The organism is Sinorhizobium sp. M4_45 (assembly GCF_002885915.1).
Classification (GTDB): Bacteria; Pseudomonadota; Alphaproteobacteria; order Rhizobiales; family Rhizobiaceae; genus Sinorhizobium; species Sinorhizobium meliloti_A.
On record NZ_NWVE01000003.1, the window covers coordinates 1 to 115343 of the forward strand.

At 63.2% G+C, this 115343-nt stretch carries 104 protein-coding genes and 1 other annotated feature (1 of these 105 running past the window's edge); of the genes, 45 read left to right on the forward strand and 59 right to left on the reverse strand.

Annotated elements, in window-relative coordinates:
• A partial coding sequence (locus CN933_RS10290) for an alcohol dehydrogenase catalytic domain-containing protein (protein WP_180980701.1) occupies positions 1-202 on the reverse strand: 202 nt, incomplete at its 3' end.
• 170 nt (positions 203-372) lie between these two features.
• Between CN933_RS10290 and CN933_RS10295 the strand changes: the two genes are divergently transcribed.
• Positions 373-1014 carry a hypothetical protein gene (locus CN933_RS10295; protein ID WP_102761423.1) on the forward strand — a complete coding sequence of 214 codons (642 nt, stop codon included), beginning with the start codon at positions 373-375 and terminating at the stop codon, positions 1012-1014.
• A 122-nt stretch (positions 1015-1136) separates the two neighbouring features.
• Here CN933_RS10295 and CN933_RS10300 read toward each other — a convergent pair whose 3' ends face one another.
• Entirely contained in the window at positions 1137-2195 is a 1059-nt protein-coding gene (locus tag CN933_RS10300; RefSeq protein ID WP_102761424.1) for a quinoprotein relay system zinc metallohydrolase 2, read from the reverse strand.
• A gap of 172 nt (positions 2196-2367) precedes the next feature.
• Here CN933_RS10300 and CN933_RS10305 point away from each other — a divergent pair, with 172 nt between their 5' ends.
• Entirely contained in the window at positions 2368-3180 is an 813-nt protein-coding gene (locus tag CN933_RS10305) for a quinoprotein dehydrogenase-associated SoxYZ-like carrier (protein ID WP_102761425.1), read from the forward strand.
• Between the two features lie 134 nt (positions 3181-3314).
• Here the strand turns inward: CN933_RS10305 and CN933_RS10310 are convergent, their stop codons facing one another.
• The 13 genes from CN933_RS10310 to CN933_RS10370 form a co-directional block, all read right to left on the reverse strand.
• Positions 3315-3668, reverse strand: coding sequence for a hypothetical protein (locus CN933_RS10310; RefSeq protein ID WP_018095879.1), 354 nt, complete (start codon positions 3666-3668; stop codon positions 3315-3317).
• On the reverse strand, positions 3665-4339 hold the full coding sequence (locus CN933_RS10315; RefSeq protein ID WP_018095880.1) for a hypothetical protein: 675 nt from the start codon (positions 4337-4339) through the stop codon (positions 3665-3667). Before CN933_RS10315 ends, CN933_RS10310 begins: the two co-directional genes overlap by 4 nt.
• A 106-nt stretch (positions 4340-4445) precedes the next feature.
• On the reverse strand, positions 4446-6689 hold the full coding sequence (locus tag CN933_RS10320; protein WP_018095881.1) for a PAS domain-containing hybrid sensor histidine kinase/response regulator: 2244 nt from the start codon (positions 6687-6689) through the stop codon (positions 4446-4448).
• A complete protein-coding gene (locus CN933_RS10325; RefSeq protein WP_018095882.1) occupies positions 6686-7855 on the reverse strand; it encodes an FIST signal transduction protein in 1170 nt (389 codons plus the stop codon). The genes CN933_RS10320 and CN933_RS10325 overlap by 4 nt, the downstream gene beginning before the upstream one ends.
• A 45-nt stretch (positions 7856-7900) precedes the next feature.
• Entirely contained in the window at positions 7901-8590 is a 690-nt protein-coding gene (locus CN933_RS10330) for a response regulator (RefSeq protein WP_003532082.1), read from the reverse strand.
• 222 nt (positions 8591-8812) lie between these two features.
• Positions 8813-9022 (reverse strand): hypothetical protein, encoded by a 210-nt coding sequence (locus CN933_RS10335; RefSeq protein ID WP_018095883.1) that lies wholly within the window; start codon positions 9020-9022, stop codon positions 8813-8815.
• 103 nt (positions 9023-9125) lie between these two features.
• Entirely contained in the window at positions 9126-9494 is a 369-nt protein-coding gene (locus CN933_RS10340; protein WP_102761426.1) for a MurR/RpiR family transcriptional regulator, read from the reverse strand.
• Positions 9494-10135, reverse strand: a complete 642-nt coding sequence (locus CN933_RS10345; protein WP_026168686.1) for a dual specificity protein phosphatase family protein — start codon at positions 10133-10135, stop codon at positions 9494-9496. The genes CN933_RS10340 and CN933_RS10345 overlap by 1 nt, the downstream gene beginning before the upstream one ends.
• A gap of 39 nt (positions 10136-10174) precedes the next feature.
• Positions 10175-11059 carry an inositol monophosphatase family protein gene (locus CN933_RS10350; RefSeq protein WP_102761427.1) on the reverse strand — a complete coding sequence of 295 codons (885 nt, stop codon included), beginning with the start codon at positions 11057-11059 and terminating at the stop codon, positions 10175-10177.
• 56 nt (positions 11060-11115) lie between these two features.
• Entirely contained in the window at positions 11116-12246 is a 1131-nt protein-coding gene (locus CN933_RS10355; protein WP_102761428.1) for an ABC transporter substrate-binding protein, read from the reverse strand.
• 22 nt (positions 12247-12268) lie between these two features.
• The gene (locus CN933_RS10360) at positions 12269-13393 is read right to left on the reverse strand and encodes an ABC transporter substrate-binding protein (RefSeq protein WP_018095888.1); all 1125 of its coding nucleotides are present in this window, start codon (positions 13391-13393) and stop codon (positions 12269-12271) included.
• Between the two features lie 37 nt (positions 13394-13430).
• Positions 13431-14564 carry an ABC transporter ATP-binding protein gene (locus CN933_RS10365; RefSeq protein ID WP_102761429.1) on the reverse strand — a complete coding sequence of 378 codons (1134 nt, stop codon included), beginning with the start codon at positions 14562-14564 and terminating at the stop codon, positions 13431-13433.
• Positions 14564-16411: an ABC transporter permease gene (locus CN933_RS10370; RefSeq protein ID WP_102761430.1), complete on the reverse strand. Its 1848-nt coding sequence runs from the start codon at positions 16409-16411 to the stop codon at positions 14564-14566. Before CN933_RS10370 ends, CN933_RS10365 begins: the two co-directional genes overlap by 1 nt.
• A 515-nt stretch (positions 16412-16926) precedes the next feature.
• Here CN933_RS10370 and CN933_RS10375 point away from each other — a divergent pair.
• Positions 16927-17913, forward strand: a complete 987-nt coding sequence (locus tag CN933_RS10375; protein ID WP_018095891.1) for a LacI family DNA-binding transcriptional regulator — start codon at positions 16927-16929, stop codon at positions 17911-17913.
• A 66-nt stretch (positions 17914-17979) separates the two neighbouring features.
• Here the strand turns inward: CN933_RS10375 and CN933_RS10380 are convergent, their stop codons facing one another.
• The 4 genes from CN933_RS10380 to CN933_RS10395 all read right to left on the reverse strand — a co-directional run bounded on the left by CN933_RS10380 (position 17980) and on the right by CN933_RS10395 (position 22931).
• Complete coding sequence (locus CN933_RS10380) at positions 17980-19623, reverse strand: Na/Pi cotransporter family protein (RefSeq protein WP_102761431.1); 1644 nt, start codon at positions 19621-19623, stop codon at positions 17980-17982.
• Between the two features lie 80 nt (positions 19624-19703).
• Entirely contained in the window at positions 19704-21425 is a 1722-nt protein-coding gene (locus CN933_RS10385) for a metallophosphoesterase family protein (RefSeq protein WP_102761432.1), read from the reverse strand.
• Entirely contained in the window at positions 21419-22036 is a 618-nt protein-coding gene (locus tag CN933_RS10390; protein ID WP_018095894.1) for a dual specificity protein phosphatase family protein, read from the reverse strand. The genes CN933_RS10385 and CN933_RS10390 overlap by 7 nt, the downstream gene beginning before the upstream one ends.
• A gap of 28 nt (positions 22037-22064) precedes the next feature.
• A complete protein-coding gene (locus tag CN933_RS10395; protein WP_026168687.1) occupies positions 22065-22931 on the reverse strand; it encodes an inositol monophosphatase family protein in 867 nt (288 codons plus the stop codon).
• 398 nt (positions 22932-23329) lie between these two features.
• On the opposite strand from CN933_RS10395, the gene CN933_RS10400 reads away from it, so the two are divergent.
• Both CN933_RS10400 and CN933_RS10405 read left to right on the forward strand, forming a co-directional pair.
• A complete protein-coding gene (locus CN933_RS10400; RefSeq protein WP_102761433.1) occupies positions 23330-24361 on the forward strand; it encodes a four-carbon acid sugar kinase family protein in 1032 nt (343 codons plus the stop codon).
• A gap of 3 nt (positions 24362-24364) precedes the next feature.
• Complete coding sequence (locus CN933_RS10405) at positions 24365-25066, forward strand: FadR/GntR family transcriptional regulator (protein WP_003532059.1); 702 nt, start codon at positions 24365-24367, stop codon at positions 25064-25066.
• Positions 25067-25125: 59 nt separating this feature from the next.
• Here the strand turns inward: CN933_RS10405 and CN933_RS10410 are convergent, their stop codons facing one another.
• From CN933_RS10410 to CN933_RS10420, 3 genes are read right to left on the reverse strand one after another with little or no spacing between them, the layout of a single operon-like run.
• Complete coding sequence (locus CN933_RS10410; protein ID WP_102761434.1) at positions 25126-26232, reverse strand: iron-containing alcohol dehydrogenase family protein; 1107 nt, start codon at positions 26230-26232, stop codon at positions 25126-25128.
• Positions 26229-27194, reverse strand: a complete 966-nt coding sequence (gene pdxA / locus CN933_RS10415) for a 4-hydroxythreonine-4-phosphate dehydrogenase PdxA (RefSeq protein WP_018095898.1) — start codon at positions 27192-27194, stop codon at positions 26229-26231. Before pdxA ends, CN933_RS10410 begins: the two co-directional genes overlap by 4 nt.
• Positions 27194-28381: a sialidase family protein gene (locus tag CN933_RS10420; RefSeq protein WP_102761745.1), complete on the reverse strand. Its 1188-nt coding sequence runs from the start codon at positions 28379-28381 to the stop codon at positions 27194-27196. The genes pdxA and CN933_RS10420 overlap by 1 nt, the downstream gene beginning before the upstream one ends.
• Before the next feature lie 316 nt (positions 28382-28697).
• Here CN933_RS10420 and CN933_RS10425 point away from each other — a divergent pair, with 316 nt between their 5' ends.
• From CN933_RS10425 to CN933_RS10445, 5 genes are all read left to right on the forward strand, one after another.
• Positions 28698-30197: an ABC transporter substrate-binding protein gene (locus CN933_RS10425; protein ID WP_018095900.1), complete on the forward strand. Its 1500-nt coding sequence runs from the start codon at positions 28698-28700 to the stop codon at positions 30195-30197.
• Between the two features lie 82 nt (positions 30198-30279).
• The gene (locus CN933_RS10430; RefSeq protein WP_102761435.1) at positions 30280-31194 is read left to right on the forward strand and encodes an ABC transporter permease; all 915 of its coding nucleotides are present in this window, start codon (positions 30280-30282) and stop codon (positions 31192-31194) included.
• A 14-nt stretch (positions 31195-31208) separates the two neighbouring features.
• Positions 31209-32132, forward strand: a complete 924-nt coding sequence (locus CN933_RS10435) for an ABC transporter permease (RefSeq protein WP_018095901.1) — start codon at positions 31209-31211, stop codon at positions 32130-32132.
• The gene (locus CN933_RS10440; protein WP_018095902.1) at positions 32125-33771 is read left to right on the forward strand and encodes an ABC transporter ATP-binding protein; all 1647 of its coding nucleotides are present in this window, start codon (positions 32125-32127) and stop codon (positions 33769-33771) included. Before CN933_RS10435 ends, CN933_RS10440 begins: the two co-directional genes overlap by 8 nt.
• On the forward strand, positions 33771-34652 hold the full coding sequence (locus tag CN933_RS10445; RefSeq protein ID WP_102761436.1) for a dihydrodipicolinate synthase family protein: 882 nt from the start codon (positions 33771-33773) through the stop codon (positions 34650-34652). The genes CN933_RS10440 and CN933_RS10445 overlap by 1 nt, the downstream gene beginning before the upstream one ends.
• 17 nt (positions 34653-34669) lie before the next feature.
• Here CN933_RS10445 and CN933_RS10450 read toward each other — a convergent pair whose 3' ends face one another.
• Positions 34670-35164 carry a DUF2243 domain-containing protein gene (locus CN933_RS10450; RefSeq protein WP_102761437.1) on the reverse strand — a complete coding sequence of 165 codons (495 nt, stop codon included), beginning with the start codon at positions 35162-35164 and terminating at the stop codon, positions 34670-34672.
• Positions 35165-35475: 311 nt separating this feature from the next.
• Between CN933_RS10450 and CN933_RS10455 the strand changes: the two genes are divergently transcribed.
• From CN933_RS10455 to CN933_RS10475, 5 genes are all read left to right on the forward strand, one after another.
• The gene (locus CN933_RS10455; RefSeq protein WP_018095905.1) at positions 35476-36402 is read left to right on the forward strand and encodes an amidohydrolase family protein; all 927 of its coding nucleotides are present in this window, start codon (positions 35476-35478) and stop codon (positions 36400-36402) included.
• A 39-nt stretch (positions 36403-36441) separates the two neighbouring features.
• On the forward strand, positions 36442-37383 hold the full coding sequence (locus CN933_RS10460) for an amidohydrolase family protein (RefSeq protein WP_018095906.1): 942 nt from the start codon (positions 36442-36444) through the stop codon (positions 37381-37383).
• Between the two features lie 140 nt (positions 37384-37523).
• Entirely contained in the window at positions 37524-38897 is a 1374-nt protein-coding gene (locus tag CN933_RS10465) for a UbiD family decarboxylase (RefSeq protein WP_102761438.1), read from the forward strand.
• Between the two features lie 30 nt (positions 38898-38927).
• Complete coding sequence (locus CN933_RS10470; RefSeq protein ID WP_102761439.1) at positions 38928-39560, forward strand: UbiX family flavin prenyltransferase; 633 nt, start codon at positions 38928-38930, stop codon at positions 39558-39560.
• A gap of 78 nt (positions 39561-39638) precedes the next feature.
• Positions 39639-41030, forward strand: coding sequence for a nucleobase:cation symporter-2 family protein (locus CN933_RS10475; RefSeq protein WP_102761440.1), 1392 nt, complete (start codon positions 39639-39641; stop codon positions 41028-41030).
• A gap of 209 nt (positions 41031-41239) precedes the next feature.
• Here CN933_RS10475 and CN933_RS10480 read toward each other — a convergent pair whose 3' ends face one another.
• Genes CN933_RS10480 through CN933_RS10500 form a run of 5 tightly spaced genes read right to left on the reverse strand, consistent with a single transcriptional unit; the run spans position 41240 to position 46778 of the window.
• Positions 41240-42289: a CobW family GTP-binding protein gene (locus CN933_RS10480; RefSeq protein ID WP_102761441.1), complete on the reverse strand. Its 1050-nt coding sequence runs from the start codon at positions 42287-42289 to the stop codon at positions 41240-41242.
• Positions 42289-44607, reverse strand: coding sequence for a xanthine dehydrogenase family protein molybdopterin-binding subunit (locus CN933_RS10485; RefSeq protein WP_102761442.1), 2319 nt, complete (start codon positions 44605-44607; stop codon positions 42289-42291). Before CN933_RS10485 ends, CN933_RS10480 begins: the two co-directional genes overlap by 1 nt.
• A complete protein-coding gene (locus CN933_RS10490) occupies positions 44604-45089 on the reverse strand; it encodes a (2Fe-2S)-binding protein (protein WP_018095912.1) in 486 nt (161 codons plus the stop codon). Before CN933_RS10490 ends, CN933_RS10485 begins: the two co-directional genes overlap by 4 nt.
• Entirely contained in the window at positions 45086-45949 is an 864-nt protein-coding gene (locus CN933_RS10495; RefSeq protein ID WP_102761443.1) for an FAD binding domain-containing protein, read from the reverse strand. The genes CN933_RS10490 and CN933_RS10495 overlap by 4 nt, the downstream gene beginning before the upstream one ends.
• A gap of 49 nt (positions 45950-45998) precedes the next feature.
• The gene (locus tag CN933_RS10500) at positions 45999-46778 is read right to left on the reverse strand and encodes a GntR family transcriptional regulator (RefSeq protein ID WP_018095914.1); all 780 of its coding nucleotides are present in this window, start codon (positions 46776-46778) and stop codon (positions 45999-46001) included.
• 467 nt (positions 46779-47245) lie between these two features.
• Here CN933_RS10500 and CN933_RS10505 point away from each other — a divergent pair, with 467 nt between their 5' ends.
• The 11 genes from CN933_RS10505 (at position 47246) to CN933_RS10555 (ending at position 61598) form a co-directional block, all read left to right on the forward strand.
• Positions 47246-48544, forward strand: coding sequence for an amidohydrolase family protein (locus CN933_RS10505; RefSeq protein WP_180980702.1), 1299 nt, complete (start codon positions 47246-47248; stop codon positions 48542-48544).
• Between the two features lie 52 nt (positions 48545-48596).
• The gene (locus tag CN933_RS10510) at positions 48597-49580 is read left to right on the forward strand and encodes a BMP family protein (RefSeq protein WP_102761445.1); all 984 of its coding nucleotides are present in this window, start codon (positions 48597-48599) and stop codon (positions 49578-49580) included.
• Positions 49581-49729: 149 nt separating this feature from the next.
• The gene (locus CN933_RS10515) at positions 49730-50827 is read left to right on the forward strand and encodes an ABC transporter permease (RefSeq protein ID WP_102761446.1); all 1098 of its coding nucleotides are present in this window, start codon (positions 49730-49732) and stop codon (positions 50825-50827) included.
• 8 nt (positions 50828-50835) lie between these two features.
• Positions 50836-51768: an ABC transporter permease gene (locus CN933_RS10520; protein ID WP_102761447.1), complete on the forward strand. Its 933-nt coding sequence runs from the start codon at positions 50836-50838 to the stop codon at positions 51766-51768.
• Between the two features lie 9 nt (positions 51769-51777).
• Complete coding sequence (locus tag CN933_RS10525) at positions 51778-53304, forward strand: ABC transporter ATP-binding protein (protein WP_102761448.1); 1527 nt, start codon at positions 51778-51780, stop codon at positions 53302-53304.
• 121 nt (positions 53305-53425) lie between these two features.
• Positions 53426-54322 (forward strand): LysR family transcriptional regulator, encoded by an 897-nt coding sequence (locus CN933_RS10530; RefSeq protein WP_013850166.1) that lies wholly within the window; start codon positions 53426-53428, stop codon positions 54320-54322.
• 299 nt (positions 54323-54621) lie between these two features.
• Positions 54622-55722: a glycosyltransferase family 4 protein gene (locus CN933_RS10535; protein WP_102761449.1), complete on the forward strand. Its 1101-nt coding sequence runs from the start codon at positions 54622-54624 to the stop codon at positions 55720-55722.
• A gap of 129 nt (positions 55723-55851) precedes the next feature.
• Positions 55852-58056: an amylo-alpha-1,6-glucosidase gene (locus CN933_RS10540; protein WP_102761450.1), complete on the forward strand. Its 2205-nt coding sequence runs from the start codon at positions 55852-55854 to the stop codon at positions 58054-58056.
• Positions 58057-58190: 134 nt separating this feature from the next.
• Complete coding sequence (gene araD, locus CN933_RS10545; protein ID WP_026168690.1) at positions 58191-59912, forward strand: L-arabinonate dehydratase; 1722 nt, start codon at positions 58191-58193, stop codon at positions 59910-59912.
• A 25-nt stretch (positions 59913-59937) separates the two neighbouring features.
• Positions 59938-60663, forward strand: coding sequence for a ribonuclease activity regulator RraA (locus CN933_RS10550; protein ID WP_102761451.1), 726 nt, complete (start codon positions 59938-59940; stop codon positions 60661-60663).
• A 2-nt stretch (positions 60664-60665) separates the two neighbouring features.
• Positions 60666-61598 carry a 2-hydroxyacid dehydrogenase gene (locus CN933_RS10555; protein ID WP_102761452.1) on the forward strand — a complete coding sequence of 311 codons (933 nt, stop codon included), beginning with the start codon at positions 60666-60668 and terminating at the stop codon, positions 61596-61598.
• An 82-nt stretch (positions 61599-61680) separates the two neighbouring features.
• Here CN933_RS10555 and CN933_RS10560 read toward each other — a convergent pair whose 3' ends face one another.
• The 7 genes from CN933_RS10560 to CN933_RS10590 form a co-directional block, all read right to left on the reverse strand.
• Positions 61681-62568: a DMT family transporter gene (locus tag CN933_RS10560; RefSeq protein WP_102761453.1), complete on the reverse strand. Its 888-nt coding sequence runs from the start codon at positions 62566-62568 to the stop codon at positions 61681-61683.
• Positions 62565-64205 carry an ABC transporter ATP-binding protein gene (locus CN933_RS10565; protein WP_102761454.1) on the reverse strand — a complete coding sequence of 547 codons (1641 nt, stop codon included), beginning with the start codon at positions 64203-64205 and terminating at the stop codon, positions 62565-62567. Before CN933_RS10565 ends, CN933_RS10560 begins: the two co-directional genes overlap by 4 nt.
• Positions 64202-65134, reverse strand: a complete 933-nt coding sequence (locus tag CN933_RS10570; RefSeq protein ID WP_026168691.1) for an ABC transporter permease — start codon at positions 65132-65134, stop codon at positions 64202-64204. The genes CN933_RS10565 and CN933_RS10570 overlap by 4 nt, the downstream gene beginning before the upstream one ends.
• Positions 65135-65145: 11 nt before the next feature.
• Positions 65146-66069, reverse strand: coding sequence for an ABC transporter permease (locus tag CN933_RS10575; RefSeq protein WP_003532182.1), 924 nt, complete (start codon positions 66067-66069; stop codon positions 65146-65148).
• A gap of 72 nt (positions 66070-66141) precedes the next feature.
• Positions 66142-67650: an ABC transporter substrate-binding protein gene (locus tag CN933_RS10580; RefSeq protein ID WP_018095929.1), complete on the reverse strand. Its 1509-nt coding sequence runs from the start codon at positions 67648-67650 to the stop codon at positions 66142-66144.
• A gap of 118 nt (positions 67651-67768) precedes the next feature.
• The gene (locus CN933_RS10585) at positions 67769-68746 is read right to left on the reverse strand and encodes a dihydrodipicolinate synthase family protein (protein ID WP_180980703.1); all 978 of its coding nucleotides are present in this window, start codon (positions 68744-68746) and stop codon (positions 67769-67771) included.
• A gap of 52 nt (positions 68747-68798) precedes the next feature.
• Entirely contained in the window at positions 68799-69530 is a 732-nt protein-coding gene (locus CN933_RS10590; RefSeq protein WP_100670902.1) for a FadR/GntR family transcriptional regulator, read from the reverse strand.
• A gap of 103 nt (positions 69531-69633) precedes the next feature.
• On the opposite strand from CN933_RS10590, the gene CN933_RS10595 reads away from it, so the two are divergent.
• Positions 69634-70338, forward strand: coding sequence for a GntR family transcriptional regulator (locus CN933_RS10595; RefSeq protein WP_102761455.1), 705 nt, complete (start codon positions 69634-69636; stop codon positions 70336-70338).
• 100 nt (positions 70339-70438) lie between these two features.
• The gene (locus CN933_RS10600; protein ID WP_102761747.1) at positions 70439-71197 is read left to right on the forward strand and encodes a sulfite exporter TauE/SafE family protein; all 759 of its coding nucleotides are present in this window, start codon (positions 70439-70441) and stop codon (positions 71195-71197) included.
• 94 nt (positions 71198-71291) lie between these two features.
• Here the strand turns inward: CN933_RS10600 and CN933_RS10605 are convergent, their stop codons facing one another.
• The 9 genes from CN933_RS10605 to CN933_RS10645 all read right to left on the reverse strand — a co-directional run bounded on the left by CN933_RS10605 (position 71292) and on the right by CN933_RS10645 (position 83302).
• A complete protein-coding gene (locus CN933_RS10605) occupies positions 71292-73094 on the reverse strand; it encodes an NAD(P)/FAD-dependent oxidoreductase (protein WP_102761456.1) in 1803 nt (600 codons plus the stop codon).
• Between the two features lie 305 nt (positions 73095-73399).
• Positions 73400-75283: a sigma-54-dependent Fis family transcriptional regulator gene (locus CN933_RS10610; protein ID WP_102761457.1), complete on the reverse strand. Its 1884-nt coding sequence runs from the start codon at positions 75281-75283 to the stop codon at positions 73400-73402.
• Positions 75284-75370: 87 nt separating this feature from the next.
• Complete coding sequence (gene lhgD / locus CN933_RS10615) at positions 75371-76591, reverse strand: L-2-hydroxyglutarate dehydrogenase (RefSeq protein WP_018095936.1); 1221 nt, start codon at positions 76589-76591, stop codon at positions 75371-75373.
• A gap of 106 nt (positions 76592-76697) precedes the next feature.
• Positions 76698-77669, reverse strand: a complete 972-nt coding sequence (locus CN933_RS10620) for a TIGR03885 family FMN-dependent LLM class oxidoreductase (RefSeq protein ID WP_102761458.1) — start codon at positions 77667-77669, stop codon at positions 76698-76700.
• A gap of 1 nt (position 77670) precedes the next feature.
• Positions 77671-79305, reverse strand: a complete 1635-nt coding sequence (locus CN933_RS10625; protein ID WP_018095938.1) for an alpha-amylase family protein — start codon at positions 79303-79305, stop codon at positions 77671-77673.
• The gene (locus tag CN933_RS10630; RefSeq protein WP_018095939.1) at positions 79302-79697 is read right to left on the reverse strand and encodes a sensory rhodopsin transducer; all 396 of its coding nucleotides are present in this window, start codon (positions 79695-79697) and stop codon (positions 79302-79304) included. The genes CN933_RS10625 and CN933_RS10630 overlap by 4 nt, the downstream gene beginning before the upstream one ends.
• A 102-nt stretch (positions 79698-79799) precedes the next feature.
• A complete protein-coding gene (locus tag CN933_RS10635; protein WP_102761459.1) occupies positions 79800-81029 on the reverse strand; it encodes a D-arabinono-1,4-lactone oxidase in 1230 nt (409 codons plus the stop codon).
• 1 nt (position 81030) lies between these two features.
• Positions 81031-81408 (reverse strand): sensory rhodopsin transducer, encoded by a 378-nt coding sequence (locus tag CN933_RS10640; RefSeq protein ID WP_018095941.1) that lies wholly within the window; start codon positions 81406-81408, stop codon positions 81031-81033.
• A gap of 76 nt (positions 81409-81484) precedes the next feature.
• Positions 81485-83302, reverse strand: a complete 1818-nt coding sequence (locus tag CN933_RS10645) for a thiamine pyrophosphate-binding protein (RefSeq protein ID WP_102761460.1) — start codon at positions 83300-83302, stop codon at positions 81485-81487.
• Positions 83303-83446: 144 nt separating this feature from the next.
• On the opposite strand from CN933_RS10645, the gene CN933_RS10650 reads away from it, so the two are divergent.
• A complete protein-coding gene (locus CN933_RS10650) occupies positions 83447-85099 on the forward strand; it encodes a phospholipase D-like domain-containing protein (RefSeq protein ID WP_102761461.1) in 1653 nt (550 codons plus the stop codon).
• Here the strand turns inward: CN933_RS10650 and CN933_RS10655 are convergent.
• Entirely contained in the window at positions 84994-85935 is a 942-nt protein-coding gene (locus CN933_RS10655) for a lysylphosphatidylglycerol synthase domain-containing protein (RefSeq protein WP_102761462.1), read from the reverse strand. The two genes, CN933_RS10650 and CN933_RS10655, sit on opposite strands and share 106 nt — an antisense overlap.
• Before the next feature lie 10 nt (positions 85936-85945).
• Between CN933_RS10655 and CN933_RS10660 the strand changes: the two genes are divergently transcribed.
• On the forward strand, positions 85946-86743 hold the full coding sequence (locus CN933_RS10660) for an endonuclease/exonuclease/phosphatase family protein (RefSeq protein WP_180980710.1): 798 nt from the start codon (positions 85946-85948) through the stop codon (positions 86741-86743).
• 74 nt (positions 86744-86817) lie between these two features.
• Here CN933_RS10660 and CN933_RS10665 read toward each other — a convergent pair whose 3' ends face one another.
• Complete coding sequence (locus CN933_RS10665; RefSeq protein ID WP_100670916.1) at positions 86818-87324, reverse strand: ferritin-like domain-containing protein; 507 nt, start codon at positions 87322-87324, stop codon at positions 86818-86820.
• 175 nt (positions 87325-87499) lie between these two features.
• Between CN933_RS10665 and CN933_RS32225 the strand changes: the two genes are divergently transcribed.
• Positions 87500-87631: a hypothetical protein gene (locus tag CN933_RS32225; protein WP_280951567.1), complete on the forward strand. Its 132-nt coding sequence runs from the start codon at positions 87500-87502 to the stop codon at positions 87629-87631.
• A gap of 3 nt (positions 87632-87634) precedes the next feature.
• On the forward strand, positions 87635-87958 hold the full coding sequence (locus tag CN933_RS10675) for a hypothetical protein (protein WP_018095948.1): 324 nt from the start codon (positions 87635-87637) through the stop codon (positions 87956-87958).
• 16 nt (positions 87959-87974) lie between these two features.
• Here the strand turns inward: CN933_RS10675 and CN933_RS10680 are convergent, their stop codons facing one another.
• The 3 genes from CN933_RS10680 to CN933_RS10690 all read right to left on the reverse strand — a co-directional run bounded on the left by CN933_RS10680 (position 87975) and on the right by CN933_RS10690 (position 91037).
• Positions 87975-89951 carry a protein-L-isoaspartate(D-aspartate) O-methyltransferase gene (locus CN933_RS10680; RefSeq protein WP_102761464.1) on the reverse strand — a complete coding sequence of 659 codons (1977 nt, stop codon included), beginning with the start codon at positions 89949-89951 and terminating at the stop codon, positions 87975-87977.
• Between the two features lie 159 nt (positions 89952-90110).
• Positions 90111-90716, reverse strand: coding sequence for a general stress protein (locus CN933_RS10685; protein ID WP_102761465.1), 606 nt, complete (start codon positions 90714-90716; stop codon positions 90111-90113).
• Between the two features lie 18 nt (positions 90717-90734).
• Positions 90735-91037 (reverse strand): PepSY domain-containing protein, encoded by a 303-nt coding sequence (locus tag CN933_RS10690; protein WP_102761466.1) that lies wholly within the window; start codon positions 91035-91037, stop codon positions 90735-90737.
• A 195-nt stretch (positions 91038-91232) separates the two neighbouring features.
• On the opposite strand from CN933_RS10690, the gene CN933_RS10695 reads away from it, so the two are divergent.
• Positions 91233-91379: a hypothetical protein gene (locus CN933_RS10695; protein ID WP_100671595.1), complete on the forward strand. Its 147-nt coding sequence runs from the start codon at positions 91233-91235 to the stop codon at positions 91377-91379.
• Positions 91380-91428: 49 nt separating this feature from the next.
• Positions 91429-91602 carry a DUF1328 domain-containing protein gene (locus tag CN933_RS10700; protein ID WP_102761467.1) on the forward strand — a complete coding sequence of 58 codons (174 nt, stop codon included), beginning with the start codon at positions 91429-91431 and terminating at the stop codon, positions 91600-91602.
• Positions 91603-91928: 326 nt separating this feature from the next.
• Here the strand turns inward: CN933_RS10700 and CN933_RS10705 are convergent, their stop codons facing one another.
• Positions 91929-92168 carry a hypothetical protein gene (locus CN933_RS10705; RefSeq protein WP_018095954.1) on the reverse strand — a complete coding sequence of 80 codons (240 nt, stop codon included), beginning with the start codon at positions 92166-92168 and terminating at the stop codon, positions 91929-91931.
• Positions 92169-92376: 208 nt separating this feature from the next.
• On the opposite strand from CN933_RS10705, the gene CN933_RS10710 reads away from it, so the two are divergent.
• Both CN933_RS10710 and CN933_RS10715 read left to right on the forward strand, forming a co-directional pair.
• The gene (locus CN933_RS10710) at positions 92377-93279 is read left to right on the forward strand and encodes a hypothetical protein (RefSeq protein ID WP_018095955.1); all 903 of its coding nucleotides are present in this window, start codon (positions 92377-92379) and stop codon (positions 93277-93279) included.
• Entirely contained in the window at positions 93276-93986 is a 711-nt protein-coding gene (locus CN933_RS10715) for a metallophosphoesterase family protein (RefSeq protein ID WP_102761468.1), read from the forward strand. The genes CN933_RS10710 and CN933_RS10715 overlap by 4 nt, the downstream gene beginning before the upstream one ends.
• Positions 93987-94059: 73 nt before the next feature.
• Here CN933_RS10715 and CN933_RS10720 read toward each other — a convergent pair whose 3' ends face one another.
• The 3 genes from CN933_RS10720 to CN933_RS32530 all read right to left on the reverse strand — a co-directional run bounded on the left by CN933_RS10720 (position 94060) and on the right by CN933_RS32530 (position 99134).
• The gene (locus CN933_RS10720; RefSeq protein ID WP_026168697.1) at positions 94060-95229 is read right to left on the reverse strand and encodes a zinc-dependent alcohol dehydrogenase; all 1170 of its coding nucleotides are present in this window, start codon (positions 95227-95229) and stop codon (positions 94060-94062) included.
• Between the two features lie 112 nt (positions 95230-95341).
• Positions 95342-98560, reverse strand: coding sequence for a calcium-binding protein (locus CN933_RS10725; RefSeq protein ID WP_102761469.1), 3219 nt, complete (start codon positions 98558-98560; stop codon positions 95342-95344).
• 268 nt (positions 98561-98828) lie between these two features.
• Entirely contained in the window at positions 98829-99134 is a 306-nt protein-coding gene (locus CN933_RS32530) for a hypothetical protein (RefSeq protein ID WP_522954409.1), read from the reverse strand.
• Positions 99135-99580: 446 nt separating this feature from the next.
• Between CN933_RS32530 and CN933_RS32535 the strand changes: the two genes are divergently transcribed.
• Complete coding sequence (locus CN933_RS32535; protein WP_018095960.1) at positions 99581-99769, forward strand: hypothetical protein; 189 nt, start codon at positions 99581-99583, stop codon at positions 99767-99769.
• A 245-nt stretch (positions 99770-100014) separates the two neighbouring features.
• On the opposite strand, the gene CN933_RS10740 is transcribed toward CN933_RS32535, so the two are convergent.
• From CN933_RS10740 to CN933_RS10760, 5 genes are all read right to left on the reverse strand, one after another.
• The gene (locus tag CN933_RS10740; protein ID WP_018095961.1) at positions 100015-100650 is read right to left on the reverse strand and encodes a response regulator; all 636 of its coding nucleotides are present in this window, start codon (positions 100648-100650) and stop codon (positions 100015-100017) included.
• Positions 100650-102314: a sensor histidine kinase gene (locus tag CN933_RS10745; protein WP_102761470.1), complete on the reverse strand. Its 1665-nt coding sequence runs from the start codon at positions 102312-102314 to the stop codon at positions 100650-100652. Before CN933_RS10745 ends, CN933_RS10740 begins: the two co-directional genes overlap by 1 nt.
• Before the next feature lie 99 nt (positions 102315-102413).
• Positions 102414-103430 carry an SDR family oxidoreductase gene (locus CN933_RS10750; protein WP_102761471.1) on the reverse strand — a complete coding sequence of 339 codons (1017 nt, stop codon included), beginning with the start codon at positions 103428-103430 and terminating at the stop codon, positions 102414-102416.
• Positions 103431-103538: 108 nt separating this feature from the next.
• Positions 103539-103730 carry a hypothetical protein gene (locus CN933_RS10755; RefSeq protein WP_003532118.1) on the reverse strand — a complete coding sequence of 64 codons (192 nt, stop codon included), beginning with the start codon at positions 103728-103730 and terminating at the stop codon, positions 103539-103541.
• A gap of 54 nt (positions 103731-103784) precedes the next feature.
• Positions 103785-104027, reverse strand: coding sequence for a hypothetical protein (locus CN933_RS10760; protein ID WP_102761472.1), 243 nt, complete (start codon positions 104025-104027; stop codon positions 103785-103787).
• 185 nt (positions 104028-104212) lie between these two features.
• On the opposite strand from CN933_RS10760, the gene CN933_RS10765 reads away from it, so the two are divergent.
• The 4 genes from CN933_RS10765 (at position 104213) to CN933_RS10780 (ending at position 109333) form a co-directional block, all read left to right on the forward strand.
• On the forward strand, positions 104213-105070 hold the full coding sequence (locus CN933_RS10765) for an SDR family oxidoreductase (RefSeq protein ID WP_102761473.1): 858 nt from the start codon (positions 104213-104215) through the stop codon (positions 105068-105070).
• 127 nt (positions 105071-105197) lie between these two features.
• Complete coding sequence (locus tag CN933_RS10770; protein WP_102761474.1) at positions 105198-106127, forward strand: sugar ABC transporter substrate-binding protein; 930 nt, start codon at positions 105198-105200, stop codon at positions 106125-106127.
• A 307-nt stretch (positions 106128-106434) separates the two neighbouring features.
• Positions 106435-107628, forward strand: a complete 1194-nt coding sequence (locus tag CN933_RS10775; RefSeq protein ID WP_102761475.1) for an MFS transporter — start codon at positions 106435-106437, stop codon at positions 107626-107628.
• A 94-nt stretch (positions 107629-107722) separates the two neighbouring features.
• Positions 107723-107778: a sequence feature (sul1 is cis-regulatory element that is thought to sense ions involved in sulfur or methionine metabolism; They are found in Alphaproteobacteria), on the forward strand.
• Positions 107779-107845: 67 nt separating this feature from the next.
• On the forward strand, positions 107846-109333 hold the full coding sequence (locus CN933_RS10780) for a SulP family inorganic anion transporter (protein WP_102761476.1): 1488 nt from the start codon (positions 107846-107848) through the stop codon (positions 109331-109333).
• A 144-nt stretch (positions 109334-109477) separates the two neighbouring features.
• Here CN933_RS10780 and CN933_RS10785 read toward each other — a convergent pair whose 3' ends face one another.
• Complete coding sequence (locus CN933_RS10785) at positions 109478-110242, reverse strand: IclR family transcriptional regulator (RefSeq protein WP_026168698.1); 765 nt, start codon at positions 110240-110242, stop codon at positions 109478-109480.
• A gap of 243 nt (positions 110243-110485) precedes the next feature.
• Here CN933_RS10785 and CN933_RS10790 point away from each other — a divergent pair, with 243 nt between their 5' ends.
• The 4 genes in view from CN933_RS10790 to CN933_RS10805 are tightly spaced (at most 25 nt apart) and all read left to right on the forward strand, a layout consistent with a single transcriptional unit that may run on beyond the window.
• Entirely contained in the window at positions 110486-111427 is a 942-nt protein-coding gene (locus CN933_RS10790; protein WP_026168699.1) for an ABC transporter permease, read from the forward strand.
• A complete protein-coding gene (locus CN933_RS10795; RefSeq protein ID WP_018095972.1) occupies positions 111424-112305 on the forward strand; it encodes an ABC transporter permease in 882 nt (293 codons plus the stop codon). Before CN933_RS10790 ends, CN933_RS10795 begins: the two co-directional genes overlap by 4 nt.
• The gene (locus tag CN933_RS10800) at positions 112305-114077 is read left to right on the forward strand and encodes an ABC transporter ATP-binding protein (RefSeq protein ID WP_102761477.1); all 1773 of its coding nucleotides are present in this window, start codon (positions 112305-112307) and stop codon (positions 114075-114077) included. Before CN933_RS10795 ends, CN933_RS10800 begins: the two co-directional genes overlap by 1 nt.
• A gap of 25 nt (positions 114078-114102) precedes the next feature.
• On the forward strand, positions 114103-115343 hold the 5' portion of the coding sequence (locus CN933_RS10805; RefSeq protein WP_102761478.1) for an MmgE/PrpD family protein. Its footprint extends 127 nt past the window's final position; the window shows 1241 of its 1368 coding nt (coding positions 1-1241); the start codon lies at positions 114103-114105; its stop codon lies beyond the right edge, outside the window.

Consider the following 115343-nt stretch of genomic DNA (forward strand, 5'->3'; position numbering starts at 1 on the left):
CGATGCCGGCGCCCTCATGACCGAGGATCGCCGGGAACAGCCCCTCCGGATCGGCCCCCGACAGCGTGAAATCGTCGGTATGGCAGATGCCGGTCGCCTTCACCTCGACCAGCACCTCGCCGGCCCGGGGGCCTTCGAGCTCGACTTCGGTCACGACAAGGGGTTTTCCGGCCTGAACGGCCAGAGCAGCGCGAGTGCGCATGGATTCCTCCGGTACTACGTTATGTAAGGGCCCCTTATGAGGGCTTGTACACAGATTACAGACGGGCCAAAGCACAAAGACAATTGCGACCTTAGTGTGTAAAACGCGACCTTTGGCTTCGTCCCCGGTCACCCTATACTGGCGCCCGTGAGAACACGGAGACATCAAGAATGAGAGTCGCCTGTCACGCGCTTCGCCGGATGCGCGGCTTGCCGCTCAAGCTGGCGATCGGTCTGGCGCTTTGCCTGACGCAAGCCCCCGGCATCGCAGCAGCAATGGATTTTTCCGATCCCGACTGGCCCTGTATCCAGCGCAAGGTCGAGAACCTGTCGGCGAGCCTGATGTGGCCCGCGCCGGTGACCCGCACGCCTCTTTCGCCCGAAGCAAACGATCTCGTGGAAGCCTTATCGCTTCGCCGGGTCAGCCTGGAAGAGGCCGACGCGCATGTCAGGGCCTTTGTGGAGCGGAACAAGCAGGTCGACGGTCAACTGCTCGGCAACATCTTCTACGGCGTGTTCGACAATATCGCCGCGACCCGCCAGCGGCTGATCACGGGGATAGCCCGCTATTCCCGCAGCCAGATCGCGCTCTCGTCCCGCATCGAGGAGGCGCGCGTCGAGATGGCGAAGCTTTCGCGGGAGAAAAGCCCCGACTTCGACCGTATCGACAAGCTGGAGGAACAGATCGACTGGGATGAGCGCATCTATCGCGATCGCTCGCAGGCGCTCACCTATGTGTGCGAAACACCGGTGCTTCTGGAAAAACGCGCCTATGCCATCGCACAGATGCTGCTGAAGCATATGCCGGACTGACGCCTGAACGCATCGGATCCGCGCATCGTGCCTTCCGAGAAGCGATTCCGCCTTTCTCACCCCACGCTTTGAATCTGGTCACTTCCGCACGGAAGGCCCTACGCACTTTTCCTGAGAGTGCTCTAAGGATCCCACTCCATCTCCGTATAGGCGGACGTGGCGTTTTGCGGGTTCAAGAGGTCGAACAGGCGCCATCGCTCCGAATCGCTTTGACCGATGACCTCGCTTGCTTCCCCGAGCGCCAGGCCGTCGTCGAGCGCTTTCTTCGTATCGGACTCCAGAACACGGAGATAGCGTTCGAGCGGCGCGGCGGCCTCAGGCCAGTCGAGCAGCGGCCCTCCATGGCCCGGTACGACCTTCCGCGCGCCCAGCCCCTTCATTTCGGAAAGAGCGGCGAGCCAGCCGCGCAGCGATCCGTCGAGGGCCGGCGCGTGCCTGTCGAACAGCAGATCGCCGGCGAAAAGAATGCCGGACGTCCGGTCGAAGACGGTGAGGTCGGTAGAGGTGTGCGCCGTCGGCCAGGTGCGCAGCTCCAGCACCCTGCCGCCGAGGTCGATCGCCTCCTGCTGCGCTATCGCCCGATCCGGTGCGACTATGCGGCTGCCCAGGAAAGCCGCCTCGCCGATCCGCCGGGCGTAGCTTGCGCGATAGTTTTCGGCGCGGTCGGCGAGCGCACGCGGCAAATTGGCCTGGCCAATCACTGCCGCTCCTGCCTCGCGGAGCGGCTCGGCGCCGAAGACGTGGTCCGGGTGCATGTGCGTCAGGATCAGGTGACTGATCGGCAGGCGACTTCGTTCGCGGATCGCCAGATAGATCTCTTCTCCGAGCTTGCGCGCGCCGCCGGAATCGATCACGGCAACGCTGCGCGACCCCACGACGAAGCCGAAGTTGGACATGTCGCCGCCGTTTTCCGCATCCGGCTCCGCCACCCGGCCGCGATGCAGGAAGACCCCTGGGGCCGCCTCGCTGAAGGAGAGGGCCGAGCTGGGCCTCGGGGCACAAAATGGCGGCTTCTCGGTCCAGTCGCCCGGCTTGCGCGTGACGGAATGCAGCGCATGCTCGCACCCCGCTTTCGTCTCCGCCGCAAAGCCGGGCAGCAGTGCCACCCGGCAGATCTCGCTCGGCGGCGCGTCAGGTGCTGCTGCAGCAAGGATGCACATCGTCACGAATGCTTCGAACACCTTGAGCCCCCGGCATTCTCGAAAAAGTGGGCGTTACCCAAACCCGGCAATCACCAAGATTGCGGCCGCCGGTCGCGTCAGACAACATATCCGAAAGGCTCGCTTCTGCTCCCGGGCATCTCGTTCTATGCTATAAGATACTCGCAGCCTGTCCAAAAGGGGGCTTTGAACCATGAAGCTCATTCTCGCGCTTGTTCCCGCCATGCTATCGGCAAGCCTCGCACTTGCCGAGCCGGAGAAGCCGAACAACCCGCTAGCAGACGGCGCGACATGGCAAGATTTGAAGGGCGACGTCGTCGGCGAAGCGCCCATTCTCGACGGCGCCGCCCTGTTCTCCGTCACCGCGCCCTACCGCGCCAACGACGCCGCGACGGTGCCGATCACGATCGAGCAGACGGACGCCGCGGCGGATCCGATCGAATCCCTCAAGCTGGTGATCGACGAGAACCCGGCGCCGGTGGCCGCCGAAATCGTCTTCGGCCCCGCGATGGCACCGCTGAAATTCGAAACCCGCGTGCGCGTCAACCAATATTCCAACGTCCGGGCGATCGCCGAAACGCCGCGGGGCATTTTCATGAATGGCCGCTTCGTCAAGGCATCCGGCGGCTGCTCGGCGCCCGCCACAAAGGACCCGGTCGCGGCGCTGAAGGATATGGGAGAGATGCGGCTGAAGCTCTTCGACGGCAAGGGGGACGGACAGAAAGCCCGCCGCGAGGCGCAGATCATGATCCGCCATCCGAACTATTCCGGTCTCCAGCGCGACCAGATCACCCAGCTCTTCGTCGGTGCGAAATTCATCACGGAATTGGTCGTGAAGCAGGGAGACGAGCTTCTGTTCTCGCTCGACGGCGGGATATCGATCAGTGAAAATCCGGTGTTCCGCTTCAGCTATACCGATAATGGTGCCCCGGACTTCACGGTCCATGCGGTCGATACGGACGGCAATGTCTTCGACCGCGTCCTGCCGAAGACGCCGCCCGCCTGAATGCGAGCTGAATTAGCCTGAGGTCACGCACTTCCGGACGGAAAACCGTTACACACTTTTCCTGGAAGTGCTCTAATCCTTTGGTCCACGCACTTCCGGACGGAAAACCGTTACACACTTTTCCTGGAAGTGCTCTAGAAGCACAGCATCTCCGCCTCCGCCTGGGCGCGTCTCAGATCCGCGACCATGGTGCGTGGCACGACCGCCGACTTGAACATGGCCAGCTGTTCACCGCTCCCCTGCTGGAGAGACAGCACCGTTTCAGCCTGGACATATTTGTCATAGGGCAGGATCGATGCGATCACATCGATCGAGCAGGCGCATTTGCTCAAGACTTCCCGGCTCTGGCCGTTGGCGGCCATGCAGCCGAACACATAGTCCGCCCGGACCTCGGTGGGGTAATCGTTGAGGCGCTCGGACATGCTCTGTCCGCGTGCGGGGATTGCCGCCGTCGCGATTGCGAGCGCTGTCAGGGCGGCGCGCATCATGGCCGGCCGCCCTCCGCAGCTTCTTTCAAGGTGATCGCGTGGGAATAGCCGGCCTCGGCCCCGCCCGCCGCCGAAGGAACGGTGGCCACCAGCGCATAATACCAGCCGGGAATCTCTTCCGACACGGTGACGGCGAGCGACAACTGCGAGATCCGCCCCATTTGCGCGCGCGCCTTGTCGTGTTCGAACGGCCGGATCGTCACCTCGCGCGCGGCGATTTCACGGTCGTGATAGCGCAGCGATACCGGCTCGATCTGCGCATCCCGCAGCAGGGCTTCCTTGACGCGGTTGCGCATGTAGAAGGGACTGCCGCCGGATTGTGCCGCAAGATCGGAAAGCACGCTTTCGAGAAAATACATGATCAGCGGATTGCCGACCGAGGCTGGATAGTTGCCGAGCCCCCGGGACTGGCTGCCCTGATGGAGCGTCATCGCGACGTTGTCGCCAACCTTGAGGCCGATCGTGAAGCTGCCGGCTCTCTGCCCTGCATCGGCCCCCGACACGACCTTGTCGTAGAGGAGCGAACTCTGCTCGTCTCCGGAACCGTCCTTCGCCGCGGCGAGCCCTTTCAACGCCGCCGAATGGAAGAGGAGCTCGTAGGTCTCCGCAGCAGCCGCGGGTCCGTGCCCCTGCCCCAGCAGGAATAGAGCGATCAGGAGAAAAATACGCATCGCAGATCCACCGTCTGATTGTGACCCGTTCCGAGGCTCCGTTTACCGGCTTCGAGCCTAGCAGCGGCCCCGGCAATGTCATCGGATACCTTTGTCTGTGTTTGTCTCACGCCACGCGGGCCCGGGTCTTCCAGTCGATCAGCGCCCTGAGCCGCACCAGCTGCACCGGCTTGGTGAGCACGGCGAAGGACATTTCGTTACAGAGCTGCAGGAATTGCCGCTGCCGGTTGGCGGAAATGATGATCGCCGGTATTTCGGCTCCCGCGAGCGCGCGCAGCGTATGGATGGTTTCTATGCCGTTGTCCTCTTCGTCGAGCTGATAATCGACCAGCAAGATGTCGGGGGCCGTGCCGATTTCCTGCATCAGCGCCGCCGCATCTGCAGTCGAGTCCGCCGCCAGAACGCTGGCTCCCCAGCTTTCCAGAACCTGAGTCATCGCGTGCAGCTCGTCGGCATCGTTTTCGACGATCATCACGATCAGATCGAGGCTGCCGTCGAGCATCGGCTCCATCCTCGGATCCTCGCTGACGCTGGCATGGCCGGGCGCGGCCAGCGGCACTTCGATCGAGAAGACGGAGCCCCGGCCCGGCTGCGATGCCAGCCGGATGGGGTGATCGAGATGCCTGCATGCCCGCTCGACGATCGACAGACCAAGTCCCATGCCCGGACCTTTTGCCGCGCCGCTTGCCCGGGTGAACTCCTTGAATATCCGTGTCCGGTCTTCCTCGGATATTCCGACGCCGGTGTCCCACACTTCTATTCGCACGGCATCGCCCGTCAGCCGGCAACCGACCAGGACACGGCCGCGCTCCGTGTATTGAATGGCGTTCACGACAAGGTTCTGGACGCAGCGCATCAGGTAGCGCTGATCGCTGCTGATCCAGCGTGAGGAAGGCACGATCCGAAGGTCGATCCCCCTTTCCGTTGCCAGGGGCGCCAGATCCTCGGCCACGCCCTGCAGCAGGTTGCCGAGATTGAACGAGGTGACGTTGAACTCGGCTCCCGAACTGTCGAGGCGCGAAATGTCGAGAAGCGCCTGCAGGAGCGATTCGATCGAGGTGAAGGATCGCTTCAGGCGCCTGACCACCTCCTCCGTGCCCGGCTGCCCCCCCTTGTCCGTCAGCATCGACAGATAGAGTTTCGCGGCGTTGATCGGCTGAAGGAGATCATGACTGGCAGCCGCCAGAAAGCGGGTCTTGGACGTGTGGGCTGCCTCGGCAGCCTCCTTGGCGTGCCGAAGCGCCGCCTCGATCTTGGTCTGCTCGTCGGCGTGTATCTGCAGCAGGCGATTGGCCTCGGTCAATTCGGCCGTGCGCTCCTGCACCCGTTGCTCCAGAAGCGCCGAGGCCTGCGTCTCTGCCGTCACGTCCATGATCGAAACGATGAAACCGTCATCGGGCAGGGAATGGATGCGGATGTCGAGGCTCATGCCGTCGCGCCGGCGGAAGCGCTCCTGCACCGCCTCGCCGCGGCGCACCGCCTTGAACCAGCCGGCGACCCTGGATCGGCGCCCTTCCCGGTCGAGAATCTCGTGGCGCTCGACATGTTCGACGATGCGCTGAAAGGGACTTCCCTTTTTCAGAAGCGCAAGCGGCACGCCGAGAAGCTCACCGAAGCGCTCGTTGCGTACCAGCAATTCGCCGCCTGACGAAAACGTGCAGACGCCGAGCGACATGTGATCGAAGGCCGCCTGCAGCAGATGGGACTGCTGGTCGATCAGGCGGTTCTTCTCGCGCCGGTTCTCCCGCACGATGTCGGTGATTTCGGTCTGAAGCACCGTGATATTGCCGGAACTGGTCTGCCGATAGGAAATCTGGAACCAGCGATCGTTCCGCAGCACCATCACGAAGGACGAAAAGCGCTGGCCGGATCCCTGCCCCTTCGCCACCGGCTGAGGCCGGCCCGCCAGGCCATTCTCCTCCCGGTTCAGATACTTGCTTGCGTTGACCGCTGCCAGATAGTCGTCGAAACCGAGGCCGGGCTTGATCAGCGGCTCCACGTCGGGCAGCAAATTGCGGAACTGCGCATTGCACGCCTGCAGTCGTTCCTCGGAAAAAAGTGCGAAGCCGTCCTCCATCGCCACCATGGCATCGGCGAGATTTCTCTGAATCCGCTCCTGCGCCTGGTAGGCGACCTCGAGCTCGCTCGAGGCCCGGTCGAGCGTATCGAGAGCCTTTTCGAGATCCTTGGTCTTTTCCCAGACCTCCGCCTGAAGGGCGATGGCGGATTCGAACAGCGAATAGGCGGAGCCCCCGACTTCGTGGCCGCGCTCGGCCCGGTTGACCAGCGCCTCGATGATCCTTGCCTGCTTGGCGATCTGAAGTTCGTAGGGCTCGTTCGGATCGATCATAGCGGCGCTCCCGCCTTCGGCCGGAAAAAGGCGACGCCGACAAAGGTCTGGTTCACGTGCACGCCGAGATGCTGTTCTCCATAGGTGTTGAAGCCGACGACCCGGCGCTGCCGCAACTGCTCGGAAACCTCGCTGTCCAGACCTTTGCGCTCGATCTCGAGCTTGCGCAGATAACAATCGAAACCGAGGATGAAATCCGGGGCCTCGCCGTCATGGCCGCTGACCGCCAGCCCCGTCTCGAGCGTTCGGATGATTTCCTTGCCGCGGCCGAGGCGCAACAGCAGACCATCGTCGATCGCCGACAGGAAGGTGAGCCCGTGCTCGCCTTGAATCTGCTGGATCGCCCGCACGTGATAGAGATTGCCGTTGCGCACCAGTACCGGATTCTCGGCGAAGACCATCGGCGACAATTCGCCGACCGGCACCTTGACCAGCCGGGCATATTCCTCCGCCGCCGGCGAACCGTTGATCTCCAGGACCAGCCGTTCCTCGGGGACCGCGCGGGTAACCACCATGCGTTTGTCGGTGGGCTGAAAATGATCGAAGCCGAGACCGCTGAACTCCAGATCGGTTTCGAGCAGCAGGAGGAGCGCGGCATTGCTGTGGAATTCACCGTTGCGAAGCACCTGGGTGCGCTGGAACCGCAGCCCGTCGCCCGCCGAACCGCCAAAGACGGGAATGTCCTTCAGCCCCGCCTCCAGGGCCGCCACCAGAATATCCTCCTGCTTGGACAATCCGTCGGCGAAGATCAGCGCCAGCCGCTTGCGGCCCGGCGTCACGCGGAACTGTGTGGCGAGCCGCTCGGTCTGCGAAACGACATCGGCAATCGAGACCGGGGAAATCGGTTGGAACAGGATCGAGGCCACCCGAAAATGATGCCGCTGGAAGGCGACCGCCAGCAGAGTATCGTTTTCATAGCCGCGCGGCGTGATCTGGCCGGCTGTCGTGCAGCCGAAGACGACCGTATTCGGCAGCGACTTTCTGAGCGCAGCGGCAAGGTCTTCCGGCTGCAGCCGGTCCGGCACGAACAGAAAGATGAAGCTCGGCCTCGCCGTGGCGAGCTGCCGTCTGATTTCGGCGAGGGCGGTGAACGCATCATCGGCGCGTGATGTCGCGAGCCGCACCGCCTCGGCGGGTTTGCGGTCAAGATCGTCGACAGCCGTCATGCACCGTCACCCTCCAACTCCCATCCCGGCAGGCCGGGGCACACCTCACTGCAGGCTGTGGCGGATCGATACTTCGCGTACCAGCATCGCCGCCTGGGTGCGATTGTGGACGCCCAGCCGGCGCAGAAGCGCCGTGATATGCGCCTTGACGGTCGCCTCGGCCAGTTGCATCTCGTAGGCGATCAGCTTGTTCGGCATGCCTTCGCAGATCAGGCTCAGAATGCGGGTCTGCTGCTGCGACAGATGGGCGATCTTGCGCGAGATCGTCTCCACAGACTGGTCCGTGGCCGTCGCGCGCGCCGGCACCGCATAGCCGGGCGGCACATAGGTCTTGCCGTTCCAGATATCCTGCATCGCTTCCTGGAAATTATGACGGTCGATGTCCTTGGGGATGAACCCCGCCGCACCGGCGGCGATGACCGATTGAACCACGTCCTTCGACGTGAAGGCGGAGATCACGATGACCGGAATATCGGGCATCTTCTCCTTGATTTTCAGAAAACCGCTCAAGCCGGACGCATCGGGCAGGTTCAGATCCAGCATGATCAGATCGGGCGAGAAGCGCATCCTGAGCTGCTGCAGCGCTTCGCTCAGCGACGTCGCCGTTCTGATACGGCGCGTATTGAAGGTGCTTTCCATCGTCGCGGCCAGAGCATCGCAGTAGAGCGGATGATCATCGATCACCAGGGCCGACTTTATCGAAAGCGAATGAACGGGCAAGGCTGTCCGCGGCATGGCTCTCCTCCCGAGATACTTCCAAGCCAAGAGAGCGACTCAAAGCCACTCCGAGTTCACCGAGAATATCTCTCTCCCAGGCCGTCGTACTCTCCCCAGCACGACGCGAATCGTTGTCGCACAGTTTTCCACCCCGGGCAATTCCGAGATTTGCCATGCGACGCTACACTGTCGGCGATACGCTTGCGAGATTCAAGCGCCTCGTTCAGGGGGCCCAGCTATTCAGACGGGGCGGCTCGCATCCGCAACCCTGCATCGCCACTTCTTGACGCGAAGCGCCGGATGCTGCTCGGACCATTCGGCGATGTACACCGCGGACTGGAACATGCATTGATTCAACGACCTCAGGTCCTGAAACTGCAGCGTTTCCTCCCGGCATTTTTCGGGTGCCGTTGCAAGGCATACGGTCAGTACGAGCGTCACCGGGTCCATGACTTCTCCCGTTTCGGATGAAGCTTACGCACGGACCAATATAACCGTCCACGCGTGAATGCGCCAGCCGCCGGCCGAAGCGGTGGGCATGCGCGGCCGCGGATCATCGTGATCGGGGAGGCGAGCGGAGCATCCGTTGCGGCAGGGCGCGCGTTTCTTTCAGATGATCGCAAAACAGGTTCTTGAAATCGCGGAACTTCCTGAAACCGAGGTGACCCGCCAGACGCACGACCGTGGCCGTGGACACGCCGCACTCATCCGCTATCGAAGTCGCCGTGCCGAAGGCGATGATGTCGGGATGGTCGAGTATGGCGCGCATGACGCGCTTGCGTTCGCCGGGAAAGACCACCTCCCTGTTCGCGATCATGGCATTCAGTTCGCGAAGATTGGAGGGAGGCATTCTTCCGGATCGGCAGCTCATTGCCTTGCGATCGGTTTCTTTCTCCTCGGCCGTTGCGGACAGCAAAGCCATCAACGGACATCCTCGATCAGCCGCACCCACTCCGCCGCACGGGCTGCGGCCTCGATGAGAACGGGTTTCGGGGCCTTGTACCACTCTGCTCGCGCGAGTTCGCGGCGCTCGCGAATGTGCGCGATCGCGCCGGCAAGCGTCGAGAATTCCGAAGGAAGCGTCAGGTGCAGAAACAGCGCCATGACGATCACCGAACGCGATCGTCCTCCCCGGCAATTGACAAGCACGTTGCCACGTTCCCGCCTCGGATAGGACGGCTTCTCCGGCAAGATCTGCTCCAGGGCGGCGCGCAGAATGTAATAGGCCGCGACCATCTGCGTGTCCGGGTTGCCGGAACCGTCGATCAAGCCGATCTTATAATAGCGGATCTCCCCGGGTCCGTAGGCGCTGCCTTGGTGATCCGATACCAAGTCAGCCTGCCGCACATAGTTGAAATCCAGGTTGACCGCACAATTGACCACGGTGGTGACGCCGTTCCGGCGCAGCAGATCGAGATCGCTCGCGCCTTCCTTGCCGCTGATGAAGAGATCGACGCCGTAGAGCGGATGCTTCTCGTAGACCAGGCTGAGCTTCGGAAGTTCGGCGTCGATCGATTGCGGGTCTGTTTCCAAGTGCTGCATGCTTTTCTCCGGCGCCGACATAAGGTCGTCGCGCTGTGTCTGACTGCGTCGATGCGCCTGCTAATGTCCGGCCTTTGCGATCCGTGACGCCGAGATCGATCGGGCGACCCGCTCGAGGGTCGGATAATCCGCCCCTCTCCCGGTGGCGATATAGCCCGGGCACATGAAATCCGCGGCATCGACCGCCACCTTGCCGAGGGTTAGCGGCTCGTATCGCCCGCCGGCATTCCTGAGGATGAGCGTTGCGGCGGCGACGTCCCAGGCGTTGACGCCGAAGCCGGCCGCGGCGTCCGCCCATCCGGCCGCCACATGGGCGATGCTGAGCGCCGCGCTTCCGGGCCGGCGCAGTGTCGAGAAGGTTTCCGTCAATGCTCCGAAATTGGCAAGCGCCGCCTCGCGGCCGTCGAGCCGGAAATCACGCGCAACCGGGTAGCCCGTGATCAGAGTGGCGCGCTTTTCGTCACCGGCGGCACGCGAAGCGAGTGCCTTGCCGTTCAGCTCCGCCTTTTCGAGATCGGCCGAGAACATGAGGTCCGCCACCGGGTCGTAGACGGCGCCGGCGAGCACGGCCCCATCCTTGACCACGGCGACCGATACGCACCAGAAGGCAATTCCGCGCGCGAAATTCGCCGTCCCGTCGATCGGGTCGACATACCACTGGAACTCGCCGTCGCCCGTCTGGCCGCCCTCCTCGCCCATGACCGCCGAGTTCGGCTCATGCTCGAATATATAAGCTCGAATGATCGCCTCCGCCCGCCGGTCGTGGACAGTCACGATGTCGTGCAGATCGGTCTTGTAGTCCACCGCCATTTCGAAACGGAACGCCTCGAGAAGGGGCGCTCGGACCGCAAGGGCAGCTCCCCGCGCGGTCTCCGCAAGGCGCTGCGAGAGAGCGACGGCACGGCGATCGGCGATCATCGGCCCGGAAGGCGGACTTTGCTGCATTGGATATCCCAGTCTGTTGGAGGAAAGCCCGGCGCGACACCCGCGCCGGAACGCGGTCACTTGCTGTAATTGCTGCGCCAGAAGTCCTGCCACTCCTCGCGCCGGTCGAAGTCGCTGAGGCCGATGGATGAATCGTAGCCGAAGAGCCGACCGGACACGGCCATCAATCCGGACGGCTCGTCGGCGGGCATCTTGATGTCGATGTTGGTCGGCAGCTTGCCGTCCTTCATCTGCGGGGCGATGCCTTCCTCCGTAAGGATATAATGGACGAAGAGCCTGGCGGCGTTCGGGCTCTCTGTCTTGGAGGCGATCAGCCCGAGCTTGACGTAGGTCCAGCCGATCCAGGGGTCGAGATCCTTGCAGATGCCGAGCTTGTAGCCCTTGGCTTCGTTGTCGCGGAACTTGGCCGAGCTCAGGAGGCCGAAGAACGGCGCCTTCTGCCCCGGCGCGCCCACGGCCTCGGCCACGGGATCGTCGCCGTCCGTCGCAAGCGGCGCATTCTCGGCCAGCGCCTTGATCCAGGCGGCGGATGCACTTTTCTCCTCCGTATGCAAATCCTTGCCGAAATGCGCCTTGTAGGCGGCGGCGACCTTGTCGTCGCCATGCGCCTCCATCTGGTTGAACCAGTCGGTATAGGTGCTCTTCGTCAGCGGGTCGACGAGCGCGACCTTGCCCTTCCACCTCGGCTCCGTCAGTTCCCATATGTTGGAAACCGGGCATTTGTCATAGGCTTCCGTGTTGTAGGCCCAGACATTGGCGTTGGTCGAAATCGCCAGCGGATTTCGAAACTGCGCCGGTATCTTGGCAGTCATGTCCTCCGGCAGATAACTCTGCACGAATTCCTCCGGCAGGAGCTGCGCCAAGGCTGCCGGCGCGTCGGTGATCAGGACGACGTCGCCCTGCACATTGTCCGCCTGCGCCTCGCGGATGATCATTTCGAGCTGGCTGTTCGCCGACACCTTCATGCCGGTCGCCTTCACCCCGTACTTGGCGCTGAAATTTTCCGCCATCTCGACGATCTTGCCGGTGCTGTCATAGATGGTGATCGGTTTTTCGTTCCTTGCCGCCGCGATCACGCGATCGAGGTCGAACCCGTCTGCCGCAACAGCCGTTGCCGAAATCACTCCGGCTGCGAGTACGAGGGCGGCCACCGCCGTCCGCCCTATCCTGTGAACATGCGCCTTCATCATCTCCTCCCGCTTCCGGCCTCTATTTTTGATAGTGCACGCGCCAGAAATCCTGCCACGTCTCACGCGCGTCCCAGTCGTCGAGGCTGGTCGCCATGCTGTAGGGCAGAAGCTGGTCGAGAACGGTCGCTATCCCCGACGGTTCGTCCGCCGGCGGGGCCACTTCCCTGTTGGTCGACATCTTGCCGTCGACGGCCTGCGGAGCGATCCCTTCGGCCGTCATGACGTAGTGGATGAAGAGGCGTGCAGCATTTGGGCTGTCCGTGCCCTTGGTGATCAGCCCGACGCCCGGATAGAGCCAGCCGACCCATGGCTTCAGGTCCTTGCAGAGGCCGAGCTTCATGCCCTTTTCCGCATTGTCGCGGAACTTCGCGGAGCTCATCAGTCCCATGAAAGGTTCGGATTGCCCGGGCGCCCCGACCGCATCGGCCGCCGCGGCGTCCGCATCGGTCAGGAGCGGCGCGTTGGCTGCCAGCGCCTTGACCCAGGCCGCAGTCGCGCTTGCCTCCTCGGTCTGGATATCCTTGCCGTAGAGCGCCTTATAGGCGGCAGCGACCTCTTCGTCGCCGTGCTTCGCCATCTGGTTGAACCAGTCGACATAGGACGCCTTCCCGAGCGGATCCTGCATGGCGACCTTGCCCTTCCATTCGGGCTCGGTCAGCTGCCAGATATTCGTGACCGGGCATTTGTCGAAGAGCTCGGTATTGTAGGCCCAGACATTGGCGCTGGTGACCACCGTCAACGGGTCCTGGTACTCCGCCGGAATGTTCGCTGCGAGATCCGGGGGCAGCCAGCTCTCGGCAAATCCCTGCGGGATGAGCTGCGCCATGGCGGCCGGAGCGTCGCTGATGATGGAGACGTCGCCCTGGATGTTGTTGGCCCGGGCCTCACGGATGATCATCTCGAGCTGCGCAGATGCCTTGACCTTCGAGCCCTCCGCGCCGACGTCGTATTTGTCGGCGAAATTCTTCGCCATCTCGACGATTTTGCCGGTGCTGTCATAGACGGTGATCGGCTTTTCCTTGCGGGCCGCCTCGACAAGGGCGTCGATATCGAAAGGTTCCTCCGCCCGTGCTCCGGTGCCAAGCACGGTCAGCATCGCCGTCGCGCAAAGCAAAAATCTGCCGCTTCTCACATTCCGCTTCATATTTTTTCTCCCTCCGCAGGTTTTCGGTTGTCGGTTGTCAGTTGTAGGCAAGGCTTCTCAGTCGCGCGTCCGCCTCCGCGATCCGGCGGCCGTCCGTATCGAAGACATGCAGGGCCTCGGGCGGCGCGAAGAAAAACACCCTGGCGCCCTGCTCGATCCGCGGCAGAACGTGGGTCGTCAGAAACAGCGTGTGGCTCTCGCTCCTGAGCTCCAGGATCCAGTTGCCTCCCGTCGGCAGAACGCCGGTCACGGTTGTCTCGCCGGAGAAGCTGCCCTTCGGCACATCCTCGATCCGCGTTGCATAGCCGATCGCCTCCGGGCGGATGCCAACGGAGCCTACCCCCGTGAGGTGCGGATAACGCGTGGCAAGATAGGCCTCCGCCTTGTCGGCCACGTCGGACGTGCCGGGCTCGCCGAAGGCCAATATGTTGATCGGGGGACTGCCGACGAACTCTGCGACGAAACGGTTCGCCGGGCGATCGTAGATGTCGTTCGGCGTGCCCATCTGCTGCAGAGTGCCTTCGTTCATGACGGCGATCGTCGTCGCGAGCGTCATCGCTTCCCATTGATCATGGGTGACGAAGACGATGGTGGTCTTGAATTCCTTATGCAGCCGCTTGAGCTCCGCCCGCATTTCCAGGCGCAACCGCGCGTCCAGATTGGAGAGCGGCTCGTCGAGGAGCAGCACGCCGGGGTTGATGGCCAGCATGCGGGCAAGGGCCACTCGCTGCTGCTGGCCGCCGGACAATTGCGACGGATAGCGGTCCCGGTATTTGGCGATATCGAGCGCCTGCATGACGCGCTCGACGCGCTCCTCCCTTTCCGCTTTGGGGAGCTTCCGCAGTCTGAGGCCGAAATCCGTGTTGCGCTCGATCGTCAGATGCGGCCACAAGGCATAGCTTTGGAAGACGAGGCCCATCTCCCGCTTCTCCGGCGGTACGAAGACCCCGCCGGCCACGCAGTCGACCACACGATCGCCGACCCTTATTTCGCCGCCCGACAGGTTCTCGAGGCCGGCAATCATCCGGAGCGTCGTGGTTTTCCCACAGCCCGATGGGCCGAGGAGGCACATGAATTCGCCATCGCGGATCTCGAGATCGAGGTTGGACACGGCGTTTGCGGAATTCACGCCGTAGTTCTTCTGCGCACCGCGCAGGTTGATCGTTGGCATCAGCTTCCAAGTCCTTCTGCAAGATTTGTGCGGGTCAGCTTCTGGGCGATGAGCGTGCCGCCATAGGCGATGGCGGCGATGATGAGCACCACGGCATTCGCGGCCTGCGTGTAGTGGTAGTCGACCAGCCGCAACGAATAGGTGGTCAGCACATCCGTGCTCGGCACCGCCAGGATGACGAAAAGGCTGAGGCCCTTGATCCCGGAGATGAACGGCAGCAGCACGCCGGTCACGAGCGAGCCCTTCTGGATTGGAATGACGATCGAGATCATCCGCCTGAGCCAGCCGGCTCCGGCGACCTGGGCCGCCTCCTCCGGGTCCTTGCCGAGCTGCGTCATGGCCGAGATGCCGGCGCGCGAGGCGTAGGGCATCTGGTCGGCTATGAGCGCGAGAATGAGGATGATGACCGTGCCATAGAGCGCCGGCAATGGGCCGCGGGGAACCGCGAAAAGCGACAGATAGGCAGCGGCAAAGGCGATGCCGGGCACCAGATAGGGCAGGAAGGTCACCTGCCGAAGATAGACCGACAGGAGGCGCACCGGCGTGCGGATGACCACGTAGCCGACCAGCAGGCCGAGAATGCCGGAGGTTACCGAGGCGAGGCCGACGATCGTCAGCGTGTTCTTTGCAGCGTCCCAGAGATCGGGGCTCAAGAGGATGCCGGTCTTCAGGGCAATCGTGTCGAGATCACGACCGATCCAGTAGTCCAGCGTGAAGTTGTCGAGCGTGAACCTCGCAGGAATCTTCATGATCGTCGACAGCAACAAGGTGAGGAGCGGCAAGCCGACGCTCAACAGAAAGACCGTGGCGGCGAATCCGGCCGCCGGCAGACGCATGCGGCCAAGTCGACTCTGCCGGTTCATCGACCCCTTCGAACCGATCGTGACGAACCGCCGTGCCTCGCGCACCAGCCGTGCATCGATCCACAGAGTGATGATGCCTATCAGCATGATCGAGCCGGCGATCACCCCGGCGACGCCCGTCTGGCGCGAGGCGATGCTGCGGAAGAGCGACGTCGAGAGAACTTCGAACTTGACCGGCAGACCGAGCACATAGGGCACGCCGAATTCGCCCAGGCACTTGGCGAAGATGAGCACCATCGAGGAGAGCAATGCCGGCCGCATCAGGGGCAGGATGATCTGCAGCGCTACCTGGTGGCGCTTGGCGCCGAGAATGCGTGCCGAATCCTCGAGCTGGGAATCGAAGCGTCTGAGCGCCGAGCCGAACAGGAGAATGACGAAGGGCGTATAGTGCAGCGCGAGGATGATGGTGATCGGAATCCGGCCATAGGCGAGCCAGTCGGGCGGCGTCAGCCCCATCGCTTCCAGCCATCCGGGCTGGCCGCCGACCGTACGGTTCTTGAAGAGCGTCGTCCAGGCGAGCGCGAAGGTCCAGGCCGGCAGCATGTAGGGCACGATCAGCGCGGTCGCGAACCAGCGGCGCCCGAACATGTCCGTTCGGCTGATGAGCCAGGCAAGCACAGTGCCGATCAGCAGCGACAGCGATATGGCGCCCACGGCAACCGAGAGCGTATTGAAGAGCGGTCGCCAGAACAGGTCCGCCGACACCGGCGAGAACAGCGCTCTGTCGAGATAGTAGAGCGTGAGATCGCCGACATCCTTGCTCAGGCGCCGCTCGTGCCCGAACTGCACGCGCACGGCGTCGAGCACGATGGAAATGATCGGAACGACGATCAGGTATGTGAACAGCAGCGCCGTCAGAACACCGATCAGGGTCGTGGGTTCACGCAGGGCAACCTTCAGCCGATAGCGCCATGCCTGCCAGGCCGAAGGCGTGGCAGACCGGTTTTCGGCTGCCGCCTTTGCCGGTTCACTTAGAAGAGCCATTGTTCCTCCCATGGCCGCTTATGCTGCTTCGCCGGCATCGATGTCCGTCGCCGCGCGCTGAAGTCGTTTGCGGAAAGCTCGGGCCCGCTGTACCGCATCGGCAGCCCGCCTCCGTTCCTCCCGGGCCGTGCCGTTGCTGCGACGTCGCCGCCAACAGCTTCGCGGCGTCTCCTCCCACTGAGACGAACCGCGCTGTCGTCCGGCCCGCTCATGGAATAAAAATTCCAAAATCCGCGTTTTTATGGAACGTATGATCGATTCAGCTCGCTCGTTTGTCAACAGAAAAATGCACACGTGATCAATTAACTATCATATTGTATTTACAGGTTATTTTTGATACGCACACGTGTTCATTTGCGTTACCGCTCCGCAATGGGCTCGATGTGCCTGTCGGGTCCGGGAAAGGCAGCAGGGATTAAAGGCCGGCCGGCCGCGGCCCGAGCAATTTTCCGCTTGGAACTTTTCGCGGTTCATGGCCTCTGATAGAGGGCTGATCGATGCCGAAAGGAGGACGGATGGCGAGGACTTTTGTGACGGCCGAGGAGGTCGCAAAACGTGCGGGCGTCTCGCGCTCGGCAGTATCGCGTACCTTCACTCCCGGTGCCAGCGTCTCGAAGACTGTCCGGCGCAAGGTCCTGAAGGCTGCCCGCGAGCTCGGCTATCGCGTCAATCGGCTCGCCCAGGTCTTGAACAATGACCGCTCCAACCTGATCGGCGTCGTCGGCGCCAATCTCTCCTCGCCCTTCATTTCCAAGCAGCTGGACCTGCTGAGCATCGGGCTCTTGCGCCAGGGTAAGCAATGCCTCCTTCTGAATGCCGCCGACGCCCGCCAGGACATAGCCCCTCTCATCGAGCTTCTGTTCGAGTTTCGCGCCCAGGCGATCGTCGTTCTCTCCGGCGAGCCGCCCGCCTCGATCGTCGATGAATGCATCGCCAATGGCGTGCGTCTCATCCTCATCAACCAGCGTCTCGACCGCACGGACACGAACATGGTGCTGAGCGACGACTCCCACGGCGCCGACCTCGCGGCACTGAGGCTGATTGAGGCGAAGTGCAAAAAAGTCGCCGTCGTCACGAGCGGCAGCCAGACCCCCGCCCAGTTGCGGCGGGCAAAGGCATTCACGCAACGAATGCAGGCCGAGGGCGTGGACGTCGTCGCCTGGTCGGGCGGTCCGACGACTTACGAGTCCGGGCTGCAGGCGGGGCGTGAGCTTCTGGTCGACAAGGCGATCGACGGCGCCTTCTGCGTGACCGATCTTCTGGCGCTCGGCTTTCTCGACGCGGCGCGGCTGGAAATGAACCGGCGGGTACCGCAGGACGTCTCGATCGTCGGCTTCGACGACATTCCGCAGGCCGGTTGGAAAGGCTACGGGCTCACGACGGTTGCCCAATCCTTTCAGGCCCTGACGGAAAAGGTGCTTTCGGCCCTGGACAGCGACGAACCGGAAACGCGGATGCAGATCGTGCCGGTAGCCCTGGTGGAGCGGCAGACGGCGCGCTAAGGCCTGTTGATTCCGGCACGTCCGGACGGAAGACCGCTGCGCACGCCTCCTGGAAGTGCTTCAGCTTCAGACGGCCTGGCGGATGCGGCTCTCGATCAGGAGGCCGCTGCCGTCGAGGATCGGGTGGGCAACCGAGGCGACATGGGCGTTGATCCGCTTCAGGTCGCGCAGCATGTCGAGATGCAGCGAACTCGTCTGCATGCTGTCCAACCGCCCTTCGCGCAGGCGCTGCAGGTGGCATTCCGCCGATTGCTTCTCGAGCCGGCGCACCTCCTCCTTCACCTCCACGAGACGGCGCGCCAACTCCGCGTCGCCGGTCGCGAAGACAGCCTGGGCCATGCGCAGGTTGTCGAGCGTGATCGCGAAGAGCCTTGCGAGTTCGCCCTGACCGTCCTCGGAAAAGCGCAGGCCGAGGCTGATCTTCTTTGCGATCTCGGGATGCAGCCCCTTCTCGATGATATCGCCGATATGCTCGAGGTTGATGGCATAGTCGACGATATGCCGGGCCCGGCGGTGATCGTCTTCCGTCATATCGTCCTTGCCCACCCTCGACACGTAGAGCTTGATCTCATGCTGGATCCGGTCCACCCGCCCTTCGAGCATGCTGATATCGGCAAGCATCGAGCGGTCGTTCGTCTTGAGCGCGTCCAGGGCCCGCACCAGCATGCTCTCGATCAGGTCGCCCACCGCCATGACCTCGCGACCGGCACCGGCAAGTGCGGCGACGGGTCTCGCGAGGGCCTTCATGTCCAGGTAGCGTGGCCCGTTGTCGCTCTCGGCCTCCTGCGGGATGAGGCCGGCCGTCAGCCGATAAAGAAGGGGCGACACTGGAAAGGCGATCAGCGCCACGGCCAGGTTGAACAGAAGATGGACATCGACGGCGAGCTTTTGCGGCGAAAGCCCTGCCAACTCCATGAATTCCGCACAATAGCCGGCCAGCGGCAGGGCGATGGCGCAGCCGGTTGCCCTGACGATGAGGTTGCCGATCGTTACGCGCCGCGCGCCTGCGGAAGCACCCAGCGTCGCAAGCACCGGCGGCACGGCCCCGCCGAGGTTGGCACCGAGGACAAGAACGACGACGAGCGCGGTCGAGATGCCGCCCGCGGAGGCCAGCGACAGGATGAGCACCACGATGGCGAGACTGGAGGAGGCGAGAATGGCGAGTGCGGCGGCGAAGATCAAAGCCACCGGCCAGGCATTGTCGAGCATCGCCAGGAAGGCGCGGAGTGCCGGCGACTGCAGAAGCGGATCGGTCGCCGCTGAGAGCAGATGCAATGACAACAGCATGAGGCCGATGCCGACGACGGCGCTGCCGGCGCCGCTGCGCGCGCCGGACCGCGCTCGGGCGAGGGCAACCCCGGCGAGAATGAGCAGCGGCGACAGCCAGCCAAGACCGAGCGCCACGATCCACGCCGTGGCGGCCGTCCCGACATTGGCGCCCAGCAACACGAGCTGTGCCATCGCCGGCGCAATCAGGTCCTTTTCCACGAAAGAGGCGACCATGAGTGCGGTCGCAGTCGAACTCTGGAGGGCTACTGTGGCGACGAATCCTGCAGCGAACGAACGCAGCCCGCCGCGCGTGCCGGCGGCGAGGCCGGTCCTCAGCCGCGCGCCCCAGGCCCGCGACATGCCGTCCTTGACCTGTGCCAGCCCGTAGAGCAGCAGCGCGACCGCGCCGAAGAGATTGATGCCGACAATGGCCGATTCCATGAGCCCACCCTAACCTGCCTGCCAACGGGTTGACGCGACGGTGCGCCTCTCTTCCCGCGCCGCATAGGCCATCCGACCACTCACGCCGGAGCGTCTTGCTGCACCGGATCCGAGGCAACGACGATCTGCGCCTCACCATTTTCCGCGCGGTCCAGAAACAGACCCAACGCTCCAAGGAATATGCCAAGGAAGCCTTTCACCGAACTGTCGTGTCGGCTCCTCGGCGCGCATCCGAACCGTTCGGCCAGAAAACGATAGAGGGGCAGCCGCGATTTTTCGATATGCGGCAAAGCGAGCGATGCCCCCTGCCGAAGGCAGTACCAATCGGCGACGAGCTCGATCATCGGCAGGCTTCTCAGCTCGGCGATGTCGATCGCCGAAGCGTGCACCAAAGCGGACAGAATCGGAGCGCCGCCGGCGCTCTCTTCGGTGAAGATACACGCGATCTCCTCGAGCGTGAGGTCTGCCACGCGCTCGACGACTGCCGGCGGCCATTCCTCGGGAAAATAGCGGTGGCTGACCAGTGCCCGCTTGTGTGCCCTGAGAAAGGCTCCGTAAGTGGAGCTTGAAAAGGCGGCCTCCGGCTCTTCGCCGAGCAGCGCGACTTCTCGTTCATAGGCGCTGCGGAGCCGCTGGTCGGCAGGCAGTCCGGACAGCTCCACCGTCTCCACGACGACGCTCCCCTCTCCCGGATGCGCGATCTTGAAGGCCGGCGGAAAGGCTACGAGCGACGGGACCGCAATATTGGTGAGCGACCGGTCGCCGCTGCCGCGGCGCGTGACGCCCTCCACATGAAGGTGCCCGCTGAAATGGAGCGACAGTCCGGCCGCAAGCAGCGCCCGCTCGACATCCTTTCGGGGTGTGCGCCGGGCGATGTTGGTCTCGCCGAACAGCGCTGCCTCGGCGCCGGTCGCGCCATCGAAAGGGTCGAGCACCGGATAGTGCGAAAAGGCAAGCAGAGTCTTCCCGAGCCTCCGTGCCCGTGCGCAGACGTCGGCGATCCAGGAGACGACAAAAGGCTTGCAGCGGATCATCGCGTTCCAGCCGCCCGAGGTGCTGTCGATGAAAGCCGCTTCCTCACCCCATTCAAACGTCCCGTTCACGGGTTCGAAGACGTTGGCATCGATCATCAGCAGCCAGAGACCGGGCTCGGGTTCGACCAGATAGGACGCGTCCATCAACTCGTAGCGATTGCTGCCGTCCGGTGAGGCCACCCCGTATCGGCGGTCTTCGACCGCATCGGAGGTGCCGAACGGGGTCTCCCAATGGAGATATTCGGGCCTGCGGAAATAGCCGAAGGCCGCCATCGGATCGAGGCCCGCCGGATAGCCTTCGCAATACATGCGGTCACTGACGGTGACGCCGCTGCCCGCGCCGTTCGCATCGCTGGTGACGAGAATGCCCCGGCCGTCGCGGCCGAGGAATTGCTTCGTGTGATGCCTGCCCCGTGGCCCGAAGATGTCGTGATTGCCGGGAAGCGCATAGAACGAGATGTCGAACGCATTGGCGTGCTCATGGAGAATGTCCCGCAGAGCGCTCGTGGTCGCGCGTTGGCCGTCGTCCGTATAGTCCCCGAGCAGCACGACGTGACGAATGCCGCGCCGGCGTACCTCGGCAAGGGCCGCCCAAAACGCCTCCGCGCTTTCATTGAAGACGCGTGTGGATTGCCGGGTGTCCGCCCAGCTGCGCATGGTGACTTCCCGACCCTCGACGGCCACTCTCGCAAAGCCGAAATCCGTATCGACATCGTGGAAATGCGCATCGGCGATTACGGCGACGGCCGGCAGGGTACGCTTCAGCATGGCCTCTCCTTCTGCCGTTCGCACTCGATCATGTCGATCCAGGCGGAGGCCCTCCTTGCTGCCTCGTAGAGCATCGGCTTCGGCGTCTCGAACCATTCGTCCGGCATCAATTGCCTGCGCGTGCGGATCGCCGCCACGGCATCTTCAAGCCTCGGATAAAGGTTAGGTTGCTGCTTGTGGAGGAAGAGCGCGACGAGCGAGACGGAACGGCTTCGTCCGCCGCGGCAGTTGACGAGAATGTTTCCGCCGTCCCGGAACGGATAGGTGGGCCGCTTCGGCATCGACTGGCGAAGCGCACCGTCGAGTATGTAATAGGCTCCCAGCATCATGGTGTCGGGGCTGCCCTCGTCATCGATCATGCCGATCTTGTAGTAGCGTATTGCCGCGAAGCCGGACGCCCTGCGCTCGCCATCCGCCTCGTCGGAAGGCCCCTCGACATAGTTGATGTCGAGGTTGATGGCACAATTGACGACGGCCGTGATGCCGTTTTGTCGCAGAAGCCCCAGGTCGCGCGCGCCATCGCTGCCGCCGATGTAGAGAGCGGAGCCGTGCGGCCCCAATTTTTCGGCAATCAGGCTGATGGCCGGTCGGGTATGGACAGGTGCATCCATGCAGTCTCCTCTTCGCGGCCACGCCGCGTCAGCCTCCAATACGCCAATCGGCCGGCTCCGCGCGCTGCTCAGGCCGGTCCGTCGGCATCGCATATGCGGCCAGTGGTATGTTCGAGGCGCGGCTCGTGTCCGATGCGAGGCCGGGTGCCACGGCCAGAGCCGGGCCGCCGGCATCCAGGCTGCCGATCTCGAGGTATGGGCAGACGACTCCGCCCGCCTCGCTCACGAGCAGAAGGCCGGCAAGGCAGTCCCAGGAATTCATGTGCAGTTCAATATAGCCGTCCGAGCGGCCATCAGCGACGTAAGCGAGCGCCAATGCGCCGGAACCGGCGCGGCGAACATTGGCGCCCATCCCGAGCAGCGCTTCCATGACGCCGAGATAGGCCGTGTTCGGCACGCGCATCGACCAACCCATTTCCAGCGACGCAGCGTCGAAGCGGGCGGTCTGGGCGACCCGAATGGGAACACCGTTCCGCGTCGCGCCCGCCCCTCGACGCGCGAAGTAGAGCTCGTCCAGCGCCGGATTGTAGATCGCGGCGATCTCGGTCACCCCGCTTTGGACAAAGGCGATCGAGATGCAGAAATGCGGGATGCCCCGCGCGAAATTCGCCGTGCCGTCGATGGGATCGACCACCCAGACCCGGTCGCTTATCGCTCCCCCACCCTCTTCACCAAAGAAGCTGTCGCCCGGAAAATGCGCGGCAAGCGCGTGGCGGATATAGGCCTCGGAGGCGGCATCCACTTCGGTCAGGAAGTCCTGAGGCCCTTTCATCGAAACGTTCTGCCTGGCCTCGCCATGAAACCCTTGCAGGGTCAATGCGCCGGCTGAGCGAATGATCTCGCGACAAAGTTCTGCACGACTATCGAGGTCATCGGAATAAGGCTGTCGACTCACCGGCGCTTCCACTTCATTGCACACGCGCGCAATATTGCACACGTGTTCATCGCGTTCAAGCCCGATCGGCCACAGTTCGCGCTCGGGATCTCGGTCTGCCTTTGTGCGGACCTACTGGACCCAACAACCCCATTACCGACGTGGAAGGCGTGGCCGTAGGCTTCCGGACCACCTAGCCTGCATCCCCGAAGGCAATCAGCAGCTCACGCAACGGATCATTGTTGGACGTTTTCCCGCAAAGCAAGCTCTGTTCCAAATCCGACTAGAATGGTGCCGCCAGCGCGGGAGACGAGGCGCGTTTTGCGGCATATTTGTAAATTTAAATTTGCAAATCCTTGCAATACATGTAGAAAATACGACACGTAAGATAACAACAATCGGATTTTCAGCGTCTCCCCATGCTTGTCATTCTCGCCGATGATCTGACGGGTGCCCTTGATTCAGCTGCCCCGTTTGCGGGCCGCGGCCTTCATACGGAAGTCGCTCTCGCCTTGGACTCCGTGGATGCTGCACTGGCGGACGGACCGGACATCCTCGTCGTCAACGTGAAGTGCCGCGAGGTTTCCCCGGATGAGGCGCGCAAGGCGACATCCGACTTCCTGAAGCACGTCCCCGAAGGTGCGCGGATTTTCAAGAAGGTCGACTCGAGGCTGAAGGGCAATATCGAGGCAGAACTCGACGCTACCCCTTTTTCGCGCGCCCTTGTCGCGCCGGCCATCCCCGATTTCGGCCGTACCGTGGTCGACGGCCAGGTCCGGGGGTTCGGTGTGGAGGCGCCTATCCCGGTCGCTCAGAGGCTCGGCCGACATGCGGCTCGCGCATTGATCCCCGATACCATGTCGCGCAAGGACATGCTCGCCGCATTGGCGAGCGCCGAGACGGCCGGCTGCGATCTCATGATCGGCGCGAGAGGCCTTGCCGATGCACTTGCCCACCGGATGACGGATAGCGAAACGCTGCCGCTGATACCGCTGCCCCGCAAGCCTATATTGATCGTCGTCGGATCGCGCGACCCGATCACCGTCGAGCAGGTCGACGTGCTGCGCGATAACCGCCCCGCCGAGTATATCCCGGCGGTCGGAGGCAGGGTGCTGAAGCCCGGCACCCCGGTGACCGGAGCGGTGACGATCATTCAGGCGGTCGAAGGCGAGACGTCGCTCAGCCCGGCCGAGGTCTCCGCCAACCTGGCCGACAGCGTCGTTCCGGCCTTCACCGGCGCGGCCACGACCCTGCTTCTTACCGGTGGCGCAACGGCCGAGGCCGTGCTGGCAAGAATGGGCGTTTCCCGTTTCCGCCTCCTCGGCGAATGCATGCCCGGAATGGCGCTGGCCTTCGCCGACGACCGATATATCATCACCAAGTCCGGCGGCTTCGGCGGGCCGGATACGCTGAGCGACATCGCAAGGCAAATCACGGGGGAGGCGAGATAGACGATGGGACTGCAGGAAGGGACCCCCCGCAAGGGCCTGCCCGACATCGTGTTCGAAAGAATGCACCGCGCGATCAAGTCCGGCGCCTATAAGCCGGACGAGCGTCTGCCGACGGAGCATGAGCTGGCGACGGAGTTCGAGGTATCCCGGCCGATCGTCCGGGAGGCGCTGAAGCGCCTCAGGGACCAGGGGCTCATCTATTCCCGGCGTGGCGCGGGCAGTTTCGTGAGAGCCGTGGGCCTTCGCGAGCCGCTCGGTTTCGGCCAGCTCGAAAACGTCGCCGATCTCCTGAACTGCTATGAATTCCGGCTGACGCTGGAGCCTGCGGCTGCGGCCGCGGCAGCGCTCCGGCACGACGAGACGAGCCTCGCATCGATCCGCCGGGCACTCGAACTGCTGCGCGACGCCACCAACCGGCAATCCCACCGGGAGGATGCCGACTTCCAGTTCCATCTTGCGATCGCCCGTGCGGCCCAGAACAGCTACTTCTCGACCGCCATGGAGGCGCTGAAGGAGCACATCGCCGTGGGCATGAAGTTCCATGGCATCTCGGTGAAGCGAGAGGCCAGCGGCCTCTCCAGGGTTTTCGCCGAGCACGAGGCGATTGCCGATGCCATCGCCGCGGGCAGTGCGGAGGAGGCCCGCATGCTGATGCTGAAGCATCTGACCGGATCGCGCGACCGTCTGTTCCTGGCCTCACAGTAGAGGCAGAACCGGCCGGGGAAGGCGAAGGGAGAGAAGCATCTCCCCAGTCGCAACAGGCCTTAGAACGCCGCCCGATAGATCTCCAGCACATCCGCCTCGCTCATGTCGACCGGATTGTTGTCCATCAGCCGTCGGATCGCATGCGCATCGGCGGCAAAGCGCGGCAGGTCGGACTCCTTCGCGCCATTGGCGGCCAGAGACATCTCTATGCCGAGGCTGGCGCAGAAACCTTTCGCGGCCGAGAGCAGATCACGTTGCGAGAGATCTTTGCCAAGCCCCAGGGCATCCGCGACTTCCGCCGTCTTTGCCACGACGGCCGGCTGGTTGAAGGCGAGCACATGCGGAAAGATGATCGCATTGGCGAGGCCGTGCGGCAGATGCAGCAGCGTACCGAGCGGATAGGATATGGCGTGCCCGGCTGCCGTGTTGACGGGACCGAGGCATATGCCGCCGTAATAGGATGCCAGCATCATCCCCTCGCGCGCTTCGGTATCTTCGCCGTCGCGCACGGCACGGGCGAGATATCTGCCGACGAGGTTGAACCCCATCCGGGCGAAGCCGTCGATCATCGTATGGGCCTTGCGGTTGGTGAAGGCCTCGACGCAGTGGGCCATGGCATCCACGCCGGTCGCCGCGGTGACGGCAGGCGGCACGCTGTAGGTGAGTTGCGGATCGAGCACGGCGAGATCGGCGATCATGTGCGGACTTTCGACCGCGATCTTGATGCCCTTGTCCGGGTCGGTGATCAGCGAACGGATCCCGGCCTCAGAACCCGTGCCGGCGGTCGTCGCGACCTGCGCAAGGCGCGTGTTGCGGCCGGCCACGCGATTGGGCCCGGCGACATCGGCGAGCGATTGCCCGGAGTCCCAGAGCACCGCGACCAGCTTGGCGACATCCATCACCGAGCCGCCGCCAAGACCGACGATCAGGTCCGGGCGCGCTTTCCGCGCGGCATCCAGCGCCGCCTCGAGTGTCGCGATATCCGGTTCGCCGGGGATCGCGTCGAATAAGTCGACCTCGCCCGAGAGCTTCAGGCTGTCGACAAATCCGGACGTGACCGGCGTCGCGATGACCAGGGTGGAGCCGACCTGACCGGCCCAGGCGCCGACTTCCCCGATGCTTCCGGCGCCGACGACGAGTCGGCGCGGCTGATGGATCGTGATCATGACGCTGCCTTTCTGCTTGCCTTGCCGGCCACGAGTTTGCGCGCATAGGCGATCGCGGAATTCAGGTTGCCGTGATTGGCGATACCCTTTCCGGCAATATCGAAGGCAGTCCCGTGATCGACGGAGGTGCGGTCGATCGGAAGATCTACGGAAACATTGACCGCCGTATCGAAGGCGACCAGCTTGATCGGGATATGACCCTGGTCGTGATATTGCGCGACGACCAGATCGAAGCCTCCCGAATAGGCGCGATGGAACACGGTATCGGCGGAGATCGGCCCCTGCACATCGATGCCTTCTTCACGCGCGGCCGCCACCGCAGGCCCGATCTGATCATCGTCTTCCGTGCCGAACAGGCCGTTCTCGCCGCAATGGGGATTGATGCCGGCGACCGCGATGCGCGGGTGCTCGTAGCCGATGCGCTTCAGATGCGCGTTGCCGGCGCGGATCGTGGCAAGAACCCGCTCGGTGGTGGCGCGGCCGATCGCCTCCTTGAGCGACACATGGGTGGAGACGTGGATGACCTTGAGTCGCTCGGAGGCAAGCAGCATATAGGCGGCGCTCGATCCGGTCAGGCTGCGCAGCATGCCGGTATGGCCGTCGTAATGATGGCCCGCCATGTTAAGTGCTTCCTTGTTGATCGGCGCCGTGACGATGCAGCCGATGTCGCCTGCCTGGGCATCGCGGACCGCGCGCTCGATGAACCGGAAGGCTGCGTCGCCTGCCACTGCCGAAAGGCTTCCCCAGGCGAGCGGCGCGCCCTCGACCGGAAGGTCGACGACATAGGGCTGAAGATCGACCGAGAGGCCAAGCGCCTCCCTGGCAGCCTCAAGCGTCGCTAGGTTGCCGTAGATGCGGGTCGCCTCCCGGTCCGCAGCCGACATCTCAGCAAGCGACCGGACCGTGATCTCCGGTCCGACGCCACAGGGATCGCCCATGGTGATGCCGATAATCTTGCTCATCAGTTTCTCCCCTCGTCGGCCCACCCGGGCGGCAGACGGACATATTTGATTGCGCGCCGATGGTAGGTGTAGGCGACGTGCAGACTGCCGTCGTCCCCTTCCAGGAGCCACGGATAGGACATTTCCTTGTTGTGTCCGTCGGTCGAATTGTTGGAAAGGCAGGTCCCCGGCCCGTCCTCGATCACGATACGGTCGGGGAAGGTGCGCCCGCCGTCGGCCGACAGGCAGACGCTCACCGGCGCCCGCGGCACGCCCCAGATCGGCACGCATCCGCCTGAAGGATCGGCGTCGGGCCGGCCGTCGTCGTCTCCGAGCTCGTCGTAAAGCGATGCGCGCCGGTCGGCCGAAAGGGCCGCATTCACCGGATTGCAGATCATCGCCAACCGGCCGTCCCCGAGCCGGACGACGGCGATCGAGGAATTGTTGTTGGGCACGTCGGTCGGCGCCGGGAGGCTCCACGTCCGCCCGCCATCGACGCTCTCGACGCGGTAGACCTGGTCCGCCTGGCGGCGGCGGAAGAAAGCCGCGTAGCGGGTGTCGCCGACAGCCACCGGGCTCATGTGCACGCAACCGATCGAACCGGCGAGGTCGGCGAGTTGCCAGCTTCGGCCGCCATCGGTCGAAATGCCGACGGCCGCATTGTCGTGACTGCCGTTCCACTTCTGACCGGGGCGCTGGATGCAGCGAAAGATCGGCAGCAGCCATGCCCCGTCATCTCTGATGACGAGCGGCGCGCGGATGAAGCAGCCGCGCGGCAGGTCGAGATAGCGCCCCTCGGAAGCGGCAAGCCTGGTCGGATCAGCGGCATCCCTCTCGATTGCGGCCATCCGGATGCGGCATTCGTCCTGATTGCCCGAGGGCTGCGACGTGTGGAAAAGCCAGAGCCGCCCGTCGGGCGCCGTGAACAGCACCGGGTTCTGCTCGGAGTGCTCGGCATCGAAACTCAGCCGCTGCGGCTCGCCCCAGTGCGCGGCGCCGGGGGCGAGCACCGACGCGAAGATCGAAATGTCGGATTTTCCCTCGAGCGTCCCGCCGAACCAGGCACAGACGAGACTTCCGTCCTCGAGCCTGTGCAGAAAGGCTGCGTGGTTCTGCACCATGGGCGAGGGCAGGAGCGATTCCAATCGCCCTCCCCCGGTCTCCCGGAGCTTGCCGGTCATTGCGTTTGCGATTTCGTCAGGCGTCATGAAAGCCTCCTCATACATCGGACAATCGCGGAATTTCGAAAGTTGTCAAGTTTTCTATTTTTGTATGACGCGATCTAACTCGAGCGTTAGTTTCGCTAAATTGCTGTTTTTGATGTGAAATTTTGTGTTGTAAATTTTTCATTCCCGGATGGAGGCGAAAACAATTTGACAAACTTGATAAGAAATCGGATGGTCTGGTCAATTCGGCGACAGAAGGGCGCTTAGCGGCGAGGAGGCTGATTGCCGCAGCCCGCATGGAGAGAGGCGAACGAAGTCGCCGCGCCACACACGAGATCCAAGAGGGAGGAGAATGCAAATGAAAAGAACACTGATTATGGGAGCCCTGATGCTGGGCTCCGCGCTCGCCCCGGCCTTCGCGGCATCCGGGCCGGTCAAGATCGTTCTGCCGGAAGAGGCGGACCTGCTCGAGCCCTGCATGGCCACGCGCTCCAATATCGGCCGCATCATCATGCAAAACGTCAGCGAGACCCTGACCGAGCTCGACCTTCGCGAGGGCAAGGGCCTGATGCCACGCCTTGCCGAGAGCTGGGAGCAGAAGGAGGATGGGAGCTGGCGCTTTCACCTGCGCAAAGGCGTGAAGTTCTCCGACGGCACCGACTTCAACGCCAAGGACGTCAAGTACAGCTTCGACCGCGTGATGAGCGACAAGAATGCCTGTGAGTCGCGCCGCTATTTCGGCGGCATGAACATCAAGATCGACGTCGTCGACGACACGACCGTCGATTTCACGGTCGATCCGGTTCAGCCGATCCTGCCGCTGCTCCTGTCGCTGCTGACGATCGTGCCGGAAGAGACGCCGATGGAATTCGTGCGCGAACCCGTCGGCACCGGCCCCTACAAGCTGACCGACTGGACGCCCGGACAGCAGATCGTGCTTTCCGCCCGCGACGACTACTGGGGCGAAAAGCCCGAGGTTACCGAGGCGACTTATCTGTTCCGCGCCGATCCTGCGGTCCGCGCTGCCATGGTCCAGACGGGTGAGGCCGATCTGTCGCCGTCCATCTCGCAGACCGAGGCGACCAACCCGGCCACCGACTTCTCCTATCTCGACAGCGAGACCGTCTATCTGCGCATCGACCATAATATCGAGCCGTTGAACGACGTCCGCATCCGTCGCGCTCTGAACCTTGCAATCGACCGCGAAGCCTTCCTCGGTACGCTGGTGCCCGACAGCGCCGTCCTTGCCACCGCGATCGTTCCGCCGCCGACGCTCGGCTGGAACCCCGACGTGAAGGTCTTCCCCTACGATCCGGAGCAGGCCAAGAAGCTCATCGAAGAGGCCAAGGCCGATGGCGTCAAGGTAGACACGCCGATCACCATCATCGCGCGCACCGCGAACTTCCCGAACGTGACCGAGATCATGGAGGCCATCCAGGCGCAGCTGCAGGAGGTCGGGCTCAAGGTCGAGCTCAAATTCGTAGAAGTCGCCGAGCACGAAGTCTATTATTCGAAGCCCTTCAAGGAAGGACGCGGTCCGCAGCTGGTTGCCGCGATGCACGACAACTCGAAGGGCGACCCCTCCTTCTCGATGTTCTTCAAATACGACTCCGAAGGCACGCAGTCGGGCTTTTCCGATCCGAAGGTCGATGACCTGATCGCCCGTGCCTCGGCTGCCGTCGGAGACGAACGCGCCAAGCTCTGGTCCGAGCTCATCGCCTACGTCCATGACGACGTGGTGGCGGATGTGCTGCTGTTCCACATGGTCGGTTTCTCGCGGGTGTCCGAGCGACTGGACTTCAAGCCCACGATGGCGACGAATTCCATGCTGCAGCTCTCCGAGATCAAGATCAAATGATCTGAACCGCGGACAGCGGCCATTCGAAATGAAACTTCCGGCGGCGGGACCCCCGCCGCCTCATGCAAAATCGAGGGCTGCCATGCTCAGATTCATCCGCCAACGTGCGCTCGCAAGCCTGATCTCGCTCATCGGCCTGATCGTCATGGTATTCTTCCTGTCCCGGATGACCGGCGACCCGGCAGCCCTGTTTCTGCCCGTCGAAGCCTCCGCCGAGATGAAGGAGCAGTTCCGCGAGCTGCACGGACTGAACGATCCGATCCTCGTCCAGTTCGCCCGTTATGTGGGTGATGTCGTCACCGGCGATCTCGGCGAGTCCCTGCGCAAGGCCCGCCCGGCGCTCGATGTCGTCCTCGAAGCCTTCACCTGGACTCTCTGGCTTGCCGTCATCACGATGACGCTCGTCACGGGAGCGGCGATCGTCGTCGGCTCGCTGGGTGCCTTCCGCTCCGGCGGTTTCTTCGACCGGCTGTCGTCGATGGTCTCGCTCATCGGCGCGTCGGTTCCGGATTTCTGGCTGGCGATCGTCGCCATCGTCATCTTCTCGATCAACTTCGCGATCCTGCCGACATCCGGCACCGGATCGGTCGCGCACTGGATCCTGCCGATCGCAATTCTCTTCGTCCGCCCCTTCGGCATCATCGTCCAGGTGGTGCGCGGCTCCATGGTCAGCGCGCTGTCCTCGGCCTATGTGAAGACCGCACGGGCCAAGGGCGTGAAGTCCGGGCCGATCATCTTCATCCACGCTCTGCGCAATGCGATGCTGCCCGTCATCACCGTGGTCGGAGACCAGGCGGCAAGCTTGCTGAACGGCGCGGTCGTGGTCGAGACGATCTTCGGCTTTCCCGGCGTCGGCAAGCTCATGATCGATTCCATCCTGCAGCGCGATTTCAACGTGGTGCTGGCGGCAATCCTCGTCACGGCCATTGCGATCTTCCTCATGAACGTGCTGATCGATCTCGCCTATGCGCTGCTCGATCCTCGCATCCGGCACTGAGGAGGCGACGGACCATGACCCTGGCAACCACCGACAATGTCATCGCCGCAGAGCCGTCCTTCCCGGTCCGCATGTTGCGCATGCTGCTGGCGGACAAGTTCGCGCTTTGCGCGGCGATCTTTCTTCTCGTCATCCTCGTCATAGCCGTCATCGGCCCGGCCTGGCTGGGCGACCTGGCGACGAAGCAGAACCTGCGCGGCCGCAATCTGCCGCCATTCGACTGGACCCGCGCCTGGGTCTGGTGGATGGGCGCCGACGCGCTCGGCCGTCCGCTCTTCGCCCGAATCATCGTTGCGGCCCAGAACACCCTGATGGTCGCCGCCGGCGCCGTGATCCTGTCCTCGGTGATCGGCACCGTTCTCGGCCTCATCGCCGGCTTTTCCTCGCCGCGCATGAGCCAGATCATCATGCGTCTCGCCGACGTGATCATGTCCTTCCCGTCTCTGCTGATCGCGGTGATCGTGCTCTATGTGCTCGGCTCCTCGATCCTCAACCTCATGCTGGTGCTCGCCATCACCCGCATTCCGGTCTATCTGCGCACCACGCGGGCCGAAGTGCTGGAGATCCGCGAACGCATGTTCGTGCAGGCGGCCCGGGTCATGGGCGCCTCCAGCAAGCGCATCCTCTTCCGCCACATCCTGCCGGTCGTGCTGCCGACGCTGACGACGCTCGCCACCCTCGATTTCGCCTATGTCATGCTGGCGGAAAGCGCGCTGTCCTTCCTCGGCATCGGCATTCAGCCGCCGGAAATCACCTGGGGCCTGATGATCTCGCAGGGCCGGCAATATCTCACGAATGCCTGGTGGCTCTCCTTCTGGCCCGGCCTTGCCATCATTCTCACCACCATGTCGCTCAACCTGCTGTCCAACTGGATGCGGATCGCGCTCGATCCGGTACAGCGCTGGCGTCTCGAAATGAAGGGCGGCAAAAATGGCTGAACATCTGCTCGAGGTCCGCAACCTCTCCGTCGAGTTCCACACCGCGACCGGCGTGGTCCATGCGGTGAAGTCGATCTCCTATCACCTCGACAAGGGAGAGACCCTCGCGATCCTCGGTGAAAGCGGTTCCGGCAAGTCCGTCTCCTCCTCGGCGATCATGAACCTCATCGACATGCCGCCTGGCCGCATCAGCGCCGGCGAAATCCTGCTCGACGGCAGGGACCTGCTGACAATGCCTGCCGAGGAACGGCGCGAGGTCAACGGCCGCCGGGTCGCCATGATCTTTCAGGATCCGCTCAGCCATCTCAATCCGGTCTACAGCGTCGGCTGGCAGATCTCGGAAGCCATGACCACGCACGGGCTCGCCGGCAGCAAGGCGCGCGAAGAGGCGCTGCGGCTCCTTCGCCGCGTCGGGATTCCCGAGCCCGAGCGGGCAATGCGCAAATATCCGCACGAATTCTCCGGCGGTCAGCGCCAGCGCGTCATGATCGCCATGGCGTTGGCGCTCCGGCCGGACCTCCTGATCGCCGACGAACCGACCACCGCGCTCGACGTGACCGTGCAGGCGGAAGTGCTGAAGCTTCTGAAGGAGCTGCAGCGCGAAACGGGCATGGCGGTGCTGATCATCACCCACGATCTCGGCGTCGTCTCCGAGATCGCCGACCGGGTCGTCGTGATGGAAAAGGGCGCCATCGTCGAAGCGGGAACCGTGCGCGAGATCTACAAGAACCCGCAGCATCCCTATACGCAGAAGCTCATCGCCGCCGCCCCCGGCAAGGGCGCGATGCACGAACCCGGCGCCCGCGCCGAACCCCTGCTCAGCGTGCGCGACGTGCGCAAGACCTACGGCTCCTTCGAAGCGCTGAAGGGCATCTCCTTCGATCTCATGCCCGGCGAGACAATGGCTGTCGTCGGCGAAAGCGGCTCCGGCAAATCGACGCTTGCCCGGGCCCTCTTGCGTCTCGACGAGCCGGATAGCGGCACGGCGCTCTGGAAGGGCCGCGACCTGTTCGCGCTTTCGCCGGCTGAGCTCTACAAGCTCAGGCGCGACCTCCAGATGGTGTTCCAGGACCCGACCCAATCGCTTAACCCGCGCATGACGGTCTACCAGCTGATCTCCGAGGCCTGGGTCATCCATCCGGACATCCTGCCCAAGGCGAAATGGCGTGAACGCGTGGCGGAGCTCCTGGTGCAGGTCGGCCTTTCGGCCGAACACATGAGCCGCTATCCGCACCAGTTTTCAGGCGGCCAGCGCCAGCGAATCGCCATTGCCCGGGCGCTTGCGCTCGAGCCGCAGCTGATCATCTGCGACGAGGCCGTTTCCGCGCTCGACGTCTCCGTCCAGGCGCAGGTGATCGAGCTTCTCGACAGGCTGCGCCGCGAGATGGGGATCGCCTTCATCTTCATCGCCCATGACCTGCCGGTCGTTCGCGATTTCGCCGACTATGTCATGGTCATGCAGCAGGGAGAGGTCGTCGAGCTCGGCACCGTTCGCGAGGTCTTCGATACGCCGCGGCAGGCCTATACCCGCGCCCTTCTCGCGGCCAGCCTCAATCCCGATCCGGATGCAAAGGCCGGCCACCTCGCATCGGTGCCGGCCGGGGCTGCCGACATTCTCATCCCAAAGCGGAGTCACTGATGTCCAAGAAAGCCTTCGTCGCCCTCGTCACCTGCTTCAACGAGGACGAGACCATCAACTACGAGGCGACCCGCGCCCAGGTGCGCCGTCAGGTCGCCGCCGGCAACAATATCATGTGCGCCGGCACCAATGGCGATTTCACTGCGCTCACGCACGAGGAGAAGATCCGGCTCACCGAGGAGGTGGTCGACGAGGTCGGCGGACGCGTCGATGTCATCGTCAATGCCGGCATGCCCGCGACCTTCGAGACGCTGCAGCTCGCGCGCGCCTTCGACCGCATCGGCGTCAGCGGCATCGCCGTCATCACGCCCTTCTTCATCGCCTGTACGCAGGACGGCCTGATCCGGCACTTCTCGACGGTCGCCGATGCCGTAGAGACCCCCGTCTATCTCTATGACATTCCCTCCCGCACCCAGAACCATATCGAGCCGGAGACGGCTCTGAAGCTTGCCTCGCACGGCAATATCGCCGGGATCAAGGATTCCGGCGGTGCGCAGGATACGCTCGAGGCCTATCTGCAGGTGGCGCGCGGCGTGCCGGGCTTCGAAGTCTATTCCGGGCCCGACCATCTGGTTCTCTGGTCGCTGCAGAACGGTGCGGCCGGCTGTATTTCCGGCCTCGGCAATGCAATGCCGGAGGTCCTCGCCGGCATTCTCAGCGCGTTCAACAACGGGAACATTGCCGAGGCGGAACGCCAGCAGGCACTCTACACCGCCTTCCGCACCGAACTTTACGCCCTCGGCTTCCCGCCGGCCCTGGTCAAGCGCTCGCTTTACCTGCAGGATCCCTCCGTCGGGGCCTCCCGCCAGCCGGCGCTGCTCCCGAGCCAGGAGCAGGACGCAAGCATTCGGGAGATTCTGGTGCGGCACCGGCTGCTGTGAGGCGGTTCCCCTAGCCGTCATCTCGAAAGCTCTCGTTTACCGGACCTGTACAGGACCCATCCGGCAATCAGCATCAAGGCTCCCCAGAGCAGAAAGCCTGTGTCCCAGTAGAGCCACTGGTCCCGCGGCACCGTCTCGTTGACGTGGTGCAGGCCGAGGATCAGGTGGTTGAGGGTGCCTTCGATCAGGTTGAAGGCACCAAACCCGATGAGGAAGGTACCGGCAACAAGCTTTGCCGACCAAAGCAGGGGCGTCAGCCGCCCACGGCGCCACAGGACGATCAGGCCCAGCACGACGAAGACGTATGTGGCCACATGGAAGAGGCCGTCGAAGAACGTATTCAATCTCAGATTTTCGAGGCTGTCGGGGGGAAAGCCTGCGCTGCTCAGCATGTGATGCCACTGCAGCACCTGATGCAGAACGATGCCGTCGAAGAAGCCCCCGAGCCCCAGGCCCAGGAGTATCCCGGCCGCAGCGGGAAATTCTCCGTTTTCTTTTGCGGTGTCGTCCAATATCTGTACTCCGCTCAGCAACCACTCACAGAATGCATTCTTTCGAAATATTTATTAATTGATCAGTTTGATGAAATGTACTTTTCATTCCGCCTAAGCTGTCTTAATATTCTCCACGTCAGTAGAAGCGGTCAGCCGCGTTAGTATCTCACGATACAACATCCGGTCGGGAATTGCTGGCATGCGATCGCGCAGACCGCAGCCCGACGGATCTTTCTGACCTCGCCTTCAGCAAAGTTGACGTCGAACTCCGGGGCGCTTCGCTCACGGACAATCCGTGAATTGGATTGACGGCAACTTTGGAGAGACTGATGATTATCGACATTAGCTGCTACCCGACCAAGATTGTGGATCTGGCCTGGCGGCACGATGGCGAGCCTTTTACAGGTGAGCGCCTCCTCAAGATGATGGACGGCCCTTATTATGTGAACGGGAAGCCGCGCCGCATCGACAAAGCTTTCATCCAGCCCCCGCAGGGCAACACCATTTACACCGACGGCTACGGCGATCTGACCGGCAAGGCGGCGATCCGGGACTACATGTCCTACACCGTCGAGCTCGTTCAGAAATATCCGGACCGCTTCCTCGGCTGTTTCGTCTACAATCCGCGCTACGGCACCCAGAACGGCGCCGAAGAAATCGAGCACCACGCCAAGGAATACGGCTTCAAGATGGTGCAGCTTCAGGCGAACATGCACGCCTACCGCCCCGACCGGGCGCTCGACTGGCTGCGACCCGCGATGCGGAAATGCGCCGATCTCGGCCTCATCGTAAAGGTGCATACCGGCGACGGCCCCTACAGCATCCCGACCGAATTCTATCCGATCATTCGAGAGTTTCCGTCGGTCAATTTCGTCCTCGGGCACTTCGGCGTGCAAACGGGGGGCGTCTATGTTTTCGAGCCGTTCCAGATGGCGATGGATGCGCCGAACATCTACGTCGAATCCGGCTGGTGCCTGCAGTCGCGCATCGTCGAATTCGCCAAGGAGCTGCCGAAGCACAAGATCCTGTTCGGCACCGACACGCCCCCGAACGAGCCCGGAATGTGGCTGCGCCTTCTCGAGGTGCTGTGCCACGAGCCGCCCCAGGGGCTGAACCTCGACGAGGATACGCTCGAGGACTACCTCGGCAACAACATCGCCCGGATGATCGGTCTCGATCCGACACCGCCGCCGCGCAGCCTGGAGGAGGCACAGGCCCGCCTCAAGGGCACCCATGCCAGCCTTCAGCCGGCGTGAGCCTTCCGCACGCGCGTTTCATGAAATCGGAGAAATAGCATGATCATCGATACCCACCTCCACCCGACCAATCTGGTCGACGAGGCATGGCGCCACACCGGCACGCCCTTCACCGGCGAGCGCATGCTGAAACTGATGGACGGACCCTATATGATCAACGGCAAGCCTCGCCGGATCGACATGGGCTTCATTCAGCCGCCGCCCGGCAATACAGGCTATCGCGACGGCAACCGCATGGGCCGCGAAGGCATCCGCGATTACATGGCGTATATCGCCGAACTTTGCCAGAAATACCCGGACCGCTTCATCGGCAACTTCAACTACAATCCCCGCTGGGGTCCGGAAAACGGCGCGGCCGAGCTCGAATTCCATGTCAAGGAATACGGCTTCAAGATGCTGAAGCTGCACGCCAACATGCATGGTTACCGGCCCGACCGGGCCCTCGACTGGCTTCGCCCGGCGATGAAGAAGTGCGCGGAACTCGGAGTGGTCGTGCTCATCCACACCGGTGACGGGCCCTACACTATTCCGACGATGTTCTATCCGATCATTCGCGAGTTCCCGATGGTCAATTTCATCATCGGGCATTTCGGGATCCAGACCGGGGGCAACTACTCGTTCGAGTCTTTCTGGATGGCGATGGACACACCCAACGTCTACTGCGAGTCCGGTTGGTGCTTCCAATCCCGCATCGTCGAATTCGCGAAAGAGCTGCCGAAACACAAGATCGTCTTCGGTACGGACTCGCCGCCAAACGAACCCGGCATGTGGCTGCGCGAGCTCGAGGTTCTCTGCCACGAACCGCCCCACGGCCTCGGGCTTTCCGAGGACGATCTCGAGGGCTATCTCGGCAACAACATCGCCAAGCTCGTCGGCATCGACCCGACCCCTCCGCCACGCAATCTCGAGGAAGCTCAGGCGCGCCTGACCGATACCTATGCGGGTCTGAGGCGAGAGGAGCGCCAGCCTACTCCTGCCTGATCGGCCCCGGTCGATCCCCAGTCAGAGCGGGATTCGGGCGGAACATCGCTCGCATTTTCCTCATCCCGCTCCAGGGCAGCGGCTCCCTCCAAGGCCGCTGCCCGCTCATGTGAAGTAACGACACCGCGAAGGGCAGTATTATGGAGTTCGGCAGCCAGGACGTCCGCTACTTTCTCCGGGAATACCGGAAGGCGTATCCCGAAGACGTACTCACCATCGAAGACCGTATCACGGACGACCAGGACGCATCGGCGTTCATCTGGAAGCTCAACCAGCAAGGCCGGGCGCCGCTCCTGCATTTCCGCAGCGTCGAGGGCGTCGGCGGCGAAGTGATTGCCAACACCTTCGGATCGCGCGAGCGGATCGCGCGGATGTTCGGGACCTCCCAGGACCGGCTGCACGAAGCCTATCAGGCACGCTCGCGGCAAGCCCTGCCGCCGCGGCTGGTCGACAGCGGACCGGTCACCGAATGCGTGGAAGAGCACGACATCGATTTAGGCACGCTGCCGATGCTGAAGCACTTCGCGACGGACAGAGCGAAATACATCACCAGCGGCATAATCATTGCCGAGCACCCCGAAAGCGGCGCCGGCAATCTCAGCTATCACCGCGCCATGATCCATTCGAAGAACGAGCTGGCGACGAGCCTGCATTCGCGCGGACATCTGTGGCGGCTGCTCAACTTGGCCAAGGTCCGCGGCGAGAACCTGAAGGTCGCCATGGTCATCGGCGCGCACCCTCTCTTCATGATCGCAGCCTCGGCGCGCCTGGCGTTCGGTGAGGACGAGCGCGACGTCGCCGGCGGCCTCATGGGCGAGCCGCTCGAGGTGGTACGGACGCCGAAATACGGCATCCGGGTTCCGGCCTATGCCGAAATCGTACTGGAAGGGGTGATCGAGCCCGAAACGCAGGTTGCCGAAGGGCCCTTCGGAGAGTTCACGGGCTACTCGTCCGACCGATCGACGAACAATCTGTTTCGCGTCGAGACGTTGCTGCGCCGCAAGGACGCCATCCTTGTCAGCGTCGCCGGCGGCAACTCGTCCGAACATCTCAATCTCGGCCGTGTTCCGCGCGAGGCGGAGATGGTGGAAAAGCTGAAGCAGCGCTTCCCGAGCGTGACGGCGGTCCACTATCCGGCATCCGGCACGCATTTTCACGCCTATGTCGCCCTCAACCAGACGAGACCCGGCGAGGCCCGCCAGATCATGCTCGGACTGCTCGGCTGGGACGCTTATCTGAAGACCGTGATCGCCGTCGATGCCGACGTGGACATAACGCGGGACTCCGACGTGCTTTGGGCCATGTCCGCCCATTTCCAGCCGCACAAGGATGTCGTCATCATCGAAGGGCTGCCCGGCAACGCGCTCGACCCTTCGGCATCCGGTATCGGTACGACGTCCCGCATGGGCCTCGACGCGACCCGCGGGCCTGATTTTCACGGCGTGCTCGCCAGGATCGACGAGGCTGCGTTCGACCGCGCTTCGGCGATTCTCGCGAAATTCGGCCGTCCTTAAAGAAAATGGCGACGCTTGGAGGTGAGAGCGATGAAGGCGGACCGGGAACAGAGAAAGCGGATCATCGTCGGCATCAGCGGCGCCTCCGGCGTGATATACGGCATCCGGCTCCTGGAAATCCTGCGGGATCTGGACATCGAGACGCACCTCGTGATGAGCCGTGCCGCCCAGATCACGCTGGCGATGGAAACGGAATTCAAGGTCGCCGACGTCGAAGCCCTCGCCTGCTGCGTCCATTCCAACAAGGACATCGGCGCCTCGTGCTCCAGCGGTTCTTTCCGCACGCTGGGGATGATCGTTGCACCCTGCTCGATCAAGACCCTGTCGGAAATCGCGACCGGCGTAACTTCCGGCTTACTGTCGCGGGCGGCGGATGTAACGCTGAAGGAACGCCGCCGGCTGGTTCTCATGCTGCGCGAGACGCCATTGCACATCGGCCATATTCGTTCGATGGCCCAGGCGACGGAGGCGGGGGCGATCATCTGTCCCCCCGTCCCGGCCTTCTATGCCCGTCCGCAGACGCTGGACGAGATGGTCAATCATACCGTGGCACGCGTCCTTGATCTGTTCGATATCGATACCGGGCTCGCACATCGCTGGACCGGGCGGCGCGCTGCCGTCCCTTCCCGCCCACGTGAAGATATCGAGGTGAAGATGAGGTGAGGAATACCGCCCGTTCGCCGGCCGGAGGAGGGTCGGCGTTCGGCGTTAGGCTCTTGGAAAAATAATGGGAGGAGCGAAATGAATACGGACTCGAAGTGCGATGCTATCGAAGAAATGTTTCCCGCGCCGAAACTGGCGGCGCTCGGCCTGCAGCATGTCCTGGTGATGTATGCCGGTGCCATCGCGGTTCCCCTGATCATCGGCAGCGCGCTGAATCTCTCCAAGGATCAGATCGCCATGCTGATCAGCGCGGATCTTTTCTGCTGCGGCATCGTCACCCTCATCCAGTGTCTCGGCATTTGGAACGTCGGCGCGCGTCTGCCGATCATGATGGGCATCGGCTTTACCGCGGTTCCCCCGATCATCGCCACGGGCACGGATCCGGACCTCGGAATGCCCGGCGTTCTCGGTGCGGTCATCGCATCCGGCGTGTTCACGCTTCTGGCCGCCCCCTATTTCAGCCGCTGGGTTCGCTTCTTCCCGGCGGTGGTCACCGGCACGGTGATGCTGGTCATCGGCCTGTCCCTGATGCGGGTCGGAGTAAACTGGGCGGCGGGTGGTCAACCCATGATAAAAGGCCCGGACGGGCTCATTCCCAATCCGGCCTACGGTCAGCCCTTCGCTCTTGCGGTCGCTGCCATCGTGCTGGTCTCCATTCTCCTGATGACCCGCTTTCTCAAGGGATTTCTCGCGAACCTGGCCGTCCTGTTCGGCATAGGGATCGGATTTGCCATCGCTGTGGCTTTCGGAAAGGTGGATTTCCAAGGGGTTGCCGATGCGAGCTGGATCACGGTCGTAACGCCGTTCGCCTTCGGCATGCCGATATTCGACCTATGGGCGACGGCTGCGCTCTGCACGGTCATGATCGTCATGATGATCGAAGCGACCGGCCAGATTCTGGCCGTCGGCGACATGGCAGGCCGCACGATCAGCGAAGCCGACCTGGCGCGCGGGCTGCGCACGGATGGTCTCGGCAACATTATCGGCGGGATATTCAACACCTTCACATACACCACATATGCCCAGAATGTGGGCCTGCTCCAGATCACCGGTGTGATGAGCCGCTGGGCCGTTGCAGCGGGCGGCGTGGTCCTGATCCTTCTCGGCTGCCTGCCGAAGATCGCATTCATCACCGCGTCGATACCGAGCTATGTCGTCGGGGGCGCCGCGATCGTGATGTTCGGCATGGTCTCGGCGACGGGCGTCAAGATTCTCGCCCGGGTCAACTTCGTGGACAACCGCCGCAACCTCTACATCGTCGCCGTCAGCGTCGGCCTCGCGATGATCCCGGTCGTCGCGGACAAGATCTTTGCCCAGCTGCCGGAGTTCATCGACCGGTTCTTCCACAGCGGCGTTCTCGTCGGAACCTTCTCGGCGGTGCTGCTCAACCTGCTCTTCAACGGCGTTCCTCCGCGCGAGGAGGTGCAGCCGGATTTGGTCGGTGAGGGCGCCATGCGGCATCCCGGCTAGGCGCACCCGCAAGCGAATGCACGGCATGCACTGCCCCCGGCCATGGCCGGGGGCAGTGCGGTTTTATGCAATCAACGGCGGGTGAGGATACCCCCTTCTGCCCTCGCCTTTTCCGGCCGGGCTGCGGCAAGTGAGATCCGCTGTTCCCGCCCAAACATGACAAATCCGCCGAAGCCTCCCGGCCTCGGCGGATTGGTCATTCCCCCGGATCAATTATCCGTATTGCCCGCCGAGGCAAGGCAAAGCTCCAGCCCTTTTTCCAGCGCGGCGCGGTCGAGGTTTCGGCCGATGAAGACCAGCTTCGTGTAAGGCATGTCCTTCCCCCAGACATGGTCCGGACGGAAGTCCATCAGCTTGTGCACCGCCTGCAGCACGAAGAAACGAGGATCGCCGGCAATCGCTATGATGCCTTTGGTCCGGAAGATGTCGTCGCCTTCCTCCCGAAGCAGGCCCGAGAGATAGTCCGTCAGCCGGCGCTGGTCGAAAGGCCGGTCGAAGACGAAGGACTCCGAGCTGACCGTCGCGTCATGCAGATGATGGTTATGGTGGTGATGATCGTGGTGGTGATGGTGATCGAGGTCGAGCAGCTTGGCGCGTTCGGCGACGTAGGACGGCGCGAAGCCGGAAATGCCGAGAATGCTCGACAGCTCCACCTTGCCGTAGCTCGAGCGTACGATTTCGGCGGTCTGGTTGAGCTTGCGCATGCCGCGCTCGAGCGGAGCGATCTCTCCCTCCGACACGAGGTCGATCTTGTTGATGATGATGCGGTCGGCGGCGACGATCTGATCGACGGCCTGGTTGTCGCGTCCGTCCAGGACTGGATCGTCGATATGCTGCCCTATGTGCTTGGCATCGACCAGCGTCACGATGCCGTCCAGCGTTACGTGCTTGCCGATTTCATCATCGATGAAGAAAGCCGTCGCGACGGGAGTCGGATCGGCAAGCCCGCTGGTCTCGACCAGGATGTGGTCGAAATTGTCCTTTCGGGCAAGCAGCTTCTGCAGCACCTCTATCAAATCGTTGCGCACATCGACGAAGCAGCAAATGCAGCCGTTCTTCATCTGGTAGATCTCTTCCTCGGAGGCGAGCACGAGATCCGAGTCCACATCCACCTCGCCGAATTCGTTCTCGATCACCGCGATGCGGTGACCGTGTCGTTCCGTCAATATGTGGTTCAAAAGCGTTGTCTTTCCGGCGCCGAGGAAGCCGGTCAGGATGGTGACGGGAATTTTGCTGTCCTGAAGATGGTTGGTCTGCATCACTGCCTCGTTTCGTTGGCTTTGGACTTGAGGGCGTTCAACACTTGCTCCGGCGTTATCGGGTAGTGGTGGAAGCGGACGCCGATGGCGTCGTGGATGGCGTTGGCGATGGCCGGCCCGATCGCGATGATCGGATCCTCCCCGACGCCCTTGGCACCGTAGGGACCGCCGGGATCCGGCGCCGTTTCGAGGATGATGGTGCGGATCGACGGCATGTCCATCGACAAGGGCATCTTGTAATCGACGAAGCTCGGATTGAGGGAACGGCCATCGGTAAGGTCGATGACATAATCCTCGCTGAGGGTGTGGCCGATGCCCTGCTGAATGCCGCCCTCGATCTGTCCGGCCGCGGCGATCGGATGGATGACCCTGCCGATCTCGTGTACCGGCACCACCTCGATAACGGCGACCTCGCCGGTTTCGGTATCCACCTCGACTTCGGCGAAATGGGCGGCGAAGGAGTAGGACTTCGTCGGCATATAGGTGCCTACGCCGACCAGTTGCACCGCCGGCATTCCCCGTTGCGGCCCGACGGCCTCGCAAAGCCGGATGCTGCGGTTCGAGCCGTTGGTGACGACCACGAAACCGTCCCGGATCGCGAGATCCTCGGGCTCGGTCTTGAGCAGGGGCGCGGCGTGTTCGAGCACTTGTCTGCGCACGTCGGCGGCTGCGAGCTGAGCCGCCCGCCCGCCGAGATAGGTCGTGTGGCTGGCGAAGGCGCCGATATCCCAGGGGACGATATCGGTGTCCCCTTGGACGACCGAGACGGCTTCGAAGGGCACGCCGAGTTCCTCGGCGACGATCTGCGACAGCGCCGTATGCGCGCCGGTGCCGAGGCCGGCGGTGCCGGTGATCAGCGTCACCGTTCCGTCCTCGTTCATCTTCACGATCGCGTTGCCCTGTTCCTTGATACCCGGATAGGCACTGGATCCGTGCATTTCGCAGCCGATCCCGATCCCGCGGCGCCTGACGCCTTCCGGCTTCTCTCGCATGCGCAAGTCGTGCCAGTTCGTCTCCTGCATGACGCGGCGGATGCAATCCCCGAGGCCATGTCCGACGATCGGGTGCCCGGAGGGTGCCATGTCGCCCTCGCGTACCGCGTTCATCAGCTTGAACTCGGCCGGATCGAAGCCGAGCTTCTCGGCCGCCTCGTCCATCATGAGGTCGAGCGCATAATATGTCTGAACGACGCCGTAGCCGCGAAAGGCGCCGGCAATCGGCGAATTGGTATAGATGCAGCGGCCTTCCAGCCGCACATTCTCGCAGCGGTAGAGCGAGGTCAGCGCTGCAGTGCCGACATTGGTGACGCCGGGACCGTGCGAGCCGTAGGCGCCGGAGTTGAAGGTGATCCTGGCTTCGCGTGCGACGATCCGGCCGTCTTTGGTGAAGCCCTGCTTCAGCCATATCTTGCCGGGGTGACGCGAGCGGCCGCCGAGGAAGGTTTCCTTGCGGCTGAACTCCATCTTGACCGGACGCCCCGTCTGCCGCGCAAGCAGGGCGCAGAGGAATTCGTTCTGGAAAAGATCCTGCTTCGCGCCGAAGCCGCCGCCCATGTGATCGACGATAACGCGTACCTTGTTCAGCGGTACGCCGAGCACTTCGGCAAGCGTGCCGCGGACCATGAATGCGCTCTGGGTCGAGGTCCACATGGTGAGTTTGCCGTTGCCGTCCCACTGGCTGACACAGACATTGGGCTCCATATAGGCCGGTGTCGGGCGGCCGAGGTCGTATTCGCGCTCGAGGATAAGATCCGCCTCGGCGAAACCCTTGTCGACGTCGCCGCGGGTGACGAAGACCGGCGGCAGCACATGGTTCCGGTCGAGACCGTTCTCATGGATCGGCGGAGCGCCGGGCTCAGATGCGGCTTCGATGGTGAAAAGGCCAGGCAAGGGCTCGTACTCGATCTCGATGAGCGCGACCGCGCGTTCGGCGATTTCCTCGCTGACGGCGGCGACGGCGGCGACGCCCTCGCCCCAATATCGCACCCTGTCATCGAGAATATACTGGTCCTTGGTAACGGATGCCGAGCGCGGATGCGGCGAGCCCGCATGCAGGACGCGTGGGACGTCCTGGTGCGTCAGCACCGCCTTGACCCCCTCGAGCGCCAGCGCCTTGCTCGTGTCGATGCTCCTGATGCGCGCATGCGCGACATTGCTGCGCTTCATCTTGGCATGGAGCATGCCGGGCAAGGCGACGTCGCCTGCATATCTGGCCGTCCCCGTGACCTTCTCCAGCGTATCGGACCGCTTGACGCTCTTGCCCACGACGGTGAAGTCCCGGTCGGACAGGTCTCTGTCGATCCTTTCATATGTGTTCATAGTGTCTCCGCCTTTCTCAGTTCCTCGGCCGTGGCCCGAACAGCGTCGATGATCTTGGTGTAGCCGGTGCATCGGCAGATATTGCCGGCTAGAGCGAAGCGGATTTCGTCCTCGCTCGGGTCCGGGTTTTCGTCGAGCAGCGCCTTGGCCATCATGATGATGCCCGGCGTGCAGAAGCCGCACTGGGCACCGCCGTGCTCCATGAATTTCTGTTGCAGCAGGTGCGGCCGGTCGTAAGCCGGCTGCAGGCCTTCGATGGTCTCGATCGTCGCGCCTTCGGCCTCGACGGCGAGCACCAGACAGGCATTGACCGGCCTTCCGTCCATGATGACCGTGCAGGCGCCGCAGTCTCCGACGTCGCAGCCTTTCTTGGTTCCGGTGAGACTGCCTTCGTTGCGCAGCGCGTCGAGCAGCGTACGGTTGGGAGCAACCGCGAGTTCACGGGCCTCGCCGTTGACCGTCATCGAAACGCGCCGGTTCATTGTGCACCTCCCATGGCGTAGCCGATCGCCCGGCGCGTAAGCACGCCGACCATGTCGCGGCGGTAGGCCGCGCTTGCGCGCACATTGCCGATGGGAGTGGCTTCCTGCATTGCGCTTTCCGCAGCCTCGGCCAGCAGCGCCGCGTCGATCTTCCGTCCCCTGAGAAGGTCCTCGGTCCTGCGGGCGCGGATCACGGTCGGCGCCACGGCGCCGAGCGCGATGCGGATGTCCGAGCAGTGCCCGGCCGCGTGTTCGATACTGACGGCAACGCCGACGGTCGCGAGTTCCATCGCCTTGCGGCGGCCGTGCTTGATGTAGGCGCGGCCGCTCGTCGGGCGGGGCGCCGGCAGGGATATGCCGGTGACGATATCTCCGGGCGAAAGAACAGTCCGGCCGGGACCGGTGAAGAAGTCCTCCAGCAGAACGGTCCGCTCGGTGCCTCCATTATAGACGGTCAGGCTGGCGCTGTCGGCGATCAGGGGCGGGATCGTATCCGCCGAGGGCGAGGCGCGACAGATGTTGCCGACCACGGTCGCCCGGTTGCGCACCTGCACCGAGCCGAGGAGGCTTACCGCCTTGGCGAGGTTCGGATAGTTGCCGACGACATGCGGCGAGGTCTCTATCTCCCGGACCGTCACCAGCGCGCCAAAGCGAAGCCCGGCGGCCGGATCATAGGTAAAATCCCTCAGGTTCTGGATCTTCTTGATGTTGACGACGTGAAGGACGCTGCGAAGCTCCTCCTTCATCTCGACCAGCAGATCGGTGCCGCCCGCGATGATGCTGGCATCCTTGCCCAGCCGCCTCAGCAGATCGCTGGCCTCCGCCAGGCTTGCCGGCTCGTAATATTCGAACGGTTTCATGCATTCCTCCTCCCAAAAAACAGCGGTCGCCGCCGCGTGCCGCACTGATTCAATCGAAACCGGGGTCGCCATCCTCCCCTCGTGCGGTTTCGCCGGACCCCGCGTTAGCCTGAACGGAGCGAAACGCCTGCATGGCCGCTGCTCGATCGGCCACCAGTTCACGTTCCAGGGCCCGCAGGTGCTCCGTGTTGAGGCGGGCGGCCCTTTCGCCATCTCCGCTTGCTATCGCTTCGACGATCTCGGAATGCGCGTGATTGCCGCAGAAGCGCGGCTCGGTGTCCGGCCTTGACCAGGAGAGCAGCGGCTGGCGGTTGATGAGGTCGCGTATCACCCCGGTCAGCACGTCGTTGCCGGCCATTTCCGCCAGAAGCAGATGGAACCGCCGGGACAGATGCCGGGCTTCTTCCATGCGGCCCTCTTCATAGGCGTTGCGTTCGTCCTCCACGAACGACCGCAGGTGCGCACGCTCCGCCTCGCCGATCGTGCCGGCGAGCTTCTCGACCGTCGCTGTCTCGATCACGATGCGCGCGTCGAATATCTGTCGCGCTTCGTCGGGCGAGCACATGGCGATGGACGCTCCCTTGTTGGGACTGAGTTCCACCAGCCCGGCATGCGCCAGGCGCATGAGCCCGTTGCGTATGGCCGACCTGTTGGCGCCGGAGGCGATGGCCAGCTCGCGCTCGATCAGTCTGGCGCCGGGGGCCACCCGATGATGCATGATCGCCTCGACGATGACCTGGACGACACGCTGCTCGGCCTCAGGCCCGCTCATCGCGGCCCCGGCAGGGGGACGGTATCTTGCACTCCTGAGAAAGGGCGACGCTGCCATTCGAAACACTCCAGATTAGATTGTCAACAATCTATACTTGGACGACCAGATGTCAACGTCATGCTATTATTCGGCAATGTCGCCACCTATATTCATTCTTCCGGTGTATTTACAGCGTAATCCTTGCAGATTGCTCGCTTTTCCGACGGATTACCATGACTAAATTTGGCTCAATAAAATCACATTCGGAATTCCATCGGTTCCAACTCCGGTGAAAAATCCGTTTTTATCCTGTTACAACTGACTTTCTGTGGATGGAATGGCGACTTGCACGCCATTATCTTATTTTAGTTCTTTCGCAGCCGTACGCTGTACTGGGCGACGCGGAGCTGCCGGAGAATTCATAAGCAAACCGAAACAATATATATCTATTATGAAATTGCCTCAATAATCGCCGCTTCTTAGTCTCCATACAGATCGAATGGGCCAGACGGAATGGGCCAGACGGAATGGAATGGAGTCACTCGATGCATACGGTTCTCGGAACCCGTCATGGCGGTGCCCGCCGTGCACTTCTCCTGCGTGGCTGCCGCATCGCCGGTGAAGACGCGGCAGGCGCTGAACGCGACATTCTCATAGGGGAAGACGGGCGCATCGCCAGCATCGGCCATCGCCTGGAAGCAGGCCCGGATGTGCTCGGCGTCGATCTCTGCGGCGCGCTCGTCTCGCCGGGCTTCGTCGACGTCCACCAGCATCTGGACAAGACTGGCGTCCTCAAATTCACGCCCAATCCCTCGGGAACCTTGCAGGGAGCGCGGGAGGCATTCGCCAGATATGCCCGCCAGGCGCCGGAAGAAGACGTGACGCGACGTGCGGCACGGACCATGGAACGCTGCCTTGCCCGCGGCACCACGGCGATCCGCAGCCACATCAATGTCGACAAGGATGCCGGCTTCAACGGCATCAATGCCTTGGCACGGCTGAGATCGGAATGGGCGGACCGGCTGACGCTGCAACTCGTCGCGTTCATGACGCCGCATCCCAACCAGGATATCGAATGGCTGGAGAAGAACATCGATGTCGCAGTCGAACAGGCCGACGCGGTCGGGGGCACCCCGGCAGTCGCCGAGGACCCGATGCGGTATCTCGACATCCTCTTCGCCGCGGCCGAGCGGCATGGCCGGCCCATCGATCTGCACCTTGACGAACACCTGAACCCCGAACGGCCGCTTTTCGACGCCGTGTTCGAGCGGGTCCGGAGATTTGGCCTGCAGGGTCGCACTCTCCTCGGGCACGCATCCGTCCTGAGCGCGCTGCCGAGGAAGGAATTCGAGCGCATACGCGACCAGTTGGTCGATCTCGACATCGCCGTCGTGACACTGCCTGCGGCCAATCTCTACCTGCAGGGCCGCAGCCACGACATGTTGCCGCCCCGCGGTCTGACGCGCGTCGCCGAACTGATCCGTTCGGGGGTCGCCATCGCGACCGCATCCGACAATATCCAGGACCCGTTCGTGCCGACCGGCTCGGGCGACATGCTCGAGATCGCGCGCTGGACGCTGCTTGCCGGGCATCTGCGGGGCGACGAGCTTGCCACCGCCTATGACATGATCACCGCAATACCGGCACGCATGATGAACCTCGGCACCGATTACGGCATCCGCGAGGGCGCCTGGGCGGACCTCGTCGTCACCGATTGCGAGGATGTCAGCGCGCTCGTCAGCGGGGGTCCCGACTGCATGCAGGTCCTCGCGAAAGGCCGGCCGGTTGCAGCACCCGCATCGCCTGCCATGGAGGCCATACGCGCATTGGAAGATGTCCCCTGAACGGCAACAAGCCGTCGGACGGGCATGATGAGGAGAGGAAGGGAGGAGCATCATGATGATTACCAGAAGAGGCTGTTTGGCGTCGGCGGTCGCAATGGCCGCGCTCATTGCCGCCGGGCCGGCTTTCGCCGGGGGCGCGTCGTTCAAGATGGGACTGCTGGTTCCCGGCAGCATTTCGGAAGAAGGATGGAACAGGATAGGCTTCAACGCGCTCAAGGGCGTGGAGAAGGAACTTGGTGCCGAGGTCAGCTATGTCGAGCTGCAGCAGAACCCTGCATCCTTCGAGAAAGCCTTCCGCGACTTCGCCAGCCAGGGCTACAACGTCATTCTCGGGCACGGCTTCGAGTTTCAGGATGCCGCTCTCGAGGTCGCGCCGGAATATCCCGATACGGTCTTTCTCATTTCTTCGAGCTACATATCCGAGGGAAATGTCATCGGCCTCAACACGGATACGAGCCAACCTTTCTACCTGATGGGCGTGATCGCGGCCAAGACGGGGAAGAAGGCGGGTCTCGTCGGAGGGATGGAGATCCCGCCGATAAAGGAGGCCTTCGAGGGTTTCACCAACGGCGTGCGAAGCGTCGCGCCGGACTTCCCCGTCAGTGAAGTCTATATCGGCAACTTCACCGACGCGACCGCGACCAAGGAGGCAAGCCTCAGCCTGATTTCGCAGGGGGCCGACTTCGTGCTGCCGAACGCTTCAGGGGCGACGGTGGGGGGATTCCAGGCAGCCGCGGAATCCGGTGCCGACGTCAAGACGTTCAGCATCTTCAGCGACTACACCTCGGTCGCTCCCAAGAACATCCTCGGGCTTTACGTCGCCGACTATGCCCGGGGCGTCATCCGCATCGTCGGGGACATCAAGAACGGCAAAATGCCGACGACCAATGTCGAATTCGGCCTGAAAGATGCCGACGTCATGAGCTTCACCTATAATGAGCAGGCTGCAAATCCGGTGACGGAGGACGTACGCAAATACGTCGATGAGGTGAAGGGCAAGATCGCAGCCGGTGAAATCAAGACCCGGCAGAAATAACGCCCGCAGGTACAAGAAGGATGGGGCACTGCCCGAAGGATCGGGTCGGCCCGGCCGTTCGCATGCGCCCCATCCGGCCACGATAACCGCTTCGATCGATTGTTCGATGGAAAGCTTCAGGCTTTTCCTAATCCGAAGGCAGCAAACTCATGGCAAACAGTGAAAGCGGACAGCCGCTGGCGGTTGTCCCCCAGGCCTATGGCGCCCTCTGGCGAGGCCTGCTCGGTCCTTTACGCACGATCATCCAGCCGGTCGCCGCTGTCGTTGTGGCTCTCGCATGCGGGGCGGCGCTTCTTGCCTTGAACGGCTACGAAGCACGCGCCGTGATCGACGTGATGGTACTTGGCGTCTTCCAGGACACCCGCTCGATCGCCGAAATTCTCCTGAAGGCGACGCCCCTGATCCTGATCGGCGTCGGCCTTTGCGTCGCCTTCCGCTGCAGCATCTGGAACATCGGCGCCGAGGGGCAATTCTATGCCGGCGCCATCGCCGCAACTGCCGTAGGCGTTTCCTTCGACGGGTTGAGCGCATGGGCCTATGTGCCGCTGGTCATGCTCGCAGGCGCTCTTGCCGGTGCGGCATGGGCGGCGATCGCCGGACTTCTGAAGGTCTATTTCCGGGCGAGCGAGATCGTGACGACGATCATGCTGAATTACATCGCCATCATCATGACGAGCTATCTCGTGACCGGCCCGTTGCGGGATGCGGCTGCGGCCTATCCGCAATCCGCCCGGCTGGTCCAGGAGGCGTGGATGCCGCGCATCCTGCCGCCGACCCGCCTCCACATCGGCATCCTCGTCGCCCTGGCGCTTGCCGTCGTGATGTATGTTTTCCTGTTTCGCAGCACCCGGGGCTATGCGCTGAGGGTGGTCGGCATCAGCCCGGACGCCGCGCGCTATGCCGGGATCAGCGTTCCCAGGAACATCATGCTGTCGATCTGCCTGAGCGGCAGCATGGCCGGGCTCGCAGGTGCCTTCGAGATCGCCGGCGTCACCCGGCGGCTCTTTCAGTCGATCTCTCCGGGCTACGGCTTCGAAGGGATCGCCGTCGCTCTTCTCGCAAACAACAATCCGATCGGAGCGGTCTTCTCGGGCCTCTTGTTTGCAATCCTGCGAAGCGGCTCCGAGCTCATGCAGATCACGGCGCAGGTGCCTCAGGTTCTCGTGCTCGTGATCCAGGGCATCGTCATTCTCTCGGTCGTGGGATTTGCCGTGTTGCGGATCCCGTCGATGCGCCCTTCCGAATAGGTGGACCCATGGAAGATGTAGCAAGCCTGAGCTTTCTCGCCGCGACCATCGCAGCCTCGTGGCGGCTGGCAGCGCCGCTGATGTTCGCATCAATCGGCGAAGTGTTTTCCGAGCGCGCCGGCGTCCTCAATATCGGCCTCGAAGGCGTGATGCTGGCGGGTGCCTTTGCCGGTTTCGCCGCCGCCTTCACCAGCGGAAGCATCCTGCTCGGAGTCGCCGCGGCGATCGCGGCGGGTGTTCTCGTCGGCCTGTTGTTTGCGTTCTTCACCATCACGATCAAGGCGGACCAGATCGTGGTGGGCGCTGCCATCAACCTGCTCGGCCTCGGCCTGACGGCTTTTCTGTTCCGCGCCTATTTTTCCTCGGCCGGCAAGGGCATCGAGATCGCCAGGCCAATCAATCTGCCGTGGCTGAGCGATCTGCCGTTCTTCGGCGAAGCGTTCTTCCGGCAGAACGCCTTTGTCTACAGCACGCTTCCGGTGGCCGCGCTTGCCGTCTTCGTGCTCTACAGGACTTCGTTCGGCCTGACGCTTCGCGCTGTCGGCGAGCATCCCAGGGCTGTCGACGTTTCGGGGCGCAGCGTAGCTCTCTACCGCTACGGCGCGGTGCTCATCTGCTCGGCGCTCGCGGCGCTCGGCGGCGCCTTTCTGACGCTCGCCCACTCCAACCAGTTCGTCGAAGGCATTTCCTCAGGCCGCGGCTTCATCGCCCTTGCGGTGGTGGTCGTTGCGAGATGGTCGCCCATCGGCGCCTTCATCGTCTCGCTGCTCTTCGGGGTGTTCTATGCGCTGCAGCTGCAATTGCAGGCGCAGCCGGTGCTCTTCCTCCCCTATCAGCTCTTCCAGGCTCTGCCCTACGTCATGACGATCGCGGCGCTGATATTCGTCCGAAACCGGGTCGACACACCGAGCATGCTCGGCGTCGCCTACAAGAAAAGCTGAGGGGGAGAAATGACCGGCAAACAACTGCTTTTGATGGATGGCATCCATAAACGTTTCGGACCGCTCATCGTCAGCGCCGGCGTGACCCTCGACGTCGAGGAGAACGAGATTCACGCGCTGCTCGGCGAAAACGGCGCCGGCAAGACCGTTCTGATGAGCATTCTTTGCGGCGTTCTCTCACCCAATGAAGGGCAGATCGTCTTCAAGGGCCGGCCGCTCAAGCTGGGCTCTCCCCGCGAAGCGATCAAACATCGTATCGGCATGGTGCACCAGCACTTCATGCTGGTCCCCAACCTCACGGTCGCGGAAAACTACTTGCTGGGCCAGGGCTCGCCTTTCAGGATGATCCGCGACATGAAGGCGGTCCATGCGCGTATTCTGGAGCTCAGCGACCGCTACGGTCTCGACGTGGCGCCCGACGCGCTCGTCTCCAGCCTGTCGGTTGGCGAACAGCAGCGGGTCGAGATCCTCAAGGTGCTCTACCACGGCATCGAACTGTTGATCCTGGACGAGCCGACCGCGGTCCTGACGCCTCAGGAAACCGACCGCCTGCTGCATCTGCTTCGCCAACTCGTCGCGGACGGAAAGACGGTCATCTTCATTTCGCACAAGCTGGACGAGGTGATGCGCGTCAGCGATCGCGTCAGCGTCATGCGCGATGCCAAGGTGGTTCGTACCGTGAAAACGTCCGAGACGAACGCGCGCGAACTGGCGCGCATGATGGTCGGCAGAGACGTACTGATGGATTTGCCGCGCGCACCTCTCGAGCCCGGTCGTGTCGTGCTGTCGGTCGAGCATCTCAGCTGCGACGGCGAAGCCGGGCTTCCGGCACTGCGAGACGTATCTTTCGAGGTCAGAGCCAATGAAATTGTCGGGATCGCGGGCGTCTCCGGCAATGGCCAGAGCGAGCTGGCGCTGGCCCTGACGGGGCTCCTTCCGGTGGCGTCCGGCAGCGTCGCGCTCGACGGGACCCAACTGGCGGGCCTGTCGTCCCACGAGATCAATCAATTGCCCATGGCGCATATCCCCGAGGACCGCCACAGGATGGGCATCGTGTTGCCGCTGCCACTGACGGAGAATCTGATCCTCCAGCGGTTCGACAAGGCGCCCTTCTCCTCTCGTGGATTGCTCGACCTGAATGAGATCACGAAGCAGACCCGTGATCTCATGCGGCGCTTCAAGGTCAAGGCGTCGGGACCGGGGGACCGCATCCGGAATTTGTCGGGCGGCAATCAGCAGAAGCTCGTCGTCGGGCGGGAGCTGGACCGCCGGTTCGATTTCCTGCTGATCAATCAGCTTACGCGCGGCATCGACATCGGCGCGACCGAGCTGGTGATGCACAAGATTCTCGAGCAGCGCAGCGCCGGCAAGGCCATTCTGCTGATATCCACGGAGCTCGAGGAACTGTTCACGCTCTCAGACCGCATCCTCGTCATGTATGAAGGCCGCCTCGTCGGCGAAATTCCGCCCGACCGCAGCCGTCTGGAAGAGATCGGGTTGCTGATGGCCGGCAAATCTCCGCTGTCGGCAGCTTGACGAACCGGTCCAAGGCGATCGCGGGTACATCCATTGTTTTTGCGCCAGAAAAAGGGGAACTTGGCTCAAGCGGAACGGGAACAGGCAGCGCTGCTGCCTGGCGCGAGGCAGAGAAGTACCGATGAATGTGACACTTCGCCAGTTGCAGGCCTTCATTGCCGTGGCCGAACTCGGGCGTTTCCATCTGGCGGCCGACCACCTGGGACTGACGCAGTCGGCGATCAGCATCCTGATCAAGGATCTGGAGGTTGCCCTCAAGCACCGGCTCTTCGACCGGCACACACGCATGGTCAGCCTTACGACGGCCGGAGCGGAATTTTTGCCCCAGGCCCGCAAGGTCATGTCGGATCTCGAGATCGCGGTTGCGAATGTGCACGAACTGGCAAGCCTGCAACGCGGCCGGGTCACGATCGCGGCGGCAATCGTGCTGGCCGCGACCTTGCTGCCGCCGGTCATTGCGCGCTTCGTCAAGCGTTATCCCGACATATCGGTACAGGTGCGGGACATGCCGGAGGAGGAGATCCGCTCCGCATTGAAGCGGAACGAGGCGGATCTCGGCATCGGCACCGTTTCCGCCGACGATCCGGAGATTCAGGCCAGCGTGCTGATGCGTGACCAGCTCACCTTGATCTGCCGCTCCGACCACAGGTTCGCGAAGGCGCGGCAGGTGAGCTGGGCAAGCCTCGCAGGCGAAGGCCTGATCGGACTGGCAAAGGACAACCCCCTGCGCGGGCTCGTCGATCGAGCGCTGATCGCCTCCGGTGTCGAGGTCAAGACGAGATACGAGGTGCGATTCTCGACGACGGCGATCAGCATGGTGGCGGAAGGCCTGGGTATAGCGATCCTTCCGGAAAACTCCCGCCAGCTCACGACCAATGTGGACGTCCGGATCGTCGAGCTGGTGGATCCTGTCATCAGCCGCAACATCTCCATTCTGCAATACCGCCAACCCATGCTCTCGCCGGCGGCGGCGAAAATGAAGGAATTTCTCATGGGAGCGAGCCGCAAACTCTCGTGATGCAGGCCACTTTCAGGAAAAGTGCTGAGCGACCTTCCGACCGGACGTGCGTGTGTGAGATCAACTGCCGACCGGTGCGGGGCGAAGACCTCGTCGAAGGTCGGCATGACGAGCCCGGCCGCGCGCCGGCCTGAGCCCCACGTCCATAAAGAACAGATCGGCGTCATCCGGCCGCGTCGGTTCGCCGTTGCTCTTGAAGCGCCCGGCGCATCGACTAGATCATAGATGTTGTCCGCCCCGGAGGTTCCCAACGGAGGCTCACAACGCTTCATGACATCCCGATCCAAGGAGCGTCGCTCATGAAGATAGCCCAGATCGCACCGCTGTTCGAACGTGTACCGCCGAAGCTCTACGGCGGGACCGAGCGCGTCGTTCACCACCTGACGGAAGAGCTCGTCCGGCAGGGCCATGAGGTCACCCTCTTTGCGAGCGGCGACTCGATGACCTCGGCAAAGCTCGTTCCCTGCTCGGATATGGCGCTGAGACTGAACCCTGCGGTTCTGGACCCGATTCCCTATCACATGCTGATGCTGGAGGAAGTGCGCCGGCTGGCGAACGGCTTCGACGTCCTGCACTTCCACATCGATCTCCTGCATTTTCCCCTCGTTCGCAACCTCGCCGGAAAGACGGTGACGACGCTGCACGGCCGCCTCGATCTGCCCGACCTCCAGCCCTTCTATGCCGCATTCCCGGATGTTCCCCTGATTTCGATCTCCGACGACCAGCGAAAGCCGATGCCGCCGGTCAATTGGATCGCCACGGTCCATCATGGTCTGGCTCCGGACGTCCTTCCCTTCACCGGCCAGCCGAGGGGCGATTATCTCGCCTTCCTTGGCCGCATCTCGCCCGAAAAGCGGCCCGACCGCGCGATCGAAATCGCTGCCCGGGTCGGCATGCCGCTGAAGATCGCCGCCAAGGTCGACAAAGCGGACGCGGCCTATTGGCTGAACGAGATCGAGCCGCTTGTCCGGCGCTATCCGAACGTCGAATTCATCGGCGAAATAGACGAAGGTCAGAAGGGCGAATTCCTTGGCAACGCACGTGCCCTTCTCTTCCCGATCGACTGGCCCGAACCGTTCGGGCTGGTGATGATCGAGGCGATGGCCTGCGGCACGCCGGTGGTCGCCTTCCGCTGCGGCTCGGTGCCGGAGGTCATCGACCACGGCGTGTCGGGCTTCATCGTCGACAGCATGGAGGAGGCCGTGAAGGCGGTCCGCGATCTCGACCGGCTCGATCGCCACACGGTCCGGGCGACCTTCGACAGACGCTTCACCGCCCGACGCATGGCAGATGACTATCTGGATCTCTATCGCGCCCTGGCAGGCGGCGCTCAAAGGGTCCTGCCGATCCATGCGGCGAACGAAAGCGGGGCAGGCCCCGGCTCTACCAGGGTCGCCTGATACCGGATCACGGATGAGTTCTGATCGACCTGAACGCATCGTGATCTACTCGAGGAGCGAAAGCGGGATGCGCGTGGAAAACGGCACGCACCTCCCTCATTCTGCTCGGACGCAACGGAGACCGATCCGATGGGAAGCAATCTCTCCGGGGGGCCGGCCGAAGCCGCTCCCGACGTGACATCTGCGGACGACCTGGGGCCTGCAGCGGTTTCGCGTTACGAGCGAAGCTCCAGATCCCTGAAGCACGGCGATACCTTCGCCGTGTTCGATCACAACGGCGACGCGTTTTCCTCTCCTTCCAATCCGGAGGGGATCTTCCACCGCGACACCCGCCATCTGTCGCAGTTCGTGCTGACATTGAACGGCGCCCGGTCGCTGTTGCTGAGTTCCACGCTCAGGGACGACAATGCCACGCTCGACTGCGATCTCACCAATCCGGCTCTCGTGCTCGATCCCGGTGGCGAGGTGTTGAAGCATGACCTCATTCACGTGCGCCGTACCCGGTTCCTCTGGCAGGAGGCCTGCTACGAGCGCCTGGTCTTCCGAAACTTCGATGAAGTGCCGAGAAGGCTGCAGGTCGAATTGTCCTTCGCCGCCGACTTCGCCGACCTTTTCGAGGTGCGGGGCACCCCCAGGCGGCGCCGCGGCACCCATCACAGCGCGATGGTCGGCAACGCCCGGGTCGTTCTGGCCTATGACGGCCTCGACGGCCAGACCCGCAGTACGACGCTCCGCTTCGATCCGGAACCGGAGAGGCTCACAGGACAGGAGGCGAGCTTTGTCGTCGAGCTCGCGCCGCATCAGGCGCAATCGATCTTCATCGAGATCGTCTGCAACAGTGTCCGGGACAACCCGCACCCGCCGTCCTTCAACTTCTTTCTGGCGCTGCGGGATGCCAGGAGGGCGCTGCGCTACTCGGCCTCGCGCGCCGCTGCGGTGGTCACCTCCAACGCCGTCTTCAACGAAGCCGTCAGGCGCAGCGTCGCCGATCTCTACATGCTGCTCACGGAAACGCCCGAAGGTCCCTACCCTTACGCCGGAATTCCCTGGTTCAGCACCGTCTTCGGCCGCGACGCGCTCATCACCGCGCTCGAAACACTGTGGCTCGACCCGGCAATCGCGAAAGGCGTGCTCAGGCATCTCGCCGCCAACCAGGCGACCGATTTCGACCCCGCCGCCGATGCGGAGCCGGGCAAGATCCTGCATGAGATGCGCTACGGCGAAATGGCGGAACTCGGCGAGGTGCCCTTCCGGCGCTATTACGGCAGCATCGACTCGACCCCTCTCTTCATCATGCTTGCCGGCGCCTATCTCGATCGCACCGGCGATCTCGATACCGTGCGGAGCCTCTGGCCGAACGTGGTGGCGGCACTTGACTGGATCGACCGTTTCGGCGACCGCGATGGCGACGGCTTCGTCGAATATGGAAGCCGCACCGCAAAGGGCCTGGTGAACCAGTGCTGGAAGGACAGCCACGATTCGATCTTCCATGCCGGGGGCAATCTGGCCTCGGGGCCGATCGCGGCCGCCGAGGTACAGGCCTATGTCTTCGGCGCCTGGCAGGCGGCCGCCCGATTGTCGCGCAAGCTCGGCCATGCCGAGGATGCGCTGAGGCTCGAACGACGGGCCGAAGACCTGCGCATCCGGTTCGACACGGCCTTCTACGATGATGAGCTTGGAACCTATTCGCTGGCCCTCGACGGGGACAAGAACCCCTGCCGCGTCCGCTCTTCCAATGCGGGCCATGCCCTCTTCACCGGCATCGCCCTGCCGGAGCGCGCCGGCAGGGTGGTGTCGACGCTGATGGCGCAATCCTCCTTCTGCGGCTGGGGCGTGCGCACGATCGCCGCCTCGGAAGCGCGCTACAATCCGATGAGCTACCACAACGGCTCCGTCTGGCCACACGACAATGCGCTGATCGCGGCAGGCTTCGTGCGCTACGGCTTTCAAGCAGAGGCGGCGAGCATCTTCGAAGGGCTGTTCGCGGCCTCCACCTACACCGACCTCAGACGTCTGCCGGAGCTATTTTGCGGCTTCGCGCGCCAGCGCGCCCGCGGGCCCACCTTCTATCCGGTTTCCTGCGTGCCGCAGGCCTGGGCGGCGGCGGCGCCCCTCTATCTGCTCCAGTCGATGATCGGCCTCGGCTTCGATGCCGGGAGGATGCATGTGACCTTGCACGAACCGACGCTCCCGCCCTTCCTGGACGAGGTCGTGCTGAAACGGCTGCGAGTCGGTTCGGGGATGGTTGACATAGCCCTGAGACGGTCGAGATCCCAGGTCGTGGTCGACGTCCTGGACCGGAGAGGCGGAGTGAAGGTGCTGACGACGCATTGAGTTGGAACGTTGCGGGAGCACCGCAGGCTGCTCCCGGCCGGCCCGACCTACACTAATGCATTAGTGTATTGCGCCCCGTTTCCCGTCATGCTACATCGGCGTGGAAGATCCACCTGTCGGGAATATCCAAGCCAATGACATCCACACTTCGAAGCGCACGGTGGTTTACCCCCGATGACCTGCGCTCTTCCGGTCACCGCTCCCGCCTGATGCAGATGGGCTACGACGCCAAGGACTGGGGCGAGAAGCCGATCATAGCCATCCTGAACACATGGTCGGATCTCAATCCGTGCCACGCTCATTTCAAGCACCGGATCGAGGACGTGAAACGCGGCGTGCTGCAGGCCGGCGGCTTTCCCGTCGAACTGCCGGTGCAGTCGCTCTCGGAAAGCTCGCTCAAGCCGACGACGATGCTCTATCGGAATTTCCTCGCCATGGAGGCCGAGGAATTGCTGCGCGGCCATCCGATCGACGGCGCCGTGCTGATGGGCGGGTGCGACAAGACCACGCCTGCCCTGGTCATGGGTGCCATCAGTGCCGGCCTCCCGATGATCTTCCTGCCGGCCGGCCCGATGCTGCGCGGGCACTACAAGGGCGAGTATCTCGGCTCCGGCTCGGATGCGTGGAAGTACTGGGACGAGCGCCGTGCGGGAACGATAACGGATGAGCAATGGATCGGCGTGGAGGAGGGGATCGCCCGCTCCTATGGCCATTGCATGACCTTCGGAACGGCAAGCACGATGACGGCGATCGCCGAGTCGCTCGGTTTGACGCTTCCCGGCGCGAGCTCCATCCCCGCAGCCGACGCCAACCACATCCGCATGAGCACGCGATGCGGCAGGCGGATCGTCGAAATGGTTCACGAGAAGCTGGGACCTGAGCAAATCATCACCGAAAAATCGGTCGCAAATGCGAGTGCCGTGGCAATGGCGACGGGCTGTTCGACCAATGCCGTGGTGCATCTCATCGCCATGGCGCGACGCGCCGGGGTGCCGCTGACGCTCGAAGATCTGGACCGGGTCAGCCGTACGACGCCGGTGATCGCCAATATCAGGCCCTCCGGCAAGCAGTACCTGATGGAGGATTTCTATTATGCCGGCGGGCTTCGCGCACTGATGGCCGAAATGAAGGACCTCCTGCATCTCGACGCGATGACGGTGAGCGGCTTTCCCTTGGGGGCGACGCTGGAGGGCGCGGAGGTCCACAATTCGGATGTCATCCGGCCGCTTTCCAACCCGATCTACCACGAAGGCTCGCTCGCCGTCCTGAAGGGCAATCTGGCGCCGGATGGCTGCGTCGTGAAGTCGTCCGCCTGCGAGGAGCGGCTGCGGGTCCATGAGGGGCCGGCGCTCGTCTTCGACAGCTATCCGGAGATGAAGGCCGCCATCGACGACGAGGATCTCGACGTCACGCCCGACCACGTGCTCATCCTCAGAAATGCGGGGCCCAAGGGCGGGCCCGGCATGCCGGAATGGGGCATGCTGCCGATCCCGAAAAAGATCCTGAAGCAGGGCTATCGCGACATGCTGCGCATCTCCGACGCCCGCATGAGCGGGACGAGCTACGGCGCCTGCATCCTGCACGTGGCGCCGGAGTCCCATGTCGGCGGCCCTCTTTCGCTCGTGAGGACCGGAGACATCATCCGCGTCGACGTCCCTAACCGGACGATCGACATGCTGGTCGACCAAGCGACCTTGGCGAAACGCCGCGCCGAGTGGACGCGGCCCGCCGACAGATACGAGCGCGGCTATGGCTGGATGTTCTCGAAGCACATCAAGCAGGCCAATGAGGGCTGCGATTTCGACTTTCTCGAAACCGCCTTCGGCGCCCCAGTGGGCGAGCCCGACATTTTCTGATTTCACGAACTTCCAGGGAGGAAACATGACCACCTATGTTCTGTCCGACGAGACACGCAGGAAATTCGAAGGCGTAAGCTGCGCCACCTTATGCACCGCCCTCTTCAAGCGCGGCCTGCGCAACCAGTTCATTCAGGACGTTCGTCCGGTCTCGCCGAAGGCGAAGAACATGGTCGGCCAGGCCTTTACCCTTCGATACATTCCGGCCCGCGAGGACCTGAACCAGCTTTCCGTCTTTCAAAATCCCGAACACCCGCAACGCGCGGCCGTGGAGAAGTGCCCACCCGGTTTCGTCATGGTGATGGATAGCCGGAAGGATCCGCGGGCGGCTTCCGCGGGCTCGATCCTGGTTTCGCGGCTGATGGTGCGCGGCGTCGCGGGTGTCGTCACCGACGGCGGCTTCCGGGACAGCCCGGAAATCGGCGAACTCGACATCCCCGCCTATCACAGCCGTCCCTCCGCGCCGACGAACCTGACGCTGCACCAGGCGCTCGACATCAACGTTCCGATCGGCTGCGGCGACGTCGCCGTCTGGCCGGGAGACGTCGTCGTCGGGGATCGCGAAGGTGTGGTCATCGTCCCCGCCCATCTCGCCGATGAGATCGCCGCCGAAGCCGTCGAGATGACGGCCTTCGAAGACTTCGTCACCGAGGAGGTCCTGAAGGGCCGCTCCATCATCGGCCTCTATCCCGCCACCAAGGATGAGACAAAGACGGAATTTGCCGCCTGGCGCCGGACCAAGGGACGCTAGGCATGACGATGCTTAGGGACATCACCATCCTTCAGGCCGCCGAACTGCCGGAAAAGACCGATCTGGAACTGAAGGAAACCTTCAATACCGTCCCGCTGCCGAAGGATGCCTCGGCGATCGGGCCGTTTCTTTCCGAATACGGAGCGCGGATTCGCGGCATCGCCGTCAGGCACGCCCATATCGATGCGGCCATGCTCGACCGCCTGCCGGCGCTGGAGATCATCTCCAGCTACAGTGCCGGTCTCGACGGCATCGACGTCGAGACCGCGCATGCCCGTGGCGTCGTCGTCCGCAACACCTCGAAGATCCTTGCCGAGGATGTCGCCGACCTTGCGCTTGCACTAAGCATTTCGGCCACGCGCGGCCTCATGCGCGGCCACGATTTCGTGCGCGAGGGAAAGTGGGGCGAGAGTGCCTTCCCGCTCGGCCGCTCGCTGAGATCGATGAAGACGGGGATCGTCGGGCTTGGACATATCGGTTCGGCGGTCGCCGCCCGGCTGAGCGTGATGGGAGCGCCGACCGCCTATTACGGCCCGAGGCGAAAGCCTGTCGACCTTCCCTATTTCGACGGCATCGAGGCGCTCGCGGCCTGGGCCGATCTTCTGATCGTCACCTGTCCCGCCACTCCCGAGACGATCGGCCTCGTCAACGGCGCCGTGCTCGCGAGCCTCGGCCCGGAAGGCTATTTGGTAAACGTCTCGCGCGGCACGATCGTCGACGAACAGGCGCTCATCACGGCGCTCGCCGGAAACGGGATCGCCGGCGCGGCCCTCGACGTCTTCGAGAAGGAGCCCTTCGTCCCGGAAGCGCTCCGCACCGACCCGCGCGTCGTCCTCTCGCCGCACATGGGCAGCGGTACGCGCGAGACGCGGCAGCAGATGGGCGACAGCATGGTTGCCGCATTGGTGGAGCATTTCGAGAGCCGCCACGCGTGATCGTTCGCAAGAACCCCTCCCCACCCCCGCCCCACCTGTGAATGGGGAGGGGTTCGTTCCTTGCACGCTCGCGGCCCCGTCCCTATCCTCGCCTCCTCCCCTCGCGGTGAAAGAGCAATACGATCGCCCCAAGGATGATCGCTCCGCCGATCACGACCTCCAGCCGGATCGGCTCGCCGAAAAGCACCAGGCCAAGAACGAGGGCGATCGGCAGCCGGATGAAGTCCACGATAACCAGCAGCGAAGCGTCGGCGAGCTTCATTGCCCTCGCGAAGGAGAGCTGGGCGAAAAGGCCGCCGATACCCTGCAGCGCCATGAGGGCGAGGCTGAACAGCGAAGGCGTCTGCCAGAAGGGCAGAGCCATGACGAAAGCCACGGGGACCGTCACGAGCAGGTTCAGCCAGGCGATACTGAGCGGGTCCTCGCGCTCGGCCGAAACCTTCATCAACAGCGCGACGATGGCGAGACCGACCGCCGACCCCAGCGCCCAGGCCGCGCCTGACTGGAAGGTTGCGGCGCCCGGCCTGACGACGATCAGAATGCCGGCGAAGCCGGCAACGAGGCTGAGGACCCGGGCGACCGAGAACCGCTCGCCGAGAAAAAGTACCGACCCGAGCGCAACGAAGAGGGGCATGGTGAAGGCGATCGCGGTCGCGGAGGCCAAAGGTATCTCGGTGACGGCAATGAAGGCCGCGACGAGCGCCAGAAGCTTGATGACGGCCCTGATCGCATGGACGGAGAAATGCATCGACCGGCCGCCGGATTGCGCGATGCCGAGCGGAAATCCGCGGCGGCACAGCATCAGATAGAGCGCGATCAGGCTGGCAAGGTTACGGAAGAAGACGATGCCGATCGGGTGGACCTCCCCGGCCACGAAGCGCACGATGACGCCGTCCATCGCCGCGACCAGGGAATTTGCCCCCATCAGCAGCGCTCCGGCGACGGCCGCAGGCAGGGCGATCTTCTTCATGCCGCGTCGGCGGCTGTCTGCCACTTCGGCTTCGGAGTCGCATTGATGAGCTGACGCGTATAGGCATGTTGCGGGTTGCGGAAGATCTCTTCCGTCGTCGCGTGCTCGACGATCTCGCCGCTCTTCATGACGATGATGCGATCGGCAAAGTGACGAACGATCGGCAGATCATGGGTTATGAAGATGTAGGCAAGGCCCAGCCGGTCACGCAATTCCGCCAGAAGGTCGATGACCTGCACCTGCACCGAGACGTCGAGCGCCGAGACGGCTTCGTCGCAGACGACGAGTTCCGGATCGCAGGCAAGCGCTCGGGCAATGGCGATGCGCTGCCGCTGGCCCCCTGAGAACTGGTGCGGATAGCGTTTGGCGTGCTCTGGATTTAAGCCGACGAGCCCCAGCAATTCGGTGACCCGGTCGCGCCAGCGCGCCTTCTCCAGAATGTCCTTGTGGATGCGCCACGGCTCCGAGACGATGTCGAACACCGTCATGCGCGGGTTCATCGAACTGTAGGGGTCCTGGAACACCATCTGCACCTTCCGGCGGAAGGCCAGCAGTTGCTTGCGGTCCATCTTCAGCACGTCGCGTCCGTGAAACAGCGCCTGGCCGCCGGAAGCCTCGTTCAGGCCCAGAAGCACGCGCGCGACGGTCGATTTGCCGGAGCCGCTCTCGCCGACGATCCCGATCGTCTCGCCGGCTGCGACGTCGAAGCTCAGGTTCTTGACTGCATGCAAGCGCGCCGGCTTCGCAAAAAGCCCGGACGAGAGCGTGTAGAACTTGTCGATGTTCTTCACTTCCAGGATCGGTTTCCCAGCCGGCCGCGGCGCCCTCGCCGGCGCTCCATCGTCGGCATGCGGGAGGGCATTGATCAGCGTCCGCGTGTAGCTGTGGGCGGGATTTTCGAAGACGGCGCGGGCTTCGCCCTCCTCCACGATGCGGCCGGCCTTCATGACGATCACCCGGTCGGCCATATTGGCGGCGACCTCGAGGTCATGTGTGATCATGATGATGGCAAGGCCCTCTTCGGCCTGCAGCTTCTTCAGAAGCTCGAGGATCTGCGCCTGCACGCTCACGTCGAGTGCCGTCGTCGGCTCGTCGGCAATCAGGATTTCCGGCCTGAGCGCGATCGCCATGCCGATCATGATGCGCTGGCGCTGGCCGCCGGAAAACTGGTGCGGATACTGGTCGATGCGCTTCTCCGGCTCCGGGATGCCCACGCGCCTCAATATGTCGACCGCCCTTTGCCGAGCCTCGGCACCAGTCGCAACGCCGTGGACACTGAACACCTCCTCCAGCTGCCAGCCGATCGTATAGACGGGGTTCAGATGGGAGAGCGGGTCCTGGAAGATCATCGCGATCCTGCGGCCGTTGAGGTCCCGCCGCTCACCCTCCGGAAATGAGGAGAGATCGCGCCCGCGATAGGCGACCGAACCCGCGCAGATATCGCCCGGAGGCGTGTCGATGAGCCCCATGATCGCACTGGCGCTGACCGACTTGCCGGAGCCGGACTCGCCCAGGATCACGAGCGTCTCGCCGGCGTCGACATGAAAGCTGACCCCGCTCGTCGCACGGAAGGCACCTCCGAGCGACAGGAAATCCACGGTCAGATCCTTGACCTCGAGGAGGTGTGGGCCGGTCATTTGCGTTTCTCCGGAATGCCCTTCTTCGAGCGGGCGAGTTCGATCCGCCACCGCTGCTGCGGATCGGCATAGGTGCGCCACCAGCTCGACAGGATATTGAGCGAAAGCGTCGTCAAGAGGATCGCCAGGCCGGGCCAGAATGCGATCCACCAGGCGGTCGAGAGATAGCCGCGGCCGGTCGCGACCATGGCTCCCCAGGTGAATTCAGGCGCCTGGATGCCGAGGCCGAGGAAGCTCAGCGACGACTCGGCAAGAACGACGGTTGCGAAGTCGATGGCTCCGATCGTGACCAGCGTCGGCAGCACGATCGGGGCGATGTGACGGAAAAGGATGCGCGTGTGATTGGCGCCGAGCGCGACGGCGGCGCTGACGAACATCCGCTCTCTCACCTCGAGCACTTCCGCACGCGTGGTGCGCAGATAGATCGGCACGCGGGTGATCGCCAGCACCAGAATGAGGTTGGTGACGGAAGGGCCCAGGCTGAAGAGGACGATCAGCGCCAGCAGCAGCGAAGGAAAGCTCATCACGATGTCAGCACCGCGCATGATCATCGTGCCGGCGGCGCCTCGCGAATAGCCGGCAATCAAGCCGAGCATGCCGCCGATGACGACCGAGCAGAGCACCGCAAAGAACGCAATGCCGATCGTGTTCTGCGCACCCACCACGAGGCGCGCGAGAAGGCTGCGGCCGAGCGTGTCGGCGCCGAGCACATAGGTCCAACCCTGAGACAGGCTGAACGGCGCCATGTTTCGTGCGCGGAAATTCGGTTTGTCGATGAGGTCGCCCATCAGCCACGGACCGAAAACGGCGCATGCAACCACGACCAGCAGGAAGATCACGGCGGCGAGCGCCAGCCAGTCCCGGCTGACGAGACGCAGTATCTGAAAACGCGAGACTTTCGTCTCGGGGGTATCGGCGGAAGTCGTCATGGCCGTCGCACTCATCTCGTTTCAAACCTTATGCGGGGATCGAGCCGCGCATAGACGAGGTCTATCGCGATGTTCAGGACGAAGATGGCAATCGCCGTCACCAGCACCGTCGCCTGGATGAGCGCGAAGTCGCGCCGTACGATCGCGTCGATCATGAGCTTGCCGATGCCAGGCCAGCCGAAGATGGTTTCCACGACGACGGCGCCGTTGACGAGGCTTGCAGCAAGGTCGCCGGCGACGGTGATGACCGGGAGGAGCGAGTTGCGCAGGGCGTGCCGGAAGACGATCCGGGACCGGTTCACGCCCTTGGCCCGCGCGGTCTTCACATAGGGCGAGGCAAGCGCACCCATCATCGTGCCGCGAACGACCTGGACCAGCAGGCCGAAGGGTCTGAGGGTCAGCACGAAGATCGGCATGATCCAATGCAGCGCCGTTCCCGTCCCGGAGGTCGGAAGCAGGCCCAGTCCGACGGAGAAGACAAGGATCGCCACGATCGCAACCCAGAAATCCGGGGCGCTGGCGCCCGCCAGCGACGCGGTGCTCGCGATCTTGTCGAACAGGCTGTTCGGGCGTGCCGCGGCAAGCGACCCGACGACGACGGCGAGACAGAGAGAAAGAACGATCGCGATCACGGCGAGCTTCAGCGTTTGCGGAAAGGCCTCGAGCGCTACTTCCATGGCCGGCCGGTTGCGGCTCAGCGCGTCCCCGAAATCGAAGCGCGCGAGATCGACCAGGTACCGGCCGAATTGCACGACCAGGGGATCGTTGAAGCCGTGCGCTTCCGAGAAGGCCTGACGCTGCGCTTCGGAAGAATCGAGCGGCAGATAGAGATAGGCCGGATCGCCGGTAAGCCTCGAGAGGAAGAAGACGAGCACCAGAAGTCCGATGACCGCGATCAGGCTCTGGCCGGCGCGTCTGAGAATGAAAGCGAACACGGCGTTTCCTTTCCACCGTAATCAAGGAGGGCGCCGCGACGTGAGACACGCCGCGGCGGCAGGTCGGGTTGGTCAGTCCTTGAAATGGATCTCGGAGAGCGCGATTTCGCTGTTCGTCTTGAGGTCCGGCTTCCAGTCGAGGCGCGAGCCGACACGGACATAGCCGATCATGTGGTACATCGGCACGTCTGCGACGATCTCGTCGTGCACCTTCGCGAAGACCTCCTGAAACAGCTTTTCACGCTCGTCGCCGGTCGCGGCCATCGCCTTTTTCAGCACGACGTCGAGGTCGGGATCGGCGATCGTCGAATATTGTCCCTCGCTCAGATACATGACCGGAGCGGTAAACCCGGCGTCGCCCGTGTTGTTGTCGTGCTGCTGCTGGAAGAGCGTCGGCCCGCGTCCCTCCGGGAAGGGCTTGTCGAGATAGCGCACCCAGTCGGCCGCTTCGAGCTGGCGTATGGAGACGTTGAGCCCGATCTCCTGCCACATGGACCGCATCGCTTCGAGGCTTTCGGCCGAGTTCGGGAAGAAACCGTTGCGCCCGATCAGCACGATCTCCTTGTCGACCGGAGCACCCTCGGCCTTGGCTTGCTCGACCAGCTTCATCGCCTCTTCGGGATTGTAGGTCCATGGCTTGATATCGGGGTTATGACCGCGAACGCCCGGGACGACCATTTGCGAAGCCCGCAGAACGTCCTTGCCGAACAGCGCTTCGCCCATGCCGTCCCAGTCGATGGCCATGTTCAGCGCCTTGCGGATGCGGACATCGTCGAGCGGCGGAATCTGCGCATCGATGCGCATGCGCGTCGTCTCTGAGTTCAGATAGGCAAAGTCCGACTCGGCATTGGTCGCGTCCTGCACGGCGATGGATGGGGTCATGTCCGCTTCGCCGGATTCGACCATGGCCGCCCGGATGGCCGACTCGCTGCGCCAGACATAGGTCGCGCGCGTGACGTCCGGCTTGGCACCCCAGTAGGCATCGTGACGCTTCAGGACGATCTGCTCGTTGGACTTGCTTTCGACGACATAGGGTCCCGTGCCCACGGGATCGTTGCTTTCCTTGTCGAACGGCATGTTGGGGGAGACGATCTGCACGGTGCCGAGCAGCGTCGGCATGATCGGCACCGGGCTGTCGGAGGAGATCTCCACCGTCTGCGCATCGATCGCCTTCGGCGTCAGTTTGACGTCGCCGAATTTCGAGCGGCTGTCGCAGGTGAGGTCGGGGTTCATCAGGCGATTGATGGACTTGACCACCGCTTCGGCGTCGAATGCCGCGCCGTCCTGAAACTTGACGCCGCTCTTGAGATGCACACGCCAGGTCAGATCGTCCACCTGCTCCCATTTTTCCGCTAGCCAGGGGCCGACGGTGCCCTTCTCCGTGTCGATGACAGTCAGGGTCTCGGTAATGTTTGAATTGATGATGCGGCCGATATCCGACCTGATGGAGCGACAGGGATCGAGATTGGCCGGCTGCTCCGGCAACACGATCTTAACCTCGCCTTCGGCCGCCATCGCGACGCCCGAAAAGAGCGTCGCGGTCAAAAGCGCCACGGCGCGGGTACAATAGCGGATGGTCATTTCTTTCTCCTCCTCGATAAAGACCAGGACGTTGCGGCGGGCCGTTTTCGGCCTCGTAGTCCTCCGGCACCGCATCCGCACTAGCGCACTAATGTATTAGTGTGTCCACACGAAAGTGTCAACTCAGGCTGAAAGCGGTCGCGGCTGCCTTTCCGGAGCGCCTCAGGCAGGCGGCTTCAGCCTGCTTCAAGCTCTCCACCGCTACGCCGACGGGGCCAAGCTTCGCAGCGCTCAGATTGGAGATCATCGGCATCAGCGGGCCCGTGTCGGCGATCCCTGCCAGCCGCATGCCGTCATGAAGCACCTGCAAACCGCCAAGGTCTGTGCGAACTCTCTCGAACTCCAGAAACGGCCGGCTGAGCTCCAACGCCTCGGCTCCGCGCCCGGCCTTGTAGAGCGTAAGGAGTTCCATCGCGGCCGAAGGGGCAATGCAGACCGCGCCCGAAGTATAGGTCGTCATTGCGCGGCGGCCGAGATGGTCGTGGATCGGCGTTTCGCCCATGCCACTCGCCATCCGGTCTTTCCCGATCGCCGCCATGACGGCGTCGAGATAAGCGTCCTGCGCCGGATCGGCCCGCTCCACCGCATATTTGACGAAATCGACCGCGCCTTCGGAGACGAGGCGGGCAAGCTCGTCCGGATCGACATAATTCTCCCGCTTCAGATAGAGCACCAGGCCATGGCCAAGGACCGCCGCGAGGCGGCGCACGCCATTGGCGACACCGGCGGAATCTGCTGGAAACTGCGTCGGGAGCAGCATCACGTTCTTGAAACCCAGATCGCGGGCGATCGGCACCTGCGCCAGGGCCTTGCCGAAGTCCGGACCGATCGACGTGACGAGAGCGGTCTGCGGTGCAGCGCCCGCAATCACCGCCTCCATGCCCGCGCGATAGTCGTCCAGGCCGAAATGATAAAGGTTGGCGTTTCCGCCATAGAGGAGAATACGCACCCCGCCTGCCTCGATATGGCGAATGATCGCCACGTTGGCGTCGGCATTCACCGTCAGGTCCGCATTCAACGCGATGGGCGGGACCGCCACCACGGAAGCTGCGTAATCACGGGCGTCAAGTCGAGTTTGCATGAGAACCTCCTCCATAAGTCGGTTTTCATTACAACATGCCCGATGATTTGTAAAATATATTTACCTATCAGGAGTCGATCGTTCCGTCCGTCATCCTTCGGCGCGCCTTGATGATGTGCGTTTCCATCGCCACCCGTGCCCATACGGAATCTTTCGTGCGGATCGCTTCGACGATCTCGGCATGTTCGGCAATGACCCGACGGGCGCGTGCCTGCGATCCGGACCGGGTGAGAGCAAGCGAGACATTCATGAAGCTGGTCAGCGAAACCTCCGAACCTTCCAACGCCTTGGCGAAAAACTCGTTTCCTGTTCCCTCGCAGATCGCAAGATGGAAACGCCGGTCGCTTTCGGGAAGGAAAGCCCCGCGGCCCACCTCATGGGCGAAGGCCTCATGGGCTTCGAGGATGGCGGCAAGCTGCTTTTCCGTACGCCGCTCCGCTGCCAGTGCTGCCGCCTGGCCTTCCACGTAGAAGCGAAGCTCCTGATAGCGCAGGAAGCGCGAAATGTCCTCCAGGTCGGCCAGGTTCGGCAGATCTTGCGAGGGCCTGCTCAAGACATAGGTGCCGCTGCCGCGCCGCGCTTCCACGAGGCCGTCGACCCGCAGGCGCGCAAGCGCCTCGCGGACGACCGGGCGCGAGACGCCGAAGCGTTCGGCAAGTTCGTTCTCCGTCGGCAGCCGCGCGCCCGGTTGAAAGATGCCGTTCAATATGTCGTGCAGGATGCGCCCGTAGACCTGATCGGCATAGCTCGACGGGCGGGTTTCGGCTAGGCTTTCGAGGATGGGCGACTTCGCGGGCACGGCGATCCTTCCTGTCCTGCCGGGCCGGCCGGCGAGATCCACTTCACACTAACACATTAATGCATTATTACAGGATCTGGAACCGTCCTGGAGGATTAGATTTTTGATATCGGAAGCTCCGGCTGCCAAACACCGCAGCGGCCTTGACCGCACCCGGCAGATCGCGCCGCAAATCGTGGAATATCTTCGCGAGAGGATCCTCGCACTCGACCTCGCCCCCGGCACGGCGCTCTCGCGCGTCGAGTTGCAGAAACAGTTCGGTCTCAGCCAGACACCGGTGCGTGACGCGCTGATGCGCCTGGAGGAGGAAGGCCTCGTCACCGTCTATCCGCAATATGCGACGCTGGTGTCGAAAATCGATATCAATCTGGCACGCCAGACCCACCTCATGCGCCGCGCCGTCGAGCAGGAAGCCGTCTTCAATCTGGCGGAAAAGCCCGGCAGGCGGCAGATCGCAGACCGGCTGCGAGCGGCGAACACCAGGCTGAAAGCCCTCGCCTCCAAGGAACATGCGGAGTTTCTCGCGGCCGACCGTGCGTTCCACTTCATCATCTTCGAGGAAGCGGGGCTGGAGCATATCTGGCCGATCATCCGCCGCCACAGCGGCCATATCGATCGTCTGCGGCGTCTCAATCTCGTCAATGTCGGCACCAAACGTGTGGTGGACACCCACGACATGATCATCGAAAGCATCGAAAAGGGTGCGCCGGTCGAGGCAGCGCAGGCGATGAAGATCCACCTCTCCGGTACATTGTCGATGATCGACGACATTGCGGCGCGTTATCCGGACTACATAGAACTCGGCTAAAATGCCGGGAGCCGCGCGCGGCCACCTCATCGATAGGATCGCAGACGACGGTCCCGCGGATCTCCTTGTCTGATCCGGCTCGCCTGAGGGCATGTTCGACATGATGGATTATCTGCTCCTCGCCGCCTCGGGTTTCATCGCCTGGATCGTTTCGACGATCGGCGGCGGAGGCGGAGCCATGCTTCTCGTGCCGCTTATCGGCTACATCGCCGGTGCCCAGGCCGTCGCTCCCGTGGCCGCGGTCGCCACCGTCATTACGGGAGGCGGGCGCATCCTGGTGTTTTTCCGGGATATAGAATGGCGCGTCGTCGCCTGGGGTTTCCCCGGCGCGGCCCTCGGCGGCGTCCTCGGCGCCGCCGCCTTCTCCAACACCTCGGCGGAGTGGCTTCAGATCGTCGTCGGTCTGTTCCTGATCTCGACAATATTCCAGTACGGCTTCGGCCGGCGGGAAAGGGCCTTCGCGGCTGCAACCTGGTGGTTTTTCCCGGCACAATTGATCGTCGGATTTCTGTCCGGCCTGATCGGAGCCATGGGGCCGATCCTCAACACGCTCTATCTCAATGCCGGCATCACCAAGGAAAAGATGGTGGGGACCAAAACAGCAATCTCCCTACCCATGCATCTCGCCAAGATCGGCACCTATACGGCGTTCGGAGCATTGACAGGCAAGCTGCTGATGTTCGGCATCGCCGCCGGGCTGGGAGCGCTTCTGTCCAACTGGCTCGCCAAGCGCGTGCTGGCGAACATAAGCGAGCTGAATTTCCGCGCAATCGTGATCGGCTTCATGGCGCTGAGCGGAGCAGTGATGGTCTGGGAGCAGAGAGATACGCTCCTGCGGATTTTTCCGGGGAGCACTTGATCCGCCTATTCAGTGCGCTCGGGTTCCAATCAGGATCCGGCCCGCCCACCGGGCCGTCGGATGCCAGCCGGACTTCTCCGGCTGGCACTGCCGATCAGGATAGATGGTGCCGTTCCTGAAGGCCATAGACCGGCGTCGATATGCCTTCGCAGCGCGCTTTCAACTGCAGCGAAAGATATTGCGAATAATGCCGCGACTGATGCAGGTTGCCACCGTGGAACCAGAGCGCCTCCTGCTGCGTCGGCTTCCACATGTTGCGCTGCTCGCCCTCCCATGGACCCGGGTCTTTCGGTGTATCGGAGCCGAGGCCCCACACCTTGCCGACCTTGTCGGCGACCTCCTTCGAGATGAGGTCCGCTGCCCAGCCGTTCATCGAACCGTAGCCTGTGGCGTAGACGACGAGTTCGGCCGGGAGCACGGTGCCGTCCTTCAGCACCACGGCATCCTCGGTCAGGTGGCTGACGTCGGAACCGGACTTCAGTTTGATGCTGCCGTCGATGACGAGGTCGCAGGCGCCGACGTCGATATAATAGCCGGAGCCTCGGCGCAGATATTTCATGAACAGGCCGGAGCCGTCAGCGCCCCAGTCGAGCATGAAGCCAGCCTTTTCGAGATCGGCATAGAACCTGGCGTCCCGCTCGCGCATTTTCTCGTAAAACGGAATCTGGAACTCGTGCATGATTCGGTAGGGCAGCGAAGCGAAGATCAGGTCGGCCTTGCGCGTCGTCACGCCCGCGGCAAGCGCCCGCTCGGAATAAAGATCGCCGAGCCCGATCTCCATCAGCGTGTCCGATCTGACGATGTGGGTCGACGATCGCTGCACCATGGTCACATCGGCGCCGCCCTCCCAAAGTGCGGCGCAGATATCATGCGCGGAATTGTTGGAGCCGATGACGACCACCTTCTTGCCGCGATAGGCGTCCGGACCGGGATGCTGCGACGAATGTTGCTGCTCGCCCTTGAATATGTCCTGGCCTTCGAGCTTCGGCACGTTCGGCTTGCCGGACATGCCGGTTGCGAGAACGAGCTGCTTCGGCCTGAGGACGACCTCCTCGCCATTGCGCTCGACGACCACCGTCCATTCCTTGGTCGCTTCGTCGTATCGGGCCGACTTGCAGGTTGTGGAACTCCAATAATTGAGTTCCATCACCCTGGTATACATCTCCAGCCAGTCGCCGATCTTGTCCTTCGGCGCAAAGACCGGCCAGTTTTCGGGGAAGGGGATATAGGGCAGATGGTCGTACCAGACCGGATCGTGCAGGCAGAGCGACTTGTAGCGCTTGCGCCAGCTGTCGCCCGGTCGTTCGTTCTTCTCGATGATGATCGTCGGCACGCCGAGCTGCCGCAAGCGCGCGCCGAGCGCGATCCCGCCCTGGCCGCCGCCGATGATGACGGCATAGGGCTGCATCGTGTAGCCAAGTTCGGCTGCTTCCGCTTCGCGCTTTTCCTTCCAGGTCCTGCGGTTCGGGTCATGACCGTGTTCGGCGCCGAGCGGCCGCCTGAGCCCCTTCGGCTCCTCGTGCCCCTTGAGCTCCGTCATCGTCGTCAGGAGCGTCCAGATCAGTCCGTTCTTGAGGCGGATATGGCCGTGGCCGCGCGCCACCTCGGTCTCGAACTCGAACCACCCTTCGGTGACGCCGTCGCCGGCGCTTGCCGGTTCGTTCTCGTCCTGGCGCAGGCGCGCCGGCTTGATCTCCGCGAGCTGCGTCGTCAGCATGTCGCGGATCTGGTCCTGCCCCTCCATCGTTTTGAGATTCCAGGTGAAGGCAACGAGGTCGCGCCAATAGCAGTCGGCTTGAAACAGATTGACGGCCGTATCGATGTCGCCCTGCTCGAGGGCTTTTCCGAGTTTGGCAAGCGCGGTATCGATGCGGGTGCCGGGACTTTCTTCAAGCATGGGTATCCTCCTCTTCGCTTGGATAACACACGGGCGGCTCCTCAACCGCCCGCAGACGCCAATCGTCGAACCACCTTCTGCAATGACCGTGCCAGGGCAGAAAACCACGTATTTTCAAGGAGCAGAGAGCATGGAGGTGTCGCATGAAGCGACGCGGCTGCAACATGTGTGGCGCCGCGCCTGTTGCACGGCAGCCACCGGGATTACGCGTCCCAACGGATTTACGCGTCGAGGACTGGCGGTAAGGTGTAACCGCCTCTGGCCGGCAGGCCAGGGGGTATCCCGGCTGCAGGGGGCGCCGCGCCTCAATGGCGGTGTGGCTTGAGGCGGTAGCGCTTGATCTGCCGGTGCACCGTCGAGCGATCGAGCCCCAGCCGGCGGGCAGCCTCGGAAATGTTCCAGTCGCAAGCGGCGAGCGTCAGGCTCAAGGCAGCGCTCGCCTCGCTTCCGCCGACAGTGTCCGCATTCGCCAGGAGGTGGTCCGGCAGGTCGCCGGGCTCCACGACGCCGTTCTCGGCAAGTGCCGCGGCGACGGCGATGACGTTGTCGAGTTCGCGGATGTTTCCCGGCCAATCATGAGCCTTGAGCGCAGCCAGGGCCGCCGCGGACAATATCAATTCGCCGTCACTGTGCCGCTTCAGGAGCCGCTCCAGCACCCAGTCGAAGTCCGGTCTGTCCCTGAGGGCCGGGAGCGAGAGGGTAGCGGCATTGAGCCGGTAATACAGATCCTCGCGGAATGCTCCTTGCGAGACGAGCGTCTTCAGCGACCGATGCGACGCCGAGACAACCCGGATACGCACCTTCCGCGGCGCCGTCCCGCCCACCGGCAGCACCTCGCCTTCGGCAAGCACGCGCAACAGCCGGCTTTGCAGGGAAAGCGGCATGTCGCCGATTTCGTCGAGGAAGAGCGTTCCGCCGTCCGCCTGCTCGATCAGGCCCTTGCGGCCCTTGGCCGAAGCACCGGTGAAAGCTCCCGGCAAGTAGCCGAAAAGCTCGCTTTCGATCAGCTGCTCCGGAATCGCGGCACAATTGATGGCGACGAACTGGCCCTTGAGACCGCTGCCCTCGTGGATGGCGCGCGCGAGATGTTCCTTGCCCGTCCCGGTCTCGCCCTGAATGAGGATCGGCAATCGCGTCCGTGCAAGCTTTGCCGCCTTTGCCTGGAGCGCCGCGATCACGGGCGCTTCGCCGCCGAGCCGCCGCAAGGCCGGTGGAATCTGTTCGTGCGAAGCGAGCGGTGCGCGGACCTTCGAGTGCGGCTCGATCGCATGGGCGAAGAGCGCATTTCCGTCCCGGGCAAAGACGAGCCGCTCCTGGGTCGGACGCCGGCGGGTAAGGTCGGACAGATCATCGATCTCGATGTCCAAGAAGCGCGACACCGGCTCGCCGATCAGTTGCCGTGGATCGCGCCAGTCGAGGCCCGTCGAGCGCGCTAGGATTTTCGCCCCAGCATGGGTCATGCCGGCGATCCGGCCAAGACCGTCGATCGAGATCGCCGCCTCCGGATCGACGTCGAGGAATTCGGGAGAGCGCGAGAACCGCAGGACCCATTGGTTGCGCGCCTGCGCCATGAGATTGGCAAGCTCGATGCGCCTTACGGTCGCCGTCACCAGATGCAGTGCAAGATTCTGGCTCGCCTTTAGGATTGGCGAACTCAGAAGCGAGATGTCGAGGACGGCGGAGAGTTCGCCCTGGATGTCGTAGATCGGCGCGGCCGTGCAGGAGAGCGGCGTGTGGGTGTTGTCGAAATGGTCGGTCTGGTGGATCGTCAGCGCCTCTCCCGTTTCCAGGCACGCGCCCACCGCACAGGTCCCGGCGCGCCATTCGGACCACTCCGAACCCAAATAGAGCCCCGCCTTGCGCAGGCTGTTGCCGAAGAGGGGATCGCCGAGGAACTCGACCGTCACGCCTTCGCGGTCGGAAAGCAGCAGCACGTAGTTCTGCCCCGCCACCTGGCGGAACAGGTTTTCGAGCCCCGAACGGGCGATGGCGATCAGATCCTCCGATTGCTGGCGGTGTTCCCTAAGTCGCGTTTCCGGGACGATATAGGCTTCACAACTCTGCGCCGGATCGAGCCGGTGATGCTCCAGGCAGCGCAGCCACGATTTCACGACCGTCTCGTCGCGGCGCACGGGAAGACCACGGCTGACGCGTTCGATTTCGCGGATATGCTCGGAATGTGAAACCATCGCCGCCTCCCAACGGACCGCGCTTGCTCCTCCGGCAGAGTGTGCGCATGACAGGTCCGAAAGTAAAGGAAGCGGCGGCTCGATGCACTACCGATGAAGTTGTCGTTCCGCCGTGGGAGGCCCCCCCTCGAGCAGGCGATCCACGATCATGCGGCCGATCGGAATTGCGGAGGTAGCAGCCGGCGATGGCGCGTTGCAGACGTGGAGCATCCTTTCGGTCTGTTTGAAGAGGAAGTCATGGACGAGGCTGCCGTCGGCCATGACCGCCTGCGCCCGGATGCCCGCCTGCGGGACCGCGAGATCGTCTATCGTGAGCGAGGGGCAGTATTTGCGGCACTCCCGCAGATAGCGGAACCGCGATGCCGAATTGGCGAATTCCGCGATCGCTGAACGCCAATTCTTCGCCGCCATTTTCCAGAAGCCGGGAAACGCCGCCATGTTCGCTACATCGGCCGCTTTGAAGCTGCCCTTTGGGTAGCCCTCGCGGGCAAAGCCCAGCACCGCATTGGGGCCGACGGTCATGCCTCCGCCGATCGTCCGGGTCAGGTGAATTCCCAGGAAAGGAAGGTTCGGGTCGGGAATGGGGTAGATGAGGCGCCGGGTCACGCCGGCCTTCGACGGCGGCAACACGTAATATTCGCCCCGGAACGGAACGATGCGGTGGTCAATGCTGAGCCCGGCCATCAAGGCGATGCGGTCGGACTGCAGGCCGGCGCAGGCGATCAGCTTGCGCGCTTCGATGCGGCCGGATGCACTTGCGATCCGCACGCCGCCATCCTCTTCGGCAATGGCAGTGGCCTCGATCCCGCGCCGGATGTCGCCGCCCCGGGTTTCGATGCGCTCGGCCATCGCCCGGCAAACGGCCGAATAATCGACAATCCCCGTCGTATGGACGAGAAGCGCACCGAGGCCGGCGATGTTAGGCTCGTCCGATCGCAGCTGCGACTTCGACAGGCGAGAGTATTCGATCCCATTCTGCTGTGCTCTTTCTTCCAGGCTCTCCATGCGCTCGATCTCGGCAGCGTTCGTCGCGACCAGCAATTTGCCGCAGGTTTCGAACGATATGCCGTTCCCGGTGCAGAACTCTTTGGTCGCCTCCGCTCCTTCACGGCACAGCTTCGCTTTCAGGGACCCCGGTGCATAGTAAATTCCGGCGTGAATCACGCCGCTGTTGTGGCCCGTCTGATGGCGCGCAAGCTCCCTCTCCTTTTCCAGAAGCACGATGTTGGCGCCCGGCACCCGTTCCTGCAGCGCCATAGCGGTCGCAAGGCCGACGATGCCGCCTCCGATGATACAATATTCGTACAAGCCGCAACCCCTCTTGCCCCCGGTCCTGCCGGCATGGGGAAGATAATGCACCGGACGTCAAGGTGGAAACCGGCGAGGTGGCTGTCGTCGCTTACTCGGTTGCCGATCAGGAAGCGCGCACGCGCGGCAGCACCGTGCCCCCGAAGACCTCGATGAATTCGAGCTGATTGCGCCCGACATTGTGGAGATAGATTTCGTCGAAGCCTGCCGCGACATCCTCTTCGATCCAGGCAAGGTGCCGCCCCGGATCGGAAGAAATCCGGACATAGGCGTCGAGGTCCTCCGGGCGGACGCCGCTCGTCGCCGTTTCTATGTCGCCCGGCGTCCTCAGGGTTTCCGATTGAAAGGCGCTGAGCGCATTGCTCCGCCACTGGTCGAAGGCGTTCCGTCGCGCCTCCTCGTCGCTTCGGGCATAGGAGACATGAACCTGAAGGCAGAGTGGCTTGCCGTCGCCGCCGCCGCGCTTGAACGCGTCGGCTATCGCCGCGAGCTTTTCCGGCGACTGATTGACCGTTATGAGACCGTCCGCCCATTCGCCGGCACCTTCCGCCGTTTCCGGCGTCAACGCCGCGGCAATCAGCGTAGGCGGACATTCGGGAAGCGTGTAAAGCCGGGCCTCGGAGACGGCAATGGGCGCGTCCCTCGTCACCGTTCGGCCGGCAAAAAGCTCGCGTATAACGTCAACCGCCTCGCGCAGCCTGGCGTTTCGTTCCGCCTTTCCCGGCCAGGCTCCGCCGACGACATGCTCGTTCAGCGCCTCGCCAGTGCCGAGCGCAAGCCAGGCAAGGCGGCGCGGAAACATCTGCGCAAGGGTTGCGGCGGCCTGGGCCGTTATCGCCGGGTGATAGCGCCAGCCGCAAGGTACCGTGACGAGACCGAAGCTCCGCTCGGTTGCCTGGAGGGCGGCGCCGAGCCACGCCCAGGCAAAGCCGCTTTGCCCCTGGCGTTCGCTCCAGGGCGCCAGATGGTCGGACGACATGGTGCAATCGAAGCCTGCCTGTTCTGCCGCCCGCGCCCAGTTCAGCAGGTCGAGCGGGGTGAACTGCTCATGCGATGCGTGATAGCCGATCCTCGCCATCTCAATCCTTCCTTCCCGAATGAAGCCACACGTAGCCGAAGGGACCCAGCCCTATCGCCAGACGCTGCCCGGAAAGCTCAACCTCACGTTCGCCGAGAATATCATTGAGCCTGGCGTCGATTGCGCCGGGCAGTTCGAGCTCCGCCCGCCGCTTGGCGTCCGAAAGATTGTGCAACACGACGAACAATTCGGTGCCGTCGGAATAGGCCACTGCGAACAGCGCCGGGTCTCCGGTGTGCAGCATGACCGGGCGTCCCCGGTTGAAGAGCTCGTGCCGGCGCCGCGCCAGGATCATCGCCCGCACGCGGTTCAGAAGCGACCCCGGATCGTCACGCTGAGCTTCGACATTGACCCGCTTGAAGGAGAATGGGCCATCTGTCACCGGCGGCTGGACGAGTTTGCCGCGCTGGGCCGTGGAGAAGCCTGCATTGGTACCCGCATTCCACTGCATGGGCACGCGAACCGGCTCGCGGCCGGGACGTGAAAGGTCCTCGCCGAGACCGATCTCGTCGCCGTAGAGAACGAGCGGCACGCCCGGCGAAGACAAAAGCAGACTGAAGGCGAGTTCCATTCTCGCCCGGTTTCCGTCCAGCATAGGCGCAAGGCGGCGCCTGATGCCGCGTCCGTAGATCCGCATCTGTTCATCCGGGGCGAAGACCGCAAAGGTTTCTTCCCGAATGTCTTCCGGCAGGCGATCGAGGTTCAGTTCGTCGAGATTGCGCAGGAAGTTCGCCCAGCCGCAATGGGGAGGCGGCTCCGGCATGATCGAAAGCGCCTGGCCGATGAGGTCGGCCTTCTGCCGCGCGAGGCTCGCGGCGAAGGCCCCGCACAGCACGAAGTTGAACAGGAGGTCGAGCTTTCCCTCGCCGAAATAGGAGCGCAGCTCTTCCGGCGCCAGGTCAGCTTCGCCGAGCAAAAGACCGTCCGGGCGCCGGCCATCGATCAGCGCGCGCATTTCCCTGAGAAAGCCCTGGGGGTCTCTGGGGTCAGCGTGTTCTATGCCGGTTTCGCCGATCACGAATGGCGCGGCATCCACCCGAAATCCGTCGACGCCCAATGTCAGCCAGTAGTCCACCACCCGCAGCAACTCGTCGCGCACCGCCGGGTTGGCGATGTTCAGGTCCGGCTGGAAATGGCGGAACTTGTGGAAGTAATAGGCCTGGGCGACATCGTCAAACGTCCAGACGCTGCTTTCCTCGCCGGGAAACGCGGTCTCGTTATCCGGAGCGACCGGAGGCGGACTTTCCGACCAGACGTAATAGTCGCGAAAACGGCACCTCGCGTCGCGTCGCGCCGCCTGGAACCAGGGATGCTCACTGGAAGTGTGGTTGGCGACGAGATCGATGACGACGCGAATGCCCTGTTCGCCGGCGGCGTGCAGGAAATCCAGGAAGTCGTTCAGCGTTCCGAGAACGGGATCGATGGAATAGTAGTCGCTGACGTCGTAGCCGTTATCGGCGAAGGGGGACCTGAAGAAGGGCGAGAGCCAGACGCAGTCGATGCCGAGATAGTGCAGATAAGGCACGCGCTCTTTCAGACCTATGAAGTCGCCGATCCCGTCGCCATTTCCGTCCGAGAATCTGCGCACATCGATTCCATAGATGACCGAGTTCGAGAACCACGGCGCCTCTTTCATCGTCCGCTCCCTTGAAGGTTCCGCTCCGCATAGGCCGCGGTCGCGACCGCGCCGCGCGATGCTGTGCCGCTGTCGAGCCGGGTAAATTGCACGACCACGGGAACATCCGCGTCGATGACTGCGCCGAAATCCTCGTCCAGCGGCAGCGCCTCGGGAAAGATCAGGTCGTTGAAGCGGACGCGGCGGACCCGCCTTGCGGCGACCTCCACCTCATAAGGTCCGACAGCCGGACGATTCGCATAATGGATATGAATGCGGAGCCTGGCCGGGCTGTCCGAGCAGTTGAGCACCGCGATCTCGTCGCGGCTCGTGAATTCGGGTTCCGGACCGTTGCTTTCAAGGGGAATATGCCCTCCGGCTATCGTCCATCGTCTCTTGCCGATCGCCTGCATGTATCCTCCTAGGTCACGATGTTCTCAGGTCGGGTCGACCTGAAGACATGAACGTGATCGATTCCGAGCGGAAAAACGCACTTCGCTTTTCCGCATCCCGCTCTAGCACCCGCAAAGCCCGCGCAGATAAGGCGTGAGAAAACGCCCGTCCGGGTCCATTTCCTGCCGGAGCGCGAGAAAGCGATCCCACATCGGGTAAAGCGGTCTGAGCTCGGCTGCGCGAAGGCTGTGCTTCTTCGCCCAGTGCGGCCGTCCGCCGTGATCGCGCATGATCGGTTCGAGATCGAGAAAGAAGTCCCAATAGGGGAGCGTCGCATTCTGGTGAAGCGATATGCTCACGGAATCCCGCCCATAGGCCTCGCTGAGCCAGCTGTCGTCTGCCTTGATGTAGCGATAAAGCAGACGCCAGCCGACCGAGCGGCGCCATCTTTCCTTGATCCGCGCGCGCAGCTTTCCGAGGCATTCCGGCCCCACTTCGGCGGGCATGGAATATTCCATCTCCTCGAAGCGATGGGGAAGGTCGCTGTGCTGGGGAATGACCTCGTGCGGCGGGCCGGTTTCGTCCTTTGCCAGCCGCGCGAAGGCGCTGTAATCCTTCTCCTCGCCGGGCGGGTTGAGGCAGCGGATCTTCACCTCGTCGGAGCGGGGATACCAGTAAAAATCGAAATTCCGATTTTCGCGGGAGAGCTTGTCGAACACCTCCATGCAGGCCTCGAAGGCAAGGCACCATTCCTGGCGGTGCAGATCGTGCAACGGCTCGAGCTTCAGAGTGATCCAGGTGAGAATGCCGAGCGTCCCGAAGGAGACGCGCAGAGCCCGCACGAAGTCCGGCTCCTCTTCCACGTCGAACGTCCTTATCTCACCCCTGGCGGTGACCAGGCGGCCGCCCACGAGCATCATCGACAGGTTTGGGAAATTCCGTCCGGACCCATGCGTTCCGGTTCCAATCGCACCGCCGACGGTCTGGGTCGCCACGTCGCCGAAATTGGAGAGCGTCAAGCCGGCCGCCTGCAGCTCCTTGCTGAGCTCGGTCAGCTGCGAGCCGGCGCCGACCGTGGCGCGACAGTGTTGTGCATCATGCTCGCGTAAGCCGCAGATAGCGGCCAGCGAGACGAGAATGTCGTCGGTCACGTAAACCTCGCTCGACGAATGGGCTGAGCCGACCGGCCGTATGCTGCGGCCCTGCCGCGCGGCTGCGCGCACGAGCGACGCCACGGTTTCCTCGTCCCCCGGCACCTCCAGCCGCGAAGGACGAAAGCGCAGGCCGCCCGACCAGTTGTGAAAATCCTGACCGAGGTTCTCAGAGGTAGCACTCCACGGTGTGTTCGGCATGCTACTCCTGGCAATAGGCGATTGTGCTCAACAGAGCGTGGGGCGGCTGCCGGGAATCGAGCCGCGTCTGCTGCACGACGATCGGCATGTCGGATTCGATCAGCGAGGCGTAGGGCGTGTCCCGCGGCACGCGCTCCGGATCGTCGAGATCGTTGAAACGCAGGTGGACCGTCCGGCGGGCCGCAACGGCAAGACGGTACGGGCCTGCTGGCTCCCGGTCGGAAAAGAACAGCGTGATCTCGACCTTGGCCGGCGTGTCACCGGTATTCAGGATGCAGGCGCTTTCGTGGGAGGCAAGCTCCGGATCGTCGCTCGCGCTCGAAGAAGGGATGTAGCCGTCGGCGATTGCCCATCGCCTGCTGCCGATAGCATGCGTCATTCTCGGGTCCTCGAAGCCGATACTTCGGGTTCGAACCAAAGAAGGCATGCTTTGTTCCCGGCGGCGGGGTTGCGTTCTACGGAATTCCGGGCAATTCGCCGGTGTTCGCGTCCGGCGCCGCCTCATGCGGCGGCTGCGGCTCCTCGTCGGTTACCTTCCTGCCGGCAGAGGAGTTCTTGAGGTTTTCCTCGATCTTCTCGTGCCCGGGCGTTTCCGGCAGCGCGGCACGGAAGTTACGGGCGTAATCCTCCGGCATTTTCGGCGGCATCAGCGGCTCGTAGCGATCGACCAGCGCCTGGATGACCACCGGCCCATCCGCGGCGAAGGCCTGATCCATGATCCCGTCCAGTTCGCCGAAGGACTGGACGGTGAAGCCCCGGCCGCCCATGGCCTCCGCCGCCGCGGCGAAATCGATCGGCGGCAACTCGCAGCCGAATTGCGGATTGCCGAGAAACATCATCTGCTCCCAGGCGATCTGGTTCAGCATGTCGTTTCGGATCACCAAAAGCTTCAAAGGAATCCTGTAGCCGGCGGCTGTTGCAAATTCGCCGAGCTGCATCGCCAGTCCGCCGTCGCCGACGATCGCATAGACCGGGCGGTCCGGCATGGCGATGCCCGCCGCGATAGCATAAGGCAGGCCCGAAGCCATCGAGGCGAGGGCGCCGGAGACCGCGAACATGTGGTCCGCTCCGAGATCGACATGACGGGCCGCAAGCTCGGTGTTCTGCCCGGAGTCGGTGACGACGATGCCGTTCTTCGCAATGCGCCGGCCGAAAGCCGCGACCGCTGCCTGTGGTTTAAGGGGAGAACTTCTGTCGCCTTCCATCGCCCGCAGTTCCCGGCGCCAGTTTCGCGTCTGCTCTTGCGCCCGCTCGAGGAACGACCTGTCCTGCTTGCGTTCGAGCCGCTTATTGAGCATGCGGAGGGTCTCGCCTGCCTCGCCGACAAGCCCGACCTCGACGGGGTAGCGCAGGCCGATGCGCTGCGGGTCATGGTCGATCTGGATTCCGGCTGCCGTGTTCGGCCTCGGATAGTATTCGATATAGGGGAAGGTCGAGCCGACGATGAGCAGCGTGTCGCATTGCTGCATGATTTCCTGCGACGGTGCGGTGCCGAGTATGCCGATGCCGCCGGTGGTCAGCGGGTCGTCGTCGGGCAGCACCGCTTTGCCGAGAAGAGCCTTTGCCACGGGCGCGCCCAGCAGTTCCGCCGTCTCGCGGAGAGCCTCCTTCGCCTCGAGTGCGCCGCGCCCCGCAAGAATTGCCACCTTCCTGCCCGCATTCAGGAGATCCGCCGCTCTCGAAAGATCGCTTTCGAGCGGCAAGAGCTTGCCGGCGAAATATCGGCTCGGCATGTGCCCCGGCCGGTTGCGGCGGGACCGCCCGCCATCGGCCGTCCGCTCCTGCACGTCATTGGCGATCGAAAGATGCGCCACGCCGCGCTTGGAGAGCGCCGACCGGCAGGCAAGGCTCGCGAGGTTTTCCATGTGGGCTGCGTCGTTCACCTGAGCGTTGTAGACGGCGACGTTTTCGAAGACGCGGGTGAGATCGACGTCCTGCTGGGAGAACGTCTCGATCAGGTCATGATACTGCATGCCGGTGATCGCGAGCACCGGCATCTGGTCAAGCTTCGCATCGTAGAGGCCGGTCAGCAGATTCGTGCCGCCTGGGCCCGATGTAGCGAGACAGACGCCGAGCCTGCCGGTGAATTTGGCATAGGCGCATGCCATGAAGGCGGCCGATTGCTCATGGCGCACGGAAACGAACCGGATGCGATCCTGCCGCCTCCTGAGCGCCTCCATGATGCCGTTGATGCCGTCTCCGGGCAGGCCGAAGACGACGTCGACCTCCCATTCGATAAGTGTTTCGATGAGGATATCGGAAGCGTTCGGCATATTTGCCCCTCCTCCGGTCAGCGTAAGGTGATTGGCGGGTTCGATTGAAGGCTTGGAGCCTTCTAATCTCGTCCTGCCGGGAAATGTTCCGCCATGGCAAAGCTCCGCTGATCGGGTCGGCCGCAAAGGGTTTGTTCCACAACAATGCTGCTCCTGGAACAAATCACGGTTGAAAGGGATTCATTTCCAGTCGCCACACACGGGATAGGAAGCTTGGACTGGAAAAGCGCGTTCACCGGAAATCCGGCCGGCCGACGGCGTCGGACAAGCCGGCCGATAATAAAGGAGGCGGAGAATGTCTGGCGCAGCGCGCCCGCGCGGCATTTGTCCTTCCTGGTGGACGCAGCCGCCTATTATGCTTGTCTCGACAGTACGTTCGACCAGGCGGAAGAGCAGATCTGGATCACCGGATGGGACTTCGATCCGCGCATCAAGCTCAGACCCGACGACCCCCAAGCGGAATCGCTCGGTAGCAGGCTCGAGCGCCTCGCTGCACAAAAGCCGAAACTGAAGATCCGCATTCTCGTCTGGGCGATGGGACCGATCTATTCGGGAAAGTCGCTCAGGCTATTTCGCAAGCAGCAATGGGCGGCCCATCCGCAGATCGAACTTCGCTTCGCGAGCCATCGGGCGCTGCGCGGGTCGCATCACCAGAAGCTCGTCTGCATAGACGACAGCATCGCCTTTGCCGGGGGCATCGACCTGACGGCGCGCCGTTGGGACACGCCGGAGCACGCGGCCGAGAACGAGTTGCGGCGTGATCCGGACGGAAAACCCTATGATCCGGTACATGACATCCAGGTGGCGCTCGACGGCGAGGCGAGCCGCGCCATCGGTGATCTCTGCAGATCTCGCTGGAAAGCCTCTACGGGCGAGGAAATCGAGGCGCCGCCCGCGAGGGCGCTTGCATGGCCGAACGGCGCGGTGCCGGTGCTCGAGGGTTGCCTGGTCGCAATCGCCCGCACGGAGCCGGGCTCCGGCAAAAGGCGCGGCCGCCAGGAGGCGCTGCGGCTGACCCTGGATGCCTTGCGCAGTGCGCGACGTCACATCTACATCGAAAACCAGTATTTCGCATCGGGAAGAATCGGACAGTTGCTCTGCGACCGGCTGCAGGAGCCTGACGGCCCGGAAGTGGTGGTCATCACCACCCGCAGCTCGCATGGGCTTCTGGAACGCATCGTCATGGGAGGAAACCGCGACCGCCTGGTTCGGCGGCTCAAGCGGGCCGACCGCTACGGCAGGCTCAGGGTCGCCTACCCGGTCGTTCCCGCGGCCGACGGATCCGAGCAGGAGGTGATTATCCATTCCAAGGTGGTCGCGATCGACGATCGTTTTTTCCGCGTCGGCTCGTCGAACTTCAACCACCGCTCGGCAAGCCTCGACACCGAATGCGACGTCGCCGTAGAAGCCGCCGACGAAGGACAGCGCGCCGCCATTGCCACTGTCCGCAACGGCCTGATCGCAGAACATCTCGACATCGAGGCGGACGACGTCGAGAAGGCACTAAGGGAAACGAACTCTCTCGTCGCCACCTTGGACAGGTTGAACACGCGCCGGCGCGGCATACGCGCCTTCGATGGGATCGATGACGACGGCGCGACCAGTCTCATCTGGGGCACGGAGATCGTCGACCCGCAGAGGCCGATCCGACCCTTTTACCGCACGCACAAGCTCGTGAGGCGCTGGATCGGTCAGCTTTTCGCCTTGCTCGCCAGGCTCTTTTCATCATCTCGACGGGCGACGAACTCCGCGACCGAAAGCAAGATCAAGCCGAGCGGCAGCGGCAGGAAGAAATAGATCGCCCGAAAGGCGATCAGAGCGCCCAGGCTCGCCGAACTGCCAAGCAGAAATGCGATCGTCGCCTCGAGTACGCCGATGCCGCCGGGGACATGGCTGACGATCGCGGTGACGCCGGCCCCGACATAGGCCATGGCCGTATCGATGAAACTCACCTCCTGGAAGGCGCTGAGCAACTGATGCAACGCTGCGCTGACGCAGAGGAAGTTGGCGACTCCGACGACGACCTGCAAGGCGGCAATCCCCACCGAGGGCATTTCGAAAGTCCAGCGAAAGATGCGAACCGAGCCCCGCAGAAAATAGGCGAGCAGGACGTAACCAGCCGCGGCCGCGATGCAGGCAGTGCCTAACAGAAAAGCGCCGGTCGTGGAAAATCCGGTAAGGCGCGCGGCACCCGCCGGCACGATCAGAAAACAAAGCCCGGCCAGTGTGACAAGGCCGAGGCCGACGGTGACACCGCAGAAGAGAATGACCTTCGCCACCTCTTCGGCGCTCAGCCCCCAGCGCGAGTAGAACCGGTAGCGGACGGCACCGCTGCTCAAGGCCGCACCGCCGACATTGTGGCCGATCGAAAGGCTGGTGAAGGAAGCGATGGCGATTTGCGGATAGGCGAGCTTCCGCCCGACATAGCGGATGGCGAGGGTGTCGAAGAGGGTCAGGCAGAAATAGGAGAGAAAGACGAAACCGATGCCCACCAAGAGATTCCGGGCCGGAATCCGCATGATCGAATCGACGATTTCATGAAAGCTGTGTTGGCTGAGGGTCCGATAGATCAACCAGCCCGCCACGCAGATACCGGCAGCGATGAACAATCTCGCTAGAATTTTTCTGGACATCGGCCCTCCCTTGCGCACCCACCGGAACGAAAAGCAGATGCTGCGTGTTCCGAAGGCGATGCGACAGCGGATACGTTTCCTCACCTACAACGTTCACAGCTGCTTCGGCACCGACCGCAGGCTCGATCCCGCGCGCATCGCCGCCGTCATCGCCGAGTGCCAGCCCGACGTCATCGCATTGCAGGAGGTCGACGTCGGCCGCGCCCGCACCGGCGGAATAGACCAGGCCCATATGATCGCCACGCATCTCAACATGGAAGCCGAGTTCCATCCGGCTCTCCACCTGGAGGACGAGAAATACGGAGACGCCGTTCTGACGGCCTTGCCTATGCGGCTGATCAAGGCAGCACCCCTCCCCTCGTCCGGCGAGCCTCGAGGCGCACTCTGGGTGGAGATCGACGTCGCCGAAGTCAAGCTTCAGGTGATCGTGACGCATCTCGGATTGCGCGGCGCCGAGCGCCTGCGCCAGGCGACCGCCCTTCTAGGCCCCGGCTGGCTCGGAGGAATGGCCCAGGGGGACGCTCACGTGGTCCTGGCAGGCGATCTCAACGCCACGGGGCGTTCGACCGCCTACAGGCTCCTGGCCCGACAGCTCAGCGACGCGCAACTGCTGACCGGCGCCAAGCCGCGGCCGACTTTTCCATCGCGATTGCCGCTGCTGCGCATCGATCACGTGCTGATCGGCAAAGGCATAGAAGTGGCTTCCTGCAGGGTACACGGCAGCACGCTGGCGCGAAGCGCTTCGGATCATCTTCCGCTGCTTGCCGAGCTGGACGTAGTGACGCGAGACGAAAAGCAGGAGGCCTGAAACGACAGCGCCGCGCATCTTGTCGGAGGCGCGGCGCTGCCGGCAGGTCCCGCAGGATTCTCGGCTGAACGGTTTCAGTGTTTGGCCGTCACGTCCCGCTGGTCTCGCTCCAGGAATCTACGCGTGATCTCACCGGCGTTCTCAGCCAGCCACTCGGCCATCGCGATTTCCTGCTGCAGGATGCTCTCGCAGACCCGCTTCGTCTCCTGATCGCCCGCCTGTTCGGCTGCGGCGATGAGAATCCTGTAGCTGGCGATTTCCATATGCTCGAATGTATAGCTGGCCAGCGTGCCCTTGACGACTTCGTCACTGACGAAGAGGCCGCTCAGGCCTTGCCCGAAGGCAACGATCTTCCCGCTGATATCCTTGATGCTCGAGGTTCCGCCGTCGAGCCGTTCGAGGCAGCGCTCGAGCATGGCCGCCTGGTCCTTCGTCTCCTGCAGGTGGCGGTCGATCCTGGTCTTGAGTTCTGGATAGTTTTCCAGCCGGCTCGATTGGCTGGTGAGCATCGTGATCGCCTGCTCTTCCATCGCATGTGCATCCCTGAGCCAAGCCACAAGGTGTTCGTTCGCAGTAGCCATCGGATATCCCTTTCTTTTCGCGCGTCCTCCAACCGGCGATTTCCCGAAATGTTCCTGCAGAACGGCGCGTGATCGCGTCACCCTGCGGCTTCGGAACAATTCGACGCCTTGGTGATTGGAGGCCGGAAGACCGCAGGTTTCGCGGTTCGGTCTCGACAATCGTCGGAAGGTTCACATGTCCAAGATCCTGGCTGCAGCAGTGATCGTCGCCCTGGTGGTGATTGCGGCGCTCTGGATGATGTTTCCTCTCGACCAGTCGGCCGAATCGGGGCAACCGCCGCCGCATGCGATCGACCAGTCGGAGTAGCACATGCACGAAGAGCTCAAGATATACCGTCTGTCGCCGCTCGCCGAGCCCGACGATCCCAACTGGCAGAATGCCAGCTACCAGGGCGAGGTCGTGGTGGCGGCAAGGTCGAGCGGCGATGCCCGCATCGTCGCAAGCGAGGCGGAGCTCGATTTCCTCGAGATCGACGCCAAGCCGGCGGAAGGGGTGACGACCGACATGGCCAGCGCGTTTCGCAGCGAGAAGCTCTACACCGTGGTCGAGGAGGGGCCGGCCCCCGACGGCACGCAACGCGGCGTGCTGCGCGGCGAGGTGAGCGTCGCCAACATCATCTCGACGCAGCTTTAACGCACCAATTCACGAGTCACAGGCCGAACGGGAACGTATCCGGCACGCCCGCTTTTATGTGTTCCGCGCCGAGCGGTTCGACCGGTGTCGTCTGATCGAACCAGACGAAGGCGTCGAACTGCCGGGGCAGCGAGGCGTGGGCATAGTGGCTGAAGCGTTCCGTGTCCGGCCGGTAGATCACGCCGATGAAGCGCTCGAGCCTCGGCTTGAGGAGACCGTCGCGCAGACGCGCGTGGCGTGCGAAGTCGATGAGGAAGCGCTCGACCCCTGAGTCGTGCATCATGCGCTCGTAGCTTCCTTCGAGCGACGGCCGGATCGGCTTCACCTCCATTTCGCCGCCCCAATCGCTTGCGGCAGCCACATGACCACCATGCGTGCCGAAGCCGATCAGCGCTGCCTGATCGCCAAACCGCTCGCGGCAGAGCTGACCGATGTTCAACTCCTCGCGGGCCGTGCCCATGTCGGTATGGCGGGCATCGCCGATATGGGAATTGTGCGCCCACACCACCGCCTTCGAGCGAGCGCCGCGTGCATTCAACAGATGCTCGAGCGTCGCGAACATATGGGTGTCGCGCATGTTCCAGGAGTCGGCCCCGGCATAATACATGATGCGGTAATACCGCTCGGCCGAGGCAACGAGGCGCGCGTTCTGCACCGCGTCGAGAAGCTCGTCGCCGCTGTCGCGCCCGGCTTCGAGCTGCCTCTCCAGGAGTTCGCGGCATTGCTTGACGACGGCCTCTTCGCATTTGCGGAAGCCCGCGGTCATGGCCGCACGGCCATAGGTCGACGGCTCGTTCTGCCAGGGGGTCAGGCAACCGTAGCGCTCGCGGGCGACCGCGGCGGCCTCGGGATCGGTCTCATCGAGATACCGGAGAACCGCGGCAATGGAGCCGCGCATATTGTAGATGTCCAGGCCGTAGAAGCCGGCCCGGCCGGACAAGCCCCTGCGGCCGTTATGTTCGCGCATCCACTCGACGAAATCCATGACTTCGCGGTTGCGCCACATCCAGGTCGGGAACCGCTGGAACGGCGCGTCGAGACGCATGCCTTGCGTTCGATGTCGGACATAGCGGTCGACCGCCGCCGCATCCGGCCAATCCGCTTCCACCGCCACGATCGTGAACCCGTGTTCCTCGATCAGGCGACGCGTGATGGCTGCGCGGGCGCGGTAGAATTCCGACGTGCCGTGGCTTGCCTCTCCGAGCAGCACGACCCGCCGCCCGGCAAAGCGATCGAAAAGCCGCCCGAAGGCAGGATCGTCGAGATCGGGCAGCGGCTCGGCCGCCTCTGCAACCATCTCGGGCAGCGTGGGCGCCGGTCTGACCCCTGCCCGGGATTGAACCCGCTCCTCATGCCAGCCATATTCGCCGACGAGCGGCACGAATCTGACCCCGCCGAGGTCCTGCTCCTCGAATGTCGTGGCGTTGACGCGCGTGACCTTCAGCAGCCGCTGCTCCTCCGGGGGGCCGACGGGTATGACGAGATGGCCGCCGAGGTCGAGCTGCTCCTTGAGCGCATGCGGTATCTCGGGACCTCCGGCAGCGACCAATATGGCGGTGAACGGTCCAGCCTCGGGCCAGCCGGCCGTGCCGTCGCCGACACGCACATCGATATTGCCGTAACCGAGCTCGGCAAATCGTCTCCGGGCGACCTCGGCGAGGCCGGCATGGCGCTCGATCGTATAGACATGTGCCGCGATCCGGCTCAGCACCGCCGCCGCATAACCGGATCCGGTCCCGATTTCGAGCACCGTATCGCCCGGCTGGACTTCGGCGCGTTCGATCATCAGCGCCACGATATAGGGCTGCGAGATGGTCTGGCCATGGCTGATCGAGAGGGCCGAATCCTCATAGGCGAATTCCTCGAAGCCCGGATCGACGAATGCCTCCCGCGGGACGACGCCCATCGCCTCGACGACGTATCTGTCCCTTATTCCCCGTCGCGAGAGATGCGACGTGATCATCCGTTCGCGGGCGCGGGAAAAATCAATCATGGCGGAAGCCTTCCTTGCGTTTCGTCGCAACCGCCGCGCCAGATCGTGGCATTGTTTCGCCAAGGGGCGTGGTGACCTGGCTCCTTTCGGGCGGCCGGGTTGCTTTGCGGACCCTGACGGCAGCGTCAGCCGTGCCGCGGCAGCGGCACCTCCCTTTCGCTACAGCGCCGGTCGGCTGAGGCGTTCGCGTTCGCGCTCGATCTCGTCGAGGCTATAGGGACCGGAGGCGGTGTCGAACCGGGTCCAGCCATCCTCCGTATAGGCGCGGCGCCGGACCGATATGTCGACGGCAGCGCGATTTCTTAAAATCCCGTCCGCCTGCGCGACCAGGGGCTCCTCGGTCCTGACCACCACCAACGTACCGCCTCGGCGCACGCCCTCGGCGTAAAGATGCGCATCCTCCTCCTCGATCCCGGAATTGGTGAGCGAGCCGATGATGCCGCCGGCCGCACCTCCGGCGAGAGCGCCGGCCGCCGCGCCTGCGGCGGTCGACGCCAGCCACCCAGCCGCGACCACGGGTCCGACCCCAGGTATGGCCATCAGGCCCAGGCCGGTCAAAAGCCCCAGCGTGCCGCCGCCCACGGCGCCCAGACCCGCACCTGCTTCGGCACCGCTCGCCGCACCGGAGCCGTCGCCCGAATAGCGGTCGCCCGCATTGTTGGCGACGATGCTTATATCTTCGGAAGGAAACCCTGCCGCCTCCAGATCGCTCACGGCCCCTCGGGCTACCCCGTAATCGTCAAACAGCCCTGCCACGGTTCTCATCGTCTTCTTCCTTGATCTCTAAAGCGCGACTACGTTGCCCTGAAAATCGAGAGCGACGGAAACGGATTTGCCGTCCTTCATCGCGGTTGCCCGCCAGATACCCTTGTCGTCGAGCTTCAGCTCCTTGACGTCCGAGTAGCCCGCCTCCTGCATCCGTTCCAGTGCCTGGGCTTCGGTGAAGCTGTTCTTGCCGGGGACAGGTGCCGTCGGGTTCTGCGTGTCGGGAGTGGCAATGGCCGGGGTATTGCCGGCCGTCTGCGCGAAGGCCGGTCCTGCGGCAGCGTTCAACAGTACCGCAACGCCGAAGGCGATGTTCTTCATGGCCTTTCCTCTCGAGCCTCAACCGGCCAACCAAACCGTCCGGGCCGGATTTGGTTCCGCCGGCAGCCGCCGGCATTATGGGAAGGAAAGCGGGCCGGGCGCCCCGGCTTTGAAGGTCCGGACGGAACTTTTATCGCCCTTCCCCGGTTGCATCCGCTCTGCTGCCGGTTTCGGTACAGCGCTGGAGGATGCGAGATGGCTACGAACGTAAAGGACGGCAAGACCGCCAAGAGCTCGAAAGGGACGCATGGCGGGAATCGTGCAGGCGATCAGGCGAAGAAGGACGACGTCAAGAAAAGCAGCCAAGCGGCCGGCAAGGATCCGAACCGGGACAGCCGCTGAACGGCTGGCACGACGACCACGAGGCAGGAACTGAACGGAAGGAGCGATTATGCTGAAGTGGGCACTGATTTTCTTCGTCATTTCACTGATAGCCGGGTTCCTCGGATTTTCCGGCGTTTCGGCCGCGACGGCGGGGATCGCGAAGATACTCTTCTACATTGCGGTTGTAATCTTCCTCGTATTCCTCGTACTGGCACTGGCCGTCGGAGGTGCCGTGACCTGAGCCTGTTGGGATTCGGCCGCCCGCGGCGGCTTGTTTGATCGCCTCGTCCCTGTGCTCGTCACAGGGGTGCAGCCAGACCAAGTCCTTGGGCTGAAAGAGCGCTTCCCGCGCCGCAGACGCGGCGCTGCTGGATCCGTGTGACGAGCACGGAGATGAGGATGAGGAGAGGTTGCAGTCCTCCGAAAAGTTCCTGCAGCGCCGCGCGTCTTCGGAGGTCGCTGTAGCACTCCGTCTCACAGCCGTCCGGAATGCGCGGTCTCAATTAAAAGGCGTTTCACTGCTTCAATGAAGCAGTGAAACGCCTCGGGAACACAATACTGCTGCGGTCAGTGCAAGCTCTTGGAGTGACTGCGCAACATTGATCTTGCCTCCATCGCCGAACTCGGCCGCATGGCTGCAACATATTGCTCGGTCAGCTCCAACATGGCGAGCGCGATTTCCTGCCATGACCAGCCCGCTTCCTCGGCCAGCGCGGTAAAGACCAGGAACTCGTCCTCCATTGCGCGCTGACACTCAAGCTCCCGGCTGTTTTGCTGGGTGTGGATGGTGGGGCTGATGACAGGCATATGCTCCTCCCTCAGCGGCGCATCGATAGACACGCGCAGTCGCTGTAGCGCTTTGTTTTACCTAATGTTTCCGCCCTTCGCTTCGGCTTCGGGCGCTCATGCGGTAGCTGCCAGACAAACGCCATGACGTGGCCGGCGGTTCCATCACGTTCGCACCTTGGTGCTTCCCGGCTAAAATGGCGGACCCAAAGTGCGGGGGCGCGAGGGGATGCAATCCCACACCTTAGGGCAAGCGGAACTTCCGAAAGACTGGCGTGTTGTCAGGGAAGTCTCGTTCACTTGGATGACCAGCATGACGTCAATGCCCCCGCGCTCCCCTTCGGAACACCCGTCCGAGCCGCTCGCGCTGCCGCGTCTCGTCGACGAGGAGGCCGAAGCATTCGTTGCCGAGGCGATTGCCGAGCTGGGCCGGTCGCAAATTCCGTTCCTGATCGCGGGCACCTTCGCCGTCAGCGCCCATACCGGCATTTCGAGGCCAACCAAGGATCTCGACGTCTTCTGCAAGCCCGGCGATTACACCCGCATCCTCAATCATTTCAAGTCCCTCGGATACGCCGTCGAAATCGAGGACGATCGATGGCTAGGCAAGGTCTTCAAGGGAAAATCCTTCTTCGACGTCATCTTCTCCTCGCCTAACGGAACCATGATGGTCACCGACGCCTGGTTCGCCAATGCTCTGTTGACAGAGATCGGTGCCTCCACCTGTGCGATCGTCGCGCCGACGGAACTCGTCTGGTCCAAGTCCTTCATCCAGCTTCGCCACCGCTACGACGGCGCCGACGTCGCGCACCTGATCCTGAAGGCACATGACCGAATCGATTGGGCAAGATTGCTCGGATACATGGAAGCGCACTGGGAGGTCCTGCTCATCCACCTCCTGAACTTCCGATGGATCTATCCCTCCGAGCGCGACAAGGTCCCGCTCTGGCTGATGGACGAGCTTTTGAGCAGGCTGGCGGCGCAGAGAGACCTCCCAGTGCCCCTGACGAAGATCTGTCGCGGCCGGATGTACTCGCGGCCCGACTACGAAATCGATGTGAAGGAATGGGGTTTCGCCGATGTCGGAGGCGACGCCGACGTCAGCGCAGAAACTGAGGATACGGAGTCATGAGCAAGTTGAAGGTGGCCGCCGTGGCGGACCTGCATGTGAAGGAGGACCGATCGGTCTCCTATACCGACCTCTTTGCGGAAATCTCGCGCGCCGCGGACGTGCTCGTGATCGCCGGCGATCTGACGGATCTCGGCAAGCCTGCGGAGGCGGAGCTTCTCGCCGCCGAGCTGAAGTCCTGCACGATCCCGGTCGTCGCCGTGCTCGGAAACCATGATCATCAATGCGATGCCGTGGAGGAGGTTTCGTCGATCCTCGTCAGGGCGGGTGTGCATCTTCTCGACGGCCAGAGCGTCGAAATTTCAGGCGTCGGCTTCTGCGGAACCAAGGGTTTCATCGGCGGCTTCGGCCGGTATATGCTGGGCGCCTTTGGCGAAGCGGCGATAAAGACCATGGTCGGAACCAGCGTCGACGAAGCCATCCGGCTGGAGAACGCCTTGAGGGCTACCAGGGCGGAGCGCGCGCTCGTCGTTCTGCATTACGCGCCGATCCCTGAAACCGTTGCCGGAGAACCGAAGGAAATCTATCCGTTTCTCGGGTCGTCGCGGCTCGCGGAGACGATCGACCGCTTCAAGGTGAGCGCCGTCGTTCACGGCCATGCGCACAAGGGCGCCTATCAGGGGCAGACGCCCGGCGGCGCCCCCGTCTTCAACGTCGCCGCCCATGTGGAGAAACCGACGGGCAGGCCCTACGCCATGCTCGAACTCTGAGCCGTTTCGGACCTTTTCAGGATAAGTGTGTAGCGGTTTTCGTCCGGAAGCGCGCAGCTTCAAAGGAGTCCTGTTACGGCCTCAGGACGACCTTGATGCAGCCGTCCTTTCTTTCCGCGAAGGTCTTGTAGAGTTCGGGGCCGTCGTCGAGCCCGCCGCGGTGGGTCACCACGAAGGACGGATCGATCTCGCCCTTCCGGATGCGGTCCAGGAGCAAAGGCAAGTAACGCTGAACGGGGGTCTGGGCCATCCGAAGCGTCAGGCCGCGGTTGATCGCCGAACCGAGCGGCACCTTGTCGAGATAACCGCCATAAACGCCGACGACGGAAACCGTGCCGAAATTCCTGCAGCAATGGATCGCCTGCCGCAATACATGCGGCCGGTCCGTTCCCATGAAGGTCGCCACCTTCACGCGGTCGACAAGCGAATCCAGGCTTGCCCGGCTGTCGGCCTCCGTTCCCACGGCGTCGATGCAGGCATCTGCGCCCCGGCCACGGGTGATCTCCATGATCCGGTCATAGATATCCTCCGCCATGTAGTCGAGGGTCATGGCGCCGGCGGACTCCGCAAGCTTCAGGCGCTCCGCGATCGTATCGATGGCGATGACCCGTTCGGCGCCGAGCAAAAAGGCTGACCGGATCGCCATCTGCCCGACTGGGCCGCAGCCCCAGATCGCAATCGTCTGCCCGGGCTCGATGTTGCAGAACTCCGCCGCCATGTATCCGGTGGGGAAAATATCGGAGAGGAAGAGCGCCTGCTCGTCCGTGAGTTCGTCGGGAACCTTGATGGGCCCGACATCGGCGTGCGGCACGCGCAGATACTCCGCCTGTCCGCCGCTATAGCCACCGAGGAGATGGGAGTAGCCAAAGAGGCCCGCGGGTGAATTGCCCCAGAGCTTCGCCGCCTTTTCCCGGTCGGGATTGGTTCGCTCGCAGGCGGAATAGAAGCCCTTCCGGCAGAAGAAGCACTCGCCGCAGGCGATGGTGAACGGAACGACCACCCGATCGCCGACCTGCAGGCCGGTCGCGCCCTTGCCGACCTCCACGACCTCGCCCATGGTTTCATGGCCGAGGATGTCGCCATTCTCCATGGATGGAATGAGGCCGTGAAAAATATGAACGTCCGATCCGCAAATCGCACAGGCGGTGACCTTGATGACGGCATCGCGGTCATCCTCGATCTTCGGATCGGGCACGCTCTCGCAACGGATATCGCCTTTGCCGTGCCATGTCAGGGCTTTCACGTCGGAGCTCCTTTTCGATCGCTGGAAGAAAAAGAAAAGGACGGGCGCTGCTCGTCCTTTCATTTCCTCCAAACACGGAGCCCGGGCGGGTGTTCCCCTGGAGCCGGGGCGATCACGCGACGAGCACGAAATCGCCCGCGGTCAGGCCCGGCTGCGTCGAAAGCACGGCGAACTGCACGGCCGCATGACCGGAAAGGCTGCCATCGGCGTCGTAGTAGAGCGCACCGCTCGTCGTGTCGTAGATGATTTTCTGGTTCACGTTCTGCGCATCGGTTGCACCGGCCGCCGCGTAGAACTGCGTCGCCGCCAGCGTCCCGCCACTCAGCGTTGTGAAGACACTCTTCGAGAGGAAGAGCCTGTCTCCGGCGGTGAAATCCACGACCGTGTCGACATTCCCAGCGCCGAGAGCGAAGTCGAACTGAAAAATGTCCGCGCCCGCACCACCGAAGAGGGTGTCGCTTCCGCCGCCGCCCGAAAGAAGGTTCGCGTTCGCGTCGCCGCTCAGGCTGTCATTGCCGGTCCCGCCCCAGATGTTCTCGATGTTGCGGATCGTGTCCTCGGCCACCCCCCCGACCGTGACGGTCGTATAGCTGGCGCCGTCGAGTGCGACGGACACGGATGCGCTCTTGTCGCGGTAGCTCGCGGTATCGGAAGCCGCCCCGCCGTCGAGAATGTCCGCTCCGCCTCCGCCCGTAAGGACGTCCTTGCCGTCATTGCCGTTGAGGGTGTTGGCGAAGCCATCGCCCGTGAGCTTATCGTTGCCCTTGCCGCCGAACACATTCTCGATATTGCGAATGGTATCTTCGGCGACGCCGCCGACGAAGACGAAACTGTCGCCGGCTCCCAAAAGCGCCACCTCGACAGACGCCGCCTTCTCACGGTAATCGGCAGTATCCACGCCTGCGCCGCCGTCTATGAAATCGGCGCCGAGAGCTCCCCGGAACATATTGTTCGCGGCGTCGCCGACAAGCGTGTCGTCACCGGACCCCGAGAGTATGTTTTCCACACCGCGGATGGTGTCTTCGGCTATGCCGCCGACGAAAACGACCGCACTCGCCGTGCCGTTCAGCGTGACGGAAATCGCATCGGTTTTCTCCAGGTAGTCGGCGGTGTCGACGCCATTGCCGCCGTCCAGCACGTCTTTGCCGAGACCCCCTCTCAGCGTGTCGGCGCCGTCATTGCCGATAAGAACATTGGCCAGACTGTCTCCGGTGAGCGTGTCGCCGGCGGAACCGCCGGAGATGTTCTCGAAATTGCTGATCGTGTCCTCGATCACGCCGCCCACCTTGACGGTCATGGGGTTGGCCCCATCGAGAGTAACGGAGACTGACTTGGTTTTGTCGCGATAATCGACCGTATCCACACCGGTGCCACCGTCCAGACGGTCGGCGCCCGCACCGCCGCGGATCGTATTGCTGTTGCCGTCGCCGGTCAGCACGTCAGCGCCGGCGCCGCCGAAGATGTTTTCGATGTTGCGGACCGTGTCCTCAGCCAGGCCGCCGACCGTCGCAATCGCGTTCGCCGCGCCCGCCAGCGTCAGGACGATACCGGCCGTCTTGTCGCTGAAGTCGGCCGTATCGGACCCCGCGCCGCCGTCGATGGTATCCTGTCCACCACCGCCCTTGAGAATGTCGCCGCCGCCGCCGCCCAGGAGGACGTTGGCCTGCGAGTCGCCGGTCAGCACGTCCGCGACGGCGCTGCCCGTGACATTCTCGATATTGCGCAGCGTGTCCTCCGCAGCGTTGCCAACGATCAACTTCGCGTCGTTGGCGCCGTTGAGCGTCACCGCGATCCCCTTGGCTGAAGCCGAATAGTCGACCGTGTCGTTGCCCGCCCCGCCGTCGAAGAGGTTCTGGAACCCGTCGCCTGCGAACACGTCATTGCCCGAGCCGCCGATGACGTTCTCGATGTCGCGCAGAGTATCCTCCGCGACGCCGCCGACGAAGACCGTCACAGGATTCGACCCGGCCAGTGTCACGACGACCGATGCCGTCTTGTCACTGAAGTCGGCCGTGTCGCTGCCGGCACCTCCGTCCAGAAGGTCGGTGCCAAGGCCGCCGCGGAACGTATTCGCGGCGTCGTCACCGGTAAGCTGGTCGTTGCCGGATCCGCCGTTGATGTTCTCGATGTTGCGAACCGTATCCTCGGCCGTCCCGCCGACGGTTGCAACGGCATCGGCCGCCCCGTTGAGGGCCAGCACGACCGATTGCGTCTTATCGCTGAAGTCAGCGGTGTCGCTGCCGGCCCCGCCGTCCAGCACGTCGGCACCGAGACCTCCGCGAAACGTATTGGCGGCCGCATCGCCGGTGATCATGTCATCTCCCGAGCCGCCGACGATGTTCTCGATCTTCGCGATCAGATCCTCGGCAACGCCGTCAACCGTTACCATGACCGGCTTGCTGCCGTTCAGCGTCACGGCGATTGCAGCGGTCTTGTCGCTATAGTCGGCGGTGTCGCTGTCTTCGCCGCCGTCCAGGGTGTCCGCGCCCTCTCCTCCCTTGAGCCAGTCGTTGCCCCGCGCGCCTGAGAACTTATTTCCCTCCGCATCGCCGATGAGCATGTCGTCCGTCGACCCGCCGACGAGGTTCTCGATATTGCGGATCGTGTCCTCCGCGACGCCGCCGACGAAGACCGTCGCTGCATTCGCGCCGTTGAGCTGCACGAAGACGGAGGACGTCTTTTCGCGGAGATCGAAGGTATCAACCCCGTTGCCACCGTCTGCTGTGTCGTTGCCGGCGCCCCCGAAAAGCGAGTCGTCGCCGTCGCCGCCGTTGAGAATGTCGTTCCCTGCTTCGCCGCGAAGCACGTTGTTCCGGTCGTCACCGGTCAGCACGTCGTTGCCCGACCCGCCATAGACGTTTTCGAAATTGCTGATCGTGTCCTCGGCGATACCGTTCACGAAGACGGTGGCGGGTGTCGCGCCCATCAGGGTGACGACAACGGACTGGGTCTTGTCGGTATAGTCGGCCGTATCGTTGCCGGCGCCTCCGTCGAGGACGTCGTTTCCGCCGCCGCCTCGGAACAGGTTGTTTTGAGCGTCGCCCGTAATAGTGTCGTTGCCGGAGCCCCCGTAAACGTTCTCGATGTTGCTGAGAGTGTCCTCGGCCGCGCCATTGACGAAGACCGTCGCGGCGGTCGCACCGGTCAGGGTGACTACGACTGAAGTCGTCTTTTCGCGATAGTCGACCGTGTCGACGCCCGCGCCGCCGTTGATCACGTCGGCGCCTCCCAGTCCCTGGATGAGATCGTCACCGCCCAACCCGCTAATCACGTCGTCTAGATCAGTGCCGATGAGGACATTGTTTCCGGATGTGCCGGTAATGACTGCCATGGGAATTCCTCCCTAAAATCTCCCGGCGGGGCCTGTGTATTGCGCCCGACGCTTCGAGGATTGCTGACCTGGAGCATTGCCGCCCTTTGTCCAAGTTGCGGAAATGCTCTAACCGTTTGTGTTGCCGCAATTCCGGACGGAAAATTGCGGCACAGTTTTCCTGAGCTTCAGAAAGTCGCACGCTGTTTTACTAGTGCCATCGCGGGATGAAAGAATGCCCGGGCTGTATCGTCCGCTTCCCGCTGGAAGTATCGCAATCAAGTGTGTTCTATGTTTTTGACCGCTCGGACCCAAGAAATCCGGACCCCAACGGCGCCTCTTCACAATCGCAAAATGGTCCCCTTGCCGGGCCCGGCGTGATCCTGTCCAGGCGAAGCAGACTACGACAGCTTGTACCCGTCACGCGGCACCCCTGTTTCGCCCCATCCTGTCGGGATGCGGTCTGTCTGCGGTCCCTGATGCTGCTGCCGCCGGCTCCAGACGACTTGCCGATCGCATTCGAGGTGAGGCCGGTGGAGAGCAGGACGGTGACCAGCGGCGGCGTCCAAACGGCAGAGCGGCCACAACTTTTCAGAAATTCGCGGCGATCCTCCTCGCAGTCTGTCCCGAGTTTTTCGGTTTGAACGGCATAATCGAAATTCCTATGCGTTCAGCAATCACACCGGGCATTCATCAGGCTCGCAACGATCGCTGCCGCACTTCGGCTGCTGCATGTTTTTCCTTCGAAAGGAAACATGCAGTCGGGGATACTGGCACCGCCCGCTGCGGTTGGATATATAGGAAACCCTATAGTGAAGGTGGCAATCACGGCGGCCGACGAACCTTACGATCCAGAAGAATTCTGTCGTTTCGACCGTTTTCACGCCCAAGGAACAAAGCATATATCGTTCCATATATTTCGGCTTCGGCGGTTTGGTGCAATCATTTGTGCCGTGAAGTTGCGTTTACTTCGCCGGCCGAGAGCAGCACTGCTGCAGCGCGTCCGTAAAGTCTTCACCCTCTTAGAGGAAAGGGTTACCTATGCTTACACGTAGGAGAATTGTTTCCGTATGCGCGCTTGGAGTGTCCTTCCTAATGGTGCTCCCGCTTGTTTCAGTAACTGTATTTGACGGATCTTCCGACAAGGCCTTTGCAGACAGCCGCGATATCGGCCACAAGAAGGGCGACAAGGGCAAACAGGACAGCGGCACTGTCAACACAGGAGACTGATCGACGCCTGTGTCGTAAGCTCCATGCAGCTCGGAGGCTCTAAGGGCCTCCTTTTTTTGAGGAACCCTACGCATTCGTTTTGGAATAACTTTAGTCCAGAGCATTCCCGGGAGGTTTGTGGTCGATTGTTCCGCCCGGAGCCGATCGCTTCAAGGATGATACCCAAGCGTTGAAGGTCAGCCCACCACCTGTGGAGCTCGCAAGGTGACTGACCTTACAGACGTCCATCTGCCAGAAACGCACCACTAGGATTTCAGTGGATTGGTGTACTGGACATGAAGCGCAGCAAGCGTGGCGCGATTGCTGATGTCCAATTTGCGGAAGATGTTGTGCAGGTGGATCCCCACCGTCCCTTCGGAGGTTCCGAGTCTCGCCGCGATCATGCGGTTGGAGAGACCGCCGCAGATCAGCGCTGCGATCTCGCGTTCGCGTGGCGTAAGCAGACTGAACCTCTCCAGCGTCGCGTCGTTACCGACCTGAGACGCATTTGCCAGCAGATCGGCCGGCAGCCACTTCCCGCCCATGGCGACCTGCCGCATGCAGTCGAGCAGCGCTTCGGGCGCATATTCCTTCAGGAGAAGACCGGAAAGCCCCATCTTCAACGCTTCCGCGACCTGCGGGCCGCTGATCGTCGCAGTCAGGAAGATCACCCTCGGCAGACGCCGCGTGCCGCGGATCGCCCTCAGGATTTCCAATCCGCCCATGCCGGGCATGGCCACGTCGAGGACGGCAATGTCCGGCTGGAGACGGGATATGAGCGAAATCGCTTCGACGCCGCTTGCCGTTGCGCCGACGACGTCGAAGTCCGGCGCTGCGGCGATGATGTCCTGCAATCCTCGCAGGAGCAACGGGTGATCGTCGACGAGCAGCACCGAATGCATCACCTGACCTCCAGCTTCAGCGGTAGCGCGATCTTGAGCCCTAGGCCAGGAGAATTCCGGCAGACCGCCAGCTTTCCGCCAAGCTCCGCCACCCGCTGCGACAGCGAGAGGGGCTTCATCTCGAGTTCACCCGATATTCCCGTGCCGTTATCGGTGATCTCCAGGTTCAGGAGCTCCGCGTTCCTGACAAAAGCTATCCGCAACAGCGTCGCCCGTCCGTGGCGCACCGCATTGCTCGCGGCTTCGGAGATCAACTGCATTATCTCGTAAAGCATCCATTTGGGCACCACGAGCGGCGCGGGCCCGTGTGACACGTCGATTGCGCAATTCCACTGCGTTCTCAACAGGTCGAGAAATTCCGGAAGTTCCTGCTCGATCCTGGCTAGATTACCTTCCTCTCCCGGTCGGTTCTCATCCACGAATTTGCGGACACATTGCTGCTGTTCGAGGATGAGCGAGCCCACCTCCGTCAGCTGCGTCTTTGCGCCATCCGGGATTCCTTCTCCGATCAGTTTCAGTTTGAGACGCGCCGCAGTGAGGTTCTGAAGCACGCTGTCATGCAAATCGCGGGCAAGGCGCATGCGCCCCTCGGAACGGGCGGCCTGGATAAGAGCGACACGCTCGAGCTCCGTCCCGACGCGGGTGGCGATGATCTGAGACAGATCTTTCGTGTCGTCGGCGGCATTGGCGAAGCTGACCACGAAAACGCAGCCGCGATATCGAACACTGGAGAAGGTGGCGGAAAATACCTTGCGGTCCGATTGGTCGGTGTTTGCGCGGATCTGGGGCAGATCGGCGAACAGGCCATTCAGCGCCTCGCCGCTCTTGCGATCGCGTCCGTCGTAGTGATCGGGATCGTGACGACGCCAGAAGTCGGTGTCCCTGAGATCGGCCAATTGGAGCGTGCCATTAGCCCAGTATGCGACGCATCCCGATTCGAATTCCTGCTCACGCCAGATGACGAGCAGATGCGCATCGCCAAGAACGCCGGAAGCATGTTCCAACAGGATGCTCAGCCAGGACACCCGGTCCTCGCCGATTGCGCCCGGCGGCCACTGCGCGAGTTGCGCCAGGCGCTGCCGGCTTCGTTCGCGATAGGCTCCGAAATAGCCGAGCGTCGCCGCGATGAGCACGAAATAGGTGGACCGCATAATGAAGACGTTGAGTTCCGCGTCGCCGTCGAGAAGGTCGGGAAGGCCGACCACGAGCTGGACGAGAAGGGCGATCAGTGCTCCGAGCGCGGCACCCTTCAAACCCCAGCGCATCGTCATCGCCAGGATGACGAACGGAAGAATCGAAAAGAACGGACTCACCAGTTCGTTCGTCAGGAACGTCAGCCAGCCGACGACCGCCGCGTCGATACCATGGATCAGGAGGTGCACCGGACTGACGAACGAGTACCGCAGCGGAAAGATCACCAGCGCAGTTGCGAGGAGAAGGTAGAGGCAAAGAACGACGCGAGACTCGTATAGAAGCGAGTTCGGCCGAGTGGGATCGAGATAGATCGCCAGGATCGCGAAGGCTGCGGTGATAACGCGACCGAGGCAGATCAGGCGTTCCGGATCGGTGCGCAACAGCCACTCGCGCGCCCCCCCGGCAAATTCCTTGGCGGGGCGGTGAGCGCGCACAGGCGCGTCATTTCGGGTCGGCTGCGTGATCGCCATGCGCAACTCTGCCTTCGCGCGATCGCGGAAGTGAAAATTTATATTAGTATGTCGCGATCTTCACTGCGAATGGCGCGAAAGTCAACGATCCTGTGCCGCCTAAGCGCGCCTGAAGAGACGCGCGACGCTGGAGCGGCTTCGGCCGACCGTCGCGCGCGGCTTGCCGAGGACAAGCGCGGCAACGGCGATGCCCAGCACGCAGACAGCCGCCGTCGTTGCGACCGGGACGCGGCGGGACGAGCGCAGCCCGCCGTCTATGCCCCCGGGTTCGGCCGGTGCCCTGAACAGATTGCCATGGCTCCTCGCCACGCGCGGCGCGCGGCTCAGATAACGCGATGTCAGCTTCGCCATGAGCCGCGGGGTCATGTTCGGCGCGACGAAATGCGCAAACCGCGTCAGATCGGCGACGAGGCCGACGGTCAGCGAATTACGGGGGCGCTCCGCCAGGCGCACGATCGCCCGGGCAGCGCGGCGCGCATTGTAGACGGGCGGAGGAACGCTCAGCCTGCGACCGGTGTAATTGGCGCCGTGCCTGACCCCGGGTGTGTCCATGAAGGTCGGATAGACGTCGCAGATGTGAATGTCGCGCTCGTCCGCAAGCTCCGCCCGCAGAGCTTCCGAAAAGCCCCTCAGGCCGAATTTGCTGGCGCTGTAGGCCGCGGCAAAGGGTGCAGAGGCGAAGCCGCCGAGCGAGATCATATTGATGAAAATGCCATGCCGCTGTTTGCGGAAGATCGGGATCGCCGCATGCGCGTCGTTTAGATGGCCGATCAGGTTGGTGCGGATGACCTGTTCATGCGCTTCGATCGGCGTTTCCTCGAAGCGGCCGACGGCGCCGACGCCGACATTGCTGAACCAGACGTCTATCTTGCCGAAGCTCATCGCCTTCCTGGCCAGGTCCTTGACCGCATCGGCGTCCGTCACATCGGTCGGGGCGACGAGAACCTCCGCTCCGAGTTTACGGCAGGCTCTGGCGACCTCGTGAAGCGCGGCCGCATCGCGCGCCGCAAGCACGAGCTTCGACCCGCGCCGGGCAAAGGCCTCGGCGGTGGCCTGTCCAACCCCCGACGACGCCCCGGTGATGACGACCACTGCATCTTCGAGAGAATTCAACATATCGCTCCTCCATCTGCCGTCCGCACGCCGGCCGCAACGACATTACAAGCATGCCCCGCCGGCTGCGGAACCGCGAGGGAGCGAAGATGTTCCGGCAGCGCCTGCCTGTTAACGCTTCGTCTTGCCGGCGTCCGAAACCTTGCCGCGATGCGGATCCTTCAGGTTCTCGCCGACGGCGTCCCGATCGCGTTCCGGATCATCCTTGGCGGGGAGATATCCTCTCGGGCGCGTCTCCTTCGGCCCTTCCCACCGCGGCGACTGCTCGGTGGTGCCGGGCGCACCTTCCTTTGGCGTTTTCATGTCATTCTCCATCAAGCTGAAAGGCGAACCGACCACTATACATCCGGATCGCACTCATTCCTGGTCTTTCATGTCGGGCAGGGGATTGCGCTGGTCGGCATCCTCCAGGTCGGACTTGACGATGTATTCATCCCTCTTCAAACGCGCCGCCTCCCGCGCGGCCTTGGCGTTCGGGATCTCGTCCGGTTCGATCGGGGGTTTGTCGGCCTCCGGGCGCAGGTCGCTGTCATTCTCGACAGGCGGTTGCACGGTCTTCACATCAAGGGGGGCCGCGGATGGGCGCTTGGCTCTCTCCATCTTACTCTCCTGCTGTTTCATTGGGTCAGGAGGGCAACGTGAAGCCGCAGGCGAAGTTCCATCGGCGGTCTTCTCAAGGCCGGAACAAAGCCAGTCTGCCCGAGTTAGGGCCGCGTACTCGCCGGAGGCAGCGCAGCGATGCCGATCGCCATTCCAGAAGGAGCCTTGCGAAGGAGTTCGTGACCATGGAAAAATTTCCGCACCCTCCCTTTCCCCGCCAAACCCAGGATATGCCCGGCACCACCGATCGGATGCAGCCGCTGCCGGATCACGGGGAAAACTCCTACCAGGGTTCCGGACGCCTGAAGGACAAGAGAGCCATCATCACCGGCGGGGACAGCGGCATCGGCAGGGCCGTGGCGATCGCCTATGCGCGCGAGGGAGCGGACGTTCTCATCAGCTATCTGAGCGAACATGACGACGCGATGGCCACCAAGGCTCTGGTGGAGGAAGCCGGCCGCAAGGCCGTGCTTGCCGCCGGCGACATTCAGTCGTCCGACCATTGCCGCAGGATCGTCGAAACGGCCGTTCGGGAGCTCGGCGGCATCGACATCCTCGTCAACAATGCGGCCCATCAGGCGACCTTCAAGAACATCGAGGACATCAGCGACGAGGAATGGGAGCTGACATTCCGCGTCAACATGCACGCGATGTTCTATCTGACCAAGGCAGCGGTGCCGCACATGAAGAAGGGCAGCGCCATCATCAACACCGCCTCCATCAATGCCGATGCTCCCAATCCGATCCTGCTCGCCTATGCGACCACCAAGGGCGCGATTCACAATTTCAGTGCCGGTCTCGCTCAGATGCTGGCCGAGCGGGGGATAAGGGTGAACGTCGTGGCTCCGGGACCGATCTGGACGCCGCTTATTCCCTCCACCATGCCCGAGGATACGGTCATGAATTTCGGCAAGCAGGTGCCGATGAAGCGTCCGGGGCAGCCCGTGGAGCTCGCCTCGGCCTATGTCATGCTCGCAGACCCCATGTCGAGCTACGTGTCCGGTGCGACGATCGCCGTGACCGGCGGCAAGCCGTTCCTCTGAGCGGCCGGCGGTCGGCGAACGGCTCGTCGATCGCACCCGAATGAAATGTACATTTCATCTTGATTTTCTTCAGAATTGGTATTCCATTTCCTCCCGGCTTCACAGTCGCCCGAGGGAGGTACTTTTCATGAAACGCATATTGTCCGCTGCCGCACTGGCTCTCCTCGCCAGCGGGGCCAGCGCCGAAAACATCGGCATCACCATCGCCCGCTCCGACAGCGCATTCCTAACCATCCTGCGCGACGGCATGCAGGACCAGGCCGCCAAGCTCGACGGCGTCACCGTCCAGGTCGAGGATGCGCAGAACGATCCGAGCCGGCAGCTCGATCAGGTGCAGAACTTCGTCTCCTCCGGCGTCGACGCGATCATCGTCATCGCTGTCGACGGGGACAGCACACCTGCGCTGACCAAGATGGCGAGCGATGCGGGCATCCCGATCGTCTACGCGAACCACCCGCCGGCCGATGTCGACAAGCTACCCGACACGGCTGCCTTCGTCGGCTCCAACGAGGTCGATTCCGGCACGCTGGAAACGAAGGAAGTGTGCCGGCTGCTCGGTGGCAAGGGCGCGGCCTATGTCCTCATGGGACCGCTCAACAATCACTCCTCGCTCGTCCGGACGAAGGACATCCATGACGTGATCGCCACGGACGAGTGCAAGGGCATGAGCGTCATCGAGGAGCAGAGCGCCAATTGGGATCGTCTCGAAGCCGCCAACATCATGACCAACTGGCTTTCGACCGGACGGGAATTCGATGCCGTGATCGCCAATAACGACGAGATGGCCATCGGCGCTATCCAGGCCATGAAGGCGGCGGGCGTCGACATGTCCAAGGTCGTCGTAGGCGGCATCGACGCAACGCCGGACGGCCTGGCCGCCATGGCCGCGGGCGATCTGGACGTCACCGTCTTTCAGAATGCGATCGCCCAAGGGGCTGCCGCCATGGACGCCGCCGTCGCCCTTTCGCGCGGCCAGAAGACCGAACGGCAGATCTGGGTTCCCTTCGAACTGGTGACGCCGCAGAACATGCAGGACTACGCCACGGCCAACCAGTAGGCCCTGGTCCCAGGACCTCATCCAGTTCTCGTCCGCCGGCCGCTTTTCCCTCGCACCGCCTGCAGAGAAGGCGGCCGGCAGGTCGGATGACTGTTTCGCCCGGCCTCGTCGCACCGTTTGACAGCGACGAGAGTCACTTCGGGGAAAACCGACCACCATTCGTGAATTTCATTCACAGGCATTGCGACTGGCGAGGTGCTTCTCGCGGCCGGTCGGCTGCAGCATATTGCACTGCGAAACGTCAACCATCGCCAACGTCTTCGAGTCCCGCTTCGCGACCGCGAATGGCGGGCGGAAAGGATTTGCCATGCCTTTGGCCATCTTCGCATTGACGATCGCGGCCTATGCGATCGGAACCACCGAATTCGTGATCGTCGGTCTGCTGCCGACGGTCGCCACCGACCTCGCAATTACGCTGCCGCTTGCCGGCCTCATCGTCAGCGTCTACGCGCTCGGCGTCACCTTCGGCGCGCCGGTCCTGACGGCGCTGACCGGGCGGATCGAACGCAAGCCGCTGCTTCTCGGGCTGATGGCGCTCTTCATTGCCGGGAATACGGCCGCGGCGCTCTCGCCGAACTACGAAGTGCTGCTCGTCGCACGGGTGCTTTCGGCCTTCGCCCACGGCGTCTTCTTCTCGGTCGGCTCGACGATCGCCGCCGATCTCGTACCGGAGAACCGCCGCGCTTCCGCGATAGCCATGATGTTCATGGGACTGACGGTCGCGATCGTCACCGGCGTCCCTGTCGGCACCTATGTCGGCCAAATCTTCGGGTGGCGGGCGACGTTCTGGGGCGTTGCGGCGCTCGGTGTCGTCGCCTTTGCCGGCATCGCCGCCCTCCTTCCGGGCACGCTCACCAAATCCGCGCCGGCGAGCCTTCTCGATCAAGTGCGGGTGCTCGGTTCCGGCCGTCTGCTCATCGTCTTCGCCATGACCGCGCTCGGCTATGGCGGCACCTTCGTCGCCTTCACCTTCCTGGCGCCGATCCTGCAAGAGGTCACCGGCTTTTCCGAACGGAGCGTCAGCCTGATCCTCGTGCTTTACGGCGTCGCCATTGCCATCGGCAACATCGCCGGCGGGCGGATCGCCAACACCAATCCGGTCAAAGCGCTTGTCGGGCTCTTCCTGCTGCAGGCGCTGGTGCTGGTGATCTTCTCGTTCACCGCCGTCTCGCCGGTGCTGACGCTCGTGACGCTCGCCGCGCTCGGCTTCCTGTCCTTCGCAAACGTACCGGGTCTGCAGCTCTACGTGGTTCAGCTTGCCAAGGAGCACCGGCCCGGTGCCGTCGACGTCGCCTCGGCGCTGAACATCGCCGCCTTCAATCTGGGTATCGCGCTCGGCGCGTGGCTCGGCGGCTTGGTGGTCGCCTCTCCACTCGGCCTGGCTGCCACGCCGTGGGTCGGTGCCATTCTCGTTTCGGGCGCACTCCTGCTCACGCTCTGGAGCGGCGTTCTCGACCGCCGCGAAACGGTGTGCGGCGAGCCCGCTACCGTCACCGGCTGAGATTTGCGAAACATCGCGCTGCCGCCGGAATTGCGGCAGCGCACAATTCATCATTGCATCGGCAGCAGCCGGTCCGTATAAAGCCGGTACTCACCCCGGACCCGGTGAAACCCCGGGTGGCTCTTCTGGCCGCCGATCCGCCAGACAACGCAACAGCATCAAACCATGACGAGCCGGCCTCCCGCCGGCCTGGTGCGCTACTCTTGCGAAGAAAATCATGAAACTGACACTTGCCAGCTATAAACGCGAATGGTTCTCCAATATCCGCGCCGACGTCCTATCGGGCATCGTCGTGGCGCTTGCACTGATCCCGGAGGCCATCGGCTTCTCGGTCATCGCCGGCGTCGATCCGAAGGTCGGCCTCTTCGCCTCCTTCGCCATCGCCTGCGTCTCCGCCTTTACCGGCGGCCGCCCGGGGATGATCTCGGCGGCAACGGCCGCCACCGCCGTCCTGATGGTGACTCTCGTCAGGGATCACGGCCTCCAATATCTCTTTGCCGCCACCCTGCTGATGGGGCTCATCCAGATCGCCGCCGGCTTCCTGAAGCTCGGCCGGGTGATGCGCTTCGTCTCCCGTTCGGTCATCACCGGCTTCGTCAATGCGCTTGCGATTCTGATCTTCATGGCGCAGCTTCCGGAACTCATCGGCGTGCCGCACGTGACCTATGCGATGATCGCGGCGGGGCTCGCGATCATTTACCTGTTTCCTTACGTCACCAGGGCGGTTCCCTCGCCGCTCGTCGCCATTGCCGTTCTGACCGCGGTGGCCGTATGGACCGGCATGGACATTCGCACGGTCGGCGATCTCGGCGAACTGCCGTCGAGCCTGCCGATCTTCGCGCTGCCGCAGGTGCCGCTCACCTTCGAGACGCTGCAGATCATCTTCCCCTATTCCGTGGCGCTTGCGGCCGTCGGGCTGCTCGAATCCCTTCTGACCGCTCAGATCGTCGACGACATGACGGACACGACGAGCAACAAGAGCCAGGAATGCATCGGCCAGGGCGCCAGCAACATCGCTTCCGGTCTCATAGGCGGGATGGGCGGCTGCGCCATGATCGGCCAGTCGGTGATCAACGTGACCTCCGGCGGGCGCGGGCGGCTCTCGACCTTCGTCGCCGGCGCCTTCCTTCTCTTCCTGATACTCGTCCTCGACGACCTCGTCCGCATCATTCCGATGGCCGCACTGGTGGCTGTCATGATCATGGTCTCGGTCGGCACCTTCTCGTGGCGCTCCATCCTCGACCTGCGCCGCAATCCCCTGCCCTCCTCCGTGGTGATGCTGGCAACCGTCGTCACCACGGTCGGCACCCATGATCTCGCAAAGGGCGTTCTGGTCGGGGTGCTTCTGTCGGGGGTGTTCTTCGCCGGAAAGGTCGCCCGCCTCTTCCATGTCCGCTCGATGCTCGACGAGAGCGGCACGGTGCGCACCTACCATGTCGACGGCCAGATCTTCTTCGCCTCGACCGAGGGATTCATCAGCGCCTTCGACTTCGCCGAGCCGTTGGAAAAGGTCGTCATCGACGTCGGCGAGGCGCATCTGTGGGACATCACCGCAGTCGGCGCACTGGACAAGGTGGTGCTTAAATATCGCCGCCACGGCGTAACCGTCGAGGTGATCGGCCTCAACGAGGCGAGCGCTCATATGCTCGACCGCTTCGCCGTGCACGACAAGAGCGAAGGCGCGGCGCTCACCGCAACACACTGAATTCACGAGACCCCGAGTCGGATAGGATCAGCCCGGGGTCTCCTCCACAGGGACACGGGTTGCCCTGCCGGCGAGCACGGCCGCCTGCGGCTTTTCATCTAAAGTCAGGCGGAACTATACCCGAAAATACCCTGCGGCTCACGACTACAGCAGGCTACCGCCGAGACACTCCCGCAGGTTCTCTACTATCTCCGCGATCCAGACATCGTTCATCAGTTCCAGCGGCGCATTGAATGAAACCGCAACATTCACTTCGTATTGGCCACGTCGCGGGACCGGTAGGCCGATGCCGCCCTCGCCGGGCAGATAATAGCCCATATTGACCGCATAGCCGCGATCGCGCGCCTCGCTTACAAGTTTCGTCACGACACCGGCATCGACGTGTCGCAGCGCCGGGTGCGTTGCATAGCGCTCGGAATTCGCTTCGATGATCTGTGCCGCATTGTCCTCCGGCAGCATGGAAAGCAAGGCCACGCTTCCCGCGGCAACGCCCATGGGCACGCGCGCGCCCACGCCCATCGTGAACTGCCTGCGCGTGGATCGGCTGACCATTTCGGCGCAAACGGCATCCACGCCTGCCTGCACCATCAGATAGACGGTGAACCCGGTGCGCCGCGCGAATTCGGTCATGCCGGGCCGGATCAGTTGAATCTGGGACTCCAGCCGCTCCTGCCGTTTGGCGAGCATTTGGATTGCCGGGCCCAGCCGGTAGTGCCCGTAGCGCCCCGCCGCCTCGGCAAAACCTTTCTGCAGCAGCGCGGCTACACTGCGGTGGGCGGCCGACTTCGCGCTCCCCGTCCTTCGGGCGATTTCGGCGAGACTCAATCCGTCCGGCCCTGCGTCCCCGAGGACGATCAGTATCTCCAATGCCCTCTCTGCGTTGAGGGAGGAGCCGACGCTTCCAGACATAATGCCACCTACGTTATATTCCTATAATCAGAACAATATAGGCGTTTTCGTATCGATTAAAGGAATTTGTTGACATGGTGGACGATTGCCAGCATCGTGACCACCAAGGAAACGGAGTTTTCCGGACAGGAGAGGAGGCTGTCGCTCACCGGTTTCCTGCGCCCGATCGTCGGCGCAGGCGTCGGCCGGGTATGCTTTGTCAGGCGCCTCCGTCCTGCCCGGGGTCTGACAAAGGGCGAGTGTATGCTGCCATTTCTGATCAAGCGCCTGGGGTTCGCGATCCTGACCCTGTTCAGCGTGCTTACCCTGGTTTTTCTGATCGTGAGGGTTCTGCCGGGGGACCCGGCGCTCGTCATTCTCGGAGACCAGGCGAGTCCGGCCAGCATCGCTGCCCTGCATGCCCGGCTCGGCCTCGACCAGCCCGTTCTCGTGCAATACGGCCAGTTTCTCCTGCAAGCGGTGCAGGGCGACCTCGGCAAGTCGATGGTGACCGGCCGGCCGGTTTCGGAAGAAATTCTCGCAGTTCTGCCCTATACGATGGAGCTGACTATCGCGGCACTCGCCCTCGGCGTGGTGCTGGGCGTTCCCGCCGGCGTCTGGGCTGCCGTAAGGCGCAATCGCCTCCCGGACTACCTTCTGCGTTTCATCTCACTGCTCGGCCTTTCGCTTCCGGCCTTTGTCGCGGCAATCGTACTGCTGATGGTTTTTGCGATCCAGTTCCGCTGGTTTCCCGTCATCAGCGCAGGCAGCGGTGAAACGATAGCCGACCGGCTTCGGCAAATGGCGCTGCCTACACTGGCGCTTGCACTGATCATGATGGCCTACATCACCCGCGTGACCCGCTCGGCCATGCTGGAGGTGCTCAATCAGGATTTCGTGCGCACGGCACGCGCCAAGGGTGCCACCCCCGCCGCCGTGATCTGGAGGCATGCTCTCGGAAACTGCATGATCCCGATCACCACGGTCGTCGGGCTCTATCTCGGCATTCTGATCGGCAATTCGGTTCTGACGGAGATCGTGTTCTCGCGCCCCGGCCTGGGCAAGCTGATCCTCACGGCACTCACGCAGCGGGACTACACGCTGCTTCAAGGCATGATCGTCATCTACACGCTGATGGTCGTCGTCGTGAACCTGCTGACCGACCTGACCTATGGCTTTCTCGATCCGAGGGTGCAGTACAAATGACCGACGCCACCGTTACACCCTCACGGCCGATCAGCCGCAGAAGCGCCTTTCGTGATTTTGCCGCACAATTGAACGCATCGACCTGGATCGGCATGCTCATCGTTCTGGCGCTGGTCCTGGCCGCGATCTTCGCGCCGCAGCTGGCGACGCACGATCCTGCAAGTCAGAACATCATGGACCAGCTGGCCGAGCCGGGCGCAAACTTCTGGCTGGGCGCCGATCAGTTCGGTCGAGACATCTGGTCGCGGATCCTCTACGGCGCACGATACTCGCTGACCATCGGGTTCTTCGCCATCCTGACGGCGCTGATCGTCGGCACGTTGATCGGCATGATCGCCGGCTATGTCGGCGGCCGCATAGACATCGTCTTCATGCAAATCATGGATGTGGTGCTGGCTTTTCCCTCGCTCATTCTCGGCCTCGCGCTCGTGGCGTTGATGGGCGCCACGCTGACCAACATCATCATCGCGATCGCATTCACGGCAACGCCCGCTTTCGCACGCATCGCCCGTGCCGGCGTGATTACACAGCGCGACCGCGAATATGTACAGGCGTGCCAGGCAATGGGCTTCTCGGGACCGAGGATTCTGTTCAGGCACATCATGCCGGCGATCCTTCCCGAGGTGATGGTCATGGCCTCGCTGTGGATGGCCACTGCCGTGCGCACCGAAGCGTCTTTGGCGTTCATCGGTCTGGGGCTGGCGCCGCCGACACCGACCTGGGGCGGCATGGTGCGCGACGGGTTCGACAACATACTGAGCTCTTTCCATCTCGCACTCGTCCCCAGCTTGGCGATCCTGCTTCTGGTCCTTGCCTTCAACCTGATCGGCGATGGCCTGCGCGATGCCATCGACCCCCGCCTTAAGGATGCCTCGTGATGGAGAAGAAGCCTGTCATTTCGGTCCGCAATCTCAGCGTCTCCTTCGGTCGCACCACGGTTGTTCATGATCTCAGCTTCGACATCGCTGCGGGGAGCACTCTCGCGCTGGTCGGAGAATCCGGCTCCGGAAAATCGGTTACCTCGCTTGCGATCATGCGGCTCCTGCCCGAGCGCGTCGCACGAGCCGGAGGCTCGATCACGCTTGATGATCGTGACCTCCTGACACTGGCCGAACCGGAAATGCGGCAGGTGCGCGGCGGACGGATCAGCATGATCTTCCAGGAGCCGATGACGTCGCTGAACCCGGTCCAGCGCGTGGGCGACCAGCTCGCCGAGGTGATCCGCATCCATAGGGGGCTCAAAGGTGCGGCGCTGAGGGAAGCCGTACTGGAGATGCTGCGGAAGGTGCGTATCCCCGACCCGGAAGCGCGCATGCACCAGTACCCGCACACCTTCTCCGGCGGAATGCGGCAGCGCGTGATGATCGCCATGGCTCTCGCCTGCGATCCCGCGCTGATCATCGCCGACGAGCCGACGACCGCACTCGACGTGACGGTTCAGGCTCAGACGCTGGCCCTGCTGAAAGACCTTCAGCGTGAGACCGGCGCTGCGGTTCTGTTCATCACGCATGACATGGGCGTCGTCGCCGAGCTGGCAGACAATGTGCTGGTCATGCGCCGGGGACGCGAAATCGAAAGCGGCACCGTCCACGAGGTCTTCTCCAATCCGAAGGACGCCTATACCCGCAGCCTGATAGAAGCCGCTCCCAGCCTCGTGGGAAAACTCAGCGAGATCAGCGTTCCTGCTCAGCCGGTGCAAGGCGTGCCGGCCTCGATCACCGGCGAAACGCCCGTACTCGACGTTACCGACCTCACCGTGCGCTTTCCCGTACGCAGTGGATTCTTCGGTCGCCTGACGGGAATGGTTCACGCGGTCGAACGTGCATCGCTCGCGATAACGAAAGGCGAAACGCTCGGTCTGGTGGGGGAGTCCGGCTCCGGCAAGTCGACGATCGGCAAGGCCGTCATAAACCTCGCACCGATCGGTTCCGGCGATGTGCGGGTGTGCGGGCAGCGCGTGGACTATGACGATCCGCAGAGCCTCGCCCGTATGCGGCGCGACGTGCAGATGATATTCCAGGATCCCTACGGGTCGCTCGATGCCCGGCAGACGATCGGCTCTGCGATCATGGAGCCCATGCAGGTCCATGGGCTCGCCAGGGGCGCCGAAGCCTTCGAGAAGATGCAATGGCTGATGGAGCGGGTCGGCCTCGACCCGTCGCGCGCCTCGAGCCTGCCGCATGAATTCTCGGGCGGCCAACGGCAGCGCATCTGCATCGCGCGCTCACTGGCGATGTCGCCGAAGCTCATCATCGCCGACGAAGCGGTCTCCGCGCTCGATGTGGCGATCAAAGCCCAGATCATCGACCTGATGATCGACCTGCAGAAGGAATTCGGCGTCTCCTATCTGTTCATCAGCCATGACATGGCCGCGGTAGAACGCATCTGCGATCGGGTGGCGGTCATGTATTTCGGCGAGATCGTCGAGATCGGCAAGACCGAGGACGTTATCGGCCGGCCGGGCCACGAATATACCAGGCGCCTGCTTTCGGCCATCCCGATCACCCATCCCGACCAGCGCGGACGGCGCCCGCCCCAGGGCGTGGACGTCACCCAGCCGCGCAGTCCCATCAAGCCACTCGCATATCAGGCCCCGGCCCCCCGCTGGTCCATGGCCTCCGAAGGGCACTTCATCCGCAGTGCGACCTGACCTCCAACGCAGAAGGAATACCGACTTGCACACGATCGAAGAGCTTGCAGCCTTTGTCGCCGGCTGCCCGGCGGCAGACATAGGCGGACAGGCGCGTGAAGCCGCGTCGCTTCTCTTGGCCGACCTGATGGCTGCGACGGCCGCCGGCCTGCACTCGCCTCTTGCGACGGCCGCCCGCGAAGCCGCCGTCGATCTGTACGGAACCGGACCGGCGGCAGTCTGGCTGACCGACATCAATCTTTCGCCCGCCGGAGCGGCCATGGCCAATGCCGCGGCGGCCAGCGCCCTCGACATCGACGACGGCCACCGCGGTGCCGCCGGTCACGCCGGAGCAGGCGTCATCCCCGCGGCCTTGGCCGTGGGGCAGGCGTCGGGCTCGAGCGACGAGCAGATCATGAGCGCGATCGTACTCGGTTACGACGTCGCGCTGCGCGTGGCGTCGTCTCGTCCCACCTCGACCATCGACACCTACAGCAGTGGCCGCTGGGTGGGCTACGGAGCTGCCGCTGCTGCCGGACGACTGCTCGGCTTGACCGCCGGACAGCTTGCAAATGCAATGGCCATTGCCGGGGCCGAGGGGCCCATAAGCTTCCCGACCGGCAGCTCGAAATATCAGGGAACCACCGTGAAGGAGGCGATCCCGCCGGCGGTGACGGCGGGGCTGACCGGCGCCTATCGCGCACGCGCCGGAGCGACCGGCCCCCTCGACCTTCTGGACAGGCCCTCGCATTTCGACCGCGAAGTCCTGACCGGCGGCCTCGGGCAGAGCTGGTGGCTGCAGCAGTGTTACCTCAAACCCTATGCCTGCTGCCGGTACATGCACGCTGCAATCGACGCGGTTGTCCAGTTGCACCAGCCCGGCAAGGCGATCCGCAGCCTTCGGATCGAGACGTTTCCGCAGGGACTGAGGCTTTCGAACGCCCGCACGCCGAAATCGCTCGAAGCCGGGCAATACAGCTTCTACTTCAGCTGCGCTCTGGCAGCCTTGTACGGGCCATCGGCCCTGCAACCCGTCGATCCGAACCGGTTGCAGGATCCGGACGTGCTCGATCTCGCCGGCCGCATCGAGCTGGTAGCGCATGAGGACTTTGCCGGCTCGTTCCCCGGGGGCACGCCCTGCCGCGTGATCATCGATCAGGGTGGAGGTCCGCAGACCGCCACCGTCCTCCACCCGCTCGGCGACGTCGCCAACCCGATGTCGCGCGAACAGGTGAAAGAGAAATTCCGCAGGATCGGCGCGGCAAGCGTCGACTCCGGCTGGCTGAA

Excerpts from the sequence above, each read along its gene's own strand:
- CN933_RS10295 (WP_102761423.1), top strand. The coding sequence starts at position 373 with ATGAGAGTCGCCTGTCACGCGCTTCGCCGGATGCGCGGCTTGCCGCTC.
- CN933_RS10305 (WP_102761425.1), top strand. The coding sequence starts at position 2,368 with ATGAAGCTCATTCTCGCGCTTGTTCCCGCCATGCTATCGGCAAGCCTC.
- CN933_RS10310 (WP_018095879.1), bottom strand. The coding sequence starts at position 3,668 with ATGATGCGCGCCGCCCTGACAGCGCTCGCAATCGCGACGGCGGCAATC.
- CN933_RS10315 (WP_018095880.1), bottom strand. The coding sequence starts at position 4,339 with ATGCGTATTTTTCTCCTGATCGCTCTATTCCTGCTGGGGCAGGGGCAC.
- CN933_RS10320 (WP_018095881.1), bottom strand. The coding sequence starts at position 6,689 with ATGATCGATCCGAACGAGCCCTACGAACTTCAGATCGCCAAGCAGGCA.
- CN933_RS10325 (WP_018095882.1), bottom strand. The coding sequence starts at position 7,855 with ATGACGGCTGTCGACGATCTTGACCGCAAACCCGCCGAGGCGGTGCGG.
- CN933_RS10330 (WP_003532082.1), bottom strand. The coding sequence starts at position 8,590 with ATGCCGCGGACAGCCTTGCCCGTTCATTCGCTTTCGATAAAGTCGGCC.
- CN933_RS10335 (WP_018095883.1), bottom strand. The coding sequence starts at position 9,022 with ATGGACCCGGTGACGCTCGTACTGACCGTATGCCTTGCAACGGCACCC.
- CN933_RS10340 (WP_102761426.1), bottom strand. The coding sequence starts at position 9,494 with ATGGCTTTGCTGTCCGCAACGGCCGAGGAGAAAGAAACCGATCGCAAG.
- CN933_RS10345 (WP_026168686.1), bottom strand. The coding sequence starts at position 10,135 with ATGTCGGCGCCGGAGAAAAGCATGCAGCACTTGGAAACAGACCCGCAA.
- CN933_RS10350 (WP_102761427.1), bottom strand. The coding sequence starts at position 11,059 with ATGCAGCAAAGTCCGCCTTCCGGGCCGATGATCGCCGATCGCCGTGCC.
- CN933_RS10355 (WP_102761428.1), bottom strand. The coding sequence starts at position 12,246 with ATGAAGGCGCATGTTCACAGGATAGGGCGGACGGCGGTGGCCGCCCTC.
- CN933_RS10360 (WP_018095888.1), bottom strand. The coding sequence starts at position 13,393 with ATGAAGCGGAATGTGAGAAGCGGCAGATTTTTGCTTTGCGCGACGGCG.
- CN933_RS10365 (WP_102761429.1), bottom strand. The coding sequence starts at position 14,564 with ATGCCAACGATCAACCTGCGCGGTGCGCAGAAGAACTACGGCGTGAAT.
- CN933_RS10370 (WP_102761430.1), bottom strand. The coding sequence starts at position 16,411 with ATGGCTCTTCTAAGTGAACCGGCAAAGGCGGCAGCCGAAAACCGGTCT.
- CN933_RS10375 (WP_018095891.1), top strand. The coding sequence starts at position 16,927 with ATGGCGAGGACTTTTGTGACGGCCGAGGAGGTCGCAAAACGTGCGGGC.
- CN933_RS10380 (WP_102761431.1), bottom strand. The coding sequence starts at position 19,623 with ATGGAATCGGCCATTGTCGGCATCAATCTCTTCGGCGCGGTCGCGCTG.
- CN933_RS10385 (WP_102761432.1), bottom strand. The coding sequence starts at position 21,425 with ATGCTGAAGCGTACCCTGCCGGCCGTCGCCGTAATCGCCGATGCGCAT.
- CN933_RS10390 (WP_018095894.1), bottom strand. The coding sequence starts at position 22,036 with ATGGATGCACCTGTCCATACCCGACCGGCCATCAGCCTGATTGCCGAA.
- CN933_RS10400 (WP_102761433.1), top strand. The coding sequence starts at position 23,330 with ATGCTTGTCATTCTCGCCGATGATCTGACGGGTGCCCTTGATTCAGCT.
- CN933_RS10405 (WP_003532059.1), top strand. The coding sequence starts at position 24,365 with ATGGGACTGCAGGAAGGGACCCCCCGCAAGGGCCTGCCCGACATCGTG.
- CN933_RS10410 (WP_102761434.1), bottom strand. The coding sequence starts at position 26,232 with ATGATCACGATCCATCAGCCGCGCCGACTCGTCGTCGGCGCCGGAAGC.
- pdxA (WP_018095898.1), bottom strand. The coding sequence starts at position 27,194 with ATGAGCAAGATTATCGGCATCACCATGGGCGATCCCTGTGGCGTCGGA.
- CN933_RS10420 (WP_102761745.1), bottom strand. The coding sequence starts at position 28,381 with ATGACGCCTGACGAAATCGCAAACGCAATGACCGGCAAGCTCCGGGAG.
- CN933_RS10425 (WP_018095900.1), top strand. The coding sequence starts at position 28,698 with ATGAAAAGAACACTGATTATGGGAGCCCTGATGCTGGGCTCCGCGCTC.
- CN933_RS10430 (WP_102761435.1), top strand. The coding sequence starts at position 30,280 with ATGCTCAGATTCATCCGCCAACGTGCGCTCGCAAGCCTGATCTCGCTC.
- CN933_RS10435 (WP_018095901.1), top strand. The coding sequence starts at position 31,209 with ATGACCCTGGCAACCACCGACAATGTCATCGCCGCAGAGCCGTCCTTC.
- CN933_RS10440 (WP_018095902.1), top strand. The coding sequence starts at position 32,125 with ATGGCTGAACATCTGCTCGAGGTCCGCAACCTCTCCGTCGAGTTCCAC.
- CN933_RS10445 (WP_102761436.1), top strand. The coding sequence starts at position 33,771 with ATGTCCAAGAAAGCCTTCGTCGCCCTCGTCACCTGCTTCAACGAGGAC.
- CN933_RS10455 (WP_018095905.1), top strand. The coding sequence starts at position 35,476 with ATGATTATCGACATTAGCTGCTACCCGACCAAGATTGTGGATCTGGCC.
- CN933_RS10460 (WP_018095906.1), top strand. The coding sequence starts at position 36,442 with ATGATCATCGATACCCACCTCCACCCGACCAATCTGGTCGACGAGGCA.
- CN933_RS10465 (WP_102761438.1), top strand. The coding sequence starts at position 37,524 with ATGGAGTTCGGCAGCCAGGACGTCCGCTACTTTCTCCGGGAATACCGG.
- CN933_RS10470 (WP_102761439.1), top strand. The coding sequence starts at position 38,928 with ATGAAGGCGGACCGGGAACAGAGAAAGCGGATCATCGTCGGCATCAGC.
- CN933_RS10475 (WP_102761440.1), top strand. The coding sequence starts at position 39,639 with ATGAATACGGACTCGAAGTGCGATGCTATCGAAGAAATGTTTCCCGCG.
- CN933_RS10480 (WP_102761441.1), bottom strand. The coding sequence starts at position 42,289 with ATGCAGACCAACCATCTTCAGGACAGCAAAATTCCCGTCACCATCCTG.
- CN933_RS10485 (WP_102761442.1), bottom strand. The coding sequence starts at position 44,607 with ATGAACACATATGAAAGGATCGACAGAGACCTGTCCGACCGGGACTTC.
- CN933_RS10490 (WP_018095912.1), bottom strand. The coding sequence starts at position 45,089 with ATGAACCGGCGCGTTTCGATGACGGTCAACGGCGAGGCCCGTGAACTC.
- CN933_RS10495 (WP_102761443.1), bottom strand. The coding sequence starts at position 45,949 with ATGAAACCGTTCGAATATTACGAGCCGGCAAGCCTGGCGGAGGCCAGC.
- CN933_RS10500 (WP_018095914.1), bottom strand. The coding sequence starts at position 46,778 with ATGGCAGCGTCGCCCTTTCTCAGGAGTGCAAGATACCGTCCCCCTGCC.
- CN933_RS10505 (WP_180980702.1), top strand. The coding sequence starts at position 47,246 with ATGCATACGGTTCTCGGAACCCGTCATGGCGGTGCCCGCCGTGCACTT.
- CN933_RS10510 (WP_102761445.1), top strand. The coding sequence starts at position 48,597 with ATGATGATTACCAGAAGAGGCTGTTTGGCGTCGGCGGTCGCAATGGCC.
- CN933_RS10515 (WP_102761446.1), top strand. The coding sequence starts at position 49,730 with ATGGCAAACAGTGAAAGCGGACAGCCGCTGGCGGTTGTCCCCCAGGCC.
- CN933_RS10520 (WP_102761447.1), top strand. The coding sequence starts at position 50,836 with ATGGAAGATGTAGCAAGCCTGAGCTTTCTCGCCGCGACCATCGCAGCC.
- CN933_RS10525 (WP_102761448.1), top strand. The coding sequence starts at position 51,778 with ATGACCGGCAAACAACTGCTTTTGATGGATGGCATCCATAAACGTTTC.
- CN933_RS10530 (WP_013850166.1), top strand. The coding sequence starts at position 53,426 with ATGAATGTGACACTTCGCCAGTTGCAGGCCTTCATTGCCGTGGCCGAA.
- CN933_RS10535 (WP_102761449.1), top strand. The coding sequence starts at position 54,622 with ATGAAGATAGCCCAGATCGCACCGCTGTTCGAACGTGTACCGCCGAAG.
- CN933_RS10540 (WP_102761450.1), top strand. The coding sequence starts at position 55,852 with ATGGGAAGCAATCTCTCCGGGGGGCCGGCCGAAGCCGCTCCCGACGTG.
- araD (WP_026168690.1), top strand. The coding sequence starts at position 58,191 with ATGACATCCACACTTCGAAGCGCACGGTGGTTTACCCCCGATGACCTG.
- CN933_RS10550 (WP_102761451.1), top strand. The coding sequence starts at position 59,938 with ATGACCACCTATGTTCTGTCCGACGAGACACGCAGGAAATTCGAAGGC.
- CN933_RS10555 (WP_102761452.1), top strand. The coding sequence starts at position 60,666 with ATGACGATGCTTAGGGACATCACCATCCTTCAGGCCGCCGAACTGCCG.
- CN933_RS10560 (WP_102761453.1), bottom strand. The coding sequence starts at position 62,568 with ATGAAGAAGATCGCCCTGCCTGCGGCCGTCGCCGGAGCGCTGCTGATG.
- CN933_RS10565 (WP_102761454.1), bottom strand. The coding sequence starts at position 64,205 with ATGACCGGCCCACACCTCCTCGAGGTCAAGGATCTGACCGTGGATTTC.
- CN933_RS10570 (WP_026168691.1), bottom strand. The coding sequence starts at position 65,134 with ATGACGACTTCCGCCGATACCCCCGAGACGAAAGTCTCGCGTTTTCAG.
- CN933_RS10580 (WP_018095929.1), bottom strand. The coding sequence starts at position 67,650 with ATGACCATCCGCTATTGTACCCGCGCCGTGGCGCTTTTGACCGCGACG.
- CN933_RS10585 (WP_180980703.1), bottom strand. The coding sequence starts at position 68,746 with ATGGAGGAGGTTCTCATGCAAACTCGACTTGACGCCCGTGATTACGCA.
- CN933_RS10600 (WP_102761747.1), top strand. The coding sequence starts at position 70,439 with ATGATGGATTATCTGCTCCTCGCCGCCTCGGGTTTCATCGCCTGGATC.
- CN933_RS10605 (WP_102761456.1), bottom strand. The coding sequence starts at position 73,094 with ATGCTTGAAGAAAGTCCCGGCACCCGCATCGATACCGCGCTTGCCAAA.
- CN933_RS10610 (WP_102761457.1), bottom strand. The coding sequence starts at position 75,283 with ATGGTTTCACATTCCGAGCATATCCGCGAAATCGAACGCGTCAGCCGT.
- CN933_RS10620 (WP_102761458.1), bottom strand. The coding sequence starts at position 77,669 with ATGGCGAGGATCGGCTATCACGCATCGCATGAGCAGTTCACCCCGCTC.
- CN933_RS10625 (WP_018095938.1), bottom strand. The coding sequence starts at position 79,305 with ATGAAAGAGGCGCCGTGGTTCTCGAACTCGGTCATCTATGGAATCGAT.
- CN933_RS10630 (WP_018095939.1), bottom strand. The coding sequence starts at position 79,697 with ATGCAGGCGATCGGCAAGAGACGATGGACGATAGCCGGAGGGCATATT.
- CN933_RS10635 (WP_102761459.1), bottom strand. The coding sequence starts at position 81,029 with ATGCCGAACACACCGTGGAGTGCTACCTCTGAGAACCTCGGTCAGGAT.
- CN933_RS10640 (WP_018095941.1), bottom strand. The coding sequence starts at position 81,408 with ATGACGCATGCTATCGGCAGCAGGCGATGGGCAATCGCCGACGGCTAC.
- CN933_RS10645 (WP_102761460.1), bottom strand. The coding sequence starts at position 83,302 with ATGCCGAACGCTTCCGATATCCTCATCGAAACACTTATCGAATGGGAG.
- CN933_RS10650 (WP_102761461.1), top strand. The coding sequence starts at position 83,447 with ATGCTGCTCCTGGAACAAATCACGGTTGAAAGGGATTCATTTCCAGTC.
- CN933_RS10655 (WP_102761462.1), bottom strand. The coding sequence starts at position 85,935 with ATGTCCAGAAAAATTCTAGCGAGATTGTTCATCGCTGCCGGTATCTGC.
- CN933_RS10665 (WP_100670916.1), bottom strand. The coding sequence starts at position 87,324 with ATGGCTACTGCGAACGAACACCTTGTGGCTTGGCTCAGGGATGCACAT.
- CN933_RS32225 (WP_280951567.1), top strand. The coding sequence starts at position 87,500 with ATGTCCAAGATCCTGGCTGCAGCAGTGATCGTCGCCCTGGTGGTGATT.
- CN933_RS10675 (WP_018095948.1), top strand. The coding sequence starts at position 87,635 with ATGCACGAAGAGCTCAAGATATACCGTCTGTCGCCGCTCGCCGAGCCC.
- CN933_RS10680 (WP_102761464.1), bottom strand. The coding sequence starts at position 89,951 with ATGATTGATTTTTCCCGCGCCCGCGAACGGATGATCACGTCGCATCTC.
- CN933_RS10685 (WP_102761465.1), bottom strand. The coding sequence starts at position 90,716 with ATGAGAACCGTGGCAGGGCTGTTTGACGATTACGGGGTAGCCCGAGGG.
- CN933_RS10690 (WP_102761466.1), bottom strand. The coding sequence starts at position 91,037 with ATGAAGAACATCGCCTTCGGCGTTGCGGTACTGTTGAACGCTGCCGCA.
- CN933_RS10695 (WP_100671595.1), top strand. The coding sequence starts at position 91,233 with ATGGCTACGAACGTAAAGGACGGCAAGACCGCCAAGAGCTCGAAAGGG.
- CN933_RS10700 (WP_102761467.1), top strand. The coding sequence starts at position 91,429 with ATGCTGAAGTGGGCACTGATTTTCTTCGTCATTTCACTGATAGCCGGG.
- CN933_RS10705 (WP_018095954.1), bottom strand. The coding sequence starts at position 92,168 with ATGCCTGTCATCAGCCCCACCATCCACACCCAGCAAAACAGCCGGGAG.
- CN933_RS10710 (WP_018095955.1), top strand. The coding sequence starts at position 92,377 with ATGCAATCCCACACCTTAGGGCAAGCGGAACTTCCGAAAGACTGGCGT.
- CN933_RS10715 (WP_102761468.1), top strand. The coding sequence starts at position 93,276 with ATGAGCAAGTTGAAGGTGGCCGCCGTGGCGGACCTGCATGTGAAGGAG.
- CN933_RS10725 (WP_102761469.1), bottom strand. The coding sequence starts at position 98,560 with ATGGCAGTCATTACCGGCACATCCGGAAACAATGTCCTCATCGGCACT.
- CN933_RS32535 (WP_018095960.1), top strand. The coding sequence starts at position 99,581 with ATGCTTACACGTAGGAGAATTGTTTCCGTATGCGCGCTTGGAGTGTCC.
- CN933_RS10740 (WP_018095961.1), bottom strand. The coding sequence starts at position 100,650 with ATGCATTCGGTGCTGCTCGTCGACGATCACCCGTTGCTCCTGCGAGGA.
- CN933_RS10745 (WP_102761470.1), bottom strand. The coding sequence starts at position 102,314 with ATGGCGATCACGCAGCCGACCCGAAATGACGCGCCTGTGCGCGCTCAC.
- CN933_RS10750 (WP_102761471.1), bottom strand. The coding sequence starts at position 103,430 with ATGTTGAATTCTCTCGAAGATGCAGTGGTCGTCATCACCGGGGCGTCG.
- CN933_RS10755 (WP_003532118.1), bottom strand. The coding sequence starts at position 103,730 with ATGAAAACGCCAAAGGAAGGTGCGCCCGGCACCACCGAGCAGTCGCCG.
- CN933_RS10760 (WP_102761472.1), bottom strand. The coding sequence starts at position 104,027 with ATGGAGAGAGCCAAGCGCCCATCCGCGGCCCCCCTTGATGTGAAGACC.
- CN933_RS10765 (WP_102761473.1), top strand. The coding sequence starts at position 104,213 with ATGGAAAAATTTCCGCACCCTCCCTTTCCCCGCCAAACCCAGGATATG.
- CN933_RS10770 (WP_102761474.1), top strand. The coding sequence starts at position 105,198 with ATGAAACGCATATTGTCCGCTGCCGCACTGGCTCTCCTCGCCAGCGGG.
- CN933_RS10775 (WP_102761475.1), top strand. The coding sequence starts at position 106,435 with ATGCCTTTGGCCATCTTCGCATTGACGATCGCGGCCTATGCGATCGGA.
- CN933_RS10780 (WP_102761476.1), top strand. The coding sequence starts at position 107,846 with ATGAAACTGACACTTGCCAGCTATAAACGCGAATGGTTCTCCAATATC.
- CN933_RS10785 (WP_026168698.1), bottom strand. The coding sequence starts at position 110,242 with ATGTCTGGAAGCGTCGGCTCCTCCCTCAACGCAGAGAGGGCATTGGAG.
- CN933_RS10790 (WP_026168699.1), top strand. The coding sequence starts at position 110,486 with ATGCTGCCATTTCTGATCAAGCGCCTGGGGTTCGCGATCCTGACCCTG.
- CN933_RS10795 (WP_018095972.1), top strand. The coding sequence starts at position 111,424 with ATGACCGACGCCACCGTTACACCCTCACGGCCGATCAGCCGCAGAAGC.
- CN933_RS10800 (WP_102761477.1), top strand. The coding sequence starts at position 112,305 with ATGGAGAAGAAGCCTGTCATTTCGGTCCGCAATCTCAGCGTCTCCTTC.